Source organism: Mycolicibacterium novocastrense, assembly GCF_001499835.1.
In the GTDB taxonomy this organism is placed as follows: domain Bacteria; phylum Actinomycetota; class Actinomycetes; order Mycobacteriales; family Mycobacteriaceae; genus Mycobacterium; species Mycobacterium novocastrense.
Genome location: NZ_LQIH01000065.1, coordinates 1 through 115,343 on the forward strand (window position 1 = coordinate 1; position 115,343 = coordinate 115,343).

At 68.5% G+C, this 115,343-nt stretch carries 109 protein-coding genes, 1 tRNA gene and 1 pseudogene (1 of these 111 running past the window's edge); 40 read left to right on the forward strand and 71 right to left on the reverse strand.

Features of this window, described 5'->3' with window-relative positions:
* The first annotated feature begins 97 nt into the window (after positions 1-97).
* The 6 genes from AU072_RS25440 (at position 98) to AU072_RS25465 (ending at position 3,767) form a co-directional block, all read left to right on the forward strand.
* Positions 98-985: a RecB family exonuclease gene (locus tag AU072_RS25440; protein WP_064416331.1), complete on the forward strand. Its 888-nt coding sequence runs from the start codon at positions 98-100 to the stop codon at positions 983-985.
* A 67-nt stretch (positions 986-1,052) separates the two neighbouring features.
* Positions 1,053-1,850 carry a thioesterase family protein gene (locus AU072_RS25445; RefSeq protein ID WP_064416332.1) on the forward strand — a complete coding sequence of 266 codons (798 nt, stop codon included), beginning with the start codon at positions 1,053-1,055 and terminating at the stop codon, positions 1,848-1,850.
* A 138-nt stretch (positions 1,851-1,988) separates the two neighbouring features.
* On the forward strand, positions 1,989-2,273 hold the full coding sequence (locus AU072_RS25450) for a YiaA/YiaB family inner membrane protein (RefSeq protein ID WP_064416333.1): 285 nt from the start codon (positions 1,989-1,991) through the stop codon (positions 2,271-2,273).
* A 46-nt stretch (positions 2,274-2,319) separates the two neighbouring features.
* Positions 2,320-2,640 (forward strand): ArsR/SmtB family transcription factor, encoded by a 321-nt coding sequence (locus AU072_RS25455; RefSeq protein WP_064404218.1) that lies wholly within the window; start codon positions 2,320-2,322, stop codon positions 2,638-2,640.
* Complete coding sequence (locus AU072_RS25460; RefSeq protein WP_064416334.1) at positions 2,633-3,133, forward strand: SRPBCC family protein; 501 nt, start codon at positions 2,633-2,635, stop codon at positions 3,131-3,133. The genes AU072_RS25455 and AU072_RS25460 overlap by 8 nt, the downstream gene beginning before the upstream one ends.
* Before the next feature lies 1 nt (position 3,134).
* Complete coding sequence (locus tag AU072_RS25465) at positions 3,135-3,767, forward strand: flavodoxin family protein (protein ID WP_064416335.1); 633 nt, start codon at positions 3,135-3,137, stop codon at positions 3,765-3,767.
* Here AU072_RS25465 and AU072_RS25470 read toward each other — a convergent pair.
* The 8 genes from AU072_RS25470 to metH all read right to left on the reverse strand — a co-directional run bounded on the left by AU072_RS25470 (position 3,733) and on the right by metH (position 14,410).
* Positions 3,733-5,112, reverse strand: coding sequence for an FAD-containing oxidoreductase (locus AU072_RS25470; protein ID WP_064416336.1), 1,380 nt, complete (start codon positions 5,110-5,112; stop codon positions 3,733-3,735). The two genes, AU072_RS25465 and AU072_RS25470, sit on opposite strands and share 35 nt — an antisense overlap.
* A gap of 16 nt (positions 5,113-5,128) precedes the next feature.
* A complete protein-coding gene (locus AU072_RS25475) occupies positions 5,129-5,611 on the reverse strand; it encodes a DUF4126 family protein (RefSeq protein ID WP_064416337.1) in 483 nt (160 codons plus the stop codon).
* A gap of 67 nt (positions 5,612-5,678) precedes the next feature.
* Positions 5,679-6,530, reverse strand: coding sequence for an ATP phosphoribosyltransferase (hisG, locus tag AU072_RS25480; protein WP_064416338.1), 852 nt, complete (start codon positions 6,528-6,530; stop codon positions 5,679-5,681).
* 65 nt (positions 6,531-6,595) lie between these two features.
* The gene (locus AU072_RS25485) at positions 6,596-6,877 is read right to left on the reverse strand and encodes a phosphoribosyl-ATP diphosphatase (protein WP_064416339.1); all 282 of its coding nucleotides are present in this window, start codon (positions 6,875-6,877) and stop codon (positions 6,596-6,598) included.
* Between the two features lie 40 nt (positions 6,878-6,917).
* A complete protein-coding gene (locus AU072_RS25490) occupies positions 6,918-8,453 on the reverse strand; it encodes an FAD-binding protein (protein WP_064416476.1) in 1,536 nt (511 codons plus the stop codon).
* Positions 8,450-9,907, reverse strand: coding sequence for a sugar porter family MFS transporter (locus tag AU072_RS25495; RefSeq protein ID WP_064416340.1), 1,458 nt, complete (start codon positions 9,905-9,907; stop codon positions 8,450-8,452). The genes AU072_RS25490 and AU072_RS25495 overlap by 4 nt, the downstream gene beginning before the upstream one ends.
* Before the next feature lie 57 nt (positions 9,908-9,964).
* Positions 9,965-10,648: an HAD family hydrolase gene (locus AU072_RS25500; protein ID WP_064416477.1), complete on the reverse strand. Its 684-nt coding sequence runs from the start codon at positions 10,646-10,648 to the stop codon at positions 9,965-9,967.
* A gap of 12 nt (positions 10,649-10,660) precedes the next feature.
* Positions 10,661-14,410 carry a methionine synthase gene (gene metH / locus AU072_RS25505; RefSeq protein WP_064416341.1) on the reverse strand — a complete coding sequence of 1,250 codons (3,750 nt, stop codon included), beginning with the start codon at positions 14,408-14,410 and terminating at the stop codon, positions 10,661-10,663.
* A 393-nt stretch (positions 14,411-14,803) separates the two neighbouring features.
* Between metH and AU072_RS25510 the strand changes: the two genes are divergently transcribed.
* Positions 14,804-15,694: a PAC2 family protein gene (locus AU072_RS25510; protein WP_064416342.1), complete on the forward strand. Its 891-nt coding sequence runs from the start codon at positions 14,804-14,806 to the stop codon at positions 15,692-15,694.
* Between the two features lie 3 nt (positions 15,695-15,697).
* Here AU072_RS25510 and AU072_RS25515 read toward each other — a convergent pair whose 3' ends face one another.
* Genes AU072_RS25515 through AU072_RS25550 form a run of 8 tightly spaced genes read right to left on the reverse strand, consistent with a single transcriptional unit; the run spans position 15,698 to position 22,030 of the window.
* Positions 15,698-16,576: an SDR family oxidoreductase gene (locus tag AU072_RS25515; RefSeq protein ID WP_064416343.1), complete on the reverse strand. Its 879-nt coding sequence runs from the start codon at positions 16,574-16,576 to the stop codon at positions 15,698-15,700.
* Between the two features lie 34 nt (positions 16,577-16,610).
* A complete protein-coding gene (gene mshC / locus AU072_RS25520; RefSeq protein WP_064416344.1) occupies positions 16,611-17,849 on the reverse strand; it encodes a cysteine--1-D-myo-inosityl 2-amino-2-deoxy-alpha-D-glucopyranoside ligase in 1,239 nt (412 codons plus the stop codon).
* A gap of 57 nt (positions 17,850-17,906) precedes the next feature.
* On the reverse strand, positions 17,907-18,686 hold the full coding sequence (locus tag AU072_RS25525) for a 3'(2'),5'-bisphosphate nucleotidase CysQ (protein ID WP_064416345.1): 780 nt from the start codon (positions 18,684-18,686) through the stop codon (positions 17,907-17,909).
* Positions 18,687-18,690: 4 nt separating this feature from the next.
* Entirely contained in the window at positions 18,691-19,524 is an 834-nt protein-coding gene (locus AU072_RS25530; protein ID WP_064416346.1) for an Rv2133c family protein, read from the reverse strand.
* Entirely contained in the window at positions 19,508-20,095 is a 588-nt protein-coding gene (locus AU072_RS25535) for an Rv2134c family protein (protein WP_064350016.1), read from the reverse strand. The genes AU072_RS25530 and AU072_RS25535 overlap by 17 nt, the downstream gene beginning before the upstream one ends.
* 46 nt (positions 20,096-20,141) lie before the next feature.
* Positions 20,142-20,846: a histidine phosphatase family protein gene (locus tag AU072_RS25540; protein WP_064416347.1), complete on the reverse strand. Its 705-nt coding sequence runs from the start codon at positions 20,844-20,846 to the stop codon at positions 20,142-20,144.
* Positions 20,843-21,673 carry an undecaprenyl-diphosphate phosphatase gene (locus AU072_RS25545; protein ID WP_064404503.1) on the reverse strand — a complete coding sequence of 277 codons (831 nt, stop codon included), beginning with the start codon at positions 21,671-21,673 and terminating at the stop codon, positions 20,843-20,845. The genes AU072_RS25540 and AU072_RS25545 overlap by 4 nt, the downstream gene beginning before the upstream one ends.
* Positions 21,674-21,718: 45 nt before the next feature.
* The gene (locus AU072_RS25550) at positions 21,719-22,030 is read right to left on the reverse strand and encodes a hypothetical protein (protein WP_064404183.1); all 312 of its coding nucleotides are present in this window, start codon (positions 22,028-22,030) and stop codon (positions 21,719-21,721) included.
* 126 nt (positions 22,031-22,156) lie between these two features.
* Between AU072_RS25550 and AU072_RS25555 the strand changes: the two genes are divergently transcribed.
* Genes AU072_RS25555 through AU072_RS25565 form a run of 3 tightly spaced genes read left to right on the forward strand, consistent with a single transcriptional unit; the run spans position 22,157 to position 24,526 of the window.
* A complete protein-coding gene (locus AU072_RS25555; protein ID WP_064416348.1) occupies positions 22,157-23,194 on the forward strand; it encodes a YncE family protein in 1,038 nt (345 codons plus the stop codon).
* Positions 23,191-23,460 (forward strand): DUF5703 family protein, encoded by a 270-nt coding sequence (locus AU072_RS25560; protein ID WP_064350010.1) that lies wholly within the window; start codon positions 23,191-23,193, stop codon positions 23,458-23,460. The genes AU072_RS25555 and AU072_RS25560 overlap by 4 nt, the downstream gene beginning before the upstream one ends.
* Positions 23,461-23,464: 4 nt before the next feature.
* On the forward strand, positions 23,465-24,526 hold the full coding sequence (locus AU072_RS25565; protein WP_064416349.1) for a quinone-dependent dihydroorotate dehydrogenase: 1,062 nt from the start codon (positions 23,465-23,467) through the stop codon (positions 24,524-24,526).
* Here the strand turns inward: AU072_RS25565 and AU072_RS28835 are convergent.
* The 3 genes from AU072_RS28835 to AU072_RS25575 form a co-directional block, all read right to left on the reverse strand.
* Entirely contained in the window at positions 24,523-24,651 is a 129-nt protein-coding gene (locus AU072_RS28835) for a hypothetical protein (protein WP_263987669.1), read from the reverse strand. The two genes, AU072_RS25565 and AU072_RS28835, sit on opposite strands and share 4 nt — an antisense overlap.
* 104 nt (positions 24,652-24,755) lie before the next feature.
* On the reverse strand, positions 24,756-25,286 hold the full coding sequence (locus AU072_RS25570) for a YbhB/YbcL family Raf kinase inhibitor-like protein (RefSeq protein WP_064416350.1): 531 nt from the start codon (positions 25,284-25,286) through the stop codon (positions 24,756-24,758).
* 19 nt (positions 25,287-25,305) lie between these two features.
* Entirely contained in the window at positions 25,306-26,649 is a 1,344-nt protein-coding gene (locus AU072_RS25575) for a M20/M25/M40 family metallo-hydrolase (protein ID WP_064416478.1), read from the reverse strand.
* Positions 26,650-26,749: 100 nt separating this feature from the next.
* Between AU072_RS25575 and AU072_RS25580 the strand changes: the two genes are divergently transcribed.
* Positions 26,750-26,838 (forward strand) — tRNA-Leu (locus AU072_RS25580).
* A gap of 2 nt (positions 26,839-26,840) precedes the next feature.
* On the opposite strand, the gene AU072_RS25585 is transcribed toward AU072_RS25580, so the two are convergent.
* From AU072_RS25585 to AU072_RS25615, 7 genes are all read right to left on the reverse strand, one after another.
* The gene (locus AU072_RS25585; protein ID WP_174523693.1) at positions 26,841-30,785 is read right to left on the reverse strand and encodes a bifunctional nitrate reductase/sulfite reductase flavoprotein subunit alpha; all 3,945 of its coding nucleotides are present in this window, start codon (positions 30,783-30,785) and stop codon (positions 26,841-26,843) included.
* Between the two features lie 5 nt (positions 30,786-30,790).
* A complete protein-coding gene (locus AU072_RS25590) occupies positions 30,791-32,221 on the reverse strand; it encodes a nitrate/nitrite transporter (RefSeq protein ID WP_064416351.1) in 1,431 nt (476 codons plus the stop codon).
* Positions 32,222-32,414: 193 nt separating this feature from the next.
* Positions 32,415-33,911, reverse strand: a complete 1,497-nt coding sequence (locus tag AU072_RS25595; protein WP_235629792.1) for an HNH endonuclease signature motif containing protein — start codon at positions 33,909-33,911, stop codon at positions 32,415-32,417.
* A 46-nt stretch (positions 33,912-33,957) separates the two neighbouring features.
* Complete coding sequence (locus tag AU072_RS25600; protein ID WP_064416352.1) at positions 33,958-34,707, reverse strand: alpha/beta fold hydrolase; 750 nt, start codon at positions 34,705-34,707, stop codon at positions 33,958-33,960.
* 9 nt (positions 34,708-34,716) lie between these two features.
* Positions 34,717-37,989, reverse strand: coding sequence for a helix-turn-helix transcriptional regulator (locus tag AU072_RS25605; RefSeq protein ID WP_120271030.1), 3,273 nt, complete (start codon positions 37,987-37,989; stop codon positions 34,717-34,719).
* A 73-nt stretch (positions 37,990-38,062) separates the two neighbouring features.
* The gene (locus AU072_RS25610; RefSeq protein ID WP_064416354.1) at positions 38,063-39,604 is read right to left on the reverse strand and encodes a phospholipase D family protein; all 1,542 of its coding nucleotides are present in this window, start codon (positions 39,602-39,604) and stop codon (positions 38,063-38,065) included.
* Complete coding sequence (locus tag AU072_RS25615) at positions 39,601-41,145, reverse strand: phospholipase D family protein (RefSeq protein ID WP_064416355.1); 1,545 nt, start codon at positions 41,143-41,145, stop codon at positions 39,601-39,603. Before AU072_RS25615 ends, AU072_RS25610 begins: the two co-directional genes overlap by 4 nt.
* A gap of 42 nt (positions 41,146-41,187) precedes the next feature.
* On the opposite strand from AU072_RS25615, the gene AU072_RS25620 reads away from it, so the two are divergent.
* The gene (locus AU072_RS25620) at positions 41,188-41,922 is read left to right on the forward strand and encodes a type 1 glutamine amidotransferase (RefSeq protein WP_064416356.1); all 735 of its coding nucleotides are present in this window, start codon (positions 41,188-41,190) and stop codon (positions 41,920-41,922) included.
* Here the strand turns inward: AU072_RS25620 and AU072_RS25625 are convergent.
* Entirely contained in the window at positions 41,901-43,250 is a 1,350-nt protein-coding gene (locus AU072_RS25625) for a TIGR01777 family oxidoreductase (protein ID WP_064416357.1), read from the reverse strand. The two genes, AU072_RS25620 and AU072_RS25625, sit on opposite strands and share 22 nt — an antisense overlap.
* 94 nt (positions 43,251-43,344) lie before the next feature.
* On the opposite strand from AU072_RS25625, the gene AU072_RS25630 reads away from it, so the two are divergent.
* On the forward strand, positions 43,345-44,016 hold the full coding sequence (locus AU072_RS25630; RefSeq protein WP_064416358.1) for a phosphoribosyltransferase: 672 nt from the start codon (positions 43,345-43,347) through the stop codon (positions 44,014-44,016).
* 16 nt (positions 44,017-44,032) lie between these two features.
* Here AU072_RS25630 and AU072_RS25635 read toward each other — a convergent pair whose 3' ends face one another.
* From AU072_RS25635 to AU072_RS25730, 20 genes are all read right to left on the reverse strand, one after another.
* Positions 44,033-44,359 carry a hypothetical protein gene (locus AU072_RS25635; RefSeq protein ID WP_064416359.1) on the reverse strand — a complete coding sequence of 109 codons (327 nt, stop codon included), beginning with the start codon at positions 44,357-44,359 and terminating at the stop codon, positions 44,033-44,035.
* A 26-nt stretch (positions 44,360-44,385) separates the two neighbouring features.
* The gene (gene wag31, locus AU072_RS25640; protein WP_064416360.1) at positions 44,386-45,186 is read right to left on the reverse strand and encodes a DivIVA-like cell division protein Wag31; all 801 of its coding nucleotides are present in this window, start codon (positions 45,184-45,186) and stop codon (positions 44,386-44,388) included.
* Between the two features lie 205 nt (positions 45,187-45,391).
* Complete coding sequence (locus tag AU072_RS25645; protein ID WP_064349985.1) at positions 45,392-45,682, reverse strand: YggT family protein; 291 nt, start codon at positions 45,680-45,682, stop codon at positions 45,392-45,394.
* A 120-nt stretch (positions 45,683-45,802) separates the two neighbouring features.
* Complete coding sequence (locus AU072_RS25650) at positions 45,803-46,438, reverse strand: cell division protein SepF (protein ID WP_064416361.1); 636 nt, start codon at positions 46,436-46,438, stop codon at positions 45,803-45,805.
* Positions 46,439-46,451: 13 nt separating this feature from the next.
* Entirely contained in the window at positions 46,452-47,243 is a 792-nt protein-coding gene (locus tag AU072_RS25655) for a YggS family pyridoxal phosphate-dependent enzyme (RefSeq protein WP_064416481.1), read from the reverse strand.
* An 8-nt stretch (positions 47,244-47,251) separates the two neighbouring features.
* Positions 47,252-47,959, reverse strand: a complete 708-nt coding sequence (gene pgeF / locus AU072_RS25660; RefSeq protein ID WP_064416362.1) for a peptidoglycan editing factor PgeF — start codon at positions 47,957-47,959, stop codon at positions 47,252-47,254.
* 19 nt (positions 47,960-47,978) lie between these two features.
* Positions 47,979-49,118, reverse strand: a complete 1,140-nt coding sequence (gene ftsZ, locus AU072_RS25665; RefSeq protein WP_064349978.1) for a cell division protein FtsZ — start codon at positions 49,116-49,118, stop codon at positions 47,979-47,981.
* A gap of 197 nt (positions 49,119-49,315) precedes the next feature.
* Complete coding sequence (locus tag AU072_RS25670) at positions 49,316-50,266, reverse strand: cell division protein FtsQ/DivIB (protein WP_064416363.1); 951 nt, start codon at positions 50,264-50,266, stop codon at positions 49,316-49,318.
* Positions 50,263-51,666 (reverse strand): UDP-N-acetylmuramate--L-alanine ligase, encoded by a 1,404-nt coding sequence (gene murC / locus AU072_RS25675; protein ID WP_064416482.1) that lies wholly within the window; start codon positions 51,664-51,666, stop codon positions 50,263-50,265. Before murC ends, AU072_RS25670 begins: the two co-directional genes overlap by 4 nt.
* A gap of 38 nt (positions 51,667-51,704) precedes the next feature.
* Positions 51,705-52,772, reverse strand: coding sequence for an undecaprenyldiphospho-muramoylpentapeptide beta-N-acetylglucosaminyltransferase (gene murG, locus AU072_RS25680; RefSeq protein WP_234787642.1), 1,068 nt, complete (start codon positions 52,770-52,772; stop codon positions 51,705-51,707).
* Positions 52,773-52,867: 95 nt separating this feature from the next.
* On the reverse strand, positions 52,868-54,376 hold the full coding sequence (gene ftsW, locus AU072_RS25685; protein ID WP_064416365.1) for a putative lipid II flippase FtsW: 1,509 nt from the start codon (positions 54,374-54,376) through the stop codon (positions 52,868-52,870).
* A gap of 6 nt (positions 54,377-54,382) precedes the next feature.
* The gene (gene murD / locus AU072_RS25690; protein WP_174523692.1) at positions 54,383-55,861 is read right to left on the reverse strand and encodes a UDP-N-acetylmuramoyl-L-alanine--D-glutamate ligase; all 1,479 of its coding nucleotides are present in this window, start codon (positions 55,859-55,861) and stop codon (positions 54,383-54,385) included.
* Positions 55,854-56,933: a phospho-N-acetylmuramoyl-pentapeptide-transferase gene (gene mraY, locus AU072_RS25695; protein ID WP_064416367.1), complete on the reverse strand. Its 1,080-nt coding sequence runs from the start codon at positions 56,931-56,933 to the stop codon at positions 55,854-55,856. The genes murD and mraY overlap by 8 nt, the downstream gene beginning before the upstream one ends.
* Entirely contained in the window at positions 56,930-58,447 is a 1,518-nt protein-coding gene (locus tag AU072_RS25700; protein ID WP_064416368.1) for a UDP-N-acetylmuramoyl-tripeptide--D-alanyl-D-alanine ligase, read from the reverse strand. Before AU072_RS25700 ends, mraY begins: the two co-directional genes overlap by 4 nt.
* Positions 58,444-59,961 carry a UDP-N-acetylmuramoyl-L-alanyl-D-glutamate--2,6-diaminopimelate ligase gene (locus tag AU072_RS25705; protein WP_064416369.1) on the reverse strand — a complete coding sequence of 506 codons (1,518 nt, stop codon included), beginning with the start codon at positions 59,959-59,961 and terminating at the stop codon, positions 58,444-58,446. Before AU072_RS25705 ends, AU072_RS25700 begins: the two co-directional genes overlap by 4 nt.
* A 60-nt stretch (positions 59,962-60,021) precedes the next feature.
* The gene (locus tag AU072_RS25710) at positions 60,022-61,932 is read right to left on the reverse strand and encodes a peptidoglycan D,D-transpeptidase FtsI family protein (RefSeq protein WP_064416370.1); all 1,911 of its coding nucleotides are present in this window, start codon (positions 61,930-61,932) and stop codon (positions 60,022-60,024) included.
* Positions 61,929-62,936, reverse strand: a complete 1,008-nt coding sequence (locus AU072_RS25715; RefSeq protein WP_064416371.1) for a cell division protein FtsL — start codon at positions 62,934-62,936, stop codon at positions 61,929-61,931. The genes AU072_RS25710 and AU072_RS25715 overlap by 4 nt, the downstream gene beginning before the upstream one ends.
* Positions 62,933-64,087: a 16S rRNA (cytosine(1402)-N(4))-methyltransferase RsmH gene (rsmH, locus tag AU072_RS25720; protein ID WP_174523691.1), complete on the reverse strand. Its 1,155-nt coding sequence runs from the start codon at positions 64,085-64,087 to the stop codon at positions 62,933-62,935. Before rsmH ends, AU072_RS25715 begins: the two co-directional genes overlap by 4 nt.
* Positions 64,062-64,493: a division/cell wall cluster transcriptional repressor MraZ gene (mraZ, locus tag AU072_RS25725; protein WP_059098924.1), complete on the reverse strand. Its 432-nt coding sequence runs from the start codon at positions 64,491-64,493 to the stop codon at positions 64,062-64,064. The genes rsmH and mraZ overlap by 26 nt, the downstream gene beginning before the upstream one ends.
* Before the next feature lie 293 nt (positions 64,494-64,786).
* Entirely contained in the window at positions 64,787-65,191 is a 405-nt protein-coding gene (locus AU072_RS25730; RefSeq protein WP_064349958.1) for an SCO2097 family morphological protein, read from the reverse strand.
* A gap of 229 nt (positions 65,192-65,420) precedes the next feature.
* Here AU072_RS25730 and AU072_RS25735 point away from each other — a divergent pair, with 229 nt between their 5' ends.
* The 4 genes from AU072_RS25735 to AU072_RS25750 all read left to right on the forward strand — a co-directional run bounded on the left by AU072_RS25735 (position 65,421) and on the right by AU072_RS25750 (position 69,562).
* A complete protein-coding gene (locus tag AU072_RS25735; protein WP_064416483.1) occupies positions 65,421-66,020 on the forward strand; it encodes a GNAT family N-acetyltransferase in 600 nt (199 codons plus the stop codon).
* Positions 66,021-66,030: 10 nt separating this feature from the next.
* The gene (locus AU072_RS25740; RefSeq protein WP_064416373.1) at positions 66,031-66,756 is read left to right on the forward strand and encodes an LppM family (lipo)protein; all 726 of its coding nucleotides are present in this window, start codon (positions 66,031-66,033) and stop codon (positions 66,754-66,756) included.
* A 104-nt stretch (positions 66,757-66,860) separates the two neighbouring features.
* Entirely contained in the window at positions 66,861-67,949 is a 1,089-nt protein-coding gene (idsA2, locus tag AU072_RS25745; RefSeq protein ID WP_064416374.1) for a bifunctional (2E,6E)-farnesyl/geranyl diphosphate synthase, read from the forward strand.
* Positions 67,950-67,951: 2 nt separating this feature from the next.
* Positions 67,952-69,562 (forward strand): alpha-(1->6)-mannopyranosyltransferase A, encoded by a 1,611-nt coding sequence (locus AU072_RS25750; protein ID WP_064416375.1) that lies wholly within the window; start codon positions 67,952-67,954, stop codon positions 69,560-69,562.
* On the opposite strand, the gene AU072_RS25755 is transcribed toward AU072_RS25750, so the two are convergent.
* Positions 69,483-69,887, reverse strand: coding sequence for an Rv2175c family DNA-binding protein (locus AU072_RS25755; protein ID WP_064416376.1), 405 nt, complete (start codon positions 69,885-69,887; stop codon positions 69,483-69,485). The two genes, AU072_RS25750 and AU072_RS25755, sit on opposite strands and share 80 nt — an antisense overlap.
* A 67-nt stretch (positions 69,888-69,954) precedes the next feature.
* On the opposite strand from AU072_RS25755, the gene AU072_RS25760 reads away from it, so the two are divergent.
* Entirely contained in the window at positions 69,955-71,148 is a 1,194-nt protein-coding gene (locus AU072_RS25760) for a protein kinase domain-containing protein (protein ID WP_064416377.1), read from the forward strand.
* Here the strand turns inward: AU072_RS25760 and AU072_RS25765 are convergent.
* The 3 genes from AU072_RS25765 to AU072_RS25775 are packed head-to-tail and all read right to left on the reverse strand — an operon-like array spanning position 71,145 to position 73,894.
* Positions 71,145-72,530, reverse strand: coding sequence for a class II 3-deoxy-7-phosphoheptulonate synthase (locus AU072_RS25765; RefSeq protein ID WP_064416378.1), 1,386 nt, complete (start codon positions 72,528-72,530; stop codon positions 71,145-71,147). The two genes, AU072_RS25760 and AU072_RS25765, sit on opposite strands and share 4 nt — an antisense overlap.
* A gap of 33 nt (positions 72,531-72,563) precedes the next feature.
* Positions 72,564-73,061: a polyadenylate-specific 3'-exoribonuclease AS gene (locus AU072_RS25770; protein ID WP_064416379.1), complete on the reverse strand. Its 498-nt coding sequence runs from the start codon at positions 73,059-73,061 to the stop codon at positions 72,564-72,566.
* Positions 73,061-73,894, reverse strand: a complete 834-nt coding sequence (locus tag AU072_RS25775) for a hypothetical protein (RefSeq protein ID WP_234787641.1) — start codon at positions 73,892-73,894, stop codon at positions 73,061-73,063. The genes AU072_RS25770 and AU072_RS25775 overlap by 1 nt, the downstream gene beginning before the upstream one ends.
* A gap of 165 nt (positions 73,895-74,059) precedes the next feature.
* Here AU072_RS25775 and AU072_RS25780 point away from each other — a divergent pair, with 165 nt between their 5' ends.
* Positions 74,060-75,343: a glycosyltransferase 87 family protein gene (locus AU072_RS25780; protein WP_064416381.1), complete on the forward strand. Its 1,284-nt coding sequence runs from the start codon at positions 74,060-74,062 to the stop codon at positions 75,341-75,343.
* A gap of 6 nt (positions 75,344-75,349) precedes the next feature.
* Here the strand turns inward: AU072_RS25780 and AU072_RS25785 are convergent, their stop codons facing one another.
* The 5 genes from AU072_RS25785 to AU072_RS25805 form a co-directional block, all read right to left on the reverse strand.
* On the reverse strand, positions 75,350-76,075 hold the full coding sequence (locus AU072_RS25785; RefSeq protein ID WP_064416382.1) for a lysophospholipid acyltransferase family protein: 726 nt from the start codon (positions 76,073-76,075) through the stop codon (positions 75,350-75,352).
* Between the two features lie 83 nt (positions 76,076-76,158).
* Positions 76,159-76,548 (reverse strand): hypothetical protein, encoded by a 390-nt coding sequence (locus tag AU072_RS25790; RefSeq protein WP_064416484.1) that lies wholly within the window; start codon positions 76,546-76,548, stop codon positions 76,159-76,161.
* Complete coding sequence (locus AU072_RS25795; protein ID WP_082680659.1) at positions 76,545-77,810, reverse strand: ArsA family ATPase; 1,266 nt, start codon at positions 77,808-77,810, stop codon at positions 76,545-76,547. Before AU072_RS25795 ends, AU072_RS25790 begins: the two co-directional genes overlap by 4 nt.
* The gene (locus AU072_RS25800) at positions 77,807-78,244 is read right to left on the reverse strand and encodes an SRPBCC family protein (RefSeq protein WP_064416383.1); all 438 of its coding nucleotides are present in this window, start codon (positions 78,242-78,244) and stop codon (positions 77,807-77,809) included. The genes AU072_RS25795 and AU072_RS25800 overlap by 4 nt, the downstream gene beginning before the upstream one ends.
* A gap of 40 nt (positions 78,245-78,284) precedes the next feature.
* Positions 78,285-78,674, reverse strand: a complete 390-nt coding sequence (locus tag AU072_RS25805) for an SRPBCC family protein (protein ID WP_064416384.1) — start codon at positions 78,672-78,674, stop codon at positions 78,285-78,287.
* Positions 78,675-78,766: 92 nt separating this feature from the next.
* Here AU072_RS25805 and AU072_RS25810 point away from each other — a divergent pair, with 92 nt between their 5' ends.
* Positions 78,767-80,566, forward strand: coding sequence for an AMP-dependent synthetase/ligase (locus AU072_RS25810; RefSeq protein ID WP_064416486.1), 1,800 nt, complete (start codon positions 78,767-78,769; stop codon positions 80,564-80,566).
* On the opposite strand, the gene AU072_RS25815 is transcribed toward AU072_RS25810, so the two are convergent.
* The 4 genes from AU072_RS25815 to AU072_RS25830 all read right to left on the reverse strand — a co-directional run bounded on the left by AU072_RS25815 (position 80,554) and on the right by AU072_RS25830 (position 83,991).
* Positions 80,554-81,690, reverse strand: coding sequence for a glycosyltransferase family 4 protein (locus tag AU072_RS25815; protein ID WP_064416385.1), 1,137 nt, complete (start codon positions 81,688-81,690; stop codon positions 80,554-80,556). The two genes, AU072_RS25810 and AU072_RS25815, sit on opposite strands and share 13 nt — an antisense overlap.
* A gap of 1 nt (position 81,691) precedes the next feature.
* Positions 81,692-82,543: a hypothetical protein gene (locus AU072_RS25820; RefSeq protein WP_064416386.1), complete on the reverse strand. Its 852-nt coding sequence runs from the start codon at positions 82,541-82,543 to the stop codon at positions 81,692-81,694.
* Positions 82,512-83,633, reverse strand: a complete 1,122-nt coding sequence (ripC, locus tag AU072_RS25825) for a peptidoglycan hydrolase RipC (protein ID WP_064416387.1) — start codon at positions 83,631-83,633, stop codon at positions 82,512-82,514. Before ripC ends, AU072_RS25820 begins: the two co-directional genes overlap by 32 nt.
* Positions 83,634-83,787: 154 nt before the next feature.
* Positions 83,788-83,991 carry a hypothetical protein gene (locus tag AU072_RS25830; RefSeq protein WP_064349930.1) on the reverse strand — a complete coding sequence of 68 codons (204 nt, stop codon included), beginning with the start codon at positions 83,989-83,991 and terminating at the stop codon, positions 83,788-83,790.
* A 111-nt stretch (positions 83,992-84,102) separates the two neighbouring features.
* Here AU072_RS25830 and AU072_RS25835 point away from each other — a divergent pair.
* Positions 84,103-85,890 (forward strand): annotated as a pseudogene (locus AU072_RS25835) (DEDD exonuclease domain-containing protein); the annotation flags it as partial.
* On the opposite strand, the gene trpD reads toward AU072_RS25835, so the two are convergent.
* Complete coding sequence (trpD, locus tag AU072_RS27810; RefSeq protein ID WP_407937627.1) at positions 85,828-86,952, reverse strand: anthranilate phosphoribosyltransferase; 1,125 nt, start codon at positions 86,950-86,952, stop codon at positions 85,828-85,830. The pseudogene AU072_RS25835 and the gene trpD overlap by 63 nt on opposite strands.
* A 10-nt stretch (positions 86,953-86,962) precedes the next feature.
* Here trpD and ctaE point away from each other — a divergent pair, with 10 nt between their 5' ends.
* The 4 genes from ctaE (at position 86,963) to qcrB (ending at position 91,365) form a co-directional block, all read left to right on the forward strand.
* Complete coding sequence (gene ctaE, locus AU072_RS25850; RefSeq protein WP_066842775.1) at positions 86,963-87,574, forward strand: aa3-type cytochrome oxidase subunit III; 612 nt, start codon at positions 86,963-86,965, stop codon at positions 87,572-87,574.
* Between the two features lie 64 nt (positions 87,575-87,638).
* Complete coding sequence (qcrC, locus tag AU072_RS25855; RefSeq protein ID WP_064416389.1) at positions 87,639-88,445, forward strand: cytochrome bc1 complex diheme cytochrome c subunit; 807 nt, start codon at positions 87,639-87,641, stop codon at positions 88,443-88,445.
* Entirely contained in the window at positions 88,442-89,656 is a 1,215-nt protein-coding gene (qcrA, locus tag AU072_RS25860) for a cytochrome bc1 complex Rieske iron-sulfur subunit (protein WP_064416390.1), read from the forward strand. The genes qcrC and qcrA overlap by 4 nt, the downstream gene beginning before the upstream one ends.
* Positions 89,653-91,365: a cytochrome bc1 complex cytochrome b subunit gene (qcrB, locus tag AU072_RS25865; protein WP_064416391.1), complete on the forward strand. Its 1,713-nt coding sequence runs from the start codon at positions 89,653-89,655 to the stop codon at positions 91,363-91,365. The genes qcrA and qcrB overlap by 4 nt, the downstream gene beginning before the upstream one ends.
* A gap of 27 nt (positions 91,366-91,392) precedes the next feature.
* Here qcrB and AU072_RS25870 read toward each other — a convergent pair whose 3' ends face one another.
* From AU072_RS25870 to ctaC, 4 genes are all read right to left on the reverse strand, one after another.
* Positions 91,393-92,064 (reverse strand): DUF2561 family protein, encoded by a 672-nt coding sequence (locus AU072_RS25870; protein WP_064416392.1) that lies wholly within the window; start codon positions 92,062-92,064, stop codon positions 91,393-91,395.
* Positions 92,064-92,927, reverse strand: coding sequence for an MmpS family transport accessory protein (locus AU072_RS25875; RefSeq protein ID WP_064416393.1), 864 nt, complete (start codon positions 92,925-92,927; stop codon positions 92,064-92,066). Before AU072_RS25875 ends, AU072_RS25870 begins: the two co-directional genes overlap by 1 nt.
* Before the next feature lie 213 nt (positions 92,928-93,140).
* Entirely contained in the window at positions 93,141-93,560 is a 420-nt protein-coding gene (locus tag AU072_RS25880) for a cytochrome c oxidase subunit 4 (protein WP_064416394.1), read from the reverse strand.
* Positions 93,561-93,569: 9 nt separating this feature from the next.
* Positions 93,570-94,637 (reverse strand): aa3-type cytochrome oxidase subunit II, encoded by a 1,068-nt coding sequence (gene ctaC / locus AU072_RS25885; protein ID WP_064416395.1) that lies wholly within the window; start codon positions 94,635-94,637, stop codon positions 93,570-93,572.
* 128 nt (positions 94,638-94,765) lie between these two features.
* Between ctaC and asnB the strand changes: the two genes are divergently transcribed.
* Positions 94,766-96,697 carry an asparagine synthase (glutamine-hydrolyzing) gene (asnB, locus tag AU072_RS25890; RefSeq protein WP_064416396.1) on the forward strand — a complete coding sequence of 644 codons (1,932 nt, stop codon included), beginning with the start codon at positions 94,766-94,768 and terminating at the stop codon, positions 96,695-96,697.
* Here the strand turns inward: asnB and AU072_RS25895 are convergent, their stop codons facing one another.
* Positions 96,698-97,672, reverse strand: coding sequence for a carbohydrate kinase family protein (locus tag AU072_RS25895; RefSeq protein ID WP_064416397.1), 975 nt, complete (start codon positions 97,670-97,672; stop codon positions 96,698-96,700).
* Positions 97,673-97,805: 133 nt separating this feature from the next.
* Between AU072_RS25895 and AU072_RS25900 the strand changes: the two genes are divergently transcribed.
* Positions 97,806-98,438, forward strand: a complete 633-nt coding sequence (locus tag AU072_RS25900) for an Rv0361 family membrane protein (RefSeq protein ID WP_064416398.1) — start codon at positions 97,806-97,808, stop codon at positions 98,436-98,438.
* 16 nt (positions 98,439-98,454) lie between these two features.
* On the opposite strand, the gene AU072_RS25905 is transcribed toward AU072_RS25900, so the two are convergent.
* Positions 98,455-98,829 carry a HesB/IscA family protein gene (locus AU072_RS25905; RefSeq protein ID WP_064349908.1) on the reverse strand — a complete coding sequence of 125 codons (375 nt, stop codon included), beginning with the start codon at positions 98,827-98,829 and terminating at the stop codon, positions 98,455-98,457.
* A gap of 135 nt (positions 98,830-98,964) precedes the next feature.
* Here AU072_RS25905 and AU072_RS25910 point away from each other — a divergent pair, with 135 nt between their 5' ends.
* The 5 genes from AU072_RS25910 to AU072_RS25930 all read left to right on the forward strand — a co-directional run bounded on the left by AU072_RS25910 (position 98,965) and on the right by AU072_RS25930 (position 102,391).
* Entirely contained in the window at positions 98,965-99,651 is a 687-nt protein-coding gene (locus AU072_RS25910; protein ID WP_064416399.1) for a DUF3043 domain-containing protein, read from the forward strand.
* A gap of 5 nt (positions 99,652-99,656) precedes the next feature.
* Entirely contained in the window at positions 99,657-100,187 is a 531-nt protein-coding gene (locus tag AU072_RS25915) for a bifunctional adenosylcobinamide kinase/adenosylcobinamide-phosphate guanylyltransferase (RefSeq protein ID WP_064416400.1), read from the forward strand.
* A complete protein-coding gene (gene cobT / locus AU072_RS25920) occupies positions 100,184-101,239 on the forward strand; it encodes a nicotinate-nucleotide--dimethylbenzimidazole phosphoribosyltransferase (RefSeq protein WP_064416401.1) in 1,056 nt (351 codons plus the stop codon). Before AU072_RS25915 ends, cobT begins: the two co-directional genes overlap by 4 nt.
* A gap of 3 nt (positions 101,240-101,242) precedes the next feature.
* Complete coding sequence (locus tag AU072_RS25925; RefSeq protein ID WP_064416402.1) at positions 101,243-101,965, forward strand: adenosylcobinamide-GDP ribazoletransferase; 723 nt, start codon at positions 101,243-101,245, stop codon at positions 101,963-101,965.
* A 93-nt stretch (positions 101,966-102,058) separates the two neighbouring features.
* Entirely contained in the window at positions 102,059-102,391 is a 333-nt protein-coding gene (locus AU072_RS25930) for a DUF732 domain-containing protein (protein ID WP_064416403.1), read from the forward strand.
* A 23-nt stretch (positions 102,392-102,414) separates the two neighbouring features.
* Here AU072_RS25930 and AU072_RS25935 read toward each other — a convergent pair whose 3' ends face one another.
* Both AU072_RS25935 and gcvT read right to left on the reverse strand, forming a co-directional pair.
* Positions 102,415-103,521 (reverse strand): branched-chain amino acid aminotransferase, encoded by a 1,107-nt coding sequence (locus tag AU072_RS25935; protein ID WP_064416404.1) that lies wholly within the window; start codon positions 103,519-103,521, stop codon positions 102,415-102,417.
* A 22-nt stretch (positions 103,522-103,543) separates the two neighbouring features.
* Positions 103,544-104,638 carry a glycine cleavage system aminomethyltransferase GcvT gene (gene gcvT / locus AU072_RS25940; protein WP_064416488.1) on the reverse strand — a complete coding sequence of 365 codons (1,095 nt, stop codon included), beginning with the start codon at positions 104,636-104,638 and terminating at the stop codon, positions 103,544-103,546.
* A gap of 60 nt (positions 104,639-104,698) precedes the next feature.
* On the opposite strand from gcvT, the gene AU072_RS25945 reads away from it, so the two are divergent.
* Entirely contained in the window at positions 104,699-105,784 is a 1,086-nt protein-coding gene (locus tag AU072_RS25945; RefSeq protein ID WP_064416489.1) for an adenylate/guanylate cyclase domain-containing protein, read from the forward strand.
* Positions 105,785-105,801: 17 nt separating this feature from the next.
* Positions 105,802-107,322, forward strand: coding sequence for a leucyl aminopeptidase (locus AU072_RS25950; RefSeq protein WP_064416490.1), 1,521 nt, complete (start codon positions 105,802-105,804; stop codon positions 107,320-107,322).
* Between the two features lie 99 nt (positions 107,323-107,421).
* Here the strand turns inward: AU072_RS25950 and AU072_RS25955 are convergent, their stop codons facing one another.
* Together AU072_RS25955 and AU072_RS25960 are read right to left on the reverse strand one after the other, a co-directional pair.
* Positions 107,422-109,188 (reverse strand): SDR family oxidoreductase, encoded by a 1,767-nt coding sequence (locus AU072_RS25955; protein ID WP_064416405.1) that lies wholly within the window; start codon positions 109,186-109,188, stop codon positions 107,422-107,424.
* 50 nt (positions 109,189-109,238) lie between these two features.
* Entirely contained in the window at positions 109,239-109,595 is a 357-nt protein-coding gene (locus AU072_RS25960) for a hypothetical protein (RefSeq protein WP_064416406.1), read from the reverse strand.
* Between the two features lie 158 nt (positions 109,596-109,753).
* On the opposite strand from AU072_RS25960, the gene sucB reads away from it, so the two are divergent.
* The 6 genes from sucB to AU072_RS25990 form a co-directional block, all read left to right on the forward strand.
* Positions 109,754-111,607, forward strand: a complete 1,854-nt coding sequence (gene sucB, locus AU072_RS25965; RefSeq protein WP_064416407.1) for a 2-oxoglutarate dehydrogenase, E2 component, dihydrolipoamide succinyltransferase — start codon at positions 109,754-109,756, stop codon at positions 111,605-111,607.
* Between the two features lie 19 nt (positions 111,608-111,626).
* Complete coding sequence (locus tag AU072_RS25970) at positions 111,627-112,532, forward strand: TIGR01777 family oxidoreductase (protein ID WP_064416408.1); 906 nt, start codon at positions 111,627-111,629, stop codon at positions 112,530-112,532.
* A 10-nt stretch (positions 112,533-112,542) separates the two neighbouring features.
* Positions 112,543-113,223 (forward strand): lipoyl(octanoyl) transferase LipB, encoded by a 681-nt coding sequence (gene lipB, locus AU072_RS25975; protein WP_064416409.1) that lies wholly within the window; start codon positions 112,543-112,545, stop codon positions 113,221-113,223.
* Complete coding sequence (lipA, locus tag AU072_RS25980) at positions 113,223-114,179, forward strand: lipoyl synthase (protein ID WP_064416410.1); 957 nt, start codon at positions 113,223-113,225, stop codon at positions 114,177-114,179. The genes lipB and lipA overlap by 1 nt, the downstream gene beginning before the upstream one ends.
* Before the next feature lie 4 nt (positions 114,180-114,183).
* On the forward strand, positions 114,184-114,936 hold the full coding sequence (locus tag AU072_RS25985; RefSeq protein WP_064416411.1) for a DUF4191 domain-containing protein: 753 nt from the start codon (positions 114,184-114,186) through the stop codon (positions 114,934-114,936).
* 62 nt (positions 114,937-114,998) lie between these two features.
* Positions 114,999-115,343, forward strand: the start of a protein-coding gene (locus AU072_RS25990) for an amidohydrolase (RefSeq protein WP_165595606.1). 1,461 nt of this gene lie beyond the right edge of the window; only the first 345 of its 1,806 coding nucleotides appear in the window; the start codon lies at positions 114,999-115,001; its stop codon lies beyond the right edge, outside the window.

The window sequence follows — 115,343 nt, forward strand, 5'->3', positions numbered from 1 at the left end:
AATCTCAGGGATCACCACGTGTCCCAGTCGGACCCTCGGACCTGCCCGTGAACTCACACAGAGGCTAAATGTCGGACACCGGTCTTAGGCTGGCGCTATGAACGACCGGGGTGAGCAGGAGCGTCGACGCCCGGCGCTGTCTCCCTCGCGGGCCGCCGACTTCAAGCAGTGCCCGCTGCTGTACCGCTTCCGCGCGATCGACCGGCTTCCCGAACCGTCCTCGGTTGCCCAGCTGCGCGGTTCGGTGGTGCACGCGGCGCTCGAGCAGCTGTACGCGCTGCCGGCCGCTCAGCGCCGTCCGGAGACCGCGATGACGCTCGTGGAGCCGGCCTGGGACCGCATCGTCGCCGAGCACCCCGGCATCGCCGACGAATTCGCCCCCGAGGTGCGGGCCGCGCTGTTGACGGAGGCGCGCGCGCTGCTGGCCGGCTACTACCGGTTGGAGGATCCCACCCGCTTCGACCCGGACAGTTGTGAGCAGCGCGTCGAGGTCGAGCTCGCGGACGGGACGCTGCTGCGCGGCTTCGTCGATCGCATCGACGTCGCCCCGACAGGTGAGATGCGGGTGGTCGACTACAAGACCGGCAAGGCGCCGCCGGAGGCGCGGGCGCTGGCCGAGTTCAAGGCCATGTTCCAGATGAAGTTCTACGCGGTGGCGCTGCTGCGGTCGCGTGGTGTGCTGCCCGCGCGGCTGCGGCTGCTGTACCTGGCCGACGGTCAGATCCTCGACTACACCCCGGACCTCGAGGAGCTGCTGCGGTTCGAGAAGACCCTGACCGCTATCTGGCGGGCCATTCAGAACGCCGGGGCCACAGGCGATTTCCGCCCGCAGCCCTCGGCGATGTGCGACTGGTGTGCCCACCACGCGCACTGCCCCGTGTTCGGCGGTACCCCGCCGCCGTATCCGGGTTGGCCCGAGGCACCCGACGAGGGGTCGCCGACCGCCGAGGACATCGTGCTTCGCGCCGCGGAGCCCGCCGCGTGATCGCCCGAAGGCGACCGCGAGCAAGGATCGCAGCGCAGCGAGGACCGGAGGGAGCGGGAGCCGAGGCATGATCGACTGCCACTACCGGCGCATCGGCACGGACGACGAGTTCGAGATCTTCGAGTCCACCGACGGCACCCGCAGCAATTGGAATCCCGACATTCAGCACGGCTCACCGCCGTTGGCGTTGATGACCAGGCGCATCGAGGAAGTGGCCGCCGATTCCGGACTGCGCATTGGTCGGTTGACCCTGGACATCCTGGGCGCGATATCCGTCGAGAAGGTGTGGGTCCGGGCGTGGGTCGAACGTCCGGGCGCCCGAATCTCACTGATGGCCGCCGAGATGTTGCAGACCCGGCCCGACGGCACACGGCGCGCGGTTGCCCGCGTGACGGCATGGCTGTTGGCGACCAGCGACACCGCCGACGCGGCCACCGACCGCTATCCCCCGCTCGTCGAGGGCCCCGCCGCGGAGGTGCCGCACGCTTGGGTCGGCGCGAAAGGGTACCTGGAGACGGTGAGCTGGCGGCGGCAAGCCGAGACCGGCGAGACCGGAGACGTCGTGTGGATGAGTCCGCTTGTCTCACTTGTCGATTCGGAGCCGACAACGGCGTTGCAGCGGCTTGCGATGGTGGTGGACAGCGCCAACGGCGCAGGTGCGGCGCTGGACCCGGAGTCCTTCCTGTTCATGAACACCGACACCGCGGTGCATCTGCATCGCCTGCCGATCGGCGACGACTTCGCAGTGCGCGCCCGTGGCTCGATCGGCCCGGACGGTATCGGGGTGACCACGGCCGAACTCTTCGACCGGCGGGGGTTCATCGGCACCTCGGCGCAGACGTTGTTGGTGCAACGGCGCCCGTGACCACCGATCTCCAGTGGCAGTTCGACCTCGTGTGGGCGTTGGCCGAGATCGGCCAGCTGCGCCTGATCCGAGCGGCGCGCGGAAACCTCGGGTAGTTCTACCTACCCACGTCGTCAGCCGCGCCTGCAGGCTGGCGGCATGGACACACCAAACACCTCGCGGACCACCGCCGCGTACTTCCTGCAAGCCGCAATCGCTTTCGGCGTCAGCCTGCTCGGACTGCTCGGCGGGATCCTGTTCCTGCCCCTCGACCCGTGGCAGCGACTGTTCCTCGGTATGACTGCCCTCTTCCTGGTCACCAGTTCGTTCACCCTCGCCAAGGTCATCCGCGACCAACAGGAAGCCGCCACCATCCGGGTGCGGCTCGATGAGGCACGGATCGAGAAGCTCATCGCAGAACATAATCCGTTCACCACAACCTGAGCTGTATGTGCTTGCATCTATATAGATGCTTTGTAATACTAGCCGCATGGACGTCTTCGAAGCGGTCGCCGAACCGAGCCGGCGCGCGCTGCTCGACCAGCTCGTCGACGGTGAACGCACGGCGGGCGAACTGGTCGCGAGCCTGCCGGAGCTGACCCAACCGACGGTGTCGCGGCATCTGCGGGTCCTTCGCGAGGTCGGGCTGGTGGAGGTCCGGCCCGACGCGCAGCGCCGCATCTACGCGCTGCGCGTCGACGGCCTCATGGCGATCGACGATTGGATCGCGCGCTACCGGCGTATCTGGACCGACCACCTCGACGCCCTCGAACGCCACCTGGAAGCCAAACACGGGAGTTCCGATGAGTGACCGCAACGGCCGATTGACCGTCGACGGCGACCGCGCCGTCCTGACCTTCGAGCGCCGGCTGCCCTTCCCCATCGAGGCGGTGTGGTCGGCCATCGTCGATCCCACCGAACGCCGAGAATGGCTGGGCGCGACGACGATCGAACCGCGTGAGGGTGGCACGATCGGAATGGTGCCCACCGGACCGCCGTTGCCGCCCGACCGGATGCGCGTGACGGGACGCATCCTCGTGTGGGATCCGCCGCACGTCCTGGAACACGAATGGCACCAACCGATCGTCGAGGACAGCACGGTGCGCTACGAACTGACCCCCGACGGCTCCGGCACCTTGTTGCGGTTCACCCACCGCGGGCTCGGCGTGCGCAATGCCGGCGGGTTCCTCGGCGGCACCCATGCCTATCTCGACCGCCTGCAGGCCTACCTGGAGCACGAGCCGCTGCCGGACTGGCTGACCAGGCGCGCGGAGATCAACAACTCGCCGACGGGAGCGAACTGAGATGACACACAACGGATCTGACATCGCCGCTCCCGTGGTGGCGGTTGCCTACCAGTCGGGTTTCGGCCACACCGCGACGCTGGCCGAGGCCGTGGTCGGGGGCGCGCGCGACGCCGGTGCGGCCGTCACGCCCATCACCGTCGATCGCATGACCGACCGCGACTGGGACATCCTCGACTCGGCCGACGGCATCATGTTCGGCACCGCCACCTACATGGGCAACGTCTCCGCGGCGTTCCAGGGTTTCGCCGAGAAGACCGGACGGCGGTGTGTCACGGGCGCGTGGCGGGACAAGGTCGCCGCCGGGTTCACCAATTCCGGCGGCAAGAGTGGTGACAAGCTCAACACCCTTGTCTCGCTGGCGGTGTTCGCCGCACAGCATCACATGCACTGGGTCAGCCTCGGCCTGCCTCCGGGCTGGAACCATTCGAAGGCCAGCGAAAACGACCTCAACCGGCTCGGCTTCTTCCTCGGCGCCGGCGCACAGACCGACGTCGACGCCGAACCCGAGGCGGTCCACCCCGCCGATGTCGCCACCTGCCGTCACCTCGGTCACCGATTCGCGTTGGTGACAAGGCAGTTCATCGTCGGCCGGTCGGTCACTGCAGCGGCGTCATCTCCTGCAGCATCGTAGGCACCAACTCGCTGACCGTCGGGTGGATGTGCATGGTGCGTGAGATCGCGGTGTAGGGCTTCTTCGCGGTCATGATGTCGAGAATCGAGTGGATCACTTCGTCGCCGCCGACGCCGAGGATCGCCGCGCCGAGGATCTGCTCGGTCTCCGCGTCGACGACCACCTTCATGAAACCCTGCGTCTCGCCCTTTTCCACCGCGCGGCCGACCCGCGTCATCGGGCGCTTGCCCACCAACGCCTTTCGACCCGACTCGCGTACCTGGGCCTCGGTCAGACCGGCGCGGCCCAGCGGCGGGTCGATGTAGAGCGCGTATGTGGTGATGCGGTCGCTGACGCGGCGCGGGTCGTCGTCGAGCAGGTTCGCCGCGACGATCTCGAAGTCGTTGTACGACGTGTGCGTGAAGGCGCCTTTGCCGTTGCAGTCACCCATGGCCCAGATGTGTTCGACGTTGGTGCGGAGCTGATCGTCGACCACGATGTAACCGCGCGAGTCGGTTTCGACCCCGGCATTCTCCAATCCCAGGTCGTCGGTGTTGGGTGTCCGGCCGACCGCGACGAGCAGATGGGTTCCCGCGATGGGTGCCGCACCGTCACTCGGGATGACCTCGAAGCCGCTGTCGGTCTTGGTGAATCGGATCGCGTCGGCACCGAGGACGACGTTGATGCCCTCGGCTTGCAGGATGTCTTTGACCGCGGCCGAGACGTCCTCGTCCTCGCGCGAGGTCAACCGTGGTCCCTTCTCGACGACGGTGATCCCGGCGCCGAAACGCCGGTACATCTGCGCGAACTCCAGCGCGATGTAGCTACCGCCGATGATGACGAGATGTTCGGGAACCGTGTCGAGTTCGAGAATTCCGACGTTGGTCAGGTAGTCGATGTCGGGGAGCCCGGGCATATCGGGTGCGACGGCGCGGCCTCCGACGTTGAGAAAGATCTTGTCCGCAGACAGCACCCGGTCGCCGACGTGGATCGTGTGCGGATCGGAGAAGCGGGCGTGGCCGCGGATGAACGTGCATCCGTCCATGCCGTCGAGCCAGGACTCGACGCCGTCGCGGTCGCCGAGCACGATCTTGTCCTTGCGTGCCTTGACCTTCGCCATGTCGACGCGGATATCGCCTGTGCTGACGCCGTATTCGGCGCCGCGGCGGGCCAGCTGCGCGGCGTGCGCGCTGGCGACCAGGGTCTTGGTCGGGATGCATCCATAGTTCACGCACGTTCCGCCGACGAGTTTGCGTTCGATCACCGCGACCGTCTGCCCCGCCTCGGTGAGCCGGCCCGCCAGTGGTGGTCCGGCCTGCCCGGCACCGACGATGATCGCGTCGAATCGTTCTGTCACTTCAGCCATTTCAAACGGCATCTGTTCACACCAGGCTGACCAGGAACGCGATCAGGAAGCCGCCGCCGACCGCGACGACGTCCTCGAGGATCGCGCCCGGGCGGTCCTGACCGTTGCGCAGGTCGGCGAAGCGTTGACGTGCCGCCGCGCCGCCCATCGTGCCGAGCACCGCGCCGATGACGCCCGCGCCGAGCGCACTGAAGGTGTGGAAGTACGCACTGCCGATCACCGCACCGGCGAAGGCACCCGTGATGAGCCGGGTGATGAACTGCGGCGCCGTCCTACGACTGGGTGTGCTCGGCAGCTGATCGGTGACCAGTTCGACGAGCAGGAAGATGGTCAGCACGGTGACAGTGATCGGATGAGCCATCCACTCCGACCATTTCCCGTCCACGTCGATCCACCCGAGCAGGGCGCCCCAGGACACCACCGCGGGTGCGGTGAGTGCGCGCAGGCCGGCGATGACGCCGATCAACACAGCGAGTACCAGAATCAGGACCTGCGTCATGGCGACCTCCGGCCGGTGTTATGGATCTCCGGACGCTAACACGCAGGCTGGACGGGGTCGCGCCGAATCACAGGCGACAGAATCGGATGTCGGAGGCCAGGATCGCCTTGGCGCCGATGGCGGCGAGTTCATCCATGATCTTGTTGACGTCGCGACGCGGCACCAAAGCGCGCACCGCCACCCACGCCGGGTCGGCGAGCGGGGCGATCGTCGGCGACTCCAGTCCGGGGGTCACCGCGGTCGCACTGTCCAGAACGCTGCGCGGACAGTCGTAATCGAGCATCAGGTACTGCTGGCCGCGAACCACACCCTGCACACGGGCCACCAACTGCGCGCCGGTGGGACTGTCGGGCGCGCCGTCCCGCTCGATCAGCACCGCCTCGGAGTCACACAGGGAATCCCCGAATGCGACGAGGTTGTGCAGCCCGAGCGTGCGGCCGGAGCCCACCACGTCGGCGATCGCGTCGGCCACGCCGAGTTGCACCGAGATCTCCACCGCGCCGTCGAGCCGGATCACCGTCGCCTCGATCCCATGGGCCGCTAGGTCTTTTCGGACCAGGTTCGGAAACGCGGTCGCGATCCGCTTACCCGCCAGATCCTCCACCCGCCAATCGCGTCCGGCCGGACCGGCGTACCGGAACGACGACGAGCCGAAGCCCAACGCCAACCGCTCCCGCACCGGCGCATCCGATTCGGCGGCCAGATCGCGGCCGGTGATCCCGAAATCCAGCTGCCCTGATCCGACGTAGATCGCAATGTCCTTGGGTCGCAGGAAGAAGAACTCGACATTGTTGGCCGGGTCGACGACTGTCAGGTCCTTCGTGTCCGTGCGGCGCCGGTAGCCGGCCTCGGACAGGATCTCGCTCGCGGGTTCGGAGAGTGTGCCTTTGTTGGGGACGGCGACGCGAAGAGCAGACATCGGCGATGAGCCGCTCGGGCGAAGAGCAGACATCGGCGATGAGCCGCTTGCGCGAAGAGCAGACATCAGAGCTTCCCGTAAACGTCGTCGAGGGTGAGGCCGCGCGAGAGCATCAGCACCTGTGTCCAGTACAGGAGCTGGCTGATCTCTTCGGCGAGGGCGTCATCGCTTTCGTGTTCGGCCGCCAGCCACACCTCGCCGGCCTCCTCGAGGATCTTCTTGCCGATCCCGTGGATGCCTCCGTCCAGAGCGGCGACGGTGCCGCTACCGGCGGGGCGGGTCCGGGCGCGTTCGCTGAGCTCAGCGAACAGGGCGTCGAAGGTCTTCACGGCACGCGATTGTGTCACGCTCGCACCCGCCGGGTCACGCCGGTTTGTCCGACCGTCCTCAGGTGCGCGCCATGTGCAGCGCGGCGCGGTGGCTGAACAACAGCGACGCCCCGATCGGGTTCCCGCCGCCGGGGTAGGTCTCTCCCGACACGGCCGCCATCGTGTTGCCTGCCGCGTACAGCCCCGGAATGGGCCGCTCGGAGGTATCCAGGACGCGGGCGTCGACATCGGTGCGCAGCCCGCCCTTGGTGCCGAGGTCGGAGACGCCGAACGCCGCCGCGCGGTAGGGCGGGGTGTCGATCGGCACCAGCGGCGACGCGCCACCGGTGAAGGCGCGGTCGAACGCTTCGCCGCCGCGACCGAAGTCCTCGTCGACACCGCGCGCCACGAACTCGTTGAACCGGCGCACGGTGTCCTCCAATTGCTTTGCCGGAACATCGATCTGGTCGGCAAGCGCGGCCAGCGTGTCGCCCTGCACCCACAGTCCCTCGGTCCGGTACTGATCGGTCGGCGAGAACGACACGTTGGTGGCCATCACGGGCGGCTGCTCGCCGGTTCGGCTGTCGTAGACCATCCAGTACCGCGACCCGACCGTACCGTCGCGCATCGCCGCAAGGATCGCGCGGCCCAGCCGGTCGTAGGCCGCCGACTCGTTGGCGAAGCGGCGGCCGAACCGGTCGACGAAGATACCGCCGGTGAAGCACAACGCGAACGCCGCCCGGCCGTCCGGATGGATCAGCCCCGGGGCCCACCACGCCTGGTCCATCAGGTCCACGCCGGCCCCGACGGCGATCGCCGCCCGATGCGCCAACCCCGTGTTGGCCGGGGCGCCCATGGTGTCGCGGGCGCTTCCTCCGACGCCGAATTCGGCCCGCATCTCGGCGTTCTGCTCGAATCCGCCCGTGGCGAGCAGCACCCCGCGCCGCGCCGTGATCGTGCGGCGCTCACCGTTGTGGTCGACGACCGCGCCGACCACGCGGCCGGCCTCGACGACCAATTCGACGAGGCTGGTGGACAGATGGGCGGTTACTGCCGGGTTGTCCGCCATCGCCCACAGGAACCGTCCGACCAGCGCGCGCCCGCCGGTGAGCAGATCGGGCTGCGGCGCGCCGAGGCGCTCATGGTCCAGCGGCCCGCGGACCAGACCCGCGAAGCGACCGAGACGCTCGTCGGGTACCGCCTTGGAGACGATGTGTCGCATGCCGTCGTTGCGGGCCCCGGCCGCCGAACTGTAGTAGTCCGGCCACGGCAGGATTTTGAACGCGAAGTGCTCGTCGCGTTCGAGGTAGTCGGTCAGCGCCGCGCCGCCGCGGACGTAGGTCTCCTGAAGAGCCGCGGGTGTGCGGTCGCCGACGACCTCGCGGTAATAGCGCAGCGCCTCCTCGATCGTGTCGTCGCATCCGGCGCGGGCGAGCACCGCGTTGCACGGATACCACATTCCCCCGCCCCCGGAGTAGGCGAACGTACCGCCGAACCGGTCGGTGGCCTCCACGATCGTGACCGAAAGTCCCTCCCGCGCAGCGGTATAGGCTCCGGCCAGCGCCCCTGCGGAGCCGGCGACGAGTACGTCGACCGACTCCTCGATCCCGGTCAGACGCTCTCCTGCTGCGGTGCGGCCTCGTTGCCCATGTCTTCGAGGTGCTTGCCCTTGGTTTCTTCGACGTACTTCCACACGAACAGGAACGACAGCACCGCGCAGATGGCGTAGAAACCGTAGGCGACGCCGAGCGAGAAGTCACCGAGTGCGGGGAACGACGCCGTGATCGCGCAGTTGGCGATCCACTGCGCTGCGGCGGCCAGGCCCAGCGCGGCGCCGCGGATGCGGTTCGGGAACATTTCACCGAGCAGCACCCAGACCACCGGACCCCACGACATGCCGAACGACACCACGAAGAGGTTCGCGGCCACCAGCGCTATCGGGCCGGCGATTCCATCCAGGCTCGGCTGGCCGTCGACCACCGGCGCCGTGCCGAAGAGGATCGCCATCGTGCCGAGCGTGATGGCCATGCCCGTCGACCCGACCAACAGCAACGGCTTGCGTCCGACCTTGTCGATCAGCGCGATGGCGATCAGCGTGGTGACGATGTTGGTGACCGAGGTGATCACGGTGATCAGGAACGCCTGGCCCTCCCCGAAGCCGACGGCCTCCCACAGCACGTTCGAGTAGTAGAAGATCACGTTGATGCCGACGAACTGCTGGAACACCGACAGCAGCACACCGACCCAGACGATGGCATAAAGCCCTCCGGTCGGCTTGCGCAGATCGCGCCACGACGGCGGTGTCTCCGACTTCAGCGAATCCTTGATGCGGGTGATCGTCAGCTCGAGGTTCTTCTCCCCCAGCAGCCTCGACAGGACTCGCCGGGCCTCCGGAATACGATATGTGGCAACGAGATAACGCGGCGATTCGGGAATCGTGAACGCCAGCACGCCGTAGACCACGGCGGGCACCGCCATCACGAGAAACATCCAGCGCCAGGCGGGCAGCCCCAGCCAGAGTTCCTCGCGCGACCCGCCGGCGAGGTGGGCCAGCAGCGCATCGATTGCCAGCGAGACGAAGATGCCGGTGACGATGGCCAGCTGTTGCAGGGAGCCCAACCTGCCCCGGATCCGCGGTGGTGAGGTTTCGGCGATGTAGGCCGGTGCGATCACCGAGGCCACGCCGACACCGATACCGCCCACGACACGGAAGAGCCCGAACATCCAGACGTTGGTCGCCAGGCCGGTGCCGAAGGCGCTGATGAAGAACAGCAGCGCGGCGATCTTCATCACCGACAGCCGGCCGATCTTGTCGGCCAGCCGGCCGGCGACCACCGCACCCATCGCGGCACCGATCAGGGCCGCCGCAACAGCGACGCCCGTCACCGCCTTGGTGGTCTGGAAGTGGTCCTCGACCGCCGCGACCGCGCCGTTGATGACCGCGCTGTCGTAGCCGAACAGCAGGCCGCCGAGCGCGGCCACGGATGCGATGAGGACGACGCGACCGCTGTGTTCGGAGTCCTCGTAATCCACACCTGTCGAGGAGTCACCAGCGGGTCCGTGAGTCATGTGAGACCTTTCCACAGCATCGCGTGATGGACGTCACATTCAATCACAGACCAGTGGTCAGGCGGTGCGTTCTCCTGGCCTCGTCACCAGTTCGGAATGGACCCGGCGAAGGTCCTGCGCGCCCAGCCCGGCGAGTGAGGAAACCTGGCGTCGGCGTGGCCGGGCGGGTACCGCTACGTCGTTGGGTACCACCAGCACCGGGCATCCGGCACGCTCGGCGGCCGCCGAGCCGGTAACGGAGTCTTCGACCGCCAGACACGCGATCGGATCGAAGCCCAGCAGCGCCGCCGCGCGCTCGTACACGTCGGGCGCGGGTTTGCCGCGAGCCACCTCGTCAGCGCAGACCGTCGCCGAAAAGTAATGCGCACCAATGCTGTTCAACGCCTTATCGGTCAACGTACGCAGCGTGTTGGTGACCAGAGCCATCGGAACGTCTTCCGCGGCAAGCTCTTCGAGCAATTCTTGAGCACCGTCACACCACGGCAGCCCGTTCTCGAACAACTCGGCGGTGTAATCGTGCAACCATCGGCTCGATTCGGCCATGGCGCGCGGATCCTGCTCGAGACCGAGATCGGTGTACACGGTCCTGATGGTGTCTTCGGCCGAGCCGCCGACCAGCGCTTCGCGCACCTGCGGGCTCAGTTCGCCGCCGAGTTCGGTGTACAGCGCCGCCAGCGAGACGTCCCACAGTTTCTCGGAATCGACAAGGGTGCCGTCCATGTCGAAGAGGACCGCGCACAGCGCCTCCCCCATTCAGTCCTCCGGGTTGTAGCCGAGATTGGGCGCGAGCCAGCGCTCGGCTTCCTTCAGCGTCCAACCCTTGCGCTTGGCGTAGTCGGCCACCTGGTCCTGGGCCAACCGGCCGACCACGAAGTACTGCGACTGCGGGTGCGAGAAGTACCAGCCGCTGACCGCGGCACCCGGCCACATCGCCATCGAATCGGTCAACTCGATGCCGGTCCGCCTGGTCACGTCCAGCAGGTTGAACAGCGTGGCCTTCTCGGTGTGCTCCGGGCAGGACGGATAGCCGGGCGCGGGCCGGATCCCGACGTACTTCTCGGCGATCAGCTCGTCGTTGCTGAGCTGCTCGGCGGGCTGGTAGCCCCAGAACTCCTTGCGGACCCGCTCGTGCATCCGTTCGGCGAACGCCTCGGCGAGCCGGTCGGCCACCGACTCCAACAGGATCGCGCTGTAGTCGTCCAGGGCGGCCTTGAACTCCATGATCTTTTCCTGGCTGCCCAGCCCGGCGGTGACGGCGAACGCGCCGACGTAATCCGACAGGCCCGTTTCCTTGGGGGCGATGAAATCACCCTGCGAGCGGTTCGGGATGCCCTCGCGGTGCTCGCCCTGCTGGCGCAGGTTGTACAGCGTGGTCAAAACCTCGGTGCGGGTGTCGTCGGTGTAGACCTCGATGTCGTCACCGACGGCGTTGGCCGGGAAGAAACCGATGACGCCGTTGGCGGTCAGCCACTTCTCCTTGATCAGGGTGTCGAGCATCTCCTGGGCGTCGTCGTACAGCTTGCGGGCGGCCTCACCCGTGGCCGGGTTGTTGAGGATGTCGGGGAAGCGCCCCTTCATCTCCCAGGCGTTGAAGAACGGCTGCCAGTCGATGTATTCGCGCAGCTCGGCGAGGTCGTAGTCGAGGAACTCACGCACGCCGAGACCCTGAGCGGGCACCGGCGGGGTGTAACCGTCCCAGTCGATCGGCGTCCGGTTCGCGCGCGCCTTCTCCAAGGTCAGCATCGGCCGGTCGTTCTTCTGGGCGTGCCGTTCCCGCAGCGACGCGTAGTCCTTCTCGGTGGCCTCCAGCAGGCCCGGCCGCTGTTTGTCGTCGAGTAGCGCGGCGGCCACCGGGACCGAGCGGGACGCGTCCTTGACCCAGACCACCGGGCCGCTGCGGCGCGGCGAGATCTTCACCGCGGTGTGGGCGCGCGACGTGGTCGCACCGCCGATGAGCAGCGGGATCTCCAGGCCGGCACGTTCCATCTCGACGGCGAAGTTGGCCATCTCGTCCAGCGACGGGGTGATCAGCCCCGACAGCCCGATGATGTCGGCGTCGTGTTCCTCGGCCGCGTCCAGGATCTTCTGCGCGGGCACCATCACCCCGAGGTCGATCACTTCGAAGTTGTTGCACTGCAGCACAACTCCGACGATGTTCTTGCCGATGTCGTGAACGTCGCCCTTGACGGTCGCCATGACGATGGTGCCGTTGGTGTCTTTGGTTCCGGTGGTACCGGCCTCTTCCTTCTCCGCCTCGATGAACGGCAGCAGGTAGGCGACCGCCTTCTTCATCACCCGGGCCGACTTCACGACCTGGGGCAGGAACATCTTGCCCGATCCGAACAGGTCGCCGACGACGTTCATACCGTCCATCAGCGGGCCCTCAATCACCTCGATCGGGCGCCCTCCGGCGTCCGCGATCTCAGCGCGCAGTTCCTCGGTGTCCTCCTCGACGTGGGCGTCGATGCCCTTGACCAGGGCGTGCGTGATGCGCTCGCGGACCGGTAGGGAGCGCCACTCCGCGGCGGACGGATCCTCCGATTTCTCGGTGCTGTTGAACCGTTCGGCGATCTCCAGCAGGCGCTCGGCCGCGTCGGGCCGACGGTTGAGCACGACGTCTTCGATGCGCTCGCGCAGTTCGGGGTCGATCGAGTCGTAGGGCACCAGCGCACCGGCGTTGACGATGCCCATGTCCAGACCGGCCTTGATGGCGTGGAAGAGGAACACCGCGTGGATGGCCTCGCGGACCGGGTTGTTGCCGCGGAACGAGAACGACACGTTCGAGATGCCGCCGGAGAGGTGCACCCCCGGCAGGTTCTCCTTGATCCACGCGCACGCCTCGATGAAGTCGATCCCGTAGGTCGCGTGCTCCTCGATGCCGGTGGCCAGCGCGAAGCAGTTCGGGTCGAAGATGATGTCCTCGGCGGGGAAACCGACCTCTTCGGTCAGGATCCGGTAGGCGCGACCGCAGATCTCTTTGCGGCGCTCCAGATTGTCGGCCTGCCCCTGCTCGTCGAAGGCCATCACGACGACGGCGGCGCCGTACTTGCGGCACAACCGTGCCTCGCGGATGAACTTCTCCTCGCCCTCCTTCAGGGAGATCGAGTTGACGATCGGCTTGCCCTGCACGTTCTTCAGGCCGGCCTCGATGACCTCCCATTTGGACGAGTCGATCATCACCGGCACGCGGCTGATGTCGGGCTCGGACGCGATCAGCCTGGTGAACCGGTCCATCGCGGCGACGCCGTCGATCATGCCCTCGTCCATGTTGATGTCGATGACCTGCGCGCCGACCTCGACCTGCTGCAGGGCCACCGAGAGCGCGGTGTCGTAATCCTCGGCCTTGATCAGGTTGCGGAACCGGGCCGAGCCGGTGATGTTGGTCCGCTCACCGATGTTGACGAACAGGGTGTCGTCGTCGATGTTGAGCGGTTCCAGACCTGAGAGCCGGGTGGCCACCGGGATCTCGGGCACGTGGCGCGGTGGCTTGCCCTCGACGGCCTCGGCGATCTTGGCGATGTGCGCCGGTGTCGTTCCGCAGCACCCGCCGACCATGTTGACGAATCCGGCCTCGGCGAAGTCGGCGACGTAGCCGGCCTGACGCTCGGGGGTCTCGTCGTACTCGGCGAAGGCGTTGGGCAACCCGGCGTTCGGGTAGCAGGAGACGAACGTGTCGGCGATTCGCGACACCTCGGCGATGTAGGGCCTCATCTCGGGTGCGCCCAGGGCGCAGTTGAGGCCGATCGCGAGCGGCTTGGCGTGCCGGACTGAGTTCCAGAACGCCTCGGTGACCTGCCCGGACAGCGTCCGCCCGGAAGCGTCGGTGATGGTGCCCGAGATGACCACGGGCCAGCGTCGCCCACGCTGCTCGAACAGCGTCTCGAGCGCGAACACGGCGGCCTTGGCGTTCAGCGTGTCGAAGATCGTCTCGACGAGGATGATGTCGGCGCCGCCGTCGACCAGGCCGTTGGCGGCTTCGAGGTAGGCGGCCACCAGCTGGTCGTAGGTGACGTTGCGGGCGCCGGGATCGTTGACGTCCGGCGAGATCGACGCGGTGCGCGTGGTGGGCCCCAGCGCTCCGGCAACGTAGCGGGGCCTGTCCGGGGTGCCGACCTCGTCGCAGGCTTTCCGCGCCAGGGCGGCACCGGCGTGGTTCAGCTCGTAGCTGAACTCCTCCATCCCGTAGTCCGACAGCGAGACCGCGTTCGCGTTGAACGTGTTGGTCTCGATGATGTCGGCGCCGGCGTCGAGGTATTCGCGGTGGATGGCCTCGATGATCTGCGGCTGCGTCAGGTTGAGCAGGTCGTTGTTGCCCTGGACGTCGCTGGGCCAGTCCTTGAATCGCTCGCCGCGGTACCCGGCCTCGTCCGGCCGGTCGCGCTGGATCGCCGTGCCCATCGCGCCGTCGATCACCATGATCCGCTGGCCCAGGGTCGCCGTCAGTTCGTCGGTGCAGTCGGGCCGGATGTTCGGCGTGAGAGTGTTCGACTCAACGGCGGTCATGCGAGCTCCTTCCCTGAGGAAGGCGTCCTTGAGTCTGCCGAGCGTGGCGGATAACGGTGAAGACCGGAATCCGTTGCAACGCCTCTCGACAGGGAAAGTCTACGTTGTCATCCAAAGGATTTTCGGACGCCCGCCTCGACGTGGCGATCGAGTCGGCGGATCTTGTCGGCACTGTCGTCGACACCTTGGTCAACCAGATTGCCGCCGAGCGTATTTCGTCTCGGCGGGAAGCCGGGTACACCTCGCGCCGCCACCGATCACCAGGATGTCGAGCAAATCGGTCGTGTCGGCGCGATCCTTTCCATCAGCCACGAATCCAGGGTAGTCGGCGAATCAAGTCAGCACGTGTGGCGATGGCGCTCCTACCCGCTCATAAGGGCTTACGCTGGCGTTGTGACCTTGTCGGATGCGAGCGGTTTGAGACCGCCCGACCTGCCCGAACTCAACGACACGATCGTCGTCGCGGCGTTCGAAGGCTGGAACGACGCCGGCGATGCGGCCAGCGATGCGGTGGAGCACCTCGACGCGATCTGGGAAGCCGAGACGATCGTCGAGATCGATGACGAGGCTTACTACGACTACCAGGTGAACCGGCCGGTGATCAGGCAGGTCGACGGGGTCACGCGGGAACTGGTGTGGCCGTCGATGCGGATCTCGCACTGCCGTCCGCCCGGTTCCGACCGTAACATCGTGCTGATGCACGGCGTTGAGCCCAACATGCGCTGGCGCACGTTCTGTTCGGAGTTGTTGGCCATCGCCGACAAGCTCAACGTGCAGACCGTCGTCATCCTCGGCGCCCTTCTGGCCGATACGCCCCACACGCGGCCGGTACCGGTGTCGGGTGCGGCCTACTCGTCGGATTCCGCAGCGGTGTTCGGGTTGGAGGAGACGCGGTACGAAGGCCCGACCGGCATCGCCGGCGTGTTCCAGGACGCGTGCGTGCAGGCCGGGATTCCGGCGGTGACGTTCTGGGCCGCGGTGCCCCATTACGTTTCCCAGCCGCCGAGCCCGAAGGCGACGGTCGCCCTGCTGCGTCGCGTCGAGGATGTGCTCGACATCGAGGTGCCGCTGGCCGACCTGCCGACCGCCGCCGAGGAGTGGGAGCAGGCGGTTTCGGAGATGACCGCCGAGGACGACGAGATCGCCGAGTACGTGCAGTCGCTGGAGGAACGCGGCGATGCCGAGGTCGACATGACCGAGGCGCTCGGAAAGATCGACGGCGACGCGCTGGCCGCCGAGTTCGAGCGCTACCTGCGCCGCCGCGGCCCCGGCTTCAGGGGTTAGGGCTCAGCGCTTTTCCAGCGCTTCGGTGCGTGCGCTCATCGAACGGCCCAGCGCGGCGACCTCGGCGTCCATCTTCGGCAGCAGGTCCGGTACCGACTTGAGTGAGGCCCGCTCCCCCAGCCGCGACGCCAGGACTGGCTTGAGCCAGCGCATCAGCCCGACGAAGCGGGGACAGTTGATCTGGCGTTTGCGCTGTTCGATGCCCTTGACGAACTGCTCACCGCACTCGCGCACCGACGTGGTCTTGCCCAGCGGACCGGGCAGGGTGTCGAGCATGGCGCGAGCGCTCGGCAGGTCGGACCGGCTCTCCTGCACCAGCGGGGTGTCGATCCAGAGCATGTGCGCGGATCCGACGTCGACGCCGTGGTGGGCCACCTCCAAGCGCAGCGCGTTGGCGAAATGCTCGACCGCCGCCTTGGAGGCGTCGTACGGTGCCATGCCTGCCGATGCCGCGTAGGCGGCCGCCGAGGCCACGATCAGGACGTAGCCACGACGCTCGATCACCGACGGCAGCGCGGCACGCACGGTGTGGAACACGCCGACGACGTTGACGTCCATCAGCGTCTGGAACGCCTCCGGGTCGACCTGCAGCACCGAGCCGTAGGTCGCGATGCCCGCGTTGGCCATCACTACGTCGATGCCGCCGAACCGCTCGACACCCTTGGCGACGGCCGATTCCATCGCGGCCAGATCCCGCACGTCGGCGACCGCTGTGACCACGCCCTCGTTGCCCAACCGCGCGGCCACCTGCTCGAGCCGGTCCCCGTCCAGGTCGGTCAGCACCAACTTCGCGCCCTTGTCGTGCAGGCGGCGCGCCACCTCTTCGCCGATACCGTTCGCCCCGCCGGTGATCAGGACGACTTTGCCGTTCAGAGAAGCCATGGGCGACAACGTACCGCGCGCGGGTCGGGCCGATCTACAGCCGAATGCCCAGCAAAGCGTCGACGGCGGCCGCCACCGTGTGCCCCGCCTCGGGGTCGTGTCCGCCGTAGGTCAGCGCGTCGGTTGTCCAACCATCCAGCGCGGCAAGCGCTTTGGGGGTGTCGAGATCGTCGGCGAGGTACCGGCGAACCCGTTCCACGACGTCGGTCGCATCCGGCGCACCGGGCAGCGCCACCGCCGTACGCCACCGAGCCAGCCGCTCGACCGCCTCGGCGAGCACGGCGTCACTCCAGTACCGGTCGGCGCGGTAGTGACCGGCGAACAGGCCGAGTCGGATCGCCGCGGGGTCGACGCCTTGAGAGCGCAGCTGCGAGACCAGCACCAGGTTCCCGCGGCTCTTGCTCATCTTGTGGCCGTCCCAGCCGATCATGCCGGCGTGCACGTAGTGGCGCGCGAATCTGCGCTCGCCGGTGACGGATTCGGCGTGTGCGGCGGAGAACTCGTGGTGCGGGAAGATCAGGTCGCTGCCGCCGCCCTGGATGTCGAGGTCGGTGCCGATGCGGCTCAGGGCGATGGCCGCACATTCGACGTGCCATCCGGGTCGTCCCGGGCCGAACGGCGACGGCCAACTCGGCTCCCCCGGCCGTTCCGCCCGCCACAGCAGCGCGTCGAGTTCATCGCCCTTACCCGGCCGCTCCGGGTCCCCGCCGCGTTCGGCGAACAGCCGAGCCATGGTGTCGCGGTCGTAGCCGGACTCGTAGCCGAACTGCGCGGTGGCGTCGGCGCGGAAGTACACGTCGGGATACTCGGTGTCGTCGACGACGTACGCGGCACCCGACGCCAGCAGCTTTTCCACCACCTCGATGACCTCGGCGATGGTTTCGGTGGCGGCGACGTAGTCGTGCGGCGGCAGCACCCGCAGCGCGGCCATGTCCTCGCAGAACAGCCGGGTCTCGCGGTCCGCGAGATCGCGCCAGTCGATTCCGTCGCGCTCCGCGCGTTCGAACAGCGGGTCGTCGACGTCGGTGATGTTCTGCACGTAGTGGACGCGATGCCCAGCGTCCAGCCAGATGCGGTGCACGAGGTCGAACGCGAGGTAGGTGGCGGCGTGGCCGAGGTGGGTCGCGTCGTAGGGCGTGATGCCGCAGACGTACATCGTGGCCGTTTCGCCCGCGCTGACGGGACGGACCTGTCGGTCGGCGCTGTCATAGAGACGCAGCTGCGGTCCCCGGCCCGGCAGCGCCGGGACGACGGGGGCCGGCCACGAATTCATGGTCTCGACTCTAGGCATCGATCTCACCGACATCGCGGGCGGCCGTTTCATTCCCGCTCAGTCCCTCCAGCGGCTCCGATACGCCGACAGGATCTCCTTGAGCAGCACCTCGGCCAGCTCCGATCGGCACATCAGCAGGTCGGGCAGGTAGGGGTCGCGCCGGTTGTAAACCAGCTCCGAGCCGTCGATGCGCGATGCGTGCAGGCCCGCGGCCTGCACCACTCCGGCCGGCGCCGCCGAATCCCACTCCCACTGGCCTCCGGCGTGCAGATAGGCGTCTACGTCACCGCGCACCACCGCCATCGCCTTGGCGCCCGCGGACCCGATCCGCACCAGCTGGATGTCCAACCGATCGCGCAGCCACCACAGCACCGGCGGCGGCCGGTTGGCACTCGCCGTGATCAGGATGGGGCCGTCGGCGCGCGGTGGCGGTGGGGTGACGGTGTCGGTGCGGTAGACCTCGTTGCGGGCCGGCAGCGCGACGGCGGCGTCGGTGATGCGCCCGTTCGGGCCGCCGTCGCGTCGCCACAGCGCGATGTGCACCGCCCAGTCCGTGCGTCGCGGCATGGAGTACTCGTGGGTGCCGTCGACCGGGTCGACGATCCACACCCGGTCCGCCTCGACGCGCGACAGATCGTCGACCGCCTCTTCGGAGAGCACCTTGTCCTCGGGCCGCGCGGCGCGCAGCCGATCGAGGATCAGCCGGTTGGCCAGCTTGTCGCCGGTGTCGCCGAGGCCGTACGGGTCGTAGAAACCCACTTCTTCGCGGACCTTCAGCAGCATCTCGCCCGCCTCGGCGGCCACCTCGGCGGCCAACGCCGCATCAGTCTGGGTCATCGCTTCAGAACGCCGGCCACGGGATCGGGCGGCGACGATCGGGTGAGGGCATCACCGGATCGGTCAGCAGCGCAACGGTTCTGGAGAGCAACGCGGCGATCTCGCGGCCGGTGATGAGGGTGCGCAGTTCGTCGGCCAACCCGTTTTGCAGCTGATCGCGCAGCGCCGCCACCGATTCCAGCGTCTGGTCGTCGACGGGTTTACCGGCCCAACCCCACAGCACGGTGCGCAGCTTGTCCTCGGTGTGCAGGGTCACCCCGTGGTCGACGCCGTACACCCGGCCGTCGACGCCCGACAGGATGTGCCCGCCCTTGCGGTCGGCGTTGTTGACCAGCACGTCGAACACCGCCATCCGGCGCAACCGATCGTCGTCGGCGTGCACCAGGGTGACCTCGTCACCCGCATAGTCGTAGGCCTGAAGGATCGGTAGAAAGCCCGGCGGAATGCGGCCCGCCGGAAGCAGATCCACCAGATCCGGGCCCGCGGGTCGTTCGTCGTCGACCTCGTCGCCCGGCTGGTCCACCCACAGTTGCACCATGCCCTCACCGGCGGGTCCCTCGCGAATGATGGTGTAGGGCACCACATTCCAGCCCAACGCGGCCGACACCAGGTAGGCCCCGCGCTCACGGCCGGCCAGCGTGCCGTCGGGGAAGTCCCACAGCGGCGCCTCGCCCGCGACCGGCTTGTAGACGCAATGCACTTGCTGTGTGCCGAGATTCGCCTCGCACAGGAAGGTTGCGTTGCTGGCCGATCGGATACGCCCGATGACGGTCAGTTCACCGCACCGCAGCACCTCTTCGCGGACCGCGTCGGCCCCGCCGTCAGATGTCGATGTCATCGTCGGACTCGGCGAAGGCGCCGCGCCGATAGCCGTTGGTGCGCACGCAGATGTGACCTTCGGGGTCCAGCGGTTCGTCGCACAGAGGACAGGGCGGGCGGCCTGCCGAGATGACCCGGTTGGAGCGCGTCGCGAACTCGCGAGCGGATTCCGGTGTGAGGAACACGCGTACCGCATCGGGGCCTTCCTCGGCGTCGTCGAGCACCACCGACGCGTCGAATTCGGTCTCCGACACCGCCAGCAGTTCGACGACGACCGTCTGGGCTTCGGAGTCCCAGCCCAACCCCATCGTGCCCACCCGGAACTCGGCGTCGACCGGGGTGATCAGCGGGCTGAGATCCTCGACCTCACCGGTGTCGGGCGGGATCGGCGTTCCGAACCGGCGATTGATCTCCAGCAGCAGCGCGGCAATGCGTTCGGCGAGCACGGCGACCTGCTGCTTCTCCAGAACCACCGATACGACGCGCTTGTCGTGGACGGCCTGCAGGTAGAACGTGCGGTTGCCGGGTTGGCCGACGGTCCCGGCCACGAATCGGTCGGGTGTGCGGAAGACGTGGATTGCGCGGGCCATGGCACTTTCCAAAATACCTGTTGGGGCTTGTCAGCCGTAATTGCGACTAGCCGGTGGACCCGCCGACGACGGCATCCTCCGGCGGCACCTCGCCGTCCTCGGAGTCGGTCTTGGTCGGTTTGGGCAACAGGCCGGACGTGAGTTGGTCGCCGGTGTGGTTGACGTGGATCACGAACGGCCGCACCGCCGTGTAGCGGATCACGCTCATCGACGCCGGGTCGGCGGTGATCCGTTGGAAGCTGTCGAGATGGGTCCCGAGCGCGTCGGCGACGATGGCTTTGATCACATCGCCGTGAGTGCAGGCAACCCACAACACGTCGCCCTCGTGCTCCTCGGCGAGTCGACGGTCGTGCTCGCGCACCGCGGCCACCGCACGGGCCTGCACGTGGGCCAGTCCCTCCCCGTCGGGGAACACCGCGGCGCTGGGCTGCTGCTGCACCACCGCCCACAGCGGCTCCTTGACCAAGTCGCCGATCTTGCGCCCGGTCCAGGCCCCGTAGTCGACCTCCGAGATCCGGTCGTCGACGATCGGCGTCAGTCCCAGCGCGGCGGCCAGCGGTTCGACGGTTCGTTCGCACCGCAGCAGCGGCGAGCGCACGATCGCGCGGATCGGCAGCGCACCGATGCGGGTCGCCACCGCCTGCGCCTGTTCGCGCCCCTTGTCGTCGAGGTCGACGCCCTCGGATCGGCCCGCCAGTGTGTGCGCGGTGTTGGAGGTCGAGCGGCCGTGCCGCAACAGGATCACCGTCATGTCGCTGCCACCACACCCGTCCCCAGCAAGATCAGCACCACAGTGCCCAGCATGACGCGATATCCGACGAACCAGTACATGCTGTGTCGGACCAGGAACCGCAGGAACCAGGCCACCGCGGCGAAGCCGACGACGAACGCGATCACCGTCGCCACGAGCAGCTGCGGGCCGGTGGCGCTCATCCCCTCCCCGACGGGGTGGAATGCGTCGGGAAGTGAGAACAACCCGGAGGCGAACACCGCGGGGATGGCCAGCAGAAAACCGAACCGGGCGGCCAGCTCGCGGTTGAGGCCGAGAAAGAGTCCGGCGCTGATCGTCGCGCCGGACCGGGACACGCCGGGCAGCAGGGCCAGGCACTGCGCGAAGCCCACGATGATGCTGTCCTTCCACGTCAGCTGTTCGACGGTGCGTGCCTGGCGACCGAAGTACTCGGCGGCGGCGATGACGGCCGAGAACACGATCAGCGCGATCGCGATGGCCCACAGATTGCGTGCGCCGGTGCGGATCTGGTCCTTGAACAGCAGCCCGAGCACCGCGATCGGGATGGTCCCGACGATCACGTACCACCCCAGCCAGTAGTCGGCGTTGCGGTGCGCGGTGACGAACAAGCCGTTGAACCAGGCCTTGACGATGCGCCCGATGTCCTTGGCGAAGTAGAGCAGGACCGCGAATTCGGTGCCCAACTGGGTGACGGCGGTGAACGACGCCCCGGCATCGTCGGCGAAGAACACTCGTGACGTGATCGCCAGATGCCCCGAGGAGCTGACGGGCAGGAACTCGGTCAGCCCCTGCACGATCGCGAGAACGACGACCTGCACCCACGACATCGCCGGCACGTCGGTCACGACGAAGACCGTACCGTGGGCGCGGTGTCAGCGGCCGGTGCGTGCCACCGGCTCTGCCGAAGCGACGAGATCGCGCACCGCCGCGCCCACGCTGCGCCGGTCGGTGAGGTCGATGTCGGTCAGCTTGCGGCTGGAGGTCGCGACCACGTCCTCTTCGTGCGGGACCGGTCCTGCCAAACGCGGGCGGTAGATCTCGACGACGAGCATCTGGCGCTCGACGTGGAATGAGAAGCTGCGGCCGTCCCCCACCTGGCCGAACCCGCTGGCGTACAGGCCGGTGGTCATGTCCTCGATCACAAACTCCCGGGCGCCCAGTGCGCGGTCGGCGGCGAGGGTCATGATCGCACCATACCGTTGACGCAGCCGCTAATTGGGAGGGCACGGCCGGCGGGCGAAAGCCCACGCGCGGTCTGCCTAGACTGGCCGTTCAGTCGCTTCACCGTACGCACGACCGAGAGCTACCCCTTGCCGACCGTTGTAAACACATCGAAGCAGCCGGTTCGCCGGATCGTGGCCGCGCTGGCTATCTCCTCCGCATTTGCGCTGGTCAGCGGCTGCTCGTCGGAGGGCTCCGACGCTCCGGCCACCATCGCGCCCGCGCAGGCCGCGGTGTCCCCACCGGTCGCGGGCCGGCCGGACGGTGTGGTGCGGCCGTTGGTTGCGGACGCGAACGCGGCCGTCGTCGACACGGCGAGCGGCTCATTGGTGGTGCTGGCGGCGGAGCCAGTGGTCACGGTGCTTTCCCGCAACGGTGGAGACGCGGCGACGGTGCCGTTGTCCAGCCCCGCCACCGCGTTGACCGGCGATGGCGACGGCCATGTCTACGCGGCGACGCGCGGGGGTTACCACCGGATCGACCTGGCCGGCCGCACCGCCACCAAGATCGAGGTCGAGGGCCTGCCCGACACCGAGTTCACCGCGATCGCCCGGCGCGCGGACGGCCGGCTGGTGCTGGGCAGCGCCGACGGCGCCGTCTACACGTTGGGCTCGGACACCGTCGTCGCCGCCGAGCTGAAGATCTTCGCCCGCGTGGATGCGCTTGTCACACAAGGAAACACCACCGTCGTGCTCGACCGCGCCCAGACATCGGTGACGGCGCTCACCGTGAACGGCACCCAGCAGGCGCAGGCGCTGCGGGCCGGTGAGGGGGCGACGACGATGGTCGCCGACCCGGTCGGTCGCGTGCTGGTGGCCGACACCCGGGGCGAGGGACTGCTGGTCTTCGGCACCGACCCGCTGATCCTGCGTCAGCGGTATCCGGTGCGCGGTGCCCCCTACGGCCTTGCCGGGTCGTCGACGTTGGCCTGGGTGTCGCAGACAGCGGCGAACGAGGTCGTTGGCTACGATTTGGCCACCGGCATCCCCGTCGAGAAGGTGCGATATCGAACCGTGCAGCAACCGAACTCCCTGGCATTCGACGAATCCTCTGGCACGCTGTATGTGGTGTCCGGATCGGGAGCGGGTGTGCAGGTGATCGTCGACGCGGCGAAAGCGCACGCATGAGCGCACTTCACCGCGGACGGATGCCAGCGGCTTGGGAGGATGCCGTCAAGGCCGACCTTTCAGACGACTACGAATGGATTCCGCTGCGGCTGCCGCCGGACGTGACGCGGATCAGCGCCTCGACGCGGTTGTCGATCGAGGCCGAATACCGCGGTTGGGAACTCACCCGCGTCAGGCTCTACACCGACGGTTCGCGACGGGTGTTGCTGCGCCGCAAGAAAACCGCGGCCAGTCGGATGGATGCCCCCGAGCAGCCCGCACAGTGATCCGATGATCTACCGCACGCTGCGGCGGACGCTGTTTCTCGTTGCGCCCGAACGGATTCACACCTGGGTGTTCGCGGTTCTGCGAGCCGTCACCTATCCGCCGTGGACCAGGCGCGCGTTGAGACGGTGGTTGGGGCCCCGCGATCCGGTATTGGCGAGCACGGTCTTCGGCGTCCGCTTCCCGGGACCGCTGGGCCTGGCCGCGGGGTTCGACAAGGACGGCAGCGGACTGCACACCTGGGGCGCGCTCGGATTCGGGTACGCCGAGGTGGGCACCGTGACAGCGGAGGCCCAGCCCGGCAATCCGAAGCCGAGGATGTTCCGCCTGCCCGACGACCATGCGCTGTTGAACCGGATGGGCTTCAACAACCACGGTGCGGGTGAACTGGCGGTGAGGTTGGCGCGGCACCTGCCCGATGTCCCGATCGGGGTGAACATCGGCAAGACGAAGGTCACGCCACCGAAGGCGGCGGTGCAGGATTACGCGACATCGGCTCGCCTGTTGGGGCCGCTCGCCGCGTTCGTGGTGGTCAACGTCAGCTCACCGAACACGCCGGGGCTGCGCGACCTGCAGGCGGTTTCGTCGTTGCGGCCGATCCTGACCGCCGTGCTCGCGGAGACCTCGACACCGGTGCTGGTGAAGATCGCACCGGACCTGTCCGACGAAGACGTCGACGAAATCGCCGATCTGGCAGTGGATCTCGGCCTGGCAGGCATCGTGGCCACCAATACGACGGTGTCGCGTGACGGCTTGGCCACCCCCGGCCTCGACGAACTGGGGCCGGGCGGGATCTCCGGGCGGCCGGTGGCTGCGCGCTCGGTCGAGGTGCTGCGCAGGCTCTATCGCCGCGTCGGGGACCGGCTGGTGCTGATCAGTGTCGGCGGCATCGAAACCGCCGACGACGCGTGGGACCGGATCACCTCGGGCGCGTCACTGCTGCAGGGCTACACCGGGTTCGTGTACGGCGGCGGGCTGTGGGCCAAGGGCATCCACGATGGAATCGCCCGCCGCCTTCACGAGGGGGGCTTCGGCTCACTGGCCGAAGCGGTCGGTTCTGCGGCCTAACTGGCGCGCTTGCGCTTGCGGATGAACTCACCCGCCTCGGCGTCGCGCTGACGCTTCTCGGCGCGCCGCTCCTTGAGGGACCGTCCGGTCTTCTTCAGGTTCTTACCCGGTTTCTTGTCAGCCATTGTCGCTCCTTAAGCAGAAGTGGCAATCACTCACCCGCGACCATACGTCAGTTCCGCAGAAAAGCCAGTCACGCAGGAAATCGAAGCGCGCAGAGCCGATTTCGCTACTTCTGTTCGTAGGTCGCGTGGATCAGCGCCCGGGCGATCGCCTGCTGGAACAGATTGAACCCGAGGTAAGCCGGAGTCGCGTCCTCGGGCAGGTCGAGCTTTTCGACGCCGACGGCGTGCACGGCGACGATGTAGCGGTGCGGGCCGTGTCCCGGCGGCGGGGCGGCGCCGATGAAGCGCTTGAGGCCGGCGTCGTTGCGCAGCGTGAGCGCATCGCCGGGCAGGCTGCTGCCGTCGCCGGCGCCGGCGGGCAGTTCAGTGACGGTGGCGGGCAGGTTGGCCACCGCCCAGTGCCAGAAACCGGATGCGGTCGGGGCGTCGGGGTCATAGACCGTGACCGCGAAGCTGCGGGTCTCCTCGGGGAAGCCCGACCACGTCAGGTGCGGCGACACATCGTTGCCCCCGGCGCCCATGATGCCGCTGACCTGGTCGTTACCCAGCGCTTCACCGTCGTTGAAGGCGTTCGAGGACAGCTTGAACGAAGGTAGCTTCGGAAGGAACTCGTACGGGTTGTAGTCGAACGCCATGGCTCGTCCTTTCGTCGATTCAGCAGTGCAGCAGGAAATGTTCGAGAACCTGGGTACCGAACGTCAACGCGTCAACGGGTACCCGTTCGTCGACGCCGTGGAACAACGCGGTGAAGTCGAGGTCGGGCGGCAACTGCAGCGGTGCGAACCCGAAGCATCGAATCCCCAACTGCGCGAACGCTTTTGCATCCGTTCCGCCGGAAAGCATGTACGGCACGATGCGGGCGTCGGGGTCCACGGACAGGATCGCGCCGTTCATCGCGTCGACCAGGTCGCCGTCGAAGGTGGTCTCGTAGGACGGCAGTTCGGTGACCCACTCGCGGGTGACGTTCGGGCCGATCAGCTCGTCGACCTCGCGTTCGAAGGCCGCCTGGCGCCCCGGCAGGATCCGGCAGTCCACCACCGCTTCGGCCGACGCCGGGATCACGTTGGCCTTGTAACCGGCCTTGAGCATGGTCGGATTGGCGGTGTCGCGCAGGGTGGCGCCGACCACGCGAGCGATCGGGCCCAGCTTGGCGATCGCGCCGGGCAGATCCGGTGAGTCGACGTCGAACGAATAGCCGGTCTCCTCGGTGACAGCCGCCAGGAACTGGCTGACCGCGTCGGTCATCACCAGCGGGAACTCGTGGCGGCCCAGCTTGGCCACCGCTTCGGCGACCGCGGTCACGGAGTTGCTGTCGTGGATCATCGAGCCGTGACCGGCGTGGCTGCGCGCGGTCAGCTTCATCCAGTTCATCGACTTCTCGGCCGTCTCGACCAGGTAGAGGCGTCGCTCCCCGCCGTCCTTGCGCGGCACGGTCAACGAGAAGCCGCCGACCTCGCCGACCGCCTCGGTGACCCCGGCGAACAGGTCGGGCCGGTTCTTGACCAGCCAGTGTGAGCCGAACTTGCCGCCGGCCTCCTCGTCGGACAGGAACGCGAAGATCAGGTCGCGCGGCGGGGTGATGCCCGTGCGCTTGAAGTGCCGCGCGATCGCGATCATCATGCCGCACATGTCCTTCATGTCGACCGCGCCGCGGCCCCACACGTAGCCGTTCTCGACCGCCCCGGAGAACGGGTGCACGCTCCAGTCGGCGGCCTCGGCGGGCACCACGTCGAGGTGGCCGTGCAGCAGCAGCGAGCCGCGCGAGCTGTCGGCGCCCTCGAGCCGGGCGAACACGTTGCCTCTGCCCGGCGCGCCGGCCTCGACGTATTCGGTCGCATAGCCGACCTCTTCGAGCTGCTCGGCCACCCAGCGCGCACATTCGGCCTCACCCTTGGTGGTGGCCGGGTCGCCGGTATTGGACGTGTCGAACCGGATGAGCGTGCTGACGAGGTCGACGACCTCCGCTTCGGCGTTGACGGGACCAGTCACAGTGCTAATGGGTAGTGCTCCTCTCGTCCGCCACCATTCGTACCATTGACCTGCCAGCTGGGTTTGGGTCACGCCTCGGTGATCCGATAGCCTTAGCTGCCCACAACGAGTCCGAGTGGCGGAATGGCAGACGCGCTAGCTTGAGGTGCTAGTGCCCTATTAACGGGCGTGGGGGTTCAAGTCCCCCCTCGGACACCAGGTCAGTAGACGTCGCGCACGTAGCGTTTGGCCGCGACCAACTCACGTTTGTAGTCGTGCGCCTGGTCGTGCGACATTCCGCCGTGCCGCTCGATGATCGTGGTCAACGCGGCGTCGACGTCCTTGGCCATGCGGGTGGCGTCGCCGCAGACGTAGAAGTGCGCGCCGTCGTCGAGCCAGCGCCACAGCTCGGCCCCTTGTTCGAGCATCCGATGCTGGACGTACACGCGCGAGGCCTGGTCGCGGGAGAACGCGAGATCCAACCGGTCGAGCAACCCGTCTCGCGCCATGTCCTCGAAATCGTCGCTGTAGTAGTAGTTCTGAGCGCGGTGCTGCTCACCGAAGAACAGCCAGTTGCGGCCTCGGTGGCCCAGTGCCCGTCGCTCCTGTAGGAAGCCGCGGAACGGCGCGACGCCCGTACCGGGGCCGACCATGATCATCGGCACCGAGCCGTCCTCCGGCGGGCGGAAGTGCGGTGAGCGCTGCAGGAAGACCGGCGCCGACGATGCGCGGTCGGCCAGGAACGTCGAGCAGACGCCGCCACGACGGCCGCCGTCTGCGCCGCGGTAGCGCACCACCGACACCGTCAGCTGTACCTCGCTGGGGCTGACCAGCGGACTCGACGAGATCGAGTAGCTACGCGGGGTCAGCCTGACCAGCACTTCGCGCCACTCGTCGGGATCGGCGTGCACGACGAACTCCTGGACGAGGTCCAAGCCGTTGCGGCCGATCAGCCACTTGTCCAGCTTGGCCTTGGGCGCGCGCAACGGCTTGGCGCCGCGGCTGTGCTCGGCGATGAAGCGCACCAGGTCTGGAGTGACCCGGCAGAAGTCGAAGTGGCTGATGAGCGCGTCGCGCAAAGGCTGCTCGGCCCCGTCGACCTCGACGGTGTGCTGAGCCGGCATCCCGGTGGCCGCCAGCCACGCGTCGACCATTGCCGGATCGTTGGTGGCGCACACCCCCAGCGAATCACCCGCGGCGTAGGTGACGTCGTGTTCGGAGATGTCGAAACCGAACTGGCGCACCTCTTTTCGGGAGGCCGGCCCGTTGAGCACCATATTGCGGGACAGCGGCACGACGAGAGGACGCGCCCGGGTGAACGGCTGCGCGACAGTGGTGGGCCGTACGAGTGTCGAGACGCTACCGGTCGACGGTGAGATCCCCGGATTGAGCAGTGCGGTGACGTCGTCGGCCCAGCGTCGCATCCGCTCGTCGTCGTAGGCCTCGCAGTCGGCGCGTTCGAGCAGCCGGACGGCGCCGAGGTCGGCCAGCCTGGTGTCGACGGCCTTGGCGTGTCCGCAGAAGTCGTCGTAGGAGCGGTCGCCGATACCCAGCACCGCGTACCGCACGCCGGTCAACCGCGTCGCCTCGTCGGATGCCAGCCGCTGCCAGAAGCCCGCACCGTTGTCGGGCGGTCCGCCGTCGCCGAACGTGCTGGTGACGACGAGCACGTCGCGGGCGGCCACGAGGTCCGCGGGCGCGACATCGTCCATGTTGACCAGCTGGGCGTTGCCGAGCCGCTCGGCCAGCCGCGAGGCGAAGTCCTCGGCGTTGCCCGTCTGGGAGGCCCACAGCACGAGCGGCCCGTCGTCGAGTTGTGTTCGGGCGGCCGGTTCTTCTGACGGGCGGCGAGCCTGCCCGGCGAGCAAACCGTTGATCCACTGCCGCACCTCAGTGGATACGGGCGCGGAGTCGGGCAGCACCGGAACCTCCGACTGCGCCTCGGCCAGGCCGCTGAAAAAGCCTGACACATAGAGCGTTTCCTGATCGGTGAGCGTCGGGGAGGCAACGGGCTGCAGGTTGACCGCGCAGACCTTGAATTCGGGCTGCAGCGAGTCGGGGTCGACGGCGTCGTTGGTCAACGCGTTGATTGTGAGGTTTCCGCCGTGCTCGTCGTTCCAGTGGAACGGCACGAAACAACTGCCGGGGCGGACGCGCTCGGTGACGGCGGCGGGCAACACCGCGCGCCCCCGTCGCGTCGTGAGTTCGACCGGTCGTCCGTTCTCGATGCCCAGCTGCAGCGCGTCCTCGGGATGCACCTCGACGAACGGCTCACCGGTCAACTTGTTGAGCGACTCGACGCGTCCCGTCTTGGTCATGGTGTGCCACTGGTGTTGTAGCCGGCCGGTGTTCAGGATCAGCGGGTACTCGTCGTCGGGCAGTTCCCGCGCGTCCATGTGCGGGCGGGCGTGGAAGACCGCCCGCCGCGACGGGGTCGGGAAGGCCAGCCGCGGTGCGCGACCGTGCCCGTCGACGAAGAACTCTTGGCTCACACCGTCGTTGAGGTAGCGGATGGGATGGCGATCCTGCGGATCGTCGGGTGGGCATGGCCACTGCACCGGTGTTTCCCGTAGCCGCGCATAGCTGACGCCGCGAAGGTCGTAGCCGGTCTTCGGATTCCAGAATCGCCGGATCTCGTCGAAGACCTGCTCGCTGGAGGTGTAGGCGAAGTGCTCGCCGAAACCCATGTGGGCTGCGACCTGGCAGATCAGCTGCCAGTCGGGCCTGGCCTGTCCGGGCGCCGGGATGGACTGCTGCAGCAGGGTGAGGTTGCGCTCGGAGTTGACCATCACCGCATCGGATTCCGCCCACATGGTCGCGGGTAGCACGATGTCGGCGTAGGCGTTGGTGGCGGTCGCGCTGTAGGTGTCCTGGGTGATGACGAGCTCCGCGGACCGCAGCCCTTCGATGACCGTCGACCGGTTGGCCACGCTGGCAACGGGATTGGTGCAGATGATCCAGCACGCCTTGATGTCGCCGTCGGCGAGCTGCCGGAACATGTCGATGGTGCCCGGTCCGACGTCCGCGCGGATCGTGCCGGGCGCCACGCCCCACTGCTCCTCGACGAATGCGCGGTCCTGCGCCGAGGTCACCGAGCGCTGCCCCGGCAATCCCGGTCCCATGTAGCCCATCTCGCGTCCGCCCATCGCGTTGGGCTGACCGGTCAGCGACATCGGTCCGCTGCCCGGTCGGCAGATCGCGCCCGTGGCCAGGTGCAGGTTGCAGATCGCGTTCGTGTTCCAGGTGCCGTGCGTGCTCTGGTTGAGCCCCATCGTCCAGCAGCTCAGCCACTCCCCCGCGTCGGCGATCATCCGCGCGGCGAGCCGGATGTCGGCCTCCGCCAGACCCGTGACCTGAGCGACGCTTTCGGGCGTGTAGTCGGCGAGGAATGCCGGCATCGCCTCCCAGCCCTCGGTGTGTGCGTCGATGAATTCCTGGTCGATGTCGCCGTTTTCGACGAGCAGATGCAGCAGCCCGTTCAGCAGTGCGAGATCGGTGCCGGGTCTGATCTGCAGGAAGAGGTCGGCGCGTTCGGCGGTTGTGGTGCGGCGCGGATCGACGACGATCAGCTTGGCGCCCGCCTTGAGTCGGTCGGCCATGCGCAGGTAGAGGATGGGGTGGCAGTCGGCCATGTTGGAGCCGATGACGAAAAACAGATCGCTGCAATCGAAATCGGCGTACGACCCCGGCGGGCCGTCGGCACCCAGTGATTGTTTGAAACCGGTTCCCGCGCTGGCCATGCACAGCCGTGAGTTCGACTCGATGTGCACCGTGCGCAGGAACCCCTTGGCCAGCTTCGTGGCGAGATACTGCGCCTCGATGGACATCTGGCCCGAGACGTAGAGCGCGACCGCGTCGGGACCGTGCTGCTCGACGATCTCCCGCAATCGTCGACCCGCCTCGGCGACGGCGTCGTCGACCGGGGTCGGGACCAGTTCCTCGTCACGGCTGGGCCGCAGCATTGCCGAGGTCAGCCGGCCGTCTGCGGCGCGCATCAACTCGGCGTGGGTGGCGCCCTTGGTGCACAGCCTGCCGAAATTGGCTGGATGCAGCTTGTCCCCGGAGACCCGCGCGATGACCGGGTTGCCGGTCTCGCGGTCGGTGGCGGTGTGCACCTCGATACCGCAGCCCACGCCGCAGTACGAGCACGCCGTCCGAGTCACCATCGGCGTCAAGCGGGCACCGGTGAAGCGGCGCGGCCGACCTGCTCGCCGGCGCCGGACCGCGAGGTCTGCATGCGCAGGAACACGAACCACGTGACGATCGCGCAGATCACGTAGAACCCGAGGAACACCCAGAACGCGTTGGTGGCCGACTTGGCGTCGCTGACGTACGAGGCGCGCAGGACGACGTTGATGAAGACGCCGCCGAGGGCGCCGACCGCACCGGCGAAGCCGATCAGCGCGCCGGACATGCTGCGCGACCAGGCGGCCTTGTCCTCGCGGCTCCATTCGTCGCGGCCCTGGGCCTTGGCCTCGAAGATCGAGGGGATCATCTTGTAGGTCGAGCCGTTGCCGATACCCGACAGGATGAACAGCAGGATGAATCCGGTCACGTAGGCGGCCATCTGCCCGCCGGTGGCCGCGCCTGCCATGCCGTCGTCGAGCACGCCCGCCGCCACCAGGATTCCGGCGGCGAAGATCATCGCGATGAAGGTGTAGAGGGTGACCCTGCCGCCACCGACCCGGTCGGACAGCTTGCCGCCGAAGGGGCGCGAGATAGAACCGAGCAGCGGGCCGATGAACGCGATCTGGGCGGCGTGCAGCGAGGCCTGCGCGGGGGTGTCGCCGCCGGCGAGGAAGTTGATCTGCAGCACCTGTCCGAAGGCGAATGAGAAGCCGATGAACGAGCCGAAGGTGCCGATGTAGAGGAAGCTCATCACCCAGGAGTGCTTGAACCGCAACGCCTCTACCATGGCGCCGAGGTTGGACCGCTGGTTGCCGAGGTTGTCCATGAACAGGGCAGCCCCAAGCGCGGCCAACGCGATCAGGACAAGGTAGATGGCGCAGACGATTTCGGGTGCGGTGTTGCTGACGGTGGCGATCACCAGCAGGCCGACCAGCTGGATCACCGGTACGCCGATGTTGCCGCCGCCGGCGTTCAGGCCGAGCGCCCAGCCCTTGAGCCGCTGCGGGTAGAACGCGTTGATATTGGTCATCGAGGAGGCGAAGTTGCCGCCGCCCACTCCCGCGACGGCGGCCACGATCATGAACGTGGTGTAGGTCGTGTCGGGGTTGCTCATCGCCCACAGCGTCAGCACGGTGGGGATCAGCAGCAGCAGGGCGCTGACGATGGTCCAGTTGCGCCCGCCGAATCGCGCGGGTGCGATGGTGTACGGGATCCGCATGAACGCGCCGACCAGGGTGGGCATGGCGACGAGGTAGAACTTGCCCGCCGCGTCGATGCCGTAGACGTCCTGGGGCATGAACAGCACCATCACCGACCAGATCGACCACACCGAGAATCCGACGTGCTCGGCGAAGATCGACCAGATCAGGTTCCGCTTGGCGATCTTCTTGCCACCGGATTCCCAGGCCTCGACGTCCTCGGCGTCCCAATCTTCGATGGTGCGGCTGCGGCTCAGAGTCTTCACGGGCACCAGAGTCGCCCGAACCCATTCCGCATCCGTTGCGTCATCGTGACGTAAACGTCAACTCCAGCTCACATACGTAACGGATACGCGTGCGGGGTGCACGAAACCGAGCCGAAACAAATGTGGCCGGGGCCACTCCGCGGCATCTTCAAAGGGGCATCTTCACAGGGGCCGCCGCACCTCGGCGAAAGCGGCGCAGGTTTCAGAACGGCGCCGGTCGCCGGTTCCTCGCGCGTTCGGCCTTGATTCGCGCGGCGTATTCGGCGGCGCGGCTACGCCGTCGCAGCGGCATCATCAGCCCGCGGTCGCAGACTGTCGGCGGCGAGGTCGGTGGCGGAGGAAGGTCAGCGGTTGTCGTATCCCACGTCGGAAAGAACAGCCTGCTGCCGGGTTTGGTGGTGTAATTCCGACCGCTCGGCGAGGTCCAGATCACCGTGCCGTCTGGCAGCTGAACATCGTCCCATCCACCAAATGTCTTGGCTAGATGATGTTTTCGACACAGGCACTTGAGATTTGACGCATGTGTCGGACCGAACGGATACGGGGCGGTGTGGTCGATGTCGCAACGATCGGCTGGCGCGCTGCAGCCGGGGGCCCGGCAGTGCAGATCTCGCATGCGCACGAACTGGGCCAAGTCCGCCGACGGGCGGTAACGCGGCTCGGGCTCGTCGCTGGGCAGTTTGATCGGACGGATCTTCGCGCCATCGCGGATCAGTTGGGCCAGCAACGGTGCAGGCAGGATGTCCTCGCCGAGGAGGAGTGCTGTGGGCGGCTTGGCCTTCGACTCGCCGGCTGTCGGGGCAGGCCCCTGAGACTCGCGGGCCGTCGGGGCAGGCCCCTTCGACTCGCGGGCCGTTGGCTGCTGTAATGCCGCTTCGGCCGCTGACCGCTCGGCGAAAACGTTGACGACGACGTTCGACGACCGCGGCACGTCAGCCGACGGACACGTATCGGATCCGCAGCGGCACGCGAGGCGGTCATTGCCCGAGATCATCGCACCGACCGCGTCCGATCGGCGCTCCCCGGCGGATCGAGGATCGGCATCGCACAGGCCCTGCACCATTGCAGCGATGCGACGTTTGAGAACCGCCCCATCCGTGGCCAGCAGCCGGCCCCACACCGACGTGGTTCCTGCCGGATCGTCGATGTCGCCGACCGAGAAGTCTCTGCTGCGCATAGTTGTCTCGCTGTGGCGCAAGGCTTCTGGATCGTACCGCTCGACCCACGCGTCAATTGCCCTCTCGAGCTTGTCATCGGACAGCCGACCCCATTTCGTCGCGCCTTCTGCAAGGGCAGCGTCGATCAAGGCCAGCGCCTCATCGTCGTAGACGAGCTGTGTGCGCCACGTGAGCGCCGAGACGACCCGGGAGTTGATGGCGCCCTGCAGATACAGCGCCGCAACGCGCGGAAGCCGGTCCCGAAGTGCGATCGCTATCCGCATCTGTGCCGAGGCCCGCCTGTGGCCGACGGTCATAGCGGCCGCGACTTCGGCGGCGGCCGCATCCCAACCGTCGAATGCTGCTCGGTCGTCATCGTCGACTCGGCGGCGGGCGAGTTCGGCGATGGCCGCCAGCCGTCGGGCTCCCGCCCTTGCTTCGGCCCGCGTGCTCTCCTCGATCGCAGCGACGACGGCCGCGTCGTCAGCCTCCGAGAACTCCGAGTCGAACATGTGTTCGAGTGTGCCACGGCCCACCGACACGTTGACTCATCAGAAATGCGCGCGAACGGCTGAGCCGACACGACCGTCAGTCAGCGGCGGTCTCCCAGAAGCGCGTGAGCACCTCGGCCCCGAGCGCCGGATCCTGGACCATCCACCAGTGTCCGAGCCCCTCGAGAACTTCGGTCCGCGCGCCGGCACGCTCGGCCGCCCGGCGGCGCATGTCCTCGGTTCCGACGTACGGATCCTCGGTGGCGAGTATCGACAGGCCGGGCCGCGAGGCGGCGGTGCCCAACCCGCGCCCGGCTTCGCGGAGAACCGGCTGGGCGGCCGATCGGTACAGCACCAGGATCGCGCGCCCCATCTCCGGGCCTTGGGCCTTCGCCAGCGATGTCGCGATGTCGGTCGGGAGCCCGAGATCGGCCATCTGCGCCGTCCTGTCCTCGACCGTGCCGCCCATCATCGCCTCGACCAGTTCCTCGCCGGCTTCGGGCGTCTGCCACACCTGCGCGAGGTCATGCCAGACGTAGTCGGCATCGAACAGCCCCACGAGGTCACTGGCCCAGGTGCGCAGGAGTTCGGGACGGTGCATCGCCACGTTGACGACGTGGCCGCCGCCCCAGTCGTGTCCCACCAGATCGACCGGCTCGTCGAATCGCTCCAGTTGGCGCTCGAGCCAGTCGCGATAATCGAGATAAGTCGCCGAGAAGTCGTCCGGCAACGGTGCACCGAATCCGGGCGGGGAGAGCCGCACCACGTCATCGCGGCCGAGCGCGTCGACCAGCGGACCCCAGATCGCATCCGTCTCCGGATTGCCATGCACCAGAACGACTGTCATACGGCGATCCTAAGCGTGCCGCGCGGCCTCCTGAGCCAGCTGCACCCGCGACGCCAGTCCGAGCTTCGTGTAAACGTGGGTCAGGTGCGTCTGCACCGTGCGATGCGACACGAAGAGCCGTGCGGCGATGTCCTTGTTGCCGAGTCCCTCGGCGACCAATCGGACCACGCCGAGTTCGGTCGGAGTCAATGAGGCCCAGCCTGTCGACGGGCGCTTGCGCTCACCACGTCCGCGCTGCGCATACGCGATGGCCTCTTCGATGGACAACGCGGTCCCTTCGTCCCACAGCGCCTCGAAGTCGTTCTTTCCGAGGGACTCCGTGAGTAGCGACACCGATTCCGCGTACGTCGCGTCGTGCACCCGGAGCCGGACCAGTCCCATGCGTGCCCGCATGGCGTCGGCGGCACCGAGGAACCGCGCAGCATTGCGCTGATCGCCGGCCACACCTGTCAACTCACCGAGCACCTCGAAGGCATCGGGCGCGATTTGATAGGTCTGATGGGCGGCAATGCAGTCGAGCGCTCGGCGCAGATCTTCGAAGGCCTGCGCCGGTTCACCCTGCGCCATCGCGACGCGAGCACGGATCACCAGGGCACGCGCCAGATGCCACCCATGCATCAGCGACACGTCAACGTCCGCGTACTCTCTGGCAGCGCGCAAATCACCTTTGGCGAGTTCGAGCTCGGCCAGTGGATTGACGTTCGTTATCGCCGTTTCGGGCTGTGCATTGATGCGCTGCGACGCCAAATCACACGCCCGCGCAGCCGCTTTCAGATCGCCCTCGGCGAGGGCAGCGTAAGCCAGCGGCGCGTACGCCCATGGTTCGAGGTAGGGACCGACCGTGGATGCGGTTTCAATGGCCGCCTCGGCCAAACTTCGACCCGCGGCGGGGTCGCCCGTCAATACAGATACGTGCGCAAGACCGATACGCGCAAGGAGGCCGTGCAGCACGTCCCCTGATGCGTCGGCCTCAGCGAGAAGTCCCTGCAATGACTCTGTGCCGTACTTCAGATCGCCGTGCTGGAACGCCGCCAGCGCCGGGCCCCAGTAACGGTTCATGCGCGCCATGAACACGTCTCCGACTTCCTCGGCCAGCGATTGGCCCTCCTCGCCGGCCGTCCGGGCCGCCACCGGATCTCCGAGAAGGATGGCGATGAGCGCCTTCCACGCGAGGATCTGGCACAGTCGCCACCGATCGCCCAATAGCCGTGCCAACTCGAGAGCTTCGTCGATATACGGGTAGGCCGCCTGCGCGTCGAACGTGGCCGCCCCGACACACGACACCAGCACCCGAAGCAACAATGCGGGGTCGTCGAGTTCCCTCGCCGTCGCCAGGGCCTGTTCGAGGTCATCGGTGACGCCGACCGTGACCGCCCACGCGTGGAGCACCGCCCGATCGGCAATCGCGCTGAGCCGGGCTGCAACATCGGACGCCCCCTCTAGCGCCGGGTCGCTCAGCACGGCGTTGAACCAGGACAATCCCTCTTTGACCCGTCCGCGCATGAGCCACAGCGGTTGCAGCGAGCTTGCGAGGCGCAATGCCGCGTCGACGTCCTGACGCTCCCTGCTCCACGCGAAAGCGGCACGGAGGTTGTCGATTTCGAGTTCGGCCTGTGAGACGAGGCGGTCATACTCGGCGCATCCCGGCACCTCGAGTTGAGCGGTCATCGAGTTGTAGTGATCCCGGTGGCGGCCGCGCACCGTGTCGGCTTCACCGGACTCCCCGAGTTTGTCCAGCGCGTACTGGCGGACCGTTTCCAGTAACCGGTATCGCACTCGCCCACTGGAGCTTTCGGCCAACACCAGTGACTTGTCCACCAGGAGCATCAGCAGATCGAGCACCTGGAAGCGCTCGACCTCTCCGCCCGTGGCCACCGCCTGCGCGGCTTCGAGGTCGAAGTCTCCGGCGAATGCCGCCAGCCGCCGGAAGACGACTCGTTCGGGTTCGGTCAACATCTGATGCGACCAGTCCACGGATGCTTTGAGGGTCTGCTGGCGACGCACCGCTTTTCGTGATCCGCCCGTCAACAGGCGGAACCTGTCGTGCAGGCCGTCGAGGATCTCCCGTACGGACAGGGCGCGGACCCGGGCGGCCGCCAGCTCGATGGCCAGCGGCATGCCGTCCAGACGCCTGCAGATCTCGCTGACGATCGCGAGTTCCTCGTCCGAGGGAGTGAAATCCGACTGGACATGGCGGGCGCGGTCGACGAACAACTCGACGGCTTCGTCGTCGATCGCCAGCGATGCCACCCGCCACACGAGCTCACCTTCGACGCCGATCGGTTCTCGGCTGGTGGCCAGCAACCGCAGCGCAGAACACCGCTCCAGCAGAGTGGTGATCAGCTCGGCACTGACGTCGAGCAGATGCTCGCAGTTGTCGAGCACCGCCAGTCCCGCATGCTGGCCGATGAATTCGACGATGCTGTCCAACGTCGAGCGACCCGGCTGATCCGGTACCCCGAGCGCTCGCAGCACGGCGACGGGCACGAGATCCGGATCGCTGATCGGAGCAAGGTCCACATACCAGACCGACGGCAGATCGGTGCGGTCAGCGATCTGCACGGCCAGCCGCGTCTTGCCCACCCCGCCCGCACCGGTGAGCGTCACCAGCCGGCGGCCGGTCAGCAGCTCACCGATCTCGCCGATCTGCTTGCGGCGTCCGATGAATCGCGTCAGCTGCGCGGGCAGGTCGTGTCTCAGCGCGGCGTCGGCCGTGCGCAGGGGCGGGAAGTCGTTGCGGATGTCGGGATGGCACAGCTGTACAACCCGTTCGGGTCGGGGCAGGTCCCGTAGCGGATGCGATCCGAGGTCGGAAAGCCACGCCCCCTCGGGCAGATAGTCGACGACCATGGATTCGGTCGCACCCGTCAGCACCGTCTGCCCGCCGTGTGCGAGATCGCGCAGCCGCGCCGTGCGGTTGATCGTCGTCCCGATGTAGTTGCCTTCGTCGCGTAGTTGGATCTCACCGGTGTGCACGCCGATGCGCAGCCGGATCGGGGCCAGCGGCGCCCGCTGCAACGCCAGCGCGCAGGCCACCGCATCGCTGGCGCGCGCGAACGCCAGCACGAAGCTGTCGCCCTCGCCCTGCTCGACGGGGCGGGCACCGTTGTTCATGATCACGAGATCGGCCAGCGTCGCGTCGAGCCGCCGGATGGCCGCGCGCATCTCCTCGGGCTGCGAGTCCCACAACCGTGTCGACCCCTCGACGTCGGCCAGCAGCAACGTCACGGTTCCGGTCGGCAGTCCGCTCACACCAAGTTCGCTCCACTCGAGTGCGCTCATGCTAGCCAGCATGCGACCCGCGTATCGGCAAAACATCAGCGCAAACGCGTAGATCTCTCCCCGGGCGCCGGGTTCACAGCTTGCGCCGGAGCCTGTCCCGATACGACCGCCCGTCCGGGTCGTACATGAACCGGTACACGGGCTCGGCCCACAACCGCGTCAGCAGCCCGAGCCGCTCGGCCTTGTGCGGGCGCAACCGGCCCGGCGGTCGCGGTCCCCTACGACCGGAGGCGTACCACGCCTCCAACGCCTCGGTGGCCTCGACGATCTCGGACACCGCGGTGACCGGATCGACCAGTCCGCCGTCCTCGCTGCCGTCCCCGGCCCGGTCCAGGTGCTCGCGCATCAGCCGCAGCCTGAAGTCGCGGGCGAACACACCGTCGGAATCCAGTACGGCGCAGGATAACTCGCTGTCGTGCGTCCATGATCGTCGGTTGAAGTTGTCACTACCCGAACACGCCCACACGTCGTCGATCACGCACACCTTTGCGTGCACGTACACCGGTGTGCCCTCATGGTTCTCGACATCGAATACATGCACCCGGTCCGGTGCGGCGCGGTGACACGTCTCGATGGCCTGCCAACGGCCGACCTGGTTGGGCGGCAACGCCAGCCGGCCGTCGACGTCGGGGTAGCGCGGCACCACCGCGACCAGATGCAGATCGGGATTGTCCCGTAGGGCGGCGGCGAACAGGTCGGCCACCCGCTTCGACCACAGGTACTGGTCTTCCAGGTAGATCAGCCGGCGGGCACGCGGAACCGCCTTGCTGTACGCGCGTGCGATGCTGCGCTCGCCGTGCGGTGCGAAGTCGTACGCGAAGTGGGCATCCGGATAGGTCCGCAGCACCTGCACGCTGTGCGGACCACACCGTGGCGGGTCCGGCGGTTGCTCCGGCAGCGCGTCGGCCGTCATGTCCGCGCCACTGAACTTGTCCCGCAGCCACGCCAGGGGGTTCAGCATGTCCAGCGACGCCGGATCGTTCCACCGCTCGCGAAACGTCATGTCCAACGCGCCGACGACAGGCCCCTGCAGCCGCAATTGGACGTCGTGCCACGGCGGACGGTCGCCGTAGCGCGGCGACATCTCGATCGCCTGCGGGTCGCCGCGATGCGAGGCGTCATCCCTGCGCGAGTGACACAGATCGATGCCTCCCGCGAACGCCACATCGCGCTCGGGCTCACCGGGATGCCGGATCACGACCAGCTTCTGGTGGTGCGAACCGCCGATCCGCACCCGCTGGTCCAACAGGACCTCACCGCCGGCCTTCTCGATGTGCTCACCGAGATGGCGGTTCTCTTCTTCACTGTAGGACAGTTCGTCCAGATGCGACCGCCACACCAGGCCCTTGACCACCACACCGCGTTCGGCTGCGCGGCAGAACATTTCGCGAACAGTGGGACCGTCGTCGCGCATCTTCTGATCCGGGTCGCCACGCCAGTCGGTGAAGAACACATAGTCACCCGGCCCGAGCGCCTCCACCTCGGTGGCGAGCTGGTCGAAGTAGGTCGAGCCGTGCACGAGCGGTTCGACGCGGTTGCCGTCGCACCACGGCGGGATGTCCGATGCGGGGTTGCCGCGCTCCTGCGCGGTCAGGAACCACTCCTCGACGTTCACGGGCGCCGCCGCAACAACCGGTCGCGGTATGAGCGACCATCAGGGTCGAAGATCATCCGGTAGGCGGGTTCGGCCCACAACCGCGTCAGCGGATCGACCCGTTCGCTCTCGTGTGGCCGCAGCCGCCCGGGTGGTCGCGGGCCGGAGCGGCCCGACCGATGCCACTTTTCCAAAGTCTCTGCACAGGCGATGATCTCGTCGACGGCGGTCGCCGCGTCGACCAGACCCTCGTCTTGGCTACCGTCCTCCGCCCGATCGAGGTGCTCGCGCAGCAACCGCAGCCGCAGATCGCGCGCGAACCTGTCGTCGGCGTCGAGCACCGCGCACGACAGTTCGCTGTCATGCGTCCACGACCGGCGATTGAAGTTGTCGCTGCCGATGCAGGCCCAGGTGTCGTCGATGACGCACACCTTGGAGTGCACGTAAACCGGTGTCCCCTCGTGATTTTCGACGTCGAACACGTGCACCCGGTCAGGCGCGGCGCGTCGGCACGCGTCGAGTGCCAGCTGGCGCCCGACCAGCGTCGGTGGCCGACCCAAACCACCCTCGAGATCGAAATACCGTGGCACGACGGCCACCAGCTGCAGTTCGGGGTTCTCGGTCAGCGCGCCGACGAGCAGGTTGGCGACCTCTTCGGACCACAGATACTGATCCTCCAGATAGATCAGGCGCCGGGCGCGCCGGATCGCCTTTGTGTAACCGCGCGCGATGCTGCGTTCGCCCTCCTTGGCGAACTCGTACTCGATCAACGCGTCACCGTAGGTGCGAAGCACCTGCACCGCGTGCGGCCCGCAGGCCGGCGGATCCGGTGGCTGGTCCGGCAACGGGCGTCGTCGCGAATCGCCACCGAACCTGTCGCGCAGCCACGCGAGCGGGTTGAACAGATCCAACGGCGCCCGCGCCGTCCACCGCTCCCGAAACGTGACGTCCAGCGCGCCGATGACCGGACCGCGCACCTGTAGTTGCACGTCGTGCCACGGCGGCCGCTCCCCGTACCGGCTCGACATCTGCACCGCCTGCGGATCACCGCGATGCGACGCGTCGTCACGGCGCGAGTGGCTCAGGTCGATGCCTCCGATGAACGCGACGTCGCGATCCGGTTCTTCCGGGTGACGCAGCAGTACCAGTCGCTGATGATGTGATCCGCCCACCAGTACCCGTTGATCGAGCAACACCTCCCCGCCCGCGCGCTCGATGGTCTCGGCCAGATGGCGGTTCTGCTCCTCGTTGAACTGCAAGCGATTCGGATACGACCGCCACATCAGGCCCTTGACGAGCACGCCGCGTTCGGCCGCCGCGCGGAACAGTTCGGCGACGGTCGGGCCGTTGTCGCGCAACCTCTGGTCGGCGTCGCCACGCCAGTCGGCGAAGAACAGGTGATCTCCCGCGCCGAGCGCCTCGACCTCCGTAACGAGCCGATCGAAATACGACGCGCCGTGAATCAACGCCTCGGCCTGATTACCCTCACTCCACGCGGGCAGTTCCCAATCGGGATTGCCGCGTTCACCGGCGGTGAGAAACCATTCGGCCAGGACTGACACCCCGTGGGATGCCCACTCGACACGGGATCTACGCGCGAAATAATGGGGCGCGTGACGGCAAAAGCCCTGTTCCTCTACAACGACCCCATCGCGACCGAGGCGCTGCTGGGCGAGGCGTTCGTCGACGCGGGTTTCGACGTGCACACCTTCGAGGTGGTGCCCGCCGGACGCGCGCACTCCCCGGCCGGCCACGTCACTTTCCCCGACCCGACCAACTACGACGTGCTCGTGCCCCTGGGTGCGCGCTGGCCCGTCTACGACGACGCGCTGGGCCGCACCTGGGTCGGCGAACAGATGACGATGATGCGCTGCGCCGCCGACGCCGGGATCGCGATCCTCGGCGTCTGCTTCGGCGGACAATTGCTGGCGCAGACCTTCGGCGGAACGGTCACACGAGCGCCGTCGCCCGAGATCGGTTGGTATGACGTCGAGTCCACCGATCCCCTGCTGGTGCCCGGCGGCCGGTGGTTTCAGTGGCACTACGACCGCTGGACACTGCCGCCCGGTGCCACCGAACTGGCCCGCACCGCGACCGCTTCCCAGGCGTTCCTGCTCGGCCGCACGCTCGCCCTGCAATTCCACCCCGAGGTCGACCTCGAGCTGCTGGACCGATGGTTGGGCGACGACGACGTCGGCGAGGTCGCCGCGTTCGGTCTCACCCACGACGAATTACGTTCCCAGACAACCGCGTTGGCTGACGATGCGGCCAAAAGGGTGCGACGTCTCGTGCACGGTTTCGTGACGCGCGTGGTCGGTCAACCGTGCCCGAGCTCGTGAGCGAGCGCACCGTCGAGCGACGGATGGCGGAAGCGATGCCCCAGCGCCTGCAACGCGGCGGGCAGCACCCGTTGATCCGCCTCGGCGAGTTCGCGGGCCCCCTGCTCACCGAGCAGTAGCCGCGGCCCGAACGACGGCACCGGCACGACGGCGGGACGACGCAGCACCCGCGCCAGCGTCCGGGTGTAGTCGGCGTTGCGCACCGGATGCGGGGCCACGGCGTTGACCGGACCGGCCATCCGATCGTCGTAGAGCGCGCGCAGGTACACGTCGAGCAGATCATCGAGCGCGATCCACGCCAGCCACTGCCTGCCGCCGCCCAGCCGACCACCCAGGCCGGCGGCGAACAGCGGCCGCATCAGCCGCAGCGTGCCGCCACGCGCGGACTGCACGATCCCCGTCCGGACGGTGACGACCCGCAGCCCCGCCTCGGCGGCCGGAGCCGTCGCCGCCTCCCACTCCCGGACCACCTCGGCCAGGAAGCCGTCACCAGCCACGCTCTCCTCGGTCAGCGCCGCATCACCGCGGTCGAACCCGTAGATGCCGACCGCCGACGCGCTGATGAACATCCGGGGGCCGTCGTCGGTCCGCGCCGCCGCCTCGGCGAGCCGACGGGTCGGTTCGACGCGGCTGGCGCGGACCGCGTCCTTGTGGGCGTCGGTGAACCGGCCGGCGATCGACGCGCCCGCCAGGTGCACGACCGCGTCGACCCCGGTCAACAGCCCGGGGTCCGGCCGATCGGGGTTCCACCGCCGCTCGTCAGGACCCGTCGCCGCCCGTCGCACCAACCGGATCACCCGGTGCCCTCCGGTGCTCAGAAACGCGGTCAACGCCGAGCCGACCAGGCCCGACGCACCCGTGACCGCGACGGTCAGCGGTGCCAGCCCGGCGTCGGCGGCGTCGCGGTGGGCGGCCAGATCGTCGGCCAGCTGGCGGTGGCGGTAGACGAACATTTTCCGCAACGCCGCCGCCGGCACCGGCGCCTCGACGCGGTCGTACACCCGGGTGCCGCCGGAGGCCTCGCCGAACTCGTGAATGTGGGTCCACCGACCGACCAGGCGCGGCGGCCACGACGCCGGCCCGTCCGAGGACAGCACGTCGACGAAGCGATGCGGCGGGTCGTAGCGGTCCGGATCGTGCTGGGCGATCCAGCGCAGACCGCCCGGCAATCCGAGCACCGCGCGCCCGTCGGCCAGCGATCCCGCTTCGGCGATCACCTTCATCGGCTGCCACGGCGGGACCAGGCGCCTCATCGCGCCGGGTCGTGCGTACCAGGCGAACACCTCGTCGCGCGGATGCTCGACGACACTCTCGTATTCGATTCCCATGTGTCGATATTCGTCGCCGTCGTGCCGATGGATTGCGTCCGGGTGGGGTACCCACGGTCGTAGTCTGACAACGTCCCACATCGAAGCGGCTGTCATGAACGGATGGAGCGGGCTCGCCCGCCGAAGCGGCAAACGCCTGTATCAGGATCGCCGGGAGGCCGGCGAGGTTCTGGCCGGCGAGTTGTCGTCCTACCGCGGTCACGATGTGGTGGTGTTGGGTCTCGCGCGCGGCGGCGTTCCGGTCGCCTGGCAGGTGGCCCGCTCGCTGGCGGCTCCCCTCGACGTCTTTCTGGTCCGCAAGCTCGGGGTGCCGCAGTGGGAAGAGCTGGCCATGGGTGCGCTGGCCAGCGGGGGCGGCGTGGTGATCAACGACAACCTCGTCCGCAGTCTCGGGATCGGTGACGAGGCGATACAAGCCGCGATCGCTCGCGAGACCGACGAGTTGCGTCGCCGTGAGCGGGCCTACCGGGGCGACCGGCCACCGCCGCAACTGGCGGGGCGGACGGTGATCCTCGTCGACGACGGGATCGCCACCGGAGCCAGCATGCTCGCTGCGGTGCGGGCCGTGCGGGCCCAGAACCCGGCTCGGGTCGTGGTCGCCGTCCCGGTCGGACCGCCGTCGGCGTGCCGGGAGCTGGCCAGGGAAGCCGACGACGTGGTCTGCGCGAGCATGCCCCCGGGCTTCGAGGCCGTCGGCCAGGTGTTCGCCGACTTCCATCAGGTCAGCGACGACGAGGTCCGCGAACTGTTAACCGACGGGAATTAGCAACAGCCCCAACGGATTAGCGGCGGTCTTCGCCGGAGTCGGCTTGTTCGACGACCGTGGTCTCGTCGTCCGCGCCGGGCTCGCCCGCGTACTCGGGTTGCTCCGCGACGGTCTGGTCGTCGGGATAGTCCTCGTAGTACTCCGGGTCGGCATCGGTCTGCGCGTCGGCGGCGGTGTCGGCCTTGCGGCCCGACCGCTCTCGCACCGCGTCGACGATCAGCAGCACCACACCGATCACGCTGGCCGCGATACAGACCCAGGCGATCAGTTCATTGCTGGTGACAACGGCGGTCACCAGCGCCGCGAGGCCGATGACAGCGAGGACGAGCGCAACGATCAGCATTGATCAACCCTAGGCCAGACCGGGGTTCAGTTGTTTCCCCGGTTGAACTGATTGAAGCCGCCACCGTCGTTTCCGGCGCTGGAGTCGACGGGCGCGGCCGAACCGCGCTGGCCGAGCTCCTCGAGCTGGGACTCCAGATAGGTCTTGAGCCGGGTGCGGTATTCGCGCTCGAAGGTGCGCAACTGTTCGAGGCGGCCCTCCAGCACCGTGCGCTGCTGGTTGATGGTGCCCATGATCTCGGAGTGCTTGCGCTCCGCGTCGGCCTGCAGGGCGTCGGCCTTCTCCTGCGCCTGGCGCAGCTGCGCCTCCGACCGGGTCTGGGCGTCGGCCAGCATCGCGTCGGCGCGCTGGCGAGCATCCGCCACGGTGGTCTCGGCCGTCTGCCGGGCCTCGCTCACCAGTGCGTCGGCCTGCGCCCGCGCATCGGCGAGCAGCTTCTCCGACTCCGCCTTGGCGGTGCTGGTCAACCGGTCCGCCGTGTCCTGGGCCAGGCTCAACACCTTGGCCGCCTTCAACGCCTGGTCCTCACTGGCCTGCGCCGAGGGCGCCTCGTAGGCCGGTTGCGGCGTCGGAGCGGGCTCGGGGGCGGGCTGCTCGTAGACGGGTATGGCCTGTGTCGACTGGCCACCGCCGGAACCGCCGGAAGCCAACTCCTGCTCCAGCTCGGCGACACGCTGCCGGAGGTCGGTGTTCTCCTCGATGAGGCGCGTCAGCTCGTTCTCGACCAGATCGAGGAAGGCGTCAACCTCGTCCTCGTTGTAGCCGCGCTTGCCAATGGGTGGCTTGCTGAACGCGACGTTGTGAACGTCGGCGGGTGTGAGCGGCATTGTCGCCCCCTATGAAGTCTGGACAGTCAACCGGTCTCAAAGTGTAAAGCGTGGGTGGAACGTAACTGGCGTCCATCCTGTCACACCAGCCGCGGCCGTAGCAGAAGAGGATGAAATTAAGAGCGAATTTCAAACACGGCCGGTGACCCGACGACCATTTCGCCGCTCAATTTCTTCTGGGCAAACGTCCGCTGCGTGCGCGGTCTCAGGCCGCCGCGCCGAAGGCCAGTTGCATACCGATGAACGCGACCAGCAGCAGCACCATGATCGACAGGTCGAACCGCACCGCACCTATCGTGAGCTGGGGAATGAGGCGCCGCAGCAGCTTCACCGGCGGATCGGTCAAGGTCATGATGATCTCGAGGATCACCACGGTGGCACCCTTCGGATGCCAGTCCCGCGAGAACGACCGGATGAACTCGACCACGACCCGCGCGATCAACAACAGCCAGAAGACGAACAGGGCGAAGCCCAGGATTTCAAAGAAGAGCGACAACGCCGACGGTCCTCACTACGGGCACAGATGTGACTTTTCATACGGGCTTGATACAGGCAAGTCGCCAAAGAGACCGCTCAAGCCCGCACGCGACGCCAGCCTACCCGTCGGTGAGACGTCCTATTGATAGGAGTAGAAGCCGGCCTCGGCGATGCGGCGCCGCTCCTCGGCCGTCACGTCGATGTCGGCCGGCGACAGCAGGAACACCTTCGTGGCGACCTTGTCGAAGGACCCCCTCAGCGCGAAAGCCAGGCCCGCGGCGAAGTCGACGAGGCGCTTGGCATCGGCGTTGTCCATCGAGACCAGGTCCATGATCACCGGGGTTCCGTCGCGGAACCGTTCGCCGATCGTGCGGGCCTCGCTGTAGTCCTTCGGCCGCAGCGTGGTGATCTTCGCCAGAGGACTGCCCGCCTCGAACAGCTCGGCCATCCGGCGCGGGTCCATGGCCAGCGCGCCGCGGGTGGCACCGCGCATCGGGGCGAAACGTGGTGCGGGACGCTCGAATTCGCGCGGTGCGCGCAGTCTCGGCTCGAAGCGGTCCTCGTAACCGCGGTAACCGCCGGGCGCATCGTCGTAGTCGCGGTCGTCGTAGCCGCGGTGCTCCGGGCCGTAACCGTCGTCGTCGAAATGGTCGTCTCGACCACGGCGCGAATACCCACGGGAGGCGCCGCGGTCGTCGTCCTCGTAGTACTCGTCGTCGTAATCGTCCATCGGGGCCATACCGAAGTAGGCCTTGACCTTGTGAAGTGTGCTCATCGTTCGACCCTTCTCATGCCCTGGACTCTGGTGTCTGTGATGAAGATGTGACTGGAGTGACTACTTCTGGTGACGGTAAAGGACGTTGTCCCAATAACGCGGTACCGACACGCACACATGTGGAGCCGTGTTTGACCGCCGCTTCGAGATCGTTCGACATCCCGGCCGACAGCTCGAGGCGCTGCGGGTAGGCGGCCTGGACCCGCCTGTACTCGGTGTTCACCCGCGCGAACGCCGCGTCCGCGTCCTCGTCGAGCGGAGGGATCGCCATCAGACCGGCGAACGCCAACCCGGATGCGGCGTGCGCCGCGGCGCACAACTCATCGACCGCGTCGGGCCTGTTGATGTCGACACCGCCGCGCTTTTCGTCCCCGTCGAGGCTCACCTGGATGAAGACGCGCAGCGGTTCGGCGCGTCGGCGCTCCTCGAGCGCGGTGGACGCCGCGCGGCTCAGGGCGTCGACCAACTTGCGGGTGTCGACCGAGTGCGCCGCATACGCCCAGCCGGCAATGGACCGCGCTTTATTGCGCTGTATCCGTCCGACCATGTGCCAGCGAATGGGTCCGATATCCGGAATCGAAGCGATTTCTGAGACCTTATTCGACGCTTCCTGTTCCCGTGATTCGCCGAAAGCCTCACAACCCAAGCGGCGAAGAATTGCGACATCGCCGGCGGGAAAGAATTTGGTTACCGGTAACAATTCAATTTCGCCGATATCGCGTCCCGCGGCCTCGGCGGCGGCGGCGAGCCTGGTGCGCACGGCCACCAGCGCTTCGCTCAGCTCGACTTCGCGGGATGACGGCACGGTGTCGCTCACTCCATCCACACCAGTGAGGCGAGCCGCCCGGTCGGGGCGTCGCGCCGATGGCTGAACAGGTTGGGGTCCTCGATCGTGCAGCGAGGGTCGACGTCGATGGCCTTGACGCCCAAATTCGTTAACTGCCGGTGGATTCCGGCTCGCAGGTCCAGCGCGGGCGTGTTCTTCGAACTCGTCGTGCGGCTGCCCGGCAACGCGGTCTCGACCTCGGCGGCCATCGCGGCCGGGACCTCGTAGTTGCGCCCGCTGGCCGCGGGCCCGAGCAGCGCCGAGATGTCCTCGGCGTGCGCGCCCAGCGACAGCATCACCTCCACGGTGCGCGACACGACGCCCTTCTGCGCACCGACGCGCCCGGCGTGCACGGCGGCCACCACACCGGCGCGCGCGTCACCCAATAAAACGGGAACGCAATCGGCGGTAACCACCGCCAAAGCCAATCGCGGTGTGGCGGTGACCAATGCGTCAGTTTCATCGACGGCGTGAACCGTGGCGCCGTCGACCACGACGACGTGATCGCCGTGCACCTGATTCATCCACACGATCGCGTCGTCGCCCAATCCGATGGCGTCGCCGAGCCGTTTACGGTTGGCGGCCACGGCCTGCGGATCATCGCCGACGTGGTCGCCGAGGTTGAAGGTGTCGAACGGCGGCGCGGAGACGCCGCCGGCCCGTGTCGTGGTCACGCGCCGTATGCGAACCGTCACGGTCGCCAGTATTGCCGGATCAGTGGCGCATGAACGGCGGCACGTCGACGTCGTCGTCATCGTCCCCGCCGATACTGACCGTCGCGCCGTTGGTGTGCACCGGCACGCTCGCCGGGTCCGCGGGCTCGAACAGCGATGTGCTCACCTTGCCGGCCTTACCCGGGGTGATGCCCTGCCCTTCGGCCGGGCTGACCACGGGTTTGCGTCCGGGGCCGGCCGAGTCGAAGCCCGCGGCGATCACGGTGACCCGTACCTCGTCGCCGAGCGAGTCATCGATGACCGTGCCGAAGATGATGTTGGCGTCGGGGTGAGCGGCGTCCTGCACCAGCGACGCGGCTTCGTTGATCTCGAACAGGCCCAGATCGCTGCCGCCCGCGACCGAGAGCAGCACACCCTGGGCCCCCTCCATCGAGGCCTCCAGCAGCGGCGAGTTGATCGCGATCTCGGCGGCTTTGAGCGCACGGCCGTCACCCCGCGCCGAGCCGATGCCCATCAGCGCGGTGCCTGCCCCGCTCATCACGCCCTTGACGTCGGCGAAGTCGACATTGATCAGGCCGGGCGTGGTGATCAGGTCGGTGATGCCCTGCACGCCGTTGAGCAGCACCTCGTCGGCGCTGCGGAACGCGTCCATCAGCGAAACCGCGGCATCGCCCATCTGCAGCAGGCGGTCGTTGGGAATCACGATGAGCGTGTCGCAGCTCTCCCGCAGCGCCTGGATACCGTTCTCGGCCTGGTTGCTGCGCCGCTTGCCCTCGAACGAGAAGGGCCGCGTCACCACGCCGACGGTCAGTGCGCCCAGCTTGCGCGCGATCGACGCCACGACGGGCGCGCCGCCCGTGCCGGTGCCGCCGCCCTCGCCCGCCGTGACGAACACCATGTCGGCGCCGCGCAGCAGTTCCTCGATGTCGTCCTTGGCGTCCTCGGCGGCCTTGCGCCCCACCTCGGGATCGGCGCCCGCGCCGAGGCCGCGCGTGGAGTCGCGACCGACGTCGAGCTTGACGTCGGCGTCGCTCATCAACAACGCCTGCGCGTCGGTGTTGATGGCGATGAACTCCACGCCCTTGAGGCCCTGTTCGATCATCCGGTTGACGGCGTTGACTCCGCCGCCCCCGATGCCGACCACCTTGATGACGGCGAGGTAGTTGTGTGGGGGGGTCATCGCGATCCCTTCCTCCCAAGTTGTCCGACGACACGCCGAGTCTTTGGCAAACCCTAAACCTCAACCAGAGGGTTATAGTTATGTCAAGTTGTTCCGCGCAACCAGAACGGTAGGGCGAGGTCGCGACCCAGCGATGCAGGCGCGCCGACACGCGCGACAAATTTTTCGTGCAACTTCGCGGCTGGACGCGCGCCGACTCACTTCACGGTGGGCAGGTCCGGACTCGACACGTCATAGGTCTTGCCGGGCTGGGTGAGCAACGCCCCGAGTTTGAGCGCCTTCTCCTCGGTTCGGTCGGTGGTCCCCCACACCACCTCCCTGCCGTCGATGAGCTGCAGGGTGATGGCCGCGACCGAGGGCGCCGCGACGCGGGCGACCTGCGCGGCGACCTCCGGACGCAGCGACGTCATCACCTGCAGGGCCGCCTTGGTCGGTTCGTCGTTGGGACCGGGATTCTCGGTGTCGAGATAGGGCACCCCGGGCGGCGGTGGGCCGATCGCGAAGTCGACGCCGTCGCGGTCGAACAGGTGTGGTCCGTCCGGGTAGTCCTTGACCACCACCGGCACCCGCTCGACGACGGTGATCCGCAAGGTGGACGGGTACTGGCGCTGAACACGCGCACTGGCGATCCGCCGGATCGCGGCCACCCGTTCGGCGACGCTGTCGGTGTTCACCTGCAGCAGCGGCGTGCCCGGTGCGACGGCCGCCGCCGCGACGATCTCCTCCTGCGTCACCGCGCCCACACCGGTGACCACCGTGTTGCGCACCGCCATCACCGGCGTGAAGTACAGCAGCAGCCCCAGCCCGACGACGATGACGCTGATGAGCGCCGACCACATCAGCACCTTCAGTCCGCGGACCGTTCCCCGGCGCAGTTTGCGGGTGTCGGAGGCGGGCTTGCCCAGCGCACGCCGTTTGGCCTCCCTGCGGGCCTCCTCGATCGCCATGGCGCGGGCCTGCGCCGCGCGGCGCTCCTCACGCTCGCGGCGCGCCCGCCGGCGCGGGCCCTCGAAATCCGTTGTCTCAACGGGTGTTTCGGTGTCTTGGGGCGTCTCCTGCGGCTGCGGCGCCTCCTCCTGCGGCTCGGGCTCCGCCGAGGGTTCCGGGAACTCCGGGGACTGCGGGTCACGGTCGATCGGCCCGGTCATCGCGACCCCGGCGTGCTCCGGTTGGCCTTGACGCGCAGCGCGGTCAGGATCTCCGGGCCGAGCATCGTGACGTCACCGGCCCCCATCGTGACGACGACGTCGCCCGGTGCGGCGGCCGCGGCCACCCTCTCGGCGACGGCGGCGAAATCGGGCACATAGGTGACCGGCACGGTGACGTGCTCGGCGACGGTGGCGCCGCTCACGCCGACGATGGGCTGCTCACGAGCGGCATAGACGTCGAGCACGAACACCTCGTCGGCCGCACTCAACGCTGCGCCGAACTCGCGAGCGAAAGCCTCTGTGCGCGAGTACAAGTGCGGTTGGAACACGACGATCGAGCGGCCCAATGACTCCTTGGCCAGCGCGCACACCGCGGTCAGCGCGGCGGCGACCTTGGTCGGATGGTGGGCGTAGTCGTCGAACACCTTCACCCCCGCGGCGGTGCCGACCAACTCGAACCGGCGGCGCACGCCCTCGAAGTCGGCCAGCGCGTCGAGCACCGCGTCGATGGGCGCGTCGACCTGCAACGCGGCCAGCAGCGCCCCGAGCGCGTTGAGGGCCATGTGGCGTCCGGGCACCGACAGCCGCATCACCCGCGGGTGGGCCTCGCCGGCCAGTTGCATGTGGGCGACGGCGGACGTGCCCTGCTGCTCCCAGCTGAGCAGGGTGGCGTCCAAGGATTGGGCCGGGTCGCTGCCGTAGCGCAGCACCCGGATACCCAGCCGCGCGGTGCGCTCGGCCAGCGCGGCGGCGCCCGGGTCGTCGAGGCAGGCCACCAGTGCGCCACCGGGTTTGATGCGCTCCATGAACGCGTCGAACACGTCGACGTAGGCCTGTTCGCTGCCGAAGAAGTCGAGGTGGTCGACTTCGACGTTGGTCACGATCGCGATGTCGGGCTCGTACTGCACCAACGATCCGTCGCTCTCGTCGGCCTCGGCCACGAAGTACGCGCCGCTGCCGTGGTGGGCGTTCGTGCCGGCCTCGCCGAGGTCGCCGCCCACGGCGAAGGACGGATCGAAGCCGCTGTGCTGCAACGCCACGATGAGCATCGAGGTGGTCGTCGTCTTGCCCGCGGTGCCGGTCACCATCAACGTGGTGTCCTCAGCCATCAGCTTGGCCAGCACCACCGGCCGCAGTATCACCGGGACACCGCGGCGACGGGCCTCGACCAGTTCGGGATTGGTCTTGGGGATGGCGGCGTGGGTGGTGACGACGGCGGTCGGCCCGTCGGGCAACAGGTCCAGCGAGGAGGCGTCGTGCCCGATCCGGATCGAGGCGCCGCGGGCCCGCAATGCGGCCACCGCCCGCGACTCCTTGGCGTCGGAGCCCGACACCAACCCGCCGCGGTCGAGCAGGATGCGCGCGATGCCCGACATGCCGGCACCGCCGATGCCCACCATGTGCACCCGCTGCAGCTCCTCGGGCAACGACTTCGGTTTCACCGCATACCCTTTCGGGGCTCGGCTCGGGCCACCTCGATGGCGATCTCGGCGACCCTCCTGGCCGCGTCGCGGTGACCGGCCAGCGCCGCGCCTGCCGTCATCGTCTGCAACCGGCCGGTGTCGGTGAGCAGATCGACGACGGTCTCGGCGACGAAACTCGGCGACAGGTCGGCGTCGTCGACGATCAGCCCGCCACCCGCGTCGACCACGGGAAGCGCGTTGAGCCGTTGTTCGCCGTTGCCGATCGGCAGCGGAACGTACACCGCAGGCAACCCGACCGCGGTCAGCTCGGCGACCGTCATCGCACCCGACCGGCACATCGCCACGTCGGCCGCGGCGTATGCGAGATCCATCCGGTTCAGATACGGCACAGCAACATACGGCGGGTCACCGTCGGCGGGTTCGCGCAACTCGAGGGTGTTTTTGGGGCCGTGCGCATGGAGCACCGAAATGCCAGCCGCGGCAAGGTCTTTGGCTGCGCCCGATACCGCGCGGTTCAGCGACTGCGCGCCTTGGGACCCCCCGAACACCAACAACACCCGGGCGTCGGGGGTGAACCCGAAATGTGCGCGGGCCTCGGCCCGCAACGCCGCGCGGTCCAGGGAGGTGATCGCCGCGCGCACCGGCACCCCGACCACCTCGGTGGTCCGGCCCAGCCCGGGGTCGGGAACGGCCGAGAGCACCCGCCGCGCCGAACGCGCGCCGACCCGGTTGGCCCAGCCCGCGCTGGCGTTGGCCTCGTGCACCACCACCGGCACGCGCCTGCTTCGGCGCACACTGCGCGCGGCCAGATAGGCGGGCAGCGCGACGTAGCCGCCGAAGCCGATCACCACGTCGGCCTCGACCTCGTCGAGCAGCGCCCGCGTCTGCCGTACCGCCCGCCGCACCCGAAGGGGTAGGCGCAGGAGGTCACCGGAGGGTTTGCGCGGAAGCGGCACCGGCGTGATCAGCTCGAGGTGGTAGCCGCGTTCGGGGACCAGCCTGGTTTCCAGGCCGCGCTCGGTACCCAGAGCGGTGATCCGCACGTCGGGCACGAGTTCGGTCAGCGCGTCGGCCACCGCCATCGCCGGTTCGACGTGTCCCGCGGTACCGCCGCCCGCGAGGACCACGGAGACTCCCCGGTCGTCCCCCGGCCGCCGAGGGACGGGACCCGTGTCGTTCACCCGTAACGCTGACCTTCCAGTGCGCGCCGCCGGCTGGTGTCCGTGCGGCCGCCTCCATGATGCCTTGCCGCCCGGGCCGGCTTACCGGCCGTCTGACGTTTACGGGCGGGCTTGGGCGGCTGTTTGGCCGCGGGCTTGGGCGCCCGGGTGCGCTTTGGCGCCGGCGGTTTGCCTGATCGTTTCGGGCTGCGCTTGTTGAGCCGGTCGCGCACCGCCTCGGTCCGCGACGGCACGTAGGGCGCGGGCAGCGGCAGCCGGAGCAGCCTGTTGACCCGGTCGTCGCGCCCGGCCCGCAACGCCGCCACCGCCTCCGGTTCGTGCCGTGCCGCGCTCGCCATGATGCCGATCATCAGAAGCGTTGTCGCCGTTGAGGTTCCACCTGCGGAGATGAGGGGCAGCTGCAACCCGGTCACGGGTAGCAGGCCGACCACATACCCGACGTTGATGAACACCTGGCCCATGATCCACAGCGTCGCGGTGGCGGTGAGCAGGCGCAGGAACGGGTCCGCGGAGCGCCGCGCGATGCGCATCCCGGTGTAGGCGAACAAGCCGAACAGGCACAGCAGGCCACCGGCGCCGATGAATCCGAGTTCCTCGCCGATGATCGCGAAGATGAAGTCGTTGTGCGCGTTGGGCAGGTAGTTCCACTTGGCCGCGCCCTGGCCGAGGCCGTCGCCGAACACGCCGCCGTTGGCCAGCGCGAACCGTGCCTGGCGGGCCTGATAGCCCGACCCCTGCGTGTCGGCGCCCGGGTTCAGCCAGGACTGCACCCTCGCCGAGCGGTACCCCTCGGCCATGGCCAGCACGACGGCCGACACCACGACCATGAGCAGCGACGACACGAACACCCGCAGCGGCAGCCCGGCGTACCAGAGCAGGCCCAACAGGATGATGCCCAGCGACACCGTCTGCCCGAGGTCGGGCTGGGCGACGATGAGCGCCAGCGCGACGAAGGCGGCGGGCACCAGCGGGATCAGCATCTCGCGCAGCGACGCCTGCTCCATGCGGCGCGCGGCCAGCAGGTGCGCGCCCCAGATGGCGAACGCGATCTTGGCCAGCTCGGAGGGCTGCATCGAGAACCCCGCGACCACGAACCACCCGCGCGAACCGTTGGCCACGGTGCCGATGCCCGGGATGAGCACCAGGATCAGCAGGACGATGGTGAGCGCGAAGCTGGAGAAGGCCATGCGCCGCATCAGTTGCACCGGGATCCGCATCGCGACGTAGAACGCGAACAGCCCGACGACCGTCCACATCACCTGCTTGGCGAATACGACCCACGGCGAGCCGTCCTGGTCGTAGGAGTACACCCCGGACGCCGACAGCACCATCGTCAGACCCAGCGTGGTCAGCAGCGCGGCCACCGCGATGATGAGGTGAAACGACGTCATCGGGCGGCCGAGCCACGCACCGACCCGGGTCCGATGCCCGGCGGTTACCGGCTCGGCCGGTTTGTCTTCGGCGCCCGTCCTGCGAAGCCGCAGCCGGGTCAGGATGGTGGCCATCGGCGACTATCGGGTCAGGGCGCGCACGGCGTCGGCGAACGCGTCGCCACGGTGGCTGTAGCCGCTGAACTGGTCGAAGGAGGCGCCGGCGGGGGCCAGCAGCACGGTGTCGCCGGACCGGGCCAGCCCGCGGGCGGCGTCGACCACCGCGGCCATGATCGCGTCACCGGATGGCGCACCGCCCAGCCTGATCACATTAGTAACAGGACTAACATCCGACCCATTTGTCCCTTGCACCCCAAAATCCTCCCCCGTCACAACCTCGATGACGGGGACATCCGGGGCGTGTCGCGATAACGCCTCGGCGATCAGGGCCCGGTCGCGGCCGATCAACACCGCCCCGACCAGCCGATTCGCCATCGAAGTGACCAGCTCGTCGACCGAGGCGCCTTTGAGCAGACCGCCGGCCACCCACACCACCCGCGGGTAGGCGGCGATCGACGCACCCGCGGCGTGCGGGTTGGTGGCCTTCGAGTCGTCGACATAGGTGACGCCGTCGACGGTGGCCACCACCTCCGCGCGGTGTCTGCCGACCCGGAACCCGGTGAGGGCGTCGGCGATGGCCGCCGGTGGCACGTCGACCGCGCGGGCCAGCGCGGCGGCGGCGAGCGCGTCGAGCACCCCGACCGGGCCGGCCACCGGGATCGACGCAACCTCGGCCAGCGTCCAGCCGCCTTCGGGCGGATCGCCGAACGCGTTGTCCACCAGCGTGCCGTCGACGACACCCAGTTCGCCCGGGCCGGGCTCCCCCAGCCGGAACCCGACGCGGGTCGGGGCGGCGGCCGTGCCGAGCAGACCCGCGGCCACCGGGTCGTCGAGTCCGACCACGGCGACGCGGCCGTCGAGCACGCGGGCCTTGGCGGCGGCGTAGGCGGCCATTGACCCGTGCCAGTCGAGGTGGTCCTCGGCGACGTTGAGCACCACGCCGGCGTCCGGTCGCAGCGAGGGCGACCAATGCAGCTGGAAGCTGGACAGCTCCACCGCGAGCAGGTCGGACGGTTCGGCGAGGACGTCGAGCACGGGGTTGCCGATGTTGCCGCACAGCACCGCGTGTCGCCCGGCGGCGACGAGCATGGCGTGCAGCATCGACGTGGTCGTGGTCTTGCCGTTGGTCCCGGTGACGACGAGCCAGCGCCGCGACGGCCCGAACCAGCCCGCCCGGTCCAGCCGCCAGGCCAGCTCCACGTCGCCCCAGACCGGCACGCCCGCTTCCGCCGCGGCGGCCAGCACGGGCGCGGTCGGCGCGAACCCGGGACTGGTGATCACCAGCGCGTACTCGCCGATCGTGGCCCGGGCCTCGGCGGTCGTGACGACCTTGGCGGGAGTGATCAAGCGCTGCAGCGCCAACGGATCGTCGTCGCAGATCGTCAACCGCACGCCGGTGGGCTCCAGCACGGCGCTGACCGAACGGCCGGTCAGGCCCGCGCCGGTCACCAGCACCCGGGCGCCGGGGACCAGCGGCTCGAGCTGCGTCATGTCAGGCACCGACGGTCGTCAACCACTCGCTGTAGAACAACGCGACCCCGAGCCCGCACGCGATCGCGGTGAGCAACCAGAACCGGATGATCACGGTGGTCTCGGCCCACCCCACCAGCTCGAAGTGATGGTGGAACGGCGCCATCCGGAACACCCTGCGGCCGGTCGTGCGGAACGCCAGGATTTGCACGACGACCGACACCACCTCGGCGACGAACAGGGCGCCGAGCACCACGGCCAGCATCTCGGTGCGGCTGGCCACCGAGAGCCCGGCGATGATGCCGCCGAGGGCGAGCGAGCCGGTGTCGCCCATGAAGATCTTGGCGGGCGCGGCGTTCCACCACAGGAATCCGATACAGGCACCCGCGGTGGCAGCGGCGATGATCGCCAGGTCGAGAGGGTCGCGCACGTTGTAACAGCCCAGGCCCGGACTCGTCGCGCAGGCATTGCGGAACTGCCAGAAGGTGATCAGCACGTAGGCCGCGCACACCATCGCCATCGCGCCCGCGGCCAGCCCGTCCAGCCCGTCGGTGAAGTTCACCGCGTTCGACCACGCGCTGACCACCACGATGCAGAACAACACGAACAGCGCGGGCGGCAGTGTGACCGTGGCGATCTCGCGCACATAGGACAGTTCGGCGCTGCCGGGTGTGAGCCCGTCGGCGTTGCGGAACTGCAGGGCCAGCACACCGAAGATCACGGCGGCGGCCAGGATGCCGACGGTTTTGGCGGTCTTGTTGAGCCCGAGGTTGCGCGAGCGCCGGATCTTGATCAGGTCGTCGACGAATCCGACGACGGCCAGGGCGCTGGCCAAGAACAGCACGAGCAGGCCCGAAGCCGACGGGCCCCGGCCGTCGATCACGACGCCGACGAGGTGGGTGCCCAGGTAGCTGGCCCAGATACCCGCGACGATCGCGACGCCGCCCATCGAGGGGGTCCCGCGCTTCTTGGCGTGGGTGGGCGGTCCGTCCTCGCGGATCTCGTGGCCGAACCCCTGTCGGGTGAACAGTCGGATCAGCACCGGGGTGAGCAGGATCGACACCGTCAGCGCGATGCCGACGGCGATGAGGATCTGCCTCATGCGTTCAGGTCCCGGATGTCGGCGGGCCGTAGATCGAGCAGAGCTTCGGCCAGCGCGCCGAGTCCGGCCGCGTTCGACGCCTTCACCAGCACGACGTCGGACGGTTGCAGTTCGGCGCGCAGGAGTTCCAGCGCCGCGTCGGCGTCGGCGACCATGGTGGCCTCAGCCCCCCACGATCCCTCCATCACCGCGCCGTGGTGCATGGCGCTCATAGTCCTCCCGGTTCCGACGACGATGAGTCGTGACACATCTAAGCGCACGGCCAGTCGGCCGATGCGGTCATGCTCGGATATCGCGTCGTCGCCGAGTTCGGCCATCTCGCCCAGCACGGCCCAGCTCCGCCGGCGCCCCCCGCCTTCGCGGGCCATCCACGCCAGCGCCTTGAGGCCCGCGCCCATCGAGTCCGGGTTGGCGTTGTAGGCGTCGTTGATCACCGTGACGCCATCGCTGCGGGTGGCGACCTGCATGCGGTGTTTGGACACCGGGCCCGCGGTCGCCAGCGCAGCGGCCACCTGCTCGAGGGAGGCGCCGCACTCCAGCGCCACAGCCGCCGCGCACAGGGCGTTGGAGACCTGGTGGTCCCCGTGCACGGCCAGTGCGACGTCGGCGGACCCGGCGCCGGCGTGCAGGGTGAACCGCGGCCTGGCCAGCTCGTCGAGGGTGATCGCGTCGGCCCACACATCCACGTCGCGGCCGCCCGGCTCCCGTGACACCGCCACGATGCGCGCGGCGGTCTTTGCCGCCATCGCCGCCACCGCCGCGTCGTCGACATTGAGTACGACGGCTCCTGACGCTGAAACCGCTTGTGGCAGTTCGGATTTGGTCTCGGCGATGGCCTCCCGCGAACCGAATTCGCCGAGGTGCGCGGTGCCCACATTGAGCACCACCGCGATCGAGGGCGGGGCGATCGCGGCCAGCGCGGCGATGTTGCCGCGATGCCGAGCCGACATCTCCAACACCAGAAAGTCGGTGGAACGTGTCGCGCGCAGCACCGTCCACGGATGCCCGAGTTCGTTGTTGAACGAGCCCGGGGGTGCGATCACCTCGCCGAGCGGGGCCAGCACCGCGGCGACGAGGTCCTTGGTCGAGGTCTTACCCGATGATCCGGTGATGCCGATGATCGTGAGCCCGGCCGCGACGAGTTCGGCGGCGACCGCCGCGGCCAGCTTCGCCAGCGCCGCGAGCACGGCTGCCCCCGAACCGTCGACGTCGTGTTCGAGCACGCCCGCTGCCCGGTCGGATGTCTCCGGTGTCGGGTCGACGACGATCGCCGGCACGCCGACCGGGCGGGCGGCCAGCACCGCCGCGGCCCCGGCCTGCACCGCGGCGGCGGCGAAGTCGTGTCCGTCCGATCGGGCTCCAGGCAGCGCGAGGAACAGACCGCCCGCCGTGACGGCCCGCGAGTCGAACTCGACGGTGCCGGTGATCCGGGTGGTCGCGGCGTCGGCTTCGGAGATGTCGGCGAGGCGGCCGCCGACGATTTCGGCGACCCGGGCCAGGGTCAGGTCGATCACGGCAGTAGTCCCCGTGCCTCGAGGGCGCGTGCCAACTCCTCGCGGTCGTCGAAGGGCCGGGTGACCCCGGCGCTGGTCTGCCCCGCCTCGTGGCCCTTCCCCGCGATGAGCACGACATCGCCGGGTCGCGCCCACGCCACCGCGTGCTCGATCGCGGCGCGTCGATCGCCGATCTCGACGATCTCGGCGCGGCCCACCGCGCCGGCCACGATCGCCGCGCGGATCTCGGCGGGATCCTCGTCGCGCGGATTGTCGTCGGTCACCACCACCAGATCGGCCAGTTCGGCGGCGACACCGCCCATCGGCCCCCGCTTGCCGGGGTCGCGGTTTCCGCCCGCCCCGAACACGACCGCCAACCGGCCGTCGCTCTGTGCCCGCAACGTCTCCAACACGGCCTGCAGGGCGCCCGGCTTGTGCGCGTAGTCGACCAACGCGAGGAAATCCTGCCCGCACTCGACGGGCTCCATCCGCCCCGGCACGGTCGCGGTGCGCAGGCCGGGCACGGCCTGTTCGGGTGACACACCGACCGCGTCGAGCAGCGCGATCGCGAGCAGGCAGTTGGCCACGTTGTAGCGCCCGGGCAGCCCGATCTGCAGATGGTGGTGCACCCCCGCCGGATCGACCGCGAAGAACTCCTGCGCGTTGCGTCCGACCGTGCGGACATCCTCGACACGCCAATCGGCGACGCGGCCCGTCGCGCTGACCGTCACCGGTTCGCGGGCCAGCCTGGCCATCTCGCGGCCGGCGTCGTCGTCGACGCACAGCACGGAAAGCTCTGCGCGGTTGGGGGATTCGGGAGCGAACAGTCGCGCCTTGGCCTCGAAGTAGTCCCGCATCGTCGGATGGAAGTCGAGATGGTCGCGGGACAGGTTGGTGAACCCGCCGACCGCGAAGCGCACACCGTCGACGCGGCCGAGGGTGAGCGCGTGGCTCGACACCTCCATCACGACCGTGTCGACGCCCTGCTCGACCATCACCGCGAGCAGCGCCTGCAGATCGGGCGCCTCGGGCGTGGTGAGGACGCTGGCCTGATCGCGTCCGTCGATCCGGATGCCGACGGTGCCGACGAGTCCGGCCACCCGCTCCGCCGATCGCAGGCCCGCCTCCACCAGGTAGGTGGTGGTGGTCTTGCCGGAGGTGCCGGTGACCCCGATGACCCGCAGCCTCTCGGACGGCTGCCCGTACACCTCGGCGGCCAGTGCGCCGAGCACCGAGCGCGGAGCCGGGTGGACCACGACCGGTATCTGTACGTCCGATCCCAACAGTGCCAGCCCGTCGGGGTCGGTGAGGACCGCCACCGCACCGCGGGTGATCGCCTCGGCGGCGTAGCGGGCGCCGTGCGACGAGGCCCCCGGCAGCGCCGCGAACAGGTCACCCGGTTCGACGTCCCGGCTGCGCAGCGTGACGCCGGTGACGCGGACGTCCGGTACGGCACCGCCCGCGGGCACCGCCTGGACCTGCCCGGCCAGCGGCCCGAGCGCCGCGCCGGCGGGATGGCTGGGTCGCAGGTTCATGGCGTTGTCACAGTACCGAGTCGCCTGTGCGGCCCCCGCGACATATCGGGGCCGCCCCCGTCAGTCGGCTACCAGGGTCAGCCGCGAGTCGGGATCCGGCGACAGCGGCACGTTCTCGCGCTGCAGCAGCCAGGAGGCGATGTTGTGGAACAGGGGCGCCGATGTGGTGCCGGGCTGTCCGTCGGCCGTGCGCTGCGGGTGGTCCATCATGATGGCGACGACGTAGCGCGGGTCGTCGGTGGTGGCGATGCCGGCGAAGGTGATCCAGTAGACGTCGCTGTAGTAGCACCCGCAGGCCGGGTTGATCTGCTGTGCGGTGCCGGTCTTCCCGGAGATCTGATATCCCTCGACGGCCGCTTGCGAGCCCGTCCCCTGCTGCACCCCGGTGGGGTCGCGCTGCACCGTGGCCCGCAACATGTGCCGTACCGTCTTCGCGGTCTCCGGGGAGACCACCCGAATGCCCTCGGGGCGGGGTTCCTCGGTGCGGGTTCCGTCGGGGGCGATGGTGGTCTTGACGATGCGCGGCGGGACGCGCACACCGTCGTTGGCGATGGTCTGATACATGCCGGCCATCTGCAGCAGGGTCATCGAAAGGCCCTGTCCGATGGGCAGGTTGGCGAATGTGCTGCCCGACCACTGGTCGATCGGCGGGACCAGGCCCGCGCTCTCGCCGGGCAGCCCCACCCCGGTGCGCTGACCGAGGCCGAACTTGCGGACCATCTCGAAGAAGCGCTCCGGGCCGAGTCGCTGCGCCAGCATCAGCGTGCCGACGTTGGAGGACTTACCGAAGATGCCCGTCGTGGTGTACGGCATCGTCCCGTGCTCCCAGGCGTCGCCGACGGTGACGCCGCCCATGTGGATCGAACCCGGTACCTGCAGCACCTCGTCGGGGTTCGACAGCCCGTACTCGATGACCGACGCGGCGGTGATGATCTTGTTGACCGAACCGGGTTCATACGGCGAGGACACCGCGGGGTTGCCGAGTTGGCGGTGCTCCTGCCTGCCGATGTCCTGACTCGGGTCGAACGTGTTGTCGTTCGCCATCGCCAGCACCTCAGCCGTTTTCGCGTCCAGGACGACCGCCGAGACGTTCTTGGCACCGGACAGGTTCTTGGCCTGCTGCACCTGCTGCTGGACATAGAACTGGATGTCGTCGTCGATGGTCAGCATGACCGTGGAACCGTCGACCGCATCGTGTCGGTTGCGGTAACTGCCCGGGATGACAACGCCGTCGGAGCCCCGGTCATAGGTGATCGACCCGTCCGTGCCCGCGAGCACGGCATCGAGCGAATCCTCCAGCCCCAGCAGACCGTGTCCATCCCAGTCGATGCCGCCGACAATGTTGGCCGCCAGCGAGCCGCCCGGATACTGACGCAGGTCCTGGCGTTCCGAACCGACCTCGGGAAACTTCTTGGTGATCGCCTCGGCGATGGCGGGATCGACCGCCCGCGCGAGATAGACGAAAGTCTCGTTGCTCTTGAGCTTCTTGAGAACGGTCGCCGAGTCCGGCTTGTTGCTCAGCCGCAACGCCACCTCGGCGGCGATGTCGCGAAGCCTGCGGTCGGGTTCGGGCGCCTCCGTGCTTTTCGCCCTGGCCTCCTCCAACTGCTTGCGGACCTTTTGCGGCTGGAAGGTCAGCGCGCGCGCCTCGATGGTGAAGGCGAGCTTGTCGTTGTTGCGGTCGACGATCGCCCCGCGCACGGCCTTGTCGACGTCGGTGACCTTGAGCTGGCTCGCCGCCTCGGCCCGCAACCCATCGGCGCGGGGCACCTGGAGGTGGAACAGCTGTCCCGCCGCGACGATCAGCACGAGGAAGATCGCCGCGTTGCCCACTCGATGCCGGAAGACGAAAGACGCGCTGCGCAGCCCGGTTTCGGTGATCGGAGCGCGAGTCCGCCTGGCCCTGGCCGAGCGCTCCTGAGAACCGGCCGCCGGTGCGGCCTTGCGGGTCCGACGCTCGCCGCGGGTCATGCGACGGGACCCGCCGGAGGCAGGGCCGCGGGAGGCACGACAGCCGGCGGTACGACCGCGGGGCTGAACTGTTCGGCACCCGGCATGGGGCCGGGCAGCACCTGCGGGTTCGGGATGTGCAGCGCATCGGGCGGCGCCATCGGCACCGCCGGCGGGACCATCGGCCCCGGTGCGGCACCGGGCACCGGCGGCTGGCCCGGAAGTGACTGCGGCACCGGGGTGGGCGTCGTACGCGTCGGCATCCGCACGGTGACCTCGCGGGGATCGACGACCCGCGGTGCAGGCGGTCGCGGCCCGGGTGGCGGCGCCTGCGGGGTCGCGTCGGGCAGCGGTGTGTTCAGCGGCGGCGGCGGAACGCCCTCTGCTGGTTTGGGTGTGCCGACCACCACCCAGTTACCCGCCGGGTCCTGCACGAGGTGTGCGGTGTCTCGGGACGGGATCATCCCCAGCTCGCGCGCGGCTTCGGCCAATGCCGGGGCCGCCTGGGCCTCCAGCACGTCGCGCTCGAGGGCTTCCTTCTGTTGCAGCAGAGCCTGATTCGTCTCGCGGGCGTTGCCCAGCTGATAGGACCGCTCGGCGGCGTCGGTGGACAACCACAGCGTGGTGCCCAGGCCCATCCCCAGCGAGCCGATCACCAACACCACGAACGGCACCCTGGCCACGAGGGCCCGTGGGCTGAGCTCCACCGAGGCCAGCTTGACGATGATGCGCTGTCGTAGTGGTGTGCGAACGACCTTGGGCGCTTTGGCCTTTCGTGCCTTGGCTCGCGCCTTGGCCTGGCTGGCGCTCTTGGGCCTGCCCGGTGCGCCGGTCGGACGCGGAATGGGGTTGGTCTGGGGCGCTGACCGCTGCGGTCGCTGATCGCGGGTCGGCTTGCGCCGTGCCTGCGCGTCCACCGTGCGCCGCGCAGCGCCGGTGCGCCGGCGTTCGTCGGCGCCGCGCACCCCCTTCGCGCGCTTGGTCTTTTTGGCCTGCTTGGCCTGCTTGGCCTGTTTGGCGTTCACCTGGGTGCCCCCACCTTCTCCAGTGCTCGTAGCCGCACAGGCGCGCTACGCGGGTTTCGTTCGATCTCCTCGGGAGCTGCACGCTCGGCACCGCGAGTCAGTGCGACGAACTCCGGCTCGTGACCCGGGAGTTCCACCGGTAAGCCGGGCGGCGTCCTGGACGCCGTTGCGGAGGCGAAGGCCGCCTTGACGATGCGGTCCTCCAGGGACTGGTAGGCCATCACGACGATGCGCCCGCCGGGAGCCAGAGCGTTCAGCGCCGCGGGTAACGCGTCGCGCAGCGAGTCCAGTTCGCCGTTGACCGCAATCCGAAGCGCCTGGAACGTGCGCTTGGCCGGGTGCCCGCCGGTGCGGCGCGCCGGCGCGGGAATCGCCTGGTAAAGCAGCTCGACCAGCTCCCCGGTGGTCCGGAACGGCTGGCGGGCGCGCCTGCGGATGAGCTGGGTCGCGATCCGGCTCGCGAAACGTTCCTCACCGAACTCGCGGAGCACCCGGGTCAGCGATTTCTGGTCGTAGGTGTTGACCACGTCCGCGGCGGTCAGCTCCGCGTCGGGGTCCATGCGCATGTCCAGCGGCGCGTCGGCGGCGTACGAGAAGCCGCGGTCGGTGCGGTCGAGCTGCATCGAGGACACGCCGAGGTCGAACAGGATGCCGTCGGCCTGGCTCGCCCAGTACCCGTCGTCGCCGAGCACGCCGCCGATGCCGTCATAGCGCGTGCGGACCAGCATCACCCGGTCACCGAACCGCGACAGGCGCTCACCGGCGATCCACAACGCATCGGGGTCGCGATCCAAGCCGATCAGCCGCAGACCGGGCAGTTCGGTCAGGAAGCGCTCGGCATGGCCGCCGGCCCCGAGGGTGCCGTCGACGAGAACCGCACCCTCACCGTCGGGACTCCGCCGCGTCAGTGCCGGTGTGAGCAGTTCGACGCAGCGGTCCAGCAGGACGGGGACGTGTCCGTGGTCGCCGCTGCTCCGTGCCATCGCCGTGCCTCCCTCACCTCCACCAGAAGCCCCTGCACCGGGGTCCCTGTCCGAGAGCACGGACCTGGCGTCGGGGAAGTACGCCAGGGCCGGTTCGGGCAGAGGCCGCGATGCACGGGCTTGATGCCGGTCGACCGCCGAATCAGATGATGTCGTGCAGAGCTTCATCGGTGGCCGCGGAGAAGTTCTCTTCGTGGGTCTGCTGGTACTCCTGCCATGCCGTGGAGTCCCAGATTTCCAGGTAGTCGACCGATCCGATCACCACGCAGTCCTTCGACAGGTTCGCGTAGCGGCGGTGATCGGCCGACAGGGTGATTCGGCCTTGTGCGTCGGGGTGCTGTTCGTCGGTGGCGGCGGCGAGGTTACGCAGGAACGCGCGTGCTTCCGGGTTGCTACGCGATGCCTGCGACGCCCGTCGGGCCAGCTTCTCGAACTCCGCGCGCGGGTAGACGGCAAGGCTGTGATCTTGGCTTTTGGTGACCATCAACCCTCCTGCCAGCGCGTCGCGGAACTTGGCGGGCAGTGTGAGCCGCCCTTTGTCGTCGAGCTTCGGCGTGTAGGTACCGAGAAACATCTCGAACCTCCCCGCCAGTCAACAGAGCCCCGGTCGCTCCGTTGTCCGCCACTTTACTCCACAATCCCCCACTATCCACCATTTGCGTGCCGAATTTCCTGGTGAGTCCCCACCCTGCGCCCCACACCGGGCGTCGTCGGTGATGTTTCGCCCCGTCCTCGGGCGCAGCCGGCAAGAAAAGCGCAGGTGAGAGGCCTATAGGGCGGCGGTGGGGCGTCGTGGGGCGTTCAGCCACCGAACACACGAAAAAGGGGCAGCCCGCCGTGCGGGCTACCCCTGTGTCGTGTCAGTTCCTATTCGTCGAAGCGGCGACGGAAGCGATCCTCCATGCGACTGGCGAACGAACCACCCGAGCCCTTGCCCCGCTTCTGCCGCGGAGCGCCCGGTTCGGCGACCGACCGGTCGCGTCCGCCGGGGACCCGCGGGCCGGTGATCGCGAACACCACGCCGCCGAACATCACGATGAACCCGAGTACCGAGAGCACCGGGAAACCGCCGATCTGGGTGGCTGGGATCGCGACACCGGACACCAGCATCGCGAGCCCGAGCACGAAGAGCGCGGCGCCCTGCAGGCGACGCCGGGTCGAGGGTGCGCGCAGGGTTCCGCCGCGGACACTCGAAGCGAATTTCGGGTCCTCGGCATAGAGCGCGCTCTCGATCTGGTCGAGCATGCGCTGCTCATGATCGGAGAGTGGCATTCGTCCCTCCCTCGGAACCCAGGGGCCCACCGCGGCCAACTCATTGTTCAAAGTCATGTGTGCCCGCGTTCACGGGCATCTAACAGTCATGATACGAGGTCGATCTGAGCCGTACCACCTTGTTCGACGCCCGATTGTATGACGGACACCGCCGCGTGGGAGGCGCAGGCCGATCCACTCGATAATGGTTGAGACGACACCGCCCCGACCCGCGGAGAGGCAGACACAGTTGGCGACATTTCTCATCGATCTGTCGCCGGGCGATATGCAGCGTCGGCTCGGTGACGCACTCGCGGTCTACGTCGACGCGATGCGCTATCCGCGGGGCACCGAGGCCCAGCGGGCGTCGATGTGGCTCGAGCACACCCGCAGGCCGGGGTGGAAGGCCGTCGCGGCGGTGACCATCGGCGAATCCGAGGACACTTCGGTCGGCGAGGCCGAGCTGTCCTCCGCCCCGATGGTCGGCATCGCCTACGGCTACTGCGGCGCCCCCGACCAGTGGTGGCAGCAGCAGGTGGTGGCCGGGCTGCAGCGGGTGGGCGCCGACCGCAACCGCATCGCCGCGTTGATGACGAGCTACTTCGAGCTCACCGAACTGCACATCCACCCCCGCGCCCAGGGGCAGGGCCTCGGTGAGGCGTTGGCTCGCCGCCTGCTCTCGGGCCGCCGGGAGGCCCACGTGTTGCTGTCGACACCGGAGATCAACGGTGAGGCGAACCGGGCATGGCGGCTGTACCGCAGGCTCGGATTCACCGACATCATCCGCGGCTACCATTTCGCGGGCGATCCGCGGGCTTTCGCGATCCTGGGCCGGTCCTTGCCGCTGTGACACGGATTTGATGTCGTCGACGCCTCGGCTCGGCTCGGTCTGGCACGATGACCACGTGCCGGCCCGCCACCGCAGCAGAACCCGCCTGCTCGCACTCGTGATGCTGCTCCTCGTCGTGCTTCCGACCGCCGTTGGCTGCGTCCGGGTGCGGGCCTCGATCACGGTCTCCCCCGACGACCGGGTGTCGGGTCAGATCGTCGCGGCGGCAAAGCCGCGAAACGCCGACGACAAGGGCCCGCAGCTGCTGAACAACCTGCCGTTCGCCAACAAGGTGGCGGTCTCGGAGTACAGCCGAGACGACTACGTCGGATCCCAGGCGGTGTTCTCCGACCTCACCTTCGCCGAACTGCCTCAGCTGGCCAACATGAACCGCGACGCCGCCGGTGTCGACTTGTCGTTGCGCCGGGCAGGTGACCTTGTCATCCTCGAGGGCCGCGCCGACCTCACCTCCCTCAGCGACTCGGAGGCCGACGTGTCGCTGACCGTGTCGTTCCCGGGCGAAGTCACCTCGACCAACGGCGATCAGGTGTCGGCCGAGATCGTCGAATGGAAGTTGCGGCCGGGCGTGGTCAGCACCATGAACGCGCAAGCCCGCTACACCGACCCCAGCGCACGGTCCTTCACCGGCGCCGCGATCTGGCTCGGCCTCGGCTCCTTCGTGGTGGCGGCCATCATCGGCGCCTTGGCGTACATGAGCCGTGACCAATCGCCGAAAGTGGGCGAAGCTCGCGATTGACGGTCGGGTCCTCCCGTCCTCCCTGCTCGGACCACGCACGCAGGCTCTACTCTGAAGGCGTTCGGGGCAGGGTGGTCGCACAGAGAAAGGGGCGCCCGCTGAGCGTGCATGCCACGGCACCGTCAGCCGTCCAGCTGGCCGGCGCCGTCACCGATCAGCTGCGGGACTATCTGCAGCAGCGTCGCAACGAATGCGCCTACATGGGCGACGACTACGCCGAAATGACCGCCGCCCTGGAGGAATTCGTGTTGCGCGGCGGTAAGCGGCTGCGGCCCGCGTTCGCCTACTGGGGCTGGCGCGCGGTCGCCGACCGACCCGAGAACCCGCTGGACCCGGACGTGCTGCGGCTGTGTTCGGCCCTTGAACTGCTGCATGCCTGCGCGCTGGTCCACGACGACGTCATCGACGCCTCCGCGACCCGCCGCGGGCTGCCGACCGTGCACCGGCTGTTCACCGAGCGGCACCGCACGCACGGCTGGCACGGCTCGCCGGAGCAGTTCGGCATGTCGGCGGCGATCCTGCTCGGCGACCTGGCGCTGGTCTGGGCCGACGACGTCGTCGCCACGGCCGACCTGCCCCCCGACGCTGCCGTGCGGGTCCGCCGGGTGTGGAGCGCGATTCGCACCGAGGTGCTCGGCGGGCAGTACCTCGACATCGTCGCCGAGGCCAGCGGAGCCGACTCGGTGGCTTCGGCGCTGACGGTCAACATCTACAAGACGGCGTCGTACACGATCACCCGACCGCTGCAGCTCGGCGCCGCCGCGGCCGCCGACCGGCCCGACGTCCAGGCCGCCTTTGGAGAGTTCGGCACCGACCTCGGTGTGGCGTTCCAGCTGCGCGACGACGTGCTCGGGGTGTTCGGCGATCCCGCGGTCACGGGCAAGCCGTCCGGCGACGACCTGCGGGCAGGCAAGCGCACCGTGTTGTTGGCCGAGGCGGTCGAGCTGGCGGAAGAGGCCGACCCGGCGGCGGCCAAGCTGCTGCGCACCTCCATCGGATCGGAGCTCTCCGACGCCCAGGTCAAGGAACTGTGCACGGTGATCGAGTCCGTCGGCGCGCTGGCCGAGGTGGAGAACCGCATCTCCGAGCTCACCCGCCGCGCACTCGACACCCTCGAATCCGCCGCCATCGACACCCATGCCAAAGCCGGGTTGTCCGAGCTCGCCCGATTGGCCGCGAATCGAACCGCATAACGATGACGACCTCCCCATCGACCTCCCCATCGACACGGCCGTCGAAAGTCGGCTTTGCAGAGCATGTTTCGCGGCTGACCTCGTTCGCTACATCGCCACAGGGCCAACCCGCCCGGCTGGGCTTCGTCGGCGCCGTCCTGATCACCGCCGGAGGGTTGGGCGCGGGCAGCACGCGACTGCACGACCCGCTGCTGGAGTCACTACACCTGTCGTGGCTGCGGTTCGGGCACGGTCTGGTGCTGTCGTCGATCCTGTTGTGGGGCGGCGTGACACTGATGCTGGCGGCATGGCTGTGGCTGGGGCGCCGGGTGGTCGACCGCACCGCGAACCAGTACACGATGGTCGCCACGACCGGCTTCTGGCTGGCGCCGCTGCTCTTGAGCGTTCCGCTGTTCAGCCGCGACACCTACTCCTACCTCGCGCAGGGGGCACTGCTGCGCGACGGCTTCGACCCGTACGCCGTCGGACCCGTCGAGAACCCGAACTCGTTGCTGGACAACGTCAGTCCGATCTGGACCACCACCACCGCACCGTACGGACCGGGTTTCATCCTGATCGCCAAGTTCGTGACGATGCTCGTCGGCGAGGACGTCGTCGCAGGCACGATGTTGTTGCGGTTGTGCATGCTTCCCGGCTTGGCGCTGCTGATCTGGGCCGCACCGCGCGTGGCCAGGCACATCGGCGCCGACGGTGCGACCGCGCTGTGGATCTGCGTGCTCAACCCGCTGGTCATCATCCATCTGATGGGCGGGGTGCACAACGAGATGCTGATGGTCGGCCTGATGATGGCCGGCATCGCGCTGGCGTTCTCCGGCCGCCATCTGTGGGGCGTGAGCCTGATCGCCGCGGCGGTCGCGGTGAAAGCGACCGCGGGACTGGCGCTTCCGTTCATGGTCTGGGTGTGGGCGCGGGACCTGCGAAACCGGCGCGACTTCTCACCGGTCAAGGCGTTTGTGACGGCGTCGGCCGCGTCGGCGCTGATCTTCACCGCGGTCTTCGCCGTGCTGTCATTGGCCGCGGGGGTCGGACTTGGCTGGCTCACCGCCTTGGCCGGTTCGGTGAAGATCATCAACTGGCTGACCCTGCCCACCGCGGCGGCCAACGTCATCAACGCCGTCGGCGGCCTGTTCCTGCCGGTGAACTTCTACGCGGTGCTCGACGTCGCCAGGATCATCGGTATCGCGCTCATCGCGTTGTCACTTCCGTTCGTGTGGTGGCGGTTTCGCCACACCGACCGCGACGCGTTGACCGGCATCGCGGTGGTGATGGTGATCGTGGTGCTCCTCGTGCCCGCGGCGCTGCCCTGGTACTACACCTGGCCGCTGGCGGTGGTGGCCGCGCTGGCCCAGAGTCGGCGGTCGATCGCGATCATCGCGGGCCTGTCGACGTGGATCACCGTGATCTGGAAACCCGATGGGGCACACGGGATGTACTCGTGGCCACACGTGCTGCTGTCGCTGGCGTGCGCCGCGGTGGCGTGGTACTCGCTGAAGAACGCGCCGGAGTGTGCGGTCGATAGGCCACGCCCTGCGGTCAATAAGCCATCGCCTGGGCCCGGCGCACCACCTCACGGGCCTGATGCGAGTGAAGAGCATCAACCGGCCGAGCATTAGGCAGGTCGGCGGTCGCGCCGTCGCGCCTGATCGTCAGGGACCCGTCGGGCGTGAACAGCCAGCGTACGATCTCGGTCTCGTGGTAACCGCCGTCGCGCAGCACGACGAGTAACCCGGGCAAGCTCTTGACGACATGGCCGGTGTCGTCGAAGAACGCCTTCGGAACCACCACGACACCGTCGCGCCGGACGCCGATCAGGTGGCCGTCCCGCAGCTGTTGATGCACTTTCGTCACCGCGACGCCGAGCATCTCGGCGACGGTGGGGAGGTCGTAGACGTCTTCGGCGGGATCGAGGACATCCTCTGCGGCCGGAATGCTGCTCACCGCACCGAGTCTAAATCCGGTAACCGTCGGTCGTTGCCGCAAAGCCGCCGGTGTCGCGCTCCGTAACATGTCTCCGGTGGATGCCTACCCGATGACGGACCCCCTGCTGGGAACCGTGCTCGACGGTCGGTACCGCGTCGACGTGATGATCGCGACCGGCGGAATGTCCGCCGTGTACCGCGGGCTCGATCTGCGGCTGGATCGTCCGGTCGCGCTGAAGGTGATGGACGGCCGCTATGCGGGTGACTCACAGTTCCTGACCCGGTTCCAGCGCGAGGCGCGCGCGGTGGCCCGGCTGACCGACCCCGGTCTGGTCGCGGTGTACGACCAGGGCGGTGGACGCATCGGCGGCCCTCCCCCCTTCCTGGTGATGGAACTCGTCGAGGGCGGCACGCTGCGCGAACTGCTGCGGGAGCGCGGGCCGATGCCCCCGCACGCCGCCGCCGCGGTGCTCGGCCCGGTCCTCGGCGGGCTGGCCGCAGCGCACCGCGCCGGCCTGGTGCACCGCGACGTCAAACCCGAGAACGTGCTGATCTCCGAGGACGGTGACGTCAAGATCGCCGACTTCGGACTGGTGCGGGCGGTGGCCGAAGCGAAGATCACCTCGACCAGCGTCATCCTGGGCACCGCGGCGTATCTGTCACCCGAACAGGTCAGCACCGGCGACGCCGATCCCCGCAGCGACGTCTATTCGGCGGGCATCCTGACCTACGAACTGCTGACCGGCCGCACCCCGTTCGCGGGCGACTCGGCGCTTGCCGTGGCGTATCAGCGGATGGACAACGACGTCCCGGCACCGAGCACGGTGATCACGGGCGTCCCCGCGCAGTTCGACGACCTGGTGCTACGAGCCACCGCCCGGGATCCGGCTCAGCGCTACGCCGACGCCCGCGAAATGGGTGACGACCTGGACGCGATCATCGACGAACTCGGGCTGCCGCCGTTCCGGGTGCCGACGCCGCGCAACTCCGCCCAGCACGCCTCGGCTCCTCTTCCCCCTCCTCCGGCGCCCCCGGCCGCAGCCGCACCCGCGCCGCGGCAGGCGACGCGGACGCTTCCGCGCGACGACTGGCAAGCCCCCGAAGCCGAATACCAGCCGGTGTCGGGACGGTTCGCCGGAATCGAGCTCGAAGAGTTCTACTGGGCGCGGCAGCGCGCCAGGCGCGCACTGCTGTTCTGGGTGGTCACCGTCATCACGCTGACGGCGCTCATCGCCGCGGCCGCGTGGACGGCGGGCAGCAACCTGACCAACCTGATTTAGTCGCGCAGCATCTCGGCGACCAGGAACGCGAGCTCCAGGCTCTGCTGGGTGTTCAGCCGCGGGTCGCACGCGGTTTCGTAGCGCCCGGCCAGGTCGGCGTCCGAGATGTCCTGCGCCCCGCCGAGGCATTCGGTGACGTTCTCGCCGGTGATCTCGACGTGGATGCCGCCGGGATGGGTGCCCAACGCCCTGTGCACCTCGAAATAGCCCTGCACCTCGTCGACGACCCGGTCGAAGTGGCGGGTCTTGTAACCGGTGGACGACTCATGGGTGTTGCCGTGCATCGGGTCGCACTGCCAGATCACCTGATGGCCGGTGGCCTGCACCTTCTCGATGATCGGCGGCAGCAGGTCGCGCACCTTGTTGTTACCCATGCGGGTGACCAGCGTCAGCCGGCCGGGCTCGTTGTTGGGGTCGAGGCGTTCGACGTACTCGACGGCCAGCTCCGGTGTCATGGTCGGGCCGAGCTTGACCCCGATCGGGTTCGCGATCACCTCGGCGAACGCGATGTGCGCGCCGTCGAGCTGACGGGTGCGCTCGCCGATCCACACGTAGTGCGCGGACAGGTCGTAGAGCTTGGAGCCCTGCTCGGTCTCCGAGAGCCGCAGCATCGCACGCTCGTAGTCGAGCACCAGCGCCTCGTGGCTGGCGTAGATCTCGGCGGTCTCCAGGTTGCGGTTGTCGACGCCGCACGCGCTCATGAACGTCAGCGCCCGGTCGATCTCACCGGCCAGCGCCTCGTACCGGGCACCCGCGGGCGACGTGCGGACGAACTCGCGGTTCCAGTCGTGCACCAGGTGCAGCGACGCGAGGCCCGAGCCGGTCAGGGCCCGCACCAGGTTCATCGCGGCGCTCGCATTGGCGTACGCGCGGACCAGCCGCGACGGGTCGTGCTCACGGACCGCGGGGTCGGGCGCGAAACCGTTGATCATGTCGCCGCGGTAAGACCGCAGGCCGAGCGCGTCGATGTCGGCCGAGCGCGGTTTGGCGTACTGGCCCGCGATGCGGGCCACCTTGACCACCGGCACGCTGGCGCCGTAGGTCAACACCACGGCCATCTGCAGCAACGCGCGCAGGTTGGCCCGGATATGCGGTTCAGTGTTGTTGACGAAGGTCTCGGCGCAGTCGCCGCCCTGCAGCAGGAACGCCTCGCCGCGGGCCACGGCGGCCAGCAGGCTCTTGAGCCGCTCCACCTCGGCGGGCACCGTCACCGGCGGAACACTTTCGAGGACGGTGCGCATGTTCTTCGCCGCTTCGACATCCCAGGTCGGCTGCTGCACCGCGGGCTTGGCGAGCGCGGCGTCGAGCCGCTGCCGCAGCTCATCGGGCAGCGGCGGCAACGAGGGCAGCTGTTCGATGGGTACGTCGACGGTCCAGTTCACCCGTTCATGGTAACGGCCCGCGACATGTGCTTTTCACCGCTGGCCCGGTGTTTCACCGGTGGTCATCAGCTGGAACCGCCGCAAATTGTGGCGAGCGTCGACCAATGCGTCGTGGGCGTCGCGCGGGCGCGGCGGCATGCGCGGTGAACCGCGCTCCTCCCAGAACTGCCGCAACTCGCGGGTGAAGCGCGGTATCGCCGGTGGAAGGTCGGTCATCGGACCCCAGAGCTGACACAACACGACATGGTCGTAGGCGCCGACCCACGCCCACAGCTCGATCGGCTCGTCCCCGTCGATTCCGAAGAAGTCCTCCAGCTCCGCGCGGATCTGGCGGCGCGAGCGCCACAGCTGCGACGCCGGTGGCGGGAGCTTGGGCAACACATGCTTGCGGACCCAGCTCCCTGCCCGCTCGGGGTTGAATTCCGTTGACACCGCGTAATATTCGCGACCATCCTCGGCGGCGACGCCGATCGAGATCAGGTCGATGGTGCGCCCGTTGTCGATGAATTCCGTGTCGTAGAAGTAGCGCACTACGCGGGTTCCTTCTCGGGCTCGGCCGAGACCGACCGATCCTTGGGGGCGGGCGCGGCGTGGATCTCGCGGTCGAGCTGCTCGTCGACCAACGCGTCGTCGGGAAACTTGGGCATACCCGCGATCGCGTCCTGCAGCCACAGCTTGGCCTGGACCACCGGTCGCCGCAGCCAGCGCTCCCGCTCCAGCGCCCGATGCATTTTGCGCGGGCGGTTGGTGTAGCGCCAACGCGCCCACGGCGCGTGCGGCCTGGACAACCGGATCGCCCCGACGAACAGCAGCGGGGTCACGAACATCCCCACGAGCCCGGTCCACACCTTGCCCTTGAGCAGCACGATGACGGCCAGCATCAACGTCAGCACGGCCGCCACGACCACACCGGCGCGCGCGAGCAGCGAGTGGTCGTTACGCCAGATGTCGATGTCGAAGAACGACAGCGGGTTGAAGCCCAGGATCAGCAGGCCCGCGACGGCGACGGCGGCAAAGACCGCATCGACCGAGGTCCTGCCGTCCTCGGCCCAGTACACGTCCTGCAGATGCAGGATCAACGCGAACTCGTCGAGCACCAACGCTGCACCGATTCCGAAAAAGATTGCCGCCGCCGTGAATTCGGGTACTCCCCCGTCGACACCCAACGTCACCATCGTCACACCGGAGATCATGACCAGGACCACGCCGATCACCACGTGGTGGATGTGCAGCCCACTACCAGTGCCGATGTTGCGCGGCTGCCACCACTTGCGCGGCGCATCGCTGTCGGCGTGCCTGCGGATGTACCGCACGATCGTGCGGGTGACGAAGAACGTCAGGATGAACGCGATCAGGCAGTACATGAGCGGCACCCGCGCGTGCGGGACGCCGAAGACGAGGTGTAAGTCCGCGAGCACCCAGAAAACTTACGCCGACCGCCGCGGACGCGAGGAGCAGAATGACCAGCGCGTGTCGCGCCCGGTATACCGGCCGACCCGGCGGGGCGCCCGGATAGTCTGGTCAGCGACATGAGTACGTGGCGGTCGCCCGGCGGGGCTGGTTGGGGGCCAACGCTCGCCTGGCGACTGTTCCAGTTGCTGACCCTGGCGGCGTTGGCCTGGGCCGGCTGGCGTGTGCTCGGGCGCGTGCCCTACCGCATCGACGTGGACGTCTACCGGATGGGCGGTCAGGCCTGGCTGGACGGCCGGCCCCTTTACGCCGACGGAGCGATGTTCCACACCCGGGGCGGCCTCGATCTGCCGTTCACCTATCCGCCCCTGGCCGCCGTGGTGTTTGCCCCGTTCGCACTGCTGTCGCTGGAAGCGGCCAGCGTCGCGATCACGGTGACGACCCTGGTGCTGCTCATTGTCGCGGTGACGCTCGTGCTGCACCGGTGCGATGTCTGGGCCCAGACGTCGGTGACGGCCGAGCCCGCGTGGCTGCGCCAGGCGTGGCTGGCCGCGGCGATCGTGGCCCCGGCGGTGGTCTACCTGGAGCCGATCCGGTCGAACTTCGACTTCGGCCAGATCAACGTCGTGCTGATGACGCTGGTGATCGCCGACTGTGTGCCGCGGCGGACACCGTGGCCGCGGGGCATGCTCCTGGGGCTGGCGATCGCGCTGAAGCTCACCCCGGCGGTCTTCCTGCTGTATTTCCTGCTGCGGCGCGATGTTCGCGCGGTCGTCGTCACCGCGGTGTCCGCCGTCGTCGCCACACTGATCGGGGTGGCGTTCGCCTGGCGCGACTCGCTGGAGTACTGGACCGAAACCGTGCGCAACACCGATCGCATCGGTACCGCGACGCTGAACACTAACCAGAACATCGCCGGCGCCCTGGCTCGGCTGGGGCTGAGCGAAGGCCCGCGGTTCGTGTTGTGGACCGCGGCCTGTCTCGCTGTGCTGGCGATCACCGTGTGGGCGGTTCGGCGCGTGCTCAGGGCCGATCAACCGGTGCTGGCGCTGATCTGCGTGGCGATGTTCGGGTTGGTGGTGTCGCCGGTGTCGTGGTCGCACCACTGGGTGTGGGCGCTGCCCACGCTGTTGGTCACGGCACTGGTCGCCTATCGGAAGCGGCACGCGGCGCTGGGCGTGGTGGCGGCCGCGGGCTTCGCGTTGATGGTCTGGACCCCGATCACGCTGATGCCCGAACACCAGGAGACCGCCGCGTCGCTGTGGCGCCAGCTGGCGGGCGGTTCGTATGTGTGGTGGGCGCTCGCGGTGATCGTGGTCGCCGGCACCGTCGCGGGGACGGCCGCACCCGCGACACGCAGCACACCGGTCGTCGACGCGTCGCCGGTGCCGGCGGTCAACTAACCGGGCTCAGCCGGCGGCCACCTCCGGCATGCGGGCCGACGGCTTTGTCGAGTCGTCGGCCCTGCCCTCCTTGATGTCGGCGGCGTAGAGGTCGACGTACTCCTGACCGGACAGCCGCATCAGCTCGTACATCACCTCGTCGATAACGGCGCGCTCGATGAAGCGGTTGCCCGCCAGCCCCTCGAACCGGCTGAAATCCATCGGCGCGCCGAACTTCACCTGGACTCGGCCGAAGCGCCACATTTTGCTGCCGGGCGGGTTGACGACGTCGGTTCCGATCATCGCGACGGGAATGACCGGCATTCCGGTCTCCAGCGCCAACCGGGCCAGACCGGTCTTACCCTTGTAGAGCCGGCCGTCCGGTGAGCGGGTGCCCTCGGGGTACATCCCGAGCAACTTGCCTTCGCCGAGGATCCGCGCCGCGGTGTTCAACGCGCTCTGCGCACTGTCGGCGTCTGTGCGGTCGATCGGCACCTGACCGGCGACGGTGTAGAACCAGCGGGTGAACCAGCCCTTCAGCCCGGTGCCGGTGAAGTACTCGGCCTTGGCCAGGAAGGTGATCCTGCGGCTCACCACCAGAGGCAGATAGAAACTGTCCGCGACCGCGAGGTGGTTACTGGCCAGAATCGCCGCGCCGGACGACGGAACATGGTCCAGCCCTTCAACTTTCGGCCGTCCGAGCAATGACAGCAGGGGGCCCATGAAGATGTACTTGAACAGCCAATACCACATGGGCCCTCCCGGTGATCGAACACCGGCCGGTGTTCTGCGACAACTTTACCCACGCACTGTGGATGCGACCACAGCGCGCAAGACTACTCCTCGACAGTTACCGGAATGTGCTGATAGCGCCCCGGCGCGGGCGGCGGAGCCGAGCCGTTCGGTCCCGGATCGTGCGGTGGCCCGGGCGGCCCGTCCGGGGGCACGTCCGGCCCCGTCGGGCCTTGGCCTGCCTGGTCGAGAATGGCCCGGACCACGGTGAGCAGGGCGACGCTGTGCTCGGCGACAACGGTGAGCAACGGATGCTGTTCGCCCGCCGCCAGGGCAGCGAGCGCACACACCGGGCACCAGACCTGCTGGCATTTGCCCGCGGTACCGGTCGTCGCACGGGCCGCGGCCAGACGCACCGCGGGGTCGAGCCTGTCGAGGATGGCCTGCGCGAGCGCCCGCAACTCCGGTCCGAGATCGCCGTGTGGTGTCGTCACTTCGGCCACACCTCCGGATTCGGTCGGAACCGCACGGTCAACTCACACCCTCGCAGTTGGGCGTCCACGACGACGCATCTTCGCAACACGGACGCCAATCGGACCCGGCGCCGCAATCCCCCCGCGCCGACAATCAGATCGTCGTCGACCCGGCCCAGCGTCAGCGCCGAGGAGTCGACCTGCGGCAACTCTAGCCGTAACCGGTACACCGATTCGAGGCCGGAGCCCGACTCGCGGTCGACGATCGGACGCAACGGCCCCGGCGGGGGTGACCCGTCGCGGCGCCGTGCGCTGTCGAGCAGCTCCCCGAGCGCCTTCGCACCTATCGGCTCGCCGGCCAGATGCGGAACCAAGACGAGTTGGACATCGCCGATGGTCGCATCGAGCTGATCGAGCACGGCCCGCTGTTCGGATATCCGTTCGGCATACCAGTCGAAGGCGGGATGTTCGGGCAGGTTGCGGTACTCGTACGAATCGTCTTGTACGAGTATCTGGTTGACGATCAGCTCGGCAACCTGCACGCCCATCAGCGCCAACGAACCCAGCGTGCGGGCGGCCTCGGCGGCCACCACCCGCTCGGCGGTCATCACCAGATGGGCGCTGACCACCGAGCCGTCGATGAGCATCGCGCCCAGCGATTCGGTGCCCGCGCTGATGCGTTCGAACAGTGCGACGACGGCCGCGGAGTGCGGATCGTCGAATCCGGTGGACAGCCGCCGGTGCCGCGGCCAAGCCCGCTCCAAGTACAGGCCGAACGTAGCAGGCAGGGTGAGCATGCGCAGCGCGTCGGCGGTCGACGCGCAGTCGACCACGATCCGGTCCCAGTTCCCCGAGGCCGCCAGTTCACCCACCTCATAGAGCCCGAGCACCTCCTGAACACCGGGTAGCGCCGAAAGTTCTTCGGGGGCAACGCTTCCCAACTCGGACTCCGGAAACCGGTCGGACAGCAGGCCCGCGATCTCGCGCCACCGCGCCTCCAGAAGGGCCAGCGTGTCCAACGCCAGCGCGTCCAGCGCTCCGCCGCCGGCGTCGGCGTCATCGGTGAACACCCGGGTGGGCCGACGCAGGCCGGTCGGTGTCACCGTCACCCCGAGCACGTCGCCGATGGAGTGCGCCTGATCGGTCGAGACGATCAGTACCCGCAGGCCCGCGCGTGCGTCACGCACGGCGGTGGCGGTCGCCAACGTCGACTTGCCGACCCCGCCCTTACCGACGAACAGACCGATCTTGGCGACAGGCGGGCCGGTGGCATTGGCGCTCACTCAGCCTCGACTCGTTTCTTGAGGTCCTTCAACGCGGTGTCCGTGAGGCGCCGTTCGGCTTTGCGCTTCAACAGCCCGATCATCGGAATGATCAAATCGACAGACAGTTCGTAGGTGACGTCGGTCCCTGATCCCTTGGGCGACAAGCGATATGCGCCTTCCAGCGACCTCAGCAGCGAGCTGGACACCAGCGACCACGTCACGGACTGGCGATCAGGCGGCCAGTTGTAAGACAACACCATGGTGTCCTTGAGGACGGCCGCATCCAGCACCAACCGGGCGGTCTTCGGATAACCGTCGGCGTCGGCCTCGAGTACCTCGGTCTCCTTGTACTCGGCCACCCAGTCCGGATAGGACCCGATGTCCGCGATGACGTCCATGACCGTCGAGGGATCGGCATCGATGTAGATGGTCTGCGCCGTCTTGTCCGCCACGTTGAAAATCTACCCTCCCCTGTCGTCGACGGCCGAAGCCTCAGGCCAACGGCGACACACCCACCGGGCGCGTGGCCTCCAGCCGCTGCTTCACCTCGAATGCCATGTTCTTACCCGCGACCCGGCGCCGGTGGTTCATCTTCGCCAGATTCATCTTGGCCAGCTGCCACGCCGCCACCCCCGCCGGTTCGGCGTGCAGAAAGTAGTGCAGCACGACGCCGTCGAGCACCGGTTCCAGCCAGATCTCCATCGTCCCGACGAGCGCCCCGGTGACGGTCCAGCGGTGGCCCTTGTCGCCGCGGTCCTCCACCACGGTCAGCCGCAGGTCTGGCCACCAACGACGCCAGCTCGCAGGATCGGCGACGTAGCGGCCGACCTCGGCGGGGTCCGCCGCGACGAACGTGTCGTCCGCGATCTGAATGCTGTTCATGGCATACCAGCTTCACATACGAGCCTGCCCGGCCCCATCCCGGCCGACTAGGGTGGATGCGGCAAGAGCAGCCGTATCGAGAGGCCAAGACCGTGCGTGAGTTCAGTGTGCCCGCGTCCTTCACGGTGGAAGAGCACGACAGTGTCGTGCGCGCCGTGTTCGACCATGAGCGCGACGATCCCGACCATGTGATCTTCCAGCGCCTCGTGGACGGTTCGTGGACCGATGTGACGAGCAAGCAGGCCGCCGACCAGATTCGCTCCGCCGCGCTCGGACTGATCGCCAAGGGCGTGCAGCCCGGTGACCGCGTGGCGCTGATGTCGGCCACCCGCTACGAATGGCCCATCCTGGACTTCGCGATCCTGGCCACCGGCGCGCTCACCGTGCCGATCTACGAGACCAACTCGCCCGAGCAGGTGAAGTTCGTGCTCTCGGACTCCGAAGCCGTGCTGCTGATCGTCGAGACCGACCAGCACGCCGACAGCATCGAGCACCTCGAGGACGAACTGCCCGGGCTCCGGGAAGTGTTGCGCATCGAAAGCGCGGGCACATCGGTGCTCGACGAACTCGCCGAGGCGGGGAAGTCGGTCGACGCCAAACAACTCGACGACCGGTTGGCCGGTCTGGCCTCCGCCGATCCCGCGACGCTGATCTACACGTCGGGCACCACGGGTCAGCCGAAGGGGTGCCAGCTGACCCACTCGAACCTGGTCCACGAGATCCGCGGCGCGAAGGAGTGCTTCCCGACACTGCTCGACAAGGGCGAGCGCATGCTGGTGTTTTTGCCGCTGGCACACGTGCTCGCGAGGGCGATCACGCTCGCCGCGTTCACCTACAAAGTCACCTTGGGCTTCACCAGCGACATCAAGAACCTGGTGCCGACGTTCGCGGTGTTCAAGCCGACGCTCGTGGTGTCGGTGCCGCGCGTGTTCGAGAAGGTTTACAACACCGCCGAGCAGAACGCCCGCAACGACGGCAAGGGCCGAATCTTCGAGATGGCCGCCGACACCGCGATCGAGTGGAGCAAGTCACTGGACACCGGCAAGGCCGGCCTGCTGCTGCGCGCCAAGCACGCGGTGTTCGACCGCCTGGTGTACGGCAAACTACGTGCGGCGCTGGGCGGCGACTGCCGCGCCGCCATCTCCGGCGGTGCTCCGCTGGGCGCACGGCTCGGCCACTTCTACCGCGGCGTGGGGCTGACGATCTACGAGGGCTACGGCCTCACCGAGACCAGCGCCGCGATCACGGTCAACCGAATCGACGACATCAAGGTGGGTTCGGTCGGGAAACTGTTGCCTGGCAACAGCATGCGCCTCAACGACGACGACGAACTGCTGGTCAAGGGTGGCGTCGTGTTCGCAGGGTATTGGAACAACGACGAGGAGACCAACGCCGTGTTCTCCGACGGCTGGTTCCACACCGGCGACCTCGGCGCGATCGACGAGGACGGCTTCCTGACCATCATCGGCCGCAAGAAGGAGATCATCGTCACCGCGGGCGGCAAGAACGTCGCGCCGGCGATACTCGAAGACCGGTTGCGCGCCCACCCGCTGATCAGCCAGGCGATGGCCGTCGGCGACGCCAAGCCGTTCATCGGCGCGCTGATCACGATCGATCCCGAGGCGATCGAGGGGTGGAAGGAACGAAACGGCAAGGGCGCAGGCACGTCGGTCGGCGACCTGGCGACCGACCCCGACCTGGTCGCCGAGATCGACCTCGCGGTCAAGGAGGCCAATCAGGCGGTGTCGAAGGCCGAGGCGATCCGCAAGTTCCGCATCCTGTCCGTCGACTTCACCGAGGACACCGGCGAGCTGACCCCGACGTTGAAGGTCAAGCGAAAGGTGGTGGCGCAGAAGTTCGCCGACGACATCGAGGCGATCTACACCGGATAGAGCAGGTTCGACAACCGCTTCGCCTGGGTGTGCCACTGCCAGTTGTCGACCACCCAGCGCCTGCCCGCCGCGCCCATCCGGACCGCCCGGTCGGGATCGGCCAGCAGATCGCCGACCGCCGCCGCGATCGCGCCGACATCCCAACCGTCGACCACCACTCCGGTCTGCCCGTCGCGCACGGTCTCCGGCGCCCCGCCGGAGCGTCCGGCCACCACCGGAACCCCCGTCGCCGACGCCTCGAGGTAGACGATGCCCAGACCCTCGACGTCCAGTCCGGCGCCGCGGGTGCGGCACGGCATCGCGAACACGTCGGCCATGGCGTGGTGGGCGGGCAACTCGTCGCCGGGAACGGCGTCGGTGAACACGACGTCGTCGGCCACCCCGAAGCTGTGCGCCAGCTTGTGCAGGGTCGACCGGTAGGGCCCGCCGCCGACGATCACCAGCGCCGCATCGGGCACACGTTGCCGGATGGCGGGCATGGCCCGGATCAACATGTCCTGTCCCTTGCGCGGAACCAGGCGCGACAGACAGACGACGACGGGCCGGTTGCCGAGCCGGTAGCGGGCCCGTAGTTGCGCTCGCGCGACCTCGTCGGGGGTGAACCGGTCGGTGTCGACGCCCGGCGGCAGGTGTTCGAGCGCGGCATGTGGGCCGAACGCCGACGCGAACCGGCGCCGGGTGTACTGGCTGACGTAGGTGACTGCGTCCGTGCCCGACCCGATGCGCCGCAGTGCATTTCGCGCCAGGGGCAACATCGACCAGCCGACTTCGTGACCGTGTGTACTGGCGATCACCCGGCGCGCGCCTGCGCCGCGGGCCAGCGGCGCCATCAACGCCAGCGGGGCCGCCGCACCGAACCAGACCGTCTCGGCGGCGGTCTGTTCGATGAGGCGCCGCATTCGGCTGCTCACCGACGGCTCGGGCAGCATGAGGGTGGTCGGGTGCCGCACGACCCGATACGGCGCGTCCCGGTCGAACTCGTCGGCGCCCTTCCACTTCGGCGCGTACACCGTCAGCGTGTGCCGCCCGTCGGCGACGAGGTGGTCGACGAGCGCCTGCAGATAGGACTGGATGCCACCGCGCCGCGGCGGAAAGTCGTTGGTGACCAATAGAACCCGGCTCACGTCAGCGGCTCGCCCACTGCCGCCACTCGGTGAGCACGGCGTCGAGGTCCATACCCAGGGTGTCGCGCACCGCCGTTGCGACGGCGGGGTGACCGGGTCCGCACGCCCGGTGGTACAGCGCGAGTAGCCTGCCCGCGCCGTACTGGTCGGCGACGAACCGGCTGAACCACCAGGCCCGGTCGTAGGCCAGCGAACGCTCCGGCCCGGAAAGCTCGGCGTCGGCGGGCAGCGTGAGAAGCGAGGCGTCGGGCACCGGGGTCGCGGGCCGGGCAACGAAGTCGGCCACCCCCTCGGTGAGCCAGCGGGGTGCCTCAGATGCTGTTCGGTCGCGGGCCCCGTAGTGAAAAAGTTCGTGGCGCAACACGATTCGCAACGCGGCGTCGCTCAGGTCGGCGGCGCCGGGGGCGAACGTGATCCGCTCGGGCGTTGTGGTGGCCGCGGTGTGGATGTCACCGCCGCCGATCGCCGCGAACTGCGCGTCGGTGCCCGCGACGGCGATCACGATCTCGCGCGGCCACTGCGGGCCCCAGAACCCGGTGACCGCCGCGGCGGCGCCGTCCATCTCGGCCGCGATGCGGGACAGCAGCCGATCGGTGCGCGCCCCGCCGAGGTTCGTCAGTCGGACCACGCGGCCGTCGGCCAGTGTGTGGACGCGCGACGCCGCGACGGGCGTAGTCAGCGACGCCGGAGCAGCGGGTGTGGCCACCGCGGGCCCGGACGGGGCCTCGGAGCGGCCGACGATCAGCAGCGCGAAGATGAGTTCGGCGATGAGCAGCGCCGCGAGCCGAGACCTACTCCTCGCGTGCGCGACACCCCGGCGGTCAGTAACGGCGGACGTTGTAGATCGGCGCATTGTCCACCGGGGCGACTCGCACCGGCGTGCCGTAGGTCGAGGCGTGCACCATCATTCCGTCACCGATGTAGATGGCCGAGTGTGACGCGTCGGAGTAGTAGTTGACGACGTCACCGGGCTGCATCTGGTCCTGAGAGACCGGCTGACCGCCGCGGGCCAGCGCCTGGCTGGAGTGCGGCAGCGAGATGCCGGCCTGTTGGAACGCCCACATCACCAGCCCCGAGCAGTCGAATGCGCTCGGTCCGGATCCGCCCCACGAGTACGGCGAGCCGATACGGCTCAGCGCGGCCTGGATCACGGTGGCGGAGTGTCCGCTGCCCGGGGCCGCGACGTCTCCGGGCGGGATGGCTCCGGGCGCCGGCGGCGCGGCCAGGACCGCGGGGTCACCGCCGGGGGGCGCCGGCGCGGGCGCGGGCACCGGAGGCATGGGCGGAATGGCGGCAAGCGCCTCGCGCTGGTTCGGTGTCAACGCCTCGTACTGCGACTTCACGACGGCGATCTGCACCTGCAGCCTGCTCTGCTTGGACTGCAGGTCGGCCCGGACGGCGGCGGCCTGCTCGGCGGCGGTCTTGGCTGCGGCGGCCGACGTCGCGGAGGCCTCTTCGGCCAGAGCGGCCTGCCTGCCGATCTCGCGGTAGCTCTTCATCTGCGCCGACATCTCGGCGGCCATCACACGTTGCACCGACAACTGGTCGATGAGGCCCTGCGGCGAGCCCGCGGTCAGGATCGCGTCCAGTCCATCGGTTCTGCCGCCCATGTACTGGGCCGCGGCAACCCTGTCGACGGCGTTCTGAAAGTTTGCCAACTGTTCGCGGGCCGCCTTCGCCGCTGCCGCATCGGCGGCGTGCTTGGCCTCGGCGTCCCGCTGGATGGCCAGCTTGTTGTCGAGATCGAGCTGCGCCGAGTGCATCGCCTCGGTGGTCTGCTCGGCCTGTCGCGACAGTTCGTTGAGCTTCGCCAGCGCGTCATCGGCCGGATCGGCCTGCACACTGACGGCGAAGAAACTCGCGAAAAACGTGATACCGACTATCGCGCTGACGAGGGGGCGAAGGAACCCACGAATGGTCAAGCGCGTGTGGTCGAGCCTCAAGATTTTGCGTCCTTCAACTTCCGGAACGAAGCCGTGTCGAATAGCCCTTAGGTCTCAGACAGGTTACGAAACGGCATCGGGGATTGTCCAACAGAAGACGCAAATTTAACAGGCAGCTCATATTTCGTTCCGTCGCCCGCCACGCCGCGTGTCATCAGGCGACACCCGAACTGCCCTCCCGGCGGATGGGTACCAGCCGCAGTCGCGGCGCCAGGCCCACATCGGCGAGCACCTCCAGCGCTCGACGTTCGTCGTCCAGCAAGGTGTCGGGTACGCCCAGCAGAACACTCACGACGCAGTCCTGACAGCCTGGTCCGCGGACCGCGCAGTCGTCGCAATCGATCTTCACCGTGCCCACGAATGGCTCCTCTCGGTCGGTGCGGTCCGCACGCTATCGGGGGGTACCGACAAGTTCTTGCGGCCCGCGTGGCAACCCGAAGGTGTCGGTGGGGTTTCCTACCGTCGAGCCGTGAGCCAGCTCAGCTTCGCCGACGTCGATCGGCAGGCTGACGTCTCCCTGCACGACACCACGTTCGTCGTCGTCGACCTCGAGACCACCGGAGGCCGCGCCGGCGGCGACCACCACGACGAGATCACCGAGATCGGGGCGGTCAAGGTGCGCGGCGGCGTCGTGCTCGGCGAACTGGCCACCCTGGTGGACCCGGGCCGCAGCATCCCGCCGCAGATCGTGGCGCTGACCGGGATCACCACCGCGATGGTGTGCAACGCGCCCAGGATCGAGTCGGTGCTGCCGGCATTTCTGGAGTTCTCGCGCGGGGCGGTGCTGGTCGCCCACAACGCCGGGTTCGACATCGGGTTCCTGCGGGCCGCCGCCGAACGCGCTCAGATCGCCTGGCCGCGGCCGCCGGTGCTGTGCACGGTCAAACTGGCGCGCCGGGTCCTCACCCGCGACGAGGCCCCCAGCGTGCGCCTCTCCGCGCTGGCCCGCTTGTTCGGCGCGAGCACCACGCCGACGCACCGCGCACTCGACGACGCCCGCGCCACCGTCGACGTCCTGCACGGGCTGATCGAGCGCGTCGGCAACCAGGGCGTGCACACCTACACCGAGTTGCGGTCCTACCTGCCCGACGTCACCCCGGCGCAGCGGCGCAACCGCCACCTCGCCGCTGCTCTGCCGCACCGGCCCGGCGTCTACCTGTTTCGCGGCCCCGGCGCTGAGGTCCTCTACGTCGGCACGGCAGTCAACCTCCGGCGACGCGTCGGGCAGTACTTCAACGGCTCCGACTCGCGCACCCGCATCAAGGAGATGGCCTCCCTGGCCACCGCGGTCGACCACGTCGAATGCGCGCACGATCTCGAGGCAGGCGTGCGCGAGCTACGCCTGCTGGCCGCGCACGCCCCGCCCTACAACCGCCGGTCGAAGTTCCCGCACCGATGGTGGTGGATCACGTTGACCGACGAGGCCTTTCCCCGCTTCTCGATCGTGCGCACCCCCAAGCACGACGCGGTGATCGGCCCGTTCCGTGCGCGCGCCGACGCCGTCGACACCGCCGCGCTTCTGGCCCGGTTCACCGGGGTGCGCACGTGCACCAAGAAGCTGGGGCGCGGCGCGGTGCACGGCCCGGCCTGCCCCGACCGGGAGTTGTCACCGTGCCCGGCGCCGCGCGACGTGAGCGCCGACCAGTACGCCGAGACGGTCGCGCGGGCGGCCGACCTGATGGCCGGCCGCGACGGCCGGGCGCTGGCCGCGGTGCTGGCCCACGTCGCCGACCTCGCCGACCGGGGCCGCTACGAGACCGCTGCCCGCCTACGCGATCACGCCGCCGCCGCGATCGACGGATTGTGGCGAGGCCAGCGACTTCGGGCCCTGACCGCCGTCACCGAGTTGGTGGCCGCACGCCCCGACGGCGACGGCGGATGGCACCTCGCGGTGATCCGCAACGGCCAACTGGCCGCCGCGGGAAACGCGCCGCGCGGCGTGCCGCCGATGCCGGTGGTCGACGCGATCTGCGCTGGCGCACAAGCCGTTCTGCCCTCGGCAGCCCCGCTGGGCGGCGCGCTGGTCGAGGAGACGGCCCTGATCGCGCGGTGGCTGCACCAACCCGGGGTGCGCATCGTGCGCGCCGACGACGGCTACTGCTCACCGGTGCATGCGGCGGGCCGGTGGGCGGCCTGGGTCGCGTCGGCGCGCTCGGCGCGCCTGGCCGCAGAACAGATCGAGAAGACAACCCGCTCAGGCTTTTTGAGTGAACCGCACCCAACGCGCGAGGAGCTGTTCGGCCGCCCCGGAGTCGATGGCCTCGGCCGCCTTGGCCAGCCCGCTCTCCCAGGCCGGCAACCATTTGGCGTCGCTGGCTAGCCCCGCGTGCGCCACCAGCGCGCCCGCGGCGTTGAGGACCACCGCGTCGCGCACCGCCCCCGGCGCACCGCCGAGCACCGCGCGCACCGACGCCGCGTTGGCCTCGGCGTCGCCGCCGACCAGTTCGGAGATCTCGGCGCGCTTGAAACCGAACGCGGCGGGGTCGAACTTCAGCCGCTCGACCGTGCCCGCCTGTACCCGCCAGATGGTGCTGGTCGTGGTGGTGGTGAGCTCGTCGAGACCGTCGTCGCCGTGGACCACCAGCACGCTGGACCCGCGGGCCGCGAACACGCCGGCCATCACCTCAGCCAGTTCCCCCCACGCGCAGCCGACCAGCCCGGCGCGCGGCGAGGCCGGATTGGTCAGCGGACCGAGCAGGTTGAACACCGTCGGCACCCCGATCTCGCGGCGCACCACGCCGGCGTGCCGGTACGACGGGTGGAAGTGCGGCGCGAACGCGAACCCGATGCCTATCTCGGCGACGCTGCGCGCGACGTCGTCGGGACCGAGGTCGATGCGCACCCCGAGCGCCTCGAGCGTGTCGGCGCCCCCGGACAGCGAGGACGCGGCGCGGTTCCCGTGCTTGATCACCGGCACCCCGGCGGCCGCGACGACGATGGCCGCCATCGTGGACAGGTTCTGGGTGTTGGCGCCGTCCCCGCCGGTGCCCACCACGTCGACGGTTGCGGTGCCGATCACGTCGGTGGGGACGCGGCGCGCGTGTTCGAGCATGGTGTCGGCCAGCTCGGTGACCTCCGCCGACGTCGGGCGCTTCATCCGCATCGACACCCCGAAGCTGGCGATCTGGGCAGGGGTGGCCACACCGGTCATGATCTGGTCCATCGCCCACGCCGCCTGCCCGTTCTCCAGCGACTGACCGGTGGTGAGGCGGCCGAGGATCCGGGGCCACGTGAAGGAATCGGGGTTTTTGGGAGAAGCCACCACGCGATTATGACGAAACGCCGACCCGGGTGGAGATCGACAACTACAAAGCGTCATACTTGCTCCTGTGACGAGCGCTGTAGGGACCTCGGGAACCGCAATCACGTCGCGAGTACATTCGCTGAACCGGCCGAACATGGTCAGTGTCGGCACCATCGTCTGGCTGTCCAGCGAGCTGATGTTCTTCGCTGGCCTGTTCGCGATGTACTTCACCGCGCGTTCGCAAGCGGCGGGCGAATGGCCGCCGCCACCGACAGAGCTGAACCTCATGCAGGCGGTGCCGGTGACGCTGGTGCTGATCGCGTCGTCGTTCACCTGCCAGATGGGCGTGTTCGCCGCCGAACGCGGTGACGTGTTCGGGCTGCGCCGCTGGTACACCCTCACCTTCGCGATGGGGCTGTTCTTCGTCCTCGGCCAGGGCTACGAGTACATCGAACTGGTCAAGCACGGCACCACCATCTCCAGCAGCGCCTACGGTTCGGTGTTCTATCTGGCCACCGGTTTCCACGGCCTGCACGTGATCGGCGGCCTCGTCGCCTTCCTCATCCTGTTGGCCCGAACCCGGATGAGTAAGTTCACTCCGGCGCAGGCCACCGCCGCGATCGTGGTGTCGTACTACTGGCACTTCGTCGACATCGTCTGGATCGCCCTGTTCGCCGTCATTTACTTCGTAAGATGATCGGCTCGCCGATGTGTCCGTTGATCGGCTTGTCGTGCCGATCGATCCGATGAGAAGGAGTTCGATGACCGACAAGTCGCGCCGTCGGCTACGCCGGCGCCTGTCAGGTGCTGTGCTGCTGCTGCTCGGATTGGGCGTCGCCGGTGGTCTGGCCGCCACGCTGACGCCCACACCGCAGGTCGCGGTCGCCGACGAATCGCAGTCGGCGCTGTTGCGCACGGGTAAGCAGCTGTTCGACACCTCCTGCGTGACCTGCCACGGCGTCAACCTCCAAGGTGTGCCGGACCGCGGCCCCAGCCTGATCGGCGTCGGCGAGGCGGCGGTCTACTTCCAGGTCTCCACCGGCCGCATGCCCGCGATGCGCGGTGAGGCCCAGGCCCCGGACAAGCCCCCGCTGTTCGACGAGGCGCAGACCGACGCGCTCGGCGCCTACGTGCAGGCCAACGGCGGCGGCCCGGTCGTTCCGCGCGACGACAACGGACGCGTCGCACAGGAGTCGCTGCTGGGCGATAACGTCGCCCGTGGTGGTGACCTGTTCCGGTTGAACTGCGCGTCGTGTCACAACTTCACCGGCAAGGGCGGCGCCCTGTCGTCGGGCAAGTACGCGCCCGACCTCGGCGACGCCACGCCCGCGCAGATCTACACCGCGATGCTCACCGGCCCGCAGAACATGCCGAAGTTCTCGGACCGGCAGCTGTCGCCGGATGAGAAGCGCGACATCGTGGCCTACGTCCGCGAGTCGGCGGAGGCACCGAGCTACGGCGGCTACGGCCTCGGCGGGTTCGGCCCGGCGCCCGAGGGCATGGCGGCCTGGATCATCGGCATGGTGGCCGTCATCGCCGCGGCCCTGTGGATCGGAGCGCGAGCATGAGCGAGCCGGGCAACGGCACCGAGAACACCCCCAAGGGCACCGACGCACCCGGCCAGGCCGGTGTACCGGGTCAGCCCACGGACGCCGAACTGGCGGCGATGTCACGCGAGGAGCTGGTCGAACTCGGCGGCAAACTCGACGGCGTCGAGATCGTCTACAAGGAGGACCGCTGGCCGGTCCCCGACACCAAGGCCGAGAAGCGTGCCAGCCGCGTGGTCTCGTATTGGCTTCTGCTGGGCGGTTTTTCGGGCCTGGCGCTGCTGTTGGTGTTCCTGTTCTGGCCGTGGGAGTACGTGCCCTACGGCTCCGAGGGCGAGTTCCTGTTCAGCCTGACCACGCCGCTGTACGGGTTGACGTTCGGGCTGTCGATCCTGGCGATCGGCATCGGCGCGGTGCTGTACCAGAAGAAGTTCATCCCCGAGGAGATCTCGATCCAGGAACGCCATGACGGCGCCTCCCCCGAGATCCACCGCAAGACGGTCGTGGCGAACCTGACCGACGCCCTCGAAGGCTCGACGATCAAGCGGCGCAAGCTGGTCGGCCTCTCGCTGGGCATCGGCCTCGGCGCATTCGGCCTCGGCACGCTGGTGGCGTTCGCGGGCGGTCTGATCAAGAACCCGTGGAAGCCGGTTGTGCAGACCGCCGACGGCAAGAAGGCCGTGCTGTGGACGTCGGGCTGGACGCCGCGATACCAGGGCGAGACGATCTTCTTGGCCCGTTCCACGGGCACCGGCACCTTCGTCAAGATGCGGCCCGAGGACATCGACGCCGGCGGCATGGAGACGGTGTTCCCGTGGCGCGAATCCGACGGTGACGGAACCACTGTCGAGTCGCACCACCACCTCGCCGAGATCGCGATGGGCGTGCGCAATCCCGTCATGCTGATCAGGATCAAGGCGCAGGACCTGCCGCGGGTGGTCAAGCGCAAGGGTCAGGAGAGCTTCAACTTCGGGGATCTGTTCGCCTACACGAAGGTCTGCTCTCACCTGGGCTGCCCCTCGTCGCTTTACGAGCAGCAGTCGTATCGCATCCTCTGCCCGTGCCACCAGTCTCAGTTCGACGCGTTGCACTTCGCCAAGCCCATATTCGGCCCGGCTGCGCGCGCGTTGGCGCAGCTGCCCATCACCATCGACCAGGACGGGTATCTCGTCGCCAACGGCGACTTCATCGAACCCGTCGGGCCGGCCTTCTGGGAACGGAAAACAGTATGAGTCCATCACTGCCGAAGCCGCCGAAGCTCGCCGAAATCGCTGCGGCACAGGGCAATGCCATCGATTCGCGCTATCACCCGTCGGCGGCGGTGCGGCGTCAGCTGAACAAGGTGTTCCCGACCCACTGGTCATTCCTGCTGGGTGAGATCGCGCTCTACAGCTTCATCGTCCTGCTGATCACCGGCGTGTACCTGACGCTGTTCTTCGACCCGTCGATGGCCGAGGTCACCTATAACGGCGTCTACCAGCCGCTGCGCGGGGTCCAGATGTCGAAGGCGTACGCGTCGACGCTCGACATCAGCTTCGAGGTCCGCGGCGGGTTGTTCGTCCGTCAGATACACCACTGGGCCGCACTGCTGTTCGCGGCGGCGATCATGGTGCACCTGGCCCGCATCTTCTTCACCGGCGCCTTCCGGCGCCCGCGTGAGGCGAACTGGGTGATCGGCGCCCTGCTGCTGATCCTGGCGATGTTCGAGGGCTACTTCGGCTACTCGTTGCCGGACGACCTGCTGTCGGGCATCGGGCTGCGGGCCGCGCTCTCATCGATCTCGCTCGGCATGCCGGTGATCGGCACCTGGTTGCACTGGGCCCTGTTCGGCGGCGACTTCCCCTGCGGCGGCGTCGGATACATGTGCAACGAAGACGGATACTGGATCCCCAGGATGTACGCACTGCACATCCTGCTGATCCCCGGAATCATGTTGGCGCTCATCGGGCTTCACCTGGCCCTGGTGTGGTTCCAGAAGCACACCCAGTTCCCCGGCCCGGGCCGCACCGAGACCAACGTCGTCGGCGTGCGCGTCATGCCGGTGTTCGCGGTGAAGTCGGGCGCCTTCTTCGCGATGACGGTCGGCATCCTCGGCCTGATGGGTGGGCTACTGACGATCAACCCGGTCTGGAACCTGGGGCCGTACAAGCCATCTCAAGTGTCGGCGGGTAGCCAGCCGGACTTCTACATGATGTGGACCGAGGGTGTGGCGCGTATCTTCCCGCCGTGGGAGCTCTACTTCGGCAACTACACCGTCCCGGCGTCCACCTGGGTGGCCCTGTTCATGGGCCTGGTGTTCACGCTGCTGATCGCCTACCCGTACATCGAGAAGAGGCTCACCGGCGACACCGCGCACCACAACCTGCTGCAGCGCCCGCGTGACGCCCCGGTGCGTACCGCGTTGGGGTCGGCGGCGATCGCGCTGTACATGCTGTTCACGCTGTGTGCGATGAACGACATCATCGCGCTGAAATTCCACATCTCGCTCAATGCGACGACGTGGATCGGCCGCATCGGCATGGTGGTGCTGCCCGCGATCGTCTACTACATCGCGTACCGGTGGGCCGTCGGCCTGCAGCGCAGCGACCGGGAGGTGCTCGAACACGGCATCGAGACCGGCATCATCAAGCGGCTGCCGCACGGTGCCTACATCGAGTTGCACCAGCCGCTCGGTCCGGTGGACGAGCACGGTCATCCGATTCCGTTGGAGTACCAGGGCGCTGCCATCCCGAAGCGGATGAACAAGCTGGGCTCGGCCGGAGCGCCGGGCACCGGCAGCTTCCTCACGGCCGATCCGATCGAAGAGCACGAGGCGCTCACCGCGGCCCTGCACGCCGGCGAGCGCAAGGCGCTCACCGCGCTGGCCGAGCACCAGGAGCGCAACAGCCCGTCGAACGGACACGGCTCGCGCGACGGCGACTCGTCCAACGGCCACCACTGAGGCGGCCGGCAAGAACCGAAGAAGGACTTACGCGCCCTGCTGATCGAGCAGGGCGCGTAGTTCTTTGAGGTAGAACCACGGCACGACGGGCATCGCGAGGGTGACCAGCGCGGTCAGCCCATAAAAGATCCAAGCCGCGACATTGCTGTCGACCGCCATCAGATAGGTCGCAACACCGATAGCCACCATGGCGATGCCGATCGCGCAGGCGATCGCCACCGCGCAGCGCAGCCACACCAGCTCCACCGCGGTGGACGCGGGCTCCGGCGCCTCGAGTGTGCGCTCCTGGCGCGGCGCCGCGTAGGGCAACTTCTCGGTGGGCGGTGTCGGGTCAATCGGCCGTGCCCGGCCGGGAGCCGGTGAGCCGGCCGGCGCGGGCCCGGCGGCCTGCGGCTGCGGTGATTCGGCCAGCGCGTCCCGTCGGGCGCGCAACAGCAGCGGGACCGCTCCGATGATCACCACCGCAGAGACCGCGATGACGGTGTAGAGCAGCCACGGCGTCCCGGTATCCCCGGACGACTCCGTCGGCCCCCGCCCGAGGTCCACCAGCGCCACCGTCGCGGCGACCCCGGTACCCAGGGCCACCAACCAGATCGCCGCGCATGAGCCGAGCAGAATGCGATCGGTGCGGTCGAGCTCGCTGGGGTCCAGGGCGGGGGTCAACCGCGAGCGCCCCGAAGCGTCGGTTTCGTATGTCATCAGCAGCTGGTCTGTGCGGCGTTGTTGGTGTTCGACGACAGCACGGTGCCGTCGCTCGTGGTGATCGAGCAGTTCAGCCTGCTGACCAGGAACAGGCTCGACGCCTGGACCGAGCCGACCTCGGACTGCGAGATCGGCGTCACGGTCAACGACCACGGGATGTAGACGTTGCGCTGGGTCCGGCTACGGCCCGAGGCGTCGATATAGGTCACGGTGATGATGTCTCCCGGTGCTTTGGTTCCCGTCACCGAATAGGTGACCTGGCGCGGGCCCGAACGGGTCGTCGTGGGTGGTGGCGGCGCCGGCGGCGGCGTGGTCTCCGGCGGCGGCGGTGGCGGTTCGACAGGTGCGGGCGGCGGAGGTGGCGGCTCCTGAGTCACCGTCACGGTCTCGGGCGGCGGGGGCGGTGGCTCTTCGGTCGGTGGAGGCGGCGGAGGCGGTGGCGGCGGCGTGGTGGTCGTGATCTCGTCCTGCACCGGGGGCGCCACGGTCGTGGTCGAGGTCTCCGGTACTGCGAGGCTGTCGGTGTCGGTGCGGGTCACCAACACCGAAACGGAGACCACCAGCGCGATGGCCGCGATGATCGCCGCGACGCCGACGACCCACGGCCACCGCGGCGGTGCGGGTTGGTCGACCGGCTCGGCCTGCTCGTAGTTGTCGTAGTCGTACAGCGATGAGTCGGCCGGCACGTACGGGCCCGCGGTGAACTGCTCGGACTCCGGCGCCGAGTACGCCCGCGAGTAGAAGTCCGTGTCGCTGCTGTCCGGCGCAGGCTGCTCACCGCCGGTCTGGCCCGGTTCCTGACCCGGCTCCCGACCCTGGATATCCGAACCTTCGTCATCCGGGGGATTCGGCCCGCTCATGTACGCCTATCCTTCTCGACTACTCAACCGGCGCGGCACGCCACAGACTCCCGGCTCAGCGGCGGCGACTGACCGTGCCTCGGCAACACTACCCAACCCCGTAACCGGGCGTGATCACCCGCCACGGTTCCCGACGCAAGTGGTGGTCCGATTGTGACCTTGGCTGAGGCCCTGTCCGCCCGCGCCGTTCGGCACGGCGGCAGATTCGACGGGTCAGTGCTTCTCGGGGCCGGTGTAGTACTCGAACGTCAGGCCCGCGACCGTCGTGATCACGAAGGCCGCACCGGCCACGATGAGCCACGGCAGCCACAGCGCCACACCGACCGCGGCGATCGAGGCCGACAGCGCGATCATGACCGGCCACCAGCTGTGCGGGCTGAAGAAGCCGAGCTCACCGGCGCCGTCGCTGATCTCGGCGTCCTCGTAGTCTTCGGGCCGGGTGTCCAGGCGCCGTGCCACAAACCGGAAGAAGGTGCCGGTGATCAGGGTCAGGCCGGCGGTCAACACCAGCGCGGTGGTGCCTGCCCATTCGATGCCGCCGTACTGGAACATCGCCGTCAGCACCGCGTAGACGATGGCGGCGAGGACGAAGAACGCGGTCAGGAACTCGAACAGCCGGGCTTCGATATGCATGTGGTGTCCCTACTTGCTGGCCTGCGTGAGCTGGGGCGCCAGTTCACCGCGACGAGTGTCGAACGGCTTCGTGGTGACCGCGGTCGGTGGCTGGTTGATGGCCTGCAGCGCCTGGGCGTTGGTCTTGCCGTCGATGCGCTGCTGGAGATACGCCTTGAAGTCGTTGGGCTCCACCACGCGCAGTTCGAAGTTCATCATCGCGTGGTAGGTGCCGCACATCTCGGTGCACCGCCCGACGAACGCCCCGGTCTGGGTGATCTCGCTGATCTGGAAGGTGTTGTCGGAGTTGTTCGCCCGCGGGTTGGGCATCACGTCGCGCTTGAACAGGAACTCCGGCACCCAGAATCCGTGGATGACGTCGGCCGAGGCGATCTGGAATTCGATGCGCTTGCCGGACGGCACCACCAGCACCGGGATCTCCGAGGACGAGCCGAGCGTCTCGACCTTGTCGAACGCCAGGTACGAGCGGTCCTGCGGGTGCTTGCCGGCGATCACGCCGAACGCCGGGTCGTGTGAACCTTCCTCGCCGCCGTGCTCACCCTCCAGGCCCTCGGGGCCGGACGCCACGGCGGCCGCGCGCTCGGGGTCGGCGCCCTCGTAGGTGAAGGTGCCGTCGGAGAAGTTCACGTTCTTGTAGCCGAACTTCCAGTTCCATTGGAAGGCGGTGACGCTGACCACGACTTCGGGGTTCGACTCCTCGTGCAGCATCCTCTCCTGCACCACCACGGTGAAGTAGAACAGCACCGAGATGATCAGGAACGGGATGACGGTCAGCACCAGTTCCAGCGGCATGTTGTAGCCGAACTGGCGCGGCAACTCGGTGTCGGTCTTCTTGGCCCGGTGAAACGCCGAGGACCAGAAGATGAGCCCCCACACGATCGCGCCCACGACCAGCGAGGCGATCACCGAACCGATCCACAGTTCGCGGTTGACGTGCGCTTCGGGGGTGATGCCCTTCGGCCATCCCAGGCCCAGCACCTCCGACCAGCTGCAACCGCTGAGCAGCAACGCCGTAGCACCCAGGACGATTGCCAGCGACGCGGTTCGCGCCACCGCCTTCAGCCCGCGAGGTGTCACGTTGGAGCCTCCTAGAAGTCAGTGACGCGCGACCGCGGTGCGGTCAATTTCCGGAGCGAATACTACGCAGCGTAGACCACGCCCGGGTGCAGGTCTCAACACACCTCGGGATTAGGCATACTGGCGCCGTGTGCGGACTGCTGGCCCTGGTACGTGACCCGTCCGCTGACGTCTCCCCCGCGCTGATCGACGCGGTGTCCGGTGCGTCGCACCTGATGCGTCATCGCGGCCCCGACGAGCCCGGGACGTGGTCCGACGACCGGGTCGTGCTCGGGTTCAACCGGTTGTCGATCATCGACATCGCCCACAGTCACCAACCGCTGCGGTGGGGTCCGCCGGACTCGCCGGACCGCTACGTGCTGGTATTCAACGGCGAGATCTACAACTACCTCGAGCTACGCGAGGAACTGACGGCCCGGCACGGCGTGACGTTTCACACCGACGGTGACGGCGAGACCATCATCGCGGCGTACCACCACTGGGGCACCGATGCGCTGACCCGGCTGCGCGGCATGTTCGCCTTCGCGCTGTGGGACACCGTCGGCGGTGAGCTGTTCTGTGCCCGCGACCCGTTCGGCATCAAACCGCTCTACCTGGCCACCGGCCCGGGCGGCACGGCGGTGGGCAGCGAGAAGAAGTGCCTGCTCGAACTCGCCGACGAACTGGGCCTCGACCTCGACATCGATCAGCGAGCCGTTCAGCACTACACGGTGCTGCAGTACGTTCCCGAACCAGAGACCCTGCACGTCGGGATCCGGAGGCTGGAGTCGGGTAGCTACGGGCGCGTGCGTCCGGGCGGTGAACTCGAGGTGACCCGCTACTTCCATCCGCGCTTCTCCGCTGTGCCATTCGCCGAAGGCCGTGAGCAGGACCGCTACGACGAGATCACCGCGGTGCTCGAGGATTCGGTCGCCAAGCACATGCGTGCCGACGTGACCGTGGGCGCGTTCCTGTCCGGCGGCATCGACTCGACGGCGATCGCCGCGCTGGCCATGCGGCACAATCCGCGGTTGATCACGTTCACCACCGGGTTCGAGCGGGAGGGCTTCTCCGAGGTCGACGTCGCGGTCGCCTCGGCCGAGGCCATCGGCGCCAGGCATGTGGCCAAGGTCGTCAGCCAGGCCGAGTTCGTCGCCGCGCTGCCCGAAATCGTCTGGTATCTGGACGAACCCGTCGCCGACCCGGCGCTGGTGCCATTGTTCTTCATCGCCCGGGAAGCCCGAAAACACGTCAAAGTGGTGCTCTCCGGCGAGGGCGCCGACGAATTGTTCGGCGGCTACACCATCTACCGGGAACCGTTGTCGCTCAAGCCATTCGAGTACCTGCCGCGGTCGGTGCGACGGTCACTGGGGCGGGCGTCGCGACCGCTGCCCGAGGGTATGCGGGGCAAGAGCCTGCTGCACCGCGGTTCGCTCACGCTCGAGGAGCGCTACTACGGCAACGCGCGCAGCTTCTCCGACGAGCAACTGCGCGCGGTGCTGCCCGGGTTCCGCCAGGAGTGGACACACACCGACGTGACCGCGCCGGTGTACGCCGCGTCGCAGGGCACCGACCCGGTCGCGCGTATGCAACACGTCGACCTGTTCACCTGGCTGCGCGGCGACATCCTGGTCAAGGCCGACAAGATGACCATGGCGAACTCGCTCGAACTGCGGGTGCCCTTCCTCGACCCCGAAGTTTTCGCCGTCGCGTCCCGGCTGCCGTATGACCAGAAAATCACAAGGGCCACAACGAAATTCGCATTACGGCGGGCCCTGGAGCCGATCGTTCCCGAGCACGTGCTCAACCGGCCCAAGCTGGGCTTCCCGGTGCCGATCCGGCACTGGCTGCGGGCCGGCGAACTCCAGGACTGGGCGTACTCGATGGTCAACTCGTCGCAGGCGGGCGAGTGGGTCGACCTCGCGACCGTCCGCACCATGCTCGACGAACACCGCGACGGCACAAGCGATCACAGCCGCCGGTTGTGGACGGTGCTGATCTTCATGCTGTGGCACGCGATCTTCGTCGAGCACAGCATCACCCCGCAGATCGGCGAGCCGACCTACCCGGTGCAGCTGTAGCTACTTGAGCGCCTGCGAGATCTCTTCGGCCGCTTCATCGCCGTAGGCGTCACCGAGCCGCTGGATCGCCTCGTCGCGGTTCCAGCTCCATTCCTGCGGGCCGGGCGCCTCGAACACGAGCACGGCCACCAGCGAGGCGAGCTGCGCCGAACGCTCCAGGCTCAGGCCGGCACTGCGACCGGTCAGGAAGCCGGCCCGGAACGCGTCCCCGATACCGGTCGGATCGGCCTGGTGCTTTTCCGGAACCACCCCGACGTGGATGAAGGTGCCGTCGGAGCTGACCACGTCGACGCCCTTGGGACCGAGCGTGGTGACGCGCAGCCCGATCTGGCTCATCACCTGGGCCTCGCTCCAGCCGGACTTCTGCAGCAGCAGATCCCATTCGTAGTCGTTGGTGAACAGGTAGGTGGCGCCGTCGATCAGCTTGCGGATCTCCTCCCCCGACAGCCGCGCCAGCTGCTGGGAGGGGTCGGCGGCGAAGGGCAGGCCGAGCTTGCGGCACTCCTCGGTGTGCAGGAACATCGCCTCGGGGTCGTTGGCGCCGATGATGACCAGCTCGGGCTCCCCGATCCGCTTGGCCAGCGCGGCCAGCGAGATGTTGCGCGCCTCCGACATCGCACCCGGATAGAACGACGCGATCTGCGCCATGGCCTCGTCGGTGGTGCAGACGAACCGCGCGGTGTAGGCGTCCTCGGAGATCAGCACGCTTTCGGTGTCGACGCCGACGGCCTCCAGCCAGCTGCGATAGTCGTCGAAGTCGCGGCCGACGGCGCCCACCAGCGCGACGTCACCACCGAGCACGCCGATGGCGAAAGCCATGTTGCCCGCGACGCCACCGCGGTGCACGACGAGGTCGTCGACGAGGAAGCTGAGCGAGACTTTCTGCAGGTGTTCGGGCAGCAACTGTTCGGAGAATTTCCCGGGGAACCGCATCAGGTGGTCGGTTGCAATCGATCCGGTCACCGCAATTGTCACGAACTACACCCTTCATTTGATTAAGTCGCCTAGATATTTAGCGTGCGCTAACCTGCCTACAAAGACATGCCAGTCTCGTAAGACAGCACTGTAGACAGGCACCTTCCTACCCACATCTCGGGGGAGCAAATTTATGACCGGTCCGTACCCGCCCGAATACGGCGCTGGACCGACCGGCCCGCAACTGTATCCGCAATCACTTCCGTATCCGGAGAATGTGCCGTCGGCGTACCCGGGCATGCTGCCGCCGCCGGTGCCGTACCGCAAGAAGAAGCGGTGGCCGATCCTCCTGGCGGCGGTGGTGGCGCTCGCGCTGGTCGCGGCGGTCGTCGCGGTCGTCGCGATGGCGGGTGGTGACGAGGAACCGGCCGGTTCGAACGCGCTGAGCGAATCCTCGGTCACGGCCGCCATCCAGGACTACCTGGACGCGCTGACCAACGGCGACGACGAGACCGTCGCCCGCCACACCCTATGTGGGCTCTTCGACGCGGTGAAGGAGAAGCGCTCGGACCTGGCGCTCGCGCGCCTCTCCGGCGACGCGTTCCGCAAGCAGTACAGGCAGGCCGAGGTGATATCGATCGACAAGATCGTCCAGCCCTCGCCCCACCAGGCTCAGGTGCTGTTCACCATGCGGGTGACGCCTGCGGGCGGATCACGCCGAGAACAGAGCGACACCCGCGAACAGCAGGCCGTCGCTCAGCTGTTGGCGGAAGGCAACGAAATCCTGGTGTGTTCCTACCTGCCGCGCACCTCGGGGCAGTACTGACCGACCGGGTCGGAAATCAGTTGAAGGAGTCGCCGCAGGCGCACGAGCCGGTGGCGTTGGGGTTGTCGATGGTGAACCCCTGCTTCTCGATCGTGTCGACGAAGTCGATGGTCGCGCCCTGCACATACGGTGCGCTCATCCGGTCCACCGTCAGGTTCACGCCGCCGAATTCCGCGGACAGGTCACCGTCGAGCGACCGGTCGTCGAAGAACAGGTTGTAGCGCAGTCCGGCGCACCCACCCGGCTGCACAGCGATGCGCAGGGCGAGGTCGTCGCGGCCCTCCTGGTCCAGCAACGCCTTGGCCTTCGCGGCAGCGGCATCGGTCAGGATCACACCGTGGGTGGCGGTCGCCGTCCCCGGGGTTCCTGCCGACTCTTCCTGAACTGTCATTACGTCTCCTGTAGGCCTCATTGTCGTGGCGCGTACAAATCAACGGTACCTCGTCTCGACGCTATTCCCGAGTTCTGTCCCCAGGCCTCCTCCCCAGGCAGTGCCACCCCTCGCGGCGGAAGTAACCTGGCAGGCGTGAAGCTGCTGGGCCGCAAGAAAGACGACAAGCCGACCGCCGACGCGTCGAGCGCCGAGGTGTCGGAGAACACCGCCGAGGGGGCACAGGACACCGCCAGGCCCGCGGGCACCACCCCACCCAAGGGCAGGCCCACGCCCAAGCGCACCCAGGCCGCCCGCAAGCGCGGCCCGGTGGCACCGGCCCCGCTGACGGCCGCCGAAGCGCGTCGCCGCCGCAAGGAGATGCGCAACAAGATGAGCCGTGAGGAGCGCCGCGAGGAGAAGGCGGCGCGCCGCGAGCAGATGAACGAGCGCCGCGAGCGGATGATGGCCGGCGAAGAGGCCTACCTGCTCCCCCGGGACCAGGGACCGGTGCGTCGTTATGTCCGTGACCTGGTGGACGCCCGCCGCAACGTTCTCGGGCTGTTCATGCCGTCGGCGCTCGGCCTGATCTTCGTGATGCTCGCGGTGCCCTCGGTGCAGGTGCAGCGCCTACTGTCCCCCGCGATGCTCGTGCTGGTGCTGATCATGGTGATCGACGGATTCGTCCTCGGCCGCCGGGTCAACCGGCTGGTCGACGAGAAGTTCCCGAACAACACCGAAGGCGGCTGGAAGCTCGGCTTCTACGCGGCCAGCCGCGCCTCGCAGCTGCGTCGCATGCGCGCACCGCGCCCGCAGGTGAACCGCGGCGACAAGGTCACCTGAGCCCGGTGCGCACCCTGGTGCTCGGCGGCATCCGGTCGGGGAAGTCGCAGTGGGCCGAAGCCGCGCTCGCCGAGGAGGCGACCGATGCGCAACCGGTGTGCTACCTGGCCACCGGACCCTCGCCCGCCGATGACCACGAGTGGGCGGCCCGGGTAGCCGCCCACCGATCGCGACGCCGGAATCGGTGGTCCACCGTCGAAACCACGGATGTCGCAAAGCAATTGCGCGCGCACCACGTCGCGACGCTGGTCGACGACATCGGTTCCTGGCTGACCGCGGCGATGGACCGGGCGGGCGCGTGGACCGGCGGCTCGGTCGCCGCGGACGTCGACGACCTGCTCGAGGCCGTCGGCGGGTTCCCCGCTCCGCTGGCGATCGTCAGCCCCGAGGTGGGGCTGACGGTCGTTCCGGTGACGACGGCAGGTCGCCGGTTCGCCGACGAGCTGGGATCGCTCAACCAGCGGCTCGCCGCGGCCTGCGATCGGGTCGTGCTCGTCGTCGCCGGACAGCCGCTGGCCGTGAAGGAGCCGGTGTGACCGACTTCCCCGCCGTCCAGCCACCCGCCGCCGAGGTCGCCGCCGCCGCCCGTGCACGCCAGGACCAACTCGCCAAGCCCGCCGGATCCCTGGGCAGGCTGGAAGAGCTCGCGGTGTGGATCGCGTCATGTCAGGGGGTGTGTCCCCCGCGGCCGCTTGCGCGCCCGCGGGTGGTGGTGTTCGCCGCAGACCACGGCGTCGCCTCGGCAGGGGTTTCGGCCTACCCGCCGGACGTCACCGCGCAGATGGTCGCCGCCTTCGACGCCGGCGGCGCGGCGATCAACGTGCTCGCCGAGGTCGCCGGCGCCACCGTGCGGGTCGTCGACATCGCGGTCGACACCGACGAACCGCACTCCCCGTCGATCGGCGCGCACAAGGTGCGTCGGGGCAGCGGCGACATCACGGTCGAAGACGCGTTGAGCGCCGATGAGGTCACCGCCGCACTCGAGGCCGGCAGGCGCATCGTCGACGACGAGGTCGACTCGGGTGCCGACCTGCTGATCGCCGGTGATATGGGCATCGGAAACACCACCCCGGCAACGACTTTGATCGCGGCGCTCACGGACACCGAGCCGGTCGTGTTGGTCGGGAGAGGCACCGGTGTCGACGACGCGGGTTGGGCGCGCAAGGCCGCCGCGGTCCGCGACGCGCTGTACCGGTGCCGCAACAGCCTCACCGATCCCGTTGCGCTGCTGCGTATCTGCGCCGGGGCCGATCTGGCCGCGATCGCCGGGTTCTGCGCGCAGGCGGCCGTGCGGCGGACGCCGGTGCTGCTCGACGGGCTGGTGGTGACGGCGGCGGCGCTGCTGGCCGAACGCCTGGCACCCGGCGCCCGCCAGTGGTGGCGGGCCGGGCACCTGTCCACCGAACCCGCCCACGAGGTGGCGCTGAACCGGCTGGGACTCGAGCCGATCGTCGATATGCGCATGCGCCTCGGCGAGGGCACCGGGGCAGCGGTCGCACTGCCGATCGTGCGGGCGGCGGTGGCCACGCTGGCGTCGATGGCGACGTTCGACGACGCCGGGATCACGCGTATGCACCGGGAGGACTAGCACGTGATCCGTTCGATCACAGGGGCTTTCGCGTTCGGCACCGTCGCACCGGTTCGGAATGGGGCGGCGGTCGGGCGCGGTGCTTTGACGGCGTTGCCGGTGGCCGGTGCGGCGATCGGCGGCCTGGCGGCGGCCACGGTGTGGGCGGCGTCGTGGGCATTCGGGCCCGGGGCGCTGGCCGGGCTGCTGGCGGTGGCGGTCGTCGTCGCGGTGACGCGTGCGCTGCACATCGACGGTCTCGCCGACACCGCCGACGGTTTGGGCTGTTACGGTCCGCCGCAACGCGCCCTGGAGGTGATGCGCGACGGCTCGGCAGGTCCGTTCGGTGTGGCCGCGGTGGTCTTGGCGATCCTGGCGCAGGCGTTCACGTTCGGCGGGTTGACCGCCCTAGGGCTGGTGGTGGCGCTCATGTGCGGGCGGGTCGCGGCGGTGCTGGCGTGCCGTCGAGGCGTGCCCGCCGCGGCGGGCAGCGCGCTGGGCGCGCGGGTCGCGGGCACCCAGTCCTGGGTCGTCATCGTCGCGTGGAGCGTCGCCGTCGCCGGGCTGGCCGCATTCGCGGGCCCCCGGCCCTGGCAGGGACCACTGGCCGTCGCGGCCGGACTCGCGTGCGGCGCGGCGCTCGTCGCGCACTGCGTGCGGCGCTTCGGCGGGATCACCGGCGACGTGCTCGGCGCCGCGATCGAGGTGGCTACGACGATCACGGCGTTAGGGCTCGCCATCGCCTGAGCCCCGCTCCAAGAAGTCGCCAAGAATCCGCCAAGGACGACGTCGGAGCCTTTCGGTACCCGCGAGGGACCCACCATCGAAAGGAACCGTGACATGTTCGATCTCAGCCGCATCACCGTTGCCGTCGCCGCCACCGTCGGCGCGCTGGGCACCGCCGCGGTCATGACCGCGGCAGCCGCACCGGCCAACACCGTCGACGACACGTTCATCGAGGTCATCAACCAACAGGGCATCAAGCCGCCCTCTGCCGCGGAGGCGATCAGCGTCGCGCATGACGCCTGCTCGGTGATCGACCACGGCGGCGACCTGAGCGCCGCGATCGACGCGGTGTCCGAGGCCACCAAGCTGGACTTCGAGGACTCGGCGTTCTTCGTCGGCGCGTCGATCGCGTCCTACTGCCCCGAGCACGAGAGCCTGATCGGCTGACGGCACGGTGCGGGTGGTCCGGCTCAGCCGAGTCGGGCCATCCAGCCGTGCGTATCGGCGAACGTGCCGCGCTGGATGCCGGTCAACGTGTCGCGCAGCGCCATCGTGATCTCGCCCGGCCCGCCGTCGGCGATGGTGAACTCGCCCTCGGCGTGCTTGACGGTGCCGACCGGGGTGATGACGGCCGCGGTCCCGCACGCGAACACCTCGGTGATCTCGCCCGCGGCCGCCTTCTTCTGCCACTCGTCGACGTCGATCTTGCGTTCCTCGACCGCGAATCCAGCATCGGATGCCAACTGCAACAACGAATCTCGGGTCACACCGGGCAGGATCGAGCCACTCAGCTCCGGGGTGACCAGCCGTGCCGACCCGCCGCTGCCGAAGACAAAGAACAGGTTCATCCCGCCCATCTCCTCGACGTAGCGGCGTTCGGCGGCGTCCAACCACACCACCTGGTCGCAGTCGTTGTCGGCGGCCTGGGCCTGGGCGAGCAGCGAAGCGGCGTAGTTCCCGCCGAACTTGGCGGCGCCGGTCCCGCCCGGGCAGGCCCGCACGTATTCGGTGGACAGCCACACGGAGACGGGTTTGATGCCGCCGGTGAAGTAGGCGCCGGCCGGTGAGGCGATGACCATGTAGCGGTATTCGGTCGCCGGCCGCACACCGAGTCCGGGCTCGGTGGCGAACACGAACGGCCGCAGATACAGCGACTCCTCACCCCCGGCGGGCGGGACCCATTGTTCGTCGACCGCGATGAGCTGGCGCAGCGACTCGATGAAGACATCGTCGGGCAGTTCCGGGATGGCCAGCCGCTGCGCCGACGTCCGCAGTCTGCGCGCGTTGGCCTCCGGCCGGAACGACACGACCGAGCCGTCCGCCCAGCGGTACGCCTTGAGGCCCTCGAAGATCTCCTGCGCATAGTGCAGCACGATCGCCGACGGGTCGAGTTCGATCGGGCCGTAGGGGATCACGCGCGCGTCGTGCCAGCCCAGGCCCTCCCGGTAGTGGATCGAGACCATGTGATCGGTGTGGTAGCGGCCGAATCCGGGCTCGGCCAGGATCGACCCCCGTACCTCGTCGCTCGCCCGGTTCGCGTTGCGCTCAACCGTGAACTCGAGGGGGCCGTCAGTCATGCAGCGATTGTATATCCGCGCGCTACCGGGTTTTTGCCGCGACGAACGGGGGCTTGACCACCTCGCACTCGACCGCGCGACCGCGGACGTCGACCGCGACGCGATCTCCGTCGGCGATGTCGGCCGCGGTGTCGATCAAGGCCAGTCCGATGCCGACTTTCAATGTGGGAGAGAAGGTTCCCGATGTCGTCACCCCCACGGGCCGGTCGCCGTCGAGGACGGTGAGATCGGCCCGCAGCACTCCCCGGCCGACGGCCTTGAGACCGCGCAGCAGCCGGGCCGGGCCGGCCTCCTTCTCGGCCAGCAACGCATCGCGCCCCCAGAACGCGTCCTTGCGCCAGCCGACGGCCCACCCGCAACGGGCCTGCAACGGCGAGAAGTCCGGCGACAGTTCGTGGCCGTGCAGCGGATACCCCATCTCGGTGCGCAGGGTGTCGCGGGCGCCCAGTCCGGCACACTCACCACGTGCGGCCGTGACGGCCTCGAGCAACGCGTCGAAGACCACGCCCGCGCGGTCCCACGGCGGCAGCAGCTCATAGCCGTGCTCGCCGGTGTAACCGGTGCGACAGACCCGCACGGGTACGCCGGCGAACTCGGCGTCGGCGTAGCCCATGTAGTCCATGTCGGTGGGCAGCCCCAACCCGCCGACCGTCTCGGCGGACTTCGGTCCCTGAACCGCGAGCACCGCGTACGACCGGTGTTCGTCGGTGATGGTGAGGCCTGCAGGCGCGCGCTCGCGCAGCGCTTCGACGACCGCGGCGGTGTTGGCGGCGTTGGGCACCAGGAAGATCTCGTCGTCGGAGACGTAGTAGGCGATCAGGTCGTCGATCACTCCGCCGGAGTCGTTGCAGCACAACGTGTATTGCGCCTTGCCGGGGCCGATCCGGCGCAGGTCGTTGGTGAACGCGGAATTGATGTACTCGGCGGCGCCGGGACCGCGCACCAACGCCTTGCCCAGATGGCTGACGTCGAACAGCCCGACGGAGTTGCGCGTCGCGTTGTGCTCGCTGACCGTTCCCGCGTACGAAACGGGCATCAGCCAGCCGCCGAACTCTGCGAAGCTCGCACCCAGTTCGCGGTGGCGGTCTTCCAGCGGGCCCTTCGACACGTCATTCATCTCACCGTGCGTCACGCCGATCCACCCTAATGGGGCCGTGAAGTTGGCACACTTGTGCAGGTGGTCGACCTCGACGCGCTGCAAGCCGCCGGGATCGCCGACGCCCATGCGCGGGCCGGGTTGATCGCCTACCTCGACTCGCTGGGCTTTTCCGCCGAGGACATGGTCGAGGCCGAACGCCGCGGCCGGCTCTTCGGCCTGGCCGGCGACGTCCTGCAGTGGTCTGGACCTCCCACCTACACGCTGCGGGCAGCCGCCGAGCACCTCGGCGTCCCGCTCGCCGACCTCGCCCACGCCTGGCAGGCGCTCGGTCTGCGCGTCGCCGGACCCGACGTGCCCGCGCTGAGCCGCGCCGACGTCGACGCGCTCGCGTCGTGGCAGACGGTCAGCGCGGTGACGGGCCCCGATGCCGCCCTCAACTTCCTGCGGATCGTCGGTGCGTCGATGGCGCGCCTGGCCGAGGCGAGCGGGACGATGATCCGACTCGCGCAGCCGGATCTGCTGATGACGCACACCCATGACGAATTGACCACCGCGCGCGCCTATCGTTCGGTCGCCGCGCTCGTGCCCGGCATCTCGGCGCTGATGGACTCGGTGTGGCGCCACCACATCACCAGCGCCAGGGCGTACTTCGAGGACGTCATCCACGATGCGTCGGCCATGGTGACCTGCGGCGTCGGGTTCGCCGACCTGTCGGGGTTCACGGTGCTGACCCAGCGGCTGAGCCCCACGGAGCTGTCGGATCTGTTGGTCGAGTTCAGCGGCGCGGTGAGCGATGTCGTGCACAGCGACGGCGGCCGGGTGGTCAAGTTCATCGGCGACGAGGTGATGTGGGTGAACTCGGACCCCGAGCAGCTCGTCGAGGTCGCGACCGACCTGGTCGAGTATCCGAGGGCCCGCGAGAGCGGGTTGGGAGTTCGGGCCGGCCTGGGGTACGGGTTAGTGCTCTCGATCGGAGGCGACTACTTCGGTACCCCCGTCAACCTGGCCGCGCGGCTGGTCAGCGCCGCGGCGCCCGGCCAGGTGCTGGCCGCGCGCGATGTGCGCGACGCGCTGCCCGACCAACCCGCGGCTCAGCTGGAACCGTTGACGCTCAAGGGGTTCCAGCATCCGGTCACGGCCTACGACCTGCACGCCAGCTGCTGAAGCTAGGGTTGGGATTCGTGAGCCCTGCAACCTCTGGATACCAGACCCCGACCGTCACCGTCAGCACGTCGCTGCCCAAACGCAAAGCCGACGGCTCGGTGCTGATCGTTCCCGTGGTGAACGGGGACGACGATTCAGCGGCGAAGGTGGTGCCCAGCTCGTTCCTGGACGCCGCGGCGGTCGCCGAGATCGAGTCCGCGCTGGCGGCGCTGGGCGCCAAGGGCGGCAACGAGCAGGTCACGCGCGTCGTGGCACCGTCGCTTCCGGTGGGCAGCGTGCTGGCCGTCGGGCTCGGTAAGTCACGCGACGGCTACCCGGCCGATGTCATCCGCCGCGCGGCGGGCGTGGCGGCCCGCTCGCTCAACGGCACCGAGTCGGTGCTGACGACACTGTCGGGCGTGGACCTGGCGGCCGCGGTCGAGGGCCTGATTCTCGGCGCATACCGGTTCAGCGACTTCCGCAGCGACAAGACCGCACCCAAGGACGCAGGCCTGCGCGAGATCACCGCATTGGCCCCCGACACCAAGTCCGCCACCAAGGAGGCCGCACAACGTGCTGCCGACATCGCGACCGCGGTGGCCACCGCCCGCGATTTCGTCAACACTCCGCCCAGCCACCTGTTCCCCGACGAGTTCGCCCGGCGCGCAAAGGCATTGGGTGAATCGGCCGGGTTGTCGGTCGAGGTCCTCGACGAGAAGGCGTTGGAGAAGGCCGGTTACGGCGGCATCATCGGCGTCGGCAAGGGTTCGTCGCGGCCGCCGAGGCTGGTCCGGCTGACGCACAAGGGCGCCAAGCGCAAGGGCAAGCGTGTCGCGCTGGTCGGCAAGGGCATCACCTTCGACACCGGCGGTATCTCGATCAAACCCGCGGCGAACATGCACCACATGACCTCCGACATGGGCGGCGCGGCGGCCGTCATCGCCACGGTGGTGCTGGCGGCCAAGCAGAAGCTGCCCATCGACGTGATCGCCACGGTGCCGATGGCCGAGAACATGCCGTCGGCGACCGCGCAGCGCCCCGGTGACGTGTTGACGCAATACGGCGGCATCACGGTCGAGGTGCTCAACACCGACGCCGAGGGCAGGCTGATCCTGGCCGACGCGATCGTGCGCGCCGGCGAGGACAAGCCGGACTACCTGATCGAGACGTCGACGTTGACCGGTGCCCAGACCGTCGCGCTCGGCGCCCGCACTCCGGGGGTCATGGGCAGTGACGAGTTCCGCGACCGGGTGGCGCGTCTTTCGCAGGCGGTCGGCGAGAACGCTTGGGCGATGCCGTTGCCCGAGGAACTCAAGGACGATCTGAAGTCGACGGTCGCCGACCTCGCCAACGTCAGCGGTTCGCGCTATGCCGGCATGCTCGTCGCGGGGACTTACCTGCGCGAGTTCGTGCCCGAGGGTGTGCAGTGGGCCCACATCGACATCGCCGGCCCGGCGTACAACACCGGAGGGCCGTGGGGTTACACGGGTAAGGGCGGCACGGGTGTGCCGACGCGGACGATGTTCGCGGTCCTGGAGGACATATCGGCGAGCGGGTAGGCCCCTCCGCCGGAGCGGCGAGCGGGTAGGCCCTTCCGCCGGGACCGACGCTTTGGCGGCTGTCACTCGCGAAAACCCGCCAAAGCGTCGGCTTCGGCGCTAGACGACCTTGCCGCGAGCGGTGCTGCGCATCACCTGCGGCAGAAGGTGTGCGACGCCGTAGACGATGTGGGCCTCCGGGGCGACCGGGCGGATCGGCTTGTTCTTCTTGACCGCCGACACGATCGCGTTCGCCACCTTGTCCGGGCCGTAGCGCCGCCGGGAGAACGCCTTCTCGAGCTGCGCGCGACGGGCTTCGACCTTGTCCCGCTTGGAGTCGGGGATGTCGAACCGGGTGGTGTGCACGATGTTGGTGTCGATTACACCGGGGCACACCGTGGTCAGGCCGACGCCCGCCTGGTCCAATTCCGCGCGCAGGCAGTCGCCGAACATGAACACCGCCGCCTTGCTGGTGGCATAGGCGTTCATCGACTGCTGCGGTGAGTACGCCGCCATCGAGGAGATGTTGACGACGTGCCCACCGAGCCCGCGGTCGACCATCCTGCGCCCAAAAGATCTGCAGCAGTTGACGACTCCACCGAAGTTGATGGACAGCACGCGGTCGTACTCCTCGCGCGGGGTGTCCAGGAACATGCCCGCGTGCCCGACGCCGGCGTTGTTGACCACGATGTCGGGCACCCCGTGTTCTGCGCACACCTTTTCGGCGAACCGTTCGACGGCGTCGGCGTCGGACACGTCGACGGTGTAAGCGTGCGCGATCCCGCCGCGCGCGGCGACCTGCGCCGCGGTCTCCTTCGCGGTGCCCTCGTCGACATCGCTGACCACGATCTCGGCGCCCTCGCGGGCGAATGCCAACGCCGTCGCACGGCCGATACCGCTTCCCGCACCCGTGATGGAAACCAGTGTGTCGCTGAAGTATTCGCGTGGCCTGCCGACCTGCGCGCGCAGCAGTTCACGCGCGGGCGGCTTACCGCCGAGGAAGTCGACGAGCTGCTCGACGGAGCGGGCGATGGCCTGCGGATGCGACATCGGCGACCAGTGCCCGGCGGAGATGTCGCGGCGCCACAGTCGCGCCACCCATCGGGCGGTGTCCTCGTAGACGTGGGGCCGCACGAACGGGTCCCTGGTGTTGACAATGAGCTGCACCGGGACATCGACGTAATGGTCCTTGCGCCCCGGCGCCATCGACCGCAGGTAGTTGGCGCCGTAGACCTTGACGCTCTTGGCGGCATCGGCCTTATAGGTCGCACCGTGGTGCAGTTGCTCATGCGGGATGCCGTCGCGCACCAACAGGAGCTGGCGCACCAGGTTCGCGACGAAGCCACGCACCGCCAGCGGTGCGAGCACCGGGATCGAGAAGAAGCCCATATAGGCGAAGGACAGGAACTGACTCAGTGCGCGCACGAATCGGCGCGGACGCCACGGGCGCACCAGGCTGCTGGTGATGAAGGCGTTGAGGTGGTCGATGCTGGGTCCGGAGATCGAGGTGAACGACGCGACCCGGTCGCCGGCCCCCGGCCGGGCCAGGTATTCCCACATGGCCGCCGAGCCCCAGTCGTGGGCGAGCACGTGCACCGGCTCGCCCGGGCTCACCTCGGCGATGACCGCTTCGAAGTCGTCCGCGTACCGAGACATGTGATAGGCCGAAACCCGTTTGGGCCCAGTCGATTTACCGACGCCGCGGTTGTCGTAGCGCACGATGCGGAACCGGTCGGACAGCAGCGGGACGACGCCGTCCCATAGCACGTGCGAGTCAGGCCACCCGTGCACGAGGACCAGGGTCGGACCCTCAGGATCGCCTTCTTCGTAGACCGCGATCCGCACGTCGTCCGTGCTGTCGACGAACCGCGCAGCGACGTCCCCCATCGCACCTCCCGTGACTTGGCGGAACCGCCGGTACCGTATCAGTGCGTTCGTCAGCGCTCGTCGAGTTCGCGGCGAGCAGCGCGTCGGCGCTCGATGCGACGCTTCTCGTCGTAGTCACGCATCCGCTGCGGGTAGCCGACTTTCTGCACGTCGTAGACCGGGATCTTCAGCCGTTCCGACAGCCGGCGTGCGCCGGCGTCTCCCCCGGCGCGCCGCCGCGTCCATTCCCCGTCGGCGGCGACCAGCACCACGGTGACGTCGGTGACGGTGGTCTTGGGTTCCACGAAAGCTTCCACGCCGGTGTGGGTGGCGACCCACTGCCGGAGATAGTTCAGATCCGCGGCGGGGTCGCCACCCGGACCCACGCCTTTGCGCTTACCGCGCCGAAACCTGTCGAGGACTCCCACTCGCGTCCGCGCTCCCTCCGATCGCCTCTTTCCGATAGTGCCAGAGGAGTGGGTCGGACGGTCTGCGGCGAACTGCGAGTCCGGACGTGACAGGATGGGTATGCAGACAATCACCCAGCACGACTGACGACCGTTCAAGGGAGCGAGGGAGTCAATCAATGGCCATCTCCGTTCAGATGCCCGCACTCGGTGAGAGCGTTACCGAGGGGACTGTCACCCGATGGCTCAAGCAAGAGGGTGACACGGTCGAACAGGATGAGCCTCTGCTCGAAGTCTCCACCGACAAGGTCGACACCGAGATCCCCGCGCCCGCTTCCGGTGTGCTGAAGAAGATCATCGCCCAGGAGGACGACACCGTCGAGGTGGGCGGCGAGTTGGCGGTCATCGGCGATGCCGACGAGGACGGCGACTCCGCAGGCTCCGATGACTCCGAGGACGACGCGTCGGACGGCGACGATGAAGGCTCGGAGGACCAGGAGCAGCCCGCCGAAGAGGAGAAGCCGGCCGAGGAACCGGCCGCGCAGCCCGAGCCCGCCGCCGAAGAGACGGAATCAGAACCCGAGCCCGAGGAGAAGGAGGACAAGCCCGCCGCGAAGTCCTCGGGTGGGGCCTCAGGTAAGTCCACGCCGGTGCTGATGCCCGAACTCGGCGAGTCGGTGACCGAAGGCACCGTGACCCGATGGCTGAAGAAGGTCGGCGACAGCGTGGAAGTCGACGAGCCGCTGCTCGAGGTGTCAACCGACAAGGTCGACACCGAGATTCCCTCGCCCGTGGCGGGCACCTTGATCTCGATCACCGCAGAAGAGGACGACACCGTCGAGGTGGGCGGCGAGCTGGCCAAGATCGGTGATGCCGACGCAGAAGCCGAGGCCGAGCCAGAACCCGAGCCAGAACCCGAGCCCGAGCCCGAACCCGAACCGGAACCCGAGCCCGAGGCCAAGGAAGACAAGAAGCCGGAACCGAAGCAGGAGTCCAAGCCCGAGCCCAAGGAAGACAAGAAGCCCGAGCCCAAACCGGAGCCCAAGCCCGAGCCGCAGCCGGCGAGCGATTCGGGGCCCTACGTCACCCCGTTGGTGCGAAAGCTGGCCGCGGAGAACAACGTTGACCTCGCCAGCGTGAAAGGCACCGGGGTCGGCGGCCGCATCCGTAAGCAGGACGTGCTCGCGGCCGCGGAGGCGGGCAAGGCGCCGGCGGAGTCGACCGACAAGGCGGCCGAGTCTCCGGGCAGGTCGGCTGCGGCGGCGACGGCGTCCGCGGATGCCAACGCGCCGGCCGCTTCGCTCGCACACCTGCGCGGCACCACGCAGAAGGCCACCCGGATCCGGCAGCTGACCGCAAAGAAGACACGCGAATCCCTGCAGGCGACAGCGCAATTGACGCAGACCCACGAGGTCGACATGACCAGGATCGTGTCGCTGCGGGCACGGGCGAAGGCCGGCTTCGCCGAACGCGAGGGCGTGAACCTGACGTACCTGCCGTTCATCGCCGTCGCCGTCATCGACGCGCTCAAGGCGCACCCCAACGTCAACGCCAGCTACAACGAGGAAACCAAGGAGATCACCTACTACGACGCCGAGCACCTCGGGATCGCGGTCGACACCGAGCAGGGTCTGCTTTCGCCGGTGATCAAGAACGCCGGTGATCTGTCGCTGGCCGGGCTGGCCCGCGCGATCGCTGACATCGCCACGCGCGCCCGGTCGGGTGACCTCAAGCCCGACGAACTGTCCGGCGGGACGTTCACCATCACCAACATCGGCAGCCAGGGCGCGCTGTTCGACACGCCGATCCTGGTCCCGCCGCAAGCGGCGATGCTGGGAACCGGGGCGATCGTCAAACGGCCGCGGGTGATCGCCGACGAGTTCGGCAACGAGTCGATCGGTGTGCGCTCGGTGTGTTACCTGCCGCTGACCTACGACCACCGGTTGATCGACGGCGCCGACGCCGGACGCTTCCTGACCACCATCAAGCGTCGCCTCGAAGAAGGCGCATTCGAGGCCGATCTGGGCCTCTAGAACGCCTCTAGAGAATCTCGTGTCCGAACCCGTCATCGCGATCGCGGGATCGTCCGGTCTGATCGGTACGGCTCTGGTCTACGCGTTGCGCGCCACCGACCATCGGGTGCTCCGCATCGTCCGGCGCGCGCCGTCCAACGCCGACGAGGTGTTCTGGAACCCCGACACGGGCGAATTCGACCCCGCGATGCTGGCCGGGGTGGACGCCGTGGTCAACCTGTGCGGGGTGAACGTCGGCGAGAAGCGGTGGTCGGGCGCCTTCAAGCAGAGCCTGCGCGACAGCCGCATCGGACCGACCGAGGTGCTGGCCACCGCGGTCGCCGAGGCCGGTGTGCCGGTGCTGATCAACGCCAGCGCGGTCGGCTACTACGGCGACACCGGATCCCAGATCACCGACGAGACGGCCCCGGCAGGCGACGGGTTCCTCGCCCACCTGTGCGTGGACTGGGAGGCCGCGACCTGGCCCGCCCGGCAGGACGGCGCCCGGGTGGTGCTCGTGCGGTCGGGGCTGGTGCTGGCGCAGGCCGGAGGGATGCTCGGCAGGCTCAAGCCGCTGTTCTCCCTGGGACTGGGCGCTCGGCTGAGCGACGGCCGCCAGTACATGCCGTGGATCAGCCTCGAGGACGAGATCCGCGCGCTGCTGTTCGCGATATCGCGCGACGAGCTGTCCGGTCCGGTGAACCTCACCGGCCCGGCGCCGGTAACCAACGCCGAGTTCACCACCGCGTTGGGCCGCGCGCTCAACCGCCCGACACCGCTGATGGTGCCCGGGTTCGCGCTGCGCGCCGCACTGGGCGAATTCGCCGACGAGGGTCTGCTCGGCGGTCAACGCGCCATCCCCGCCGCACTCGAGCGGGCCGGATTCGTCTTCCACCACAACACCATTGGTGAAGCGTTGGCGTTCGCCACCGCGCACCCGGAGTAGCGTCGTCATCATGACCCAATCGATCCGGTCGGCGACAGTGCCGGTCGAGGTGCGCCGGCTGGGCTCGGTCGACTACGAGAGCGCCTGGCAGCTGCAGCGAGCGATCGCCGACGAGCGCGTCGCGGGCGGCCCGGACACCCTGCTGCTGCTCGAGCACCCGCCGGTGTACACCGCTGGGCGGCGCACACTCGCCACCGAGCGGCCGAACCCCGGCGCCGGCGGCACCCCCGTCATCGACACCGACCGCGGCGGAAAGATCACCTGGCACGGCCCCGGCCAACTCGTCGGCTATCCGATCATCGGCCTGGCCGAACCACTCGACGTGGTCAACTTCGTGCGGCGGCTCGAGGAGTCGCTGATCAAGGTCTGCACCGACCTCGGCGTGCGGACCGGCCGGGTGGAAGGCCGCTCCGGGGTGTGGGTCCCAGCGGACGATTCTGGACCGGCCCGCAAGATCGCCGCAATCGGCATCCGGGTCTCGCGGGCGACCACGCTGCACGGGTTCGCGCTGAACTGCGACTGCGACCTGTCCGCGTTCAGCGCGATCGTGCCGTGCGGAATCTCCGACGCCGGGGTCACTTCGCTGACGGCTGAACTGGGTCGCCGCATCGCCGTCGCGGACATCGCTGACCAGGTGGCCGACGCCGTGTGTGATGCCCTCGACGGGCGGCTGGTAGTAGCGTTGGCGTAGTGACTGTCGCTCGTTCATCCAATGTCGCCGGCCATGCGGCTCCGGAAGGCCGGCGGCTGCTGCGTCTCGAGGTCCGCAACGCCGAGACGCCGATCGAGCGCAAGCCGCCGTGGATCAAGACCCGCGCGCGGATGGGCCCGGAGTACCAGGAGCTCAAGGCGCTGGTGAAGCGCGAGGGCCTGCACACCGTCTGCGAAGAGGCCGGCTGCCCCAACATCTTCGAGTGCTGGGAGGACCGCGAGGCGACGTTCCTGATCGGCGGTGAGCAGTGCACCCGTCGCTGCGATTTCTGCCAGATCGACACCGGCAAGCCCGCCGAACTGGACCGTGACGAACCGCGTCGGGTCGCAGAGAGCGTGCAGGCGATGGGCCTGAAGTACGCGACCGTGACCGGCGTGGCCCGCGACGACCTGCCCGACGGTGGTGCGTGGCTCTACGCCGAGACGGTCCGCGCGATCAAGGCGCTCAATCCCAACACCGGCGTCGAGTTGCTGATCCCCGACTTCAACGGCGACCCGGCCCTGCTGCGGCAGGTGTTCGAGTCCCGCCCAGAAGTGTTGGCGCACAACGTCGAAACGGTTCCGCGGATCTTCAAGCGCATCCGGCCCGCGTTCCGCTACGAGCGAAGCCTCGACGTGCTGACCGCGGCGCGCGACTTCGGGCTGGTGACGAAGTCGAACCTGATCCTGGGGATGGGCGAGACGCCCGATGAGGTGCGGGCGGCGCTGACCGATCTGTACGACGCGGGCTGCCATATCGTCACGATCACCCAGTACCTGCGCCCGTCGGTGCGCCACCACCCGGTGGAGCGCTGGGTGCACCCCGACGAGTTCGTCGAACACGAGCAGTTCGCTCAGCGCCTCGGCTTCGCCGGTGTGTTGGCCGGACCGCTGGTGCGCTCGTCCTACCGTGCCGGTCGGTTGTACGCGCAGGCGAAATCGGCGTCCGTATCCTGAAGCAATGGCGAAAACCCGCAATCCCCAGGCACTGAAGGCCGCCAAGGCCGAAGCCAAGGCGGCTCGTAAGGCGGCGTCGAAACAGCGCCGCAGCCAGTTGTGGCAGGCGTTCCAGCTTCAGCGCAAAGAGGACAAGCGTCTGCTGCCGTACATGATCGGTGCATTCGTGCTGATCGTCGCCGCTTCGGTGGCGTTCGGCATCTTCGCGGGCGGCTTCACCACCTACATGATGATTCCGCTGGGCATCGTGCTCGGCGCCCTGGTCGCGTTCATCATCTTCGGTAGGCGCGCCCAGAAGTCGGTGTACAGCAAGGCGGAGGGCCAGACGGGCGCCGCAGCCTGGGCACTGGACAACATGCGGGGCAAGTGGCGTGTGACGCCGGGTGTCGCGGCGACGGGCCACTTCGACGCGGTGCACCGGGTGATCGGCAGGCCCGGTGTCATCTTCGTCGGCGAGGGGTCGCCGTCGCGTGTGCGGCCGCTGCTGGCGCAGGAGAAGAAGCGCACGGCTCGGCTGGTCGGCGACACCCCGATCTACGACGTCATCATCGGCAACGGCGAGGGCGAGGTGCCGCTGGCCAAACTGGAGCGTCACCTGAACAAGCTGCCCGCCAACATCACCGTCAAGCAGTTGGACGCCCTGGAGTCGCGGCTGGCCGCATTGGGCACCAAGGTCGGACCCGCGGCGATGCCGAAGGGCCCGCTGCCGGCGCAGGCCAAGATGCGCGGAGTGCAGCGTACGGTGCGGCGGCGATGAGCGCTTGCGCGAAGAGCAGACGACGCCGCTGACTTCGGGCGGGTTGCGTCCGGAGGCGCGGTATGTGTACCGCCTGTGAGTGGGCGCCCCATTTCGCGGCATTCGGGGCGATTCGACGCACCGTGCTGCGCGCCGGCGCTGTGGTTCTCGCCGCGACGGCGGCCAGCGCCTGCTCGGCCGGTGACCCGTCCGGGACGGGCTCCGACGCCACGGCCGCAGACCAGGGCGCCGACTACGTCTTCCGCAACGGACCGATCTACACCGTCGCCGGCCCGGCACCGTGGGTGAAGGCGGTCGCGGTACGTGGCAACACCATCACCCACGTCGGCGACGAGGCGGGCGCCATGGCGCTGGCCGGGCCCGACACCCGAGTGGTCGACCTGGGGGGCCGGCTGCTGATGCCCGGC

Bases quoted from the DNA above. Each gene is read 5' to 3' on its own strand.
- AU072_RS25705 (WP_064416369.1), bottom strand. From the start codon at position 59,961: ATGAACCTGCGACCCAGCCATCCCGCCGGCGCGGCGCTCGGGCCGCTG.
- AU072_RS25635 (WP_064416359.1), bottom strand. From the start codon at position 44,359: ATGCTGATCGTTGCGCTCGTCCTCGCTGTCATCGGCCTCGCGGCGCTG.
- rsmH (WP_174523691.1), bottom strand. From the start codon at position 64,087: ATGAAGCTCTGCACGACATCATCTGATTCGGCGGTCGACCGGCATCAA.
- AU072_RS25955 (WP_064416405.1), bottom strand. From the start codon at position 109,188: ATGGGGGACGTCGCTGCGCGGTTCGTCGACAGCACGGACGACGTGCGG.
- AU072_RS25495 (WP_064416340.1), bottom strand. From the start codon at position 9,907: ATGACTCACGGACCCGCTGGTGACTCCTCGACAGGTGTGGATTACGAG.
- AU072_RS25525 (WP_064416345.1), bottom strand. From the start codon at position 18,686: ATGACCCAGACTGATGCGGCGTTGGCCGCCGAGGTGGCCGCCGAGGCG.
- AU072_RS25560 (WP_064350010.1), top strand. From the start codon at position 23,191: ATGAGCGCACTTCACCGCGGACGGATGCCAGCGGCTTGGGAGGATGCC.
- AU072_RS25760 (WP_064416377.1), top strand. From the start codon at position 69,955: ATGTCTCCGGTGGATGCCTACCCGATGACGGACCCCCTGCTGGGAACC.
- hisG (WP_064416338.1), bottom strand. From the start codon at position 6,530: ATGTCTGCTCTTCGCGTCGCCGTCCCCAACAAAGGCACACTCTCCGAA.
- AU072_RS25565 (WP_064416349.1), top strand. From the start codon at position 23,465: ATGATCTACCGCACGCTGCGGCGGACGCTGTTTCTCGTTGCGCCCGAA.
- AU072_RS25935 (WP_064416404.1), bottom strand. From the start codon at position 103,521: ATGACTGACGGCCCCCTCGAGTTCACGGTTGAGCGCAACGCGAACCGG.
- AU072_RS25900 (WP_064416398.1), top strand. From the start codon at position 97,806: ATGACCGGTCCGTACCCGCCCGAATACGGCGCTGGACCGACCGGCCCG.
- AU072_RS25470 (WP_064416336.1), bottom strand. From the start codon at position 5,112: ATGGCTGAAGTGACAGAACGATTCGACGCGATCATCGTCGGTGCCGGG.
- AU072_RS25880 (WP_064416394.1), bottom strand. From the start codon at position 93,560: ATGCATATCGAAGCCCGGCTGTTCGAGTTCCTGACCGCGTTCTTCGTC.
- qcrA (WP_064416390.1), top strand. From the start codon at position 88,442: ATGAGCGAGCCGGGCAACGGCACCGAGAACACCCCCAAGGGCACCGAC.
- AU072_RS25570 (WP_064416350.1), bottom strand. From the start codon at position 25,286: ATGGCGTTCGACTACAACCCGTACGAGTTCCTTCCGAAGCTACCTTCG.
- AU072_RS25775 (WP_234787641.1), bottom strand. From the start codon at position 73,894: ATGTACTGCCTGATCGCGTTCATCCTGACGTTCTTCGTCACCCGCACG.
- AU072_RS25625 (WP_064416357.1), bottom strand. From the start codon at position 43,250: ATGGGAATCGAATACGAGAGTGTCGTCGAGCATCCGCGCGACGAGGTG.
- AU072_RS25515 (WP_064416343.1), bottom strand. From the start codon at position 16,576: ATGGCTTCTCTGAACGGCAAAGTCGTCCTGATCACCGGCGGGGCGAAC.
- AU072_RS25550 (WP_064404183.1), bottom strand. From the start codon at position 22,030: ATGACCCTCGCCGCCGACCGCGCACTGGGCGCCCGGGAGTTTGTGATC.
- mraZ (WP_059098924.1), bottom strand. From the start codon at position 64,493: ATGTTTCTCGGTACCTACACGCCGAAGCTCGACGACAAAGGGCGGCTC.
- AU072_RS25540 (WP_064416347.1), bottom strand. From the start codon at position 20,846: ATGACGGTGATCCTGTTGCGGCACGGCCGCTCGACCTCCAACACCGCG.
- AU072_RS25985 (WP_064416411.1), top strand. From the start codon at position 114,184: ATGGCGAAAACCCGCAATCCCCAGGCACTGAAGGCCGCCAAGGCCGAA.
- AU072_RS25620 (WP_064416356.1), top strand. From the start codon at position 41,188: ATGGGGCGCGTGACGGCAAAAGCCCTGTTCCTCTACAACGACCCCATC.
- AU072_RS25600 (WP_064416352.1), bottom strand. From the start codon at position 34,707: ATGACAGTCGTTCTGGTGCATGGCAATCCGGAGACGGATGCGATCTGG.
- AU072_RS28835 (WP_263987669.1), bottom strand. From the start codon at position 24,651: ATGGCTGACAAGAAACCGGGTAAGAACCTGAAGAAGACCGGACGGTCC.
- AU072_RS25465 (WP_064416335.1), top strand. From the start codon at position 3,135: ATGACACACAACGGATCTGACATCGCCGCTCCCGTGGTGGCGGTTGCC.
- AU072_RS25630 (WP_064416358.1), top strand. From the start codon at position 43,345: ATGAACGGATGGAGCGGGCTCGCCCGCCGAAGCGGCAAACGCCTGTAT.
- AU072_RS25670 (WP_064416363.1), bottom strand. From the start codon at position 50,266: ATGACCGGGCCGATCGACCGTGACCCGCAGTCCCCGGAGTTCCCGGAA.
- qcrC (WP_064416389.1), top strand. From the start codon at position 87,639: ATGACCGACAAGTCGCGCCGTCGGCTACGCCGGCGCCTGTCAGGTGCT.
- mraY (WP_064416367.1), bottom strand. From the start codon at position 56,933: ATGAGGCAGATCCTCATCGCCGTCGGCATCGCGCTGACGGTGTCGATC.
- AU072_RS25750 (WP_064416375.1), top strand. From the start codon at position 67,952: ATGACGACCTCCCCATCGACCTCCCCATCGACACGGCCGTCGAAAGTC.
- murG (WP_234787642.1), bottom strand. From the start codon at position 52,772: ATGGCGGTGGCCGACGCGCTGACCGAACTCGTGCCCGACGTGCGGATC.
- mshC (WP_064416344.1), bottom strand. From the start codon at position 17,849: ATGAATTCGTGGCCGGCCCCCGTCGTCCCGGCGCTGCCGGGCCGGGGA.
- AU072_RS25530 (WP_064416346.1), bottom strand. From the start codon at position 19,524: ATGACATCGACATCTGACGGCGGGGCCGACGCGGTCCGCGAAGAGGTG.
- gcvT (WP_064416488.1), bottom strand. From the start codon at position 104,638: ATGAATGACGTGTCGAAGGGCCCGCTGGAAGACCGCCACCGCGAACTG.
- AU072_RS25445 (WP_064416332.1), top strand. From the start codon at position 1,053: ATGATCGACTGCCACTACCGGCGCATCGGCACGGACGACGAGTTCGAG.
- lipB (WP_064416409.1), top strand. From the start codon at position 112,543: ATGACCCAATCGATCCGGTCGGCGACAGTGCCGGTCGAGGTGCGCCGG.
- ftsW (WP_064416365.1), bottom strand. From the start codon at position 54,376: ATGGCCACCATCCTGACCCGGCTGCGGCTTCGCAGGACGGGCGCCGAA.
- AU072_RS25785 (WP_064416382.1), bottom strand. From the start codon at position 76,075: ATGTGGTATTGGCTGTTCAAGTACATCTTCATGGGCCCCCTGCTGTCA.
- AU072_RS25535 (WP_064350016.1), bottom strand. From the start codon at position 20,095: ATGGCCCGCGCAATCCACGTCTTCCGCACACCCGACCGATTCGTGGCC.
- ftsZ (WP_064349978.1), bottom strand. From the start codon at position 49,118: ATGACCCCCCCACACAACTACCTCGCCGTCATCAAGGTGGTCGGCATC.
- AU072_RS25740 (WP_064416373.1), top strand. From the start codon at position 66,031: ATGTCGTCGACGCCTCGGCTCGGCTCGGTCTGGCACGATGACCACGTG.
- wag31 (WP_064416360.1), bottom strand. From the start codon at position 45,186: ATGCCGCTCACACCCGCCGACGTTCACAACGTCGCGTTCAGCAAGCCA.
- sucB (WP_064416407.1), top strand. From the start codon at position 109,754: ATGGCCATCTCCGTTCAGATGCCCGCACTCGGTGAGAGCGTTACCGAG.
- AU072_RS25605 (WP_120271030.1), bottom strand. From the start codon at position 37,989: ATGAGCGCACTCGAGTGGAGCGAACTTGGTGTGAGCGGACTGCCGACC.
- AU072_RS25450 (WP_064416333.1), top strand. From the start codon at position 1,989: ATGGACACACCAAACACCTCGCGGACCACCGCCGCGTACTTCCTGCAA.
- AU072_RS25780 (WP_064416381.1), top strand. From the start codon at position 74,060: ATGAGTACGTGGCGGTCGCCCGGCGGGGCTGGTTGGGGGCCAACGCTC.
- AU072_RS25650 (WP_064416361.1), bottom strand. From the start codon at position 46,438: ATGAGCACACTTCACAAGGTCAAGGCCTACTTCGGTATGGCCCCGATG.
- trpD (WP_407937627.1), bottom strand. From the start codon at position 86,952: ATGACGCTTTGTAGTTGTCGATCTCCACCCGGGTCGGCGTTTCGTCAT.
- AU072_RS25710 (WP_064416370.1), bottom strand. From the start codon at position 61,932: ATGACCCGCGGCGAGCGTCGGACCCGCAAGGCCGCACCGGCGGCCGGT.
- AU072_RS25820 (WP_064416386.1), bottom strand. From the start codon at position 82,543: ATGCGCCGATCTACAACGTCCGCCGTTACTGACCGCCGGGGTGTCGCG.
- AU072_RS25440 (WP_064416331.1), top strand. From the start codon at position 98: ATGAACGACCGGGGTGAGCAGGAGCGTCGACGCCCGGCGCTGTCTCCC.
- AU072_RS25545 (WP_064404503.1), bottom strand. From the start codon at position 21,673: ATGTCGTGGGTGCAGGTCGTCGTTCTCGCGATCGTGCAGGGGCTGACC.
- AU072_RS25455 (WP_064404218.1), top strand. From the start codon at position 2,320: ATGGACGTCTTCGAAGCGGTCGCCGAACCGAGCCGGCGCGCGCTGCTC.
- AU072_RS25460 (WP_064416334.1), top strand. From the start codon at position 2,633: ATGAGTGACCGCAACGGCCGATTGACCGTCGACGGCGACCGCGCCGTC.
- AU072_RS25905 (WP_064349908.1), bottom strand. From the start codon at position 98,829: ATGACAGTTCAGGAAGAGTCGGCAGGAACCCCGGGGACGGCGACCGCC.
- AU072_RS25475 (WP_064416337.1), bottom strand. From the start codon at position 5,611: ATGACGCAGGTCCTGATTCTGGTACTCGCTGTGTTGATCGGCGTCATC.
- qcrB (WP_064416391.1), top strand. From the start codon at position 89,653: ATGAGTCCATCACTGCCGAAGCCGCCGAAGCTCGCCGAAATCGCTGCG.
- AU072_RS25805 (WP_064416384.1), bottom strand. From the start codon at position 78,674: ATGAACAGCATTCAGATCGCGGACGACACGTTCGTCGCGGCGGACCCC.
- AU072_RS25930 (WP_064416403.1), top strand. From the start codon at position 102,059: ATGTTCGATCTCAGCCGCATCACCGTTGCCGTCGCCGCCACCGTCGGC.
- AU072_RS25870 (WP_064416392.1), bottom strand. From the start codon at position 92,064: ATGACATACGAAACCGACGCTTCGGGGCGCTCGCGGTTGACCCCCGCC.
- murC (WP_064416482.1), bottom strand. From the start codon at position 51,666: ATGGTGGGCATCGGCGGTGCCGGCATGTCGGGCATCGCGCGCATCCTG.
- AU072_RS25730 (WP_064349958.1), bottom strand. From the start codon at position 65,191: ATGCCACTCTCCGATCATGAGCAGCGCATGCTCGACCAGATCGAGAGC.
- metH (WP_064416341.1), bottom strand. From the start codon at position 14,410: ATGACCGCCGTTGAGTCGAACACTCTCACGCCGAACATCCGGCCCGAC.
- AU072_RS25875 (WP_064416393.1), bottom strand. From the start codon at position 92,927: ATGAGCGGGCCGAATCCCCCGGATGACGAAGGTTCGGATATCCAGGGT.
- AU072_RS25585 (WP_174523693.1), bottom strand. From the start codon at position 30,785: ATGGTGACTCGGACGGCGTGCTCGTACTGCGGCGTGGGCTGCGGTATC.